We start from the raw sequence: 115,343 nt of genomic DNA on the forward strand, positions 1-115,343 counted from the left end.
CTCCAGCCTCATTTAGAATGGATGCGACGGATGCCACCCACTTATTTTCATTCCTGGGGGTGACAAGGCCTCTGTCTTGTCATGCCTGTTTTTCGTATACACTCCAGACTCCACGTATACTCGCCGGGCCTCCACACCCTTTTCAGGTCCCGGACAAAATAAAAAGACGGCGGGTAAACACCCTCTCCGTCTGTTCATGGTAAACCAAAGTTGTCCTTTACCAGCCGCTTCGCTGGATCAAAGCTGTAATCTGCGCGATATGATGGCGGCTGTGCCAGATGTACCTCTCCACTGCGGTATCTAGTGTCATCTCACCGAGACCACCGCTTACAAAGGTCCGGTTATAGTCCTCAGGCTGCAAGGATTCCAGTAAGTTCGCGAATCTGCGGTTAAGCAGTCCGATGAGCTGGAGTGAGGATTCCACCGGTTCGTTGGAAGAATCGCTCAGCTCCGCCCACAGATCCTGTCTGTAGCTTGGAACCTGCGGTGCTTCCTCCGTCAGACCCCGCTTGAAGCGGAGGTATGCATACATGCCCGTATCGGCGAGATGATGCACGACCTGAACCACAGTCCAGCCGCCCGGCCGGTAAGGGGTATGCTGCTGTTCCGCCGTTAGCGGTTCTACTGCTGCCCGTAGCTCCTCTGCCAACTGCCTAAAGACCGCAACCGATGCTGCCCGCACTTCTGCTGTCCGGTTCCCCTTAGCGGCGAATCTTCCAAGCGGGTATTTTAACAACTCCAGCTCCTGCTCTTCCACATTGTCGTTCATTTCGCTCACAGCTCCTTTGTTATTGTTGTTTGGATATCATACCATTTTCGGGTGACAACAGCGCATAGGCCTCTTCCAGTGTTCCCGCCGTAACATCCGGCTTCACTTCCAGCTCCCAGGGCTGTCCGTTCCGGTTGAGCCAGCAGGACTTGATTCCGGCTCTGGCTGCTCCAAGAATATCTGACGCAGAATCTCCAATATGGATAATTTGCTCCGGCTCCACATCATAATGGATTATCACCTCAGTAAACATACGGTTATGCGTGTCATTCTTATACGACTGATACGTCTGCGAAGTGAACAGTGAGATTGGATAATTCCAGTAGAACTCAGGAAGCATAAGATCATCCGTATCACTTACAATACATACCTGATAATCCCGGCATATGCGCTGTAAGAACGCCTCGGTGTCAGCGTACATTTCAGACAGCCGGTGCTGGGCAACGAGGTTATCCACTGCCTGCCCGCAATCGTAATCCAAGCCGGACTCCTGGAATACGCTCTGAAACCCTCTGTAATAAATCTCTCTGCTGCTGATAAAAGTACCCGCCTCCCGGGCTTCGCAGGCTGCGGCATAATAACGGCTCAGCAATTGCTTGCCGAGCTGCAGTGCCCTTGCTTCACTGAACTTCTGCTGGAGAATCGGCCTCCAGACCTCTGCCCGCCTGCTCTCAATATTCACCAAGGTCTGGAACATATCCAGGCTAATCACTTTGAATGACTGCATGGGCCCGTCTCCTTATCTGATCAGCAATTGAATCTTGCCGTCACGAACAATACCGGTGAATTCCAGTAGACTGTCACTCGCCATAGCCGCCCTTCCCCCCAGCCGAAGCTGTATTTGGGGAAGGGCCACTTGGCCAGCTCCTGTATGTACATGTCTTTCTTGTGAAACCATCATCTATTCCTTCAACAGCTTAACAAAGTTATCCGGCAGACTGAACTGTTGATTGTTAAGAATCATATCCCGCAACTCGGAGAATGGATCTTCGTCCTCCTGCGAATCCTTGATTTCCTTAATTTCACGGTGCAGCCGCTCCATCTGCAGATCGAGCTCGTACGCCTTGTCAGCCGCATTCTTAAGTTCACGGGTCAGATGCTCGGGAACCGCCTGGCTATATTTATAGAAGATTTTATGCTCCAGACTGGCCCAGAAATCCATAGCAATCGTGCGGATCTGTACCTCAACACAGACATGCTCCTGACAGTCCGACATGAATACAGGAACCTCGATAAGCAGATGCAGACTCTGATAACCGTTGGGCTTCGGGTTTTTAATGTAATCCTTAACCTCAAGCACCTTGAGATCGTCCTGCTTCTGCAGCATAGCGCTAACCTGATAAATATCCGAAATAAATGAACAGGTGATCCGCAGTCCGGCGATATCCTTAATACTGGATCTGATCTGCGGGAGGGACAGTTCACTGTTCTTGCGCAGCATTTTCTTCATAATGCTCTCCGGGGATTTGATCCGGGACTTGGTATGCTCAATCGGGCTATAGTCGTGAAGCAGCTGGAATTCCTCTTTGAGGATATCAATCTTGGTCTCCATCTCGGCAAGTGCGAACTTGTAAATCATCATAAAGCGGGTAAGCTCATATTTGAGCTGCTTGAATTTCTCTAACTGGTTGTCGGTATGCATCTTCATTTCTCCTTTATGCTGCTGTACAGAATGACTATAATCTCCATACAACTCTTCCATCTCTCATTAATCATAGCCAATCTATGACGTGAACACAAACCTTCCTCCGGTCACCGGGACCCTCAGGTCTGTCCTCCTTTCTTCTCTCAGCCTACGAAAAAAAGCCAAACCGTCCAAAAGGACAGTCTGGCCGTTCTTTAGAAGCGGGCGCTGTTGACAGCGCCTCTTCATCTGGTTATTCAGTTCACCACTTCATCGATGGACAGGCTGCGTTCACGCGACAAATCCCGGAAGCCCTCGCCTACTTTTACCAGCGGCTTAAAGAGGTCCAGCGGGTTGTTCATGACGATCATGCCCACTTCTCCGTTGCTGAGCTGCACATTCTTGCCCACGAAGCTCGGCAGTAAATGCCCGGTCAATGCCTGCACCACCGTCTCATTCAGCTTGCCGAAGCCCATCTCATGCACCTTGCGCAGCACCGTAACCAGCCCCTGCTTGGGACGGTTTGCAGTAGAAGTGGTGAGCGACATATAGATGTTGGCTACCGAAACAATCTGGGCGTACGGATGAATCTCTTTTTTGAGCAGCTGATTCGGATAGCCTGAGCCATCCTCGTACTCATGATGCTGTAGAGCTACTAGCGCGGTAACCTCGTCCATCTGGGAGCCGCGGATCAGATCATAGCCATAGAAGGTGTGGCGTGCCAGCTCATCCTTCTCGGAATCCGTCAGCAGACCCTGCTTGTTCAGGATTGACAGGGGCACCTGGCTTTTGCCGATATCATGCAGATAGCCCGCGCGGCTGATCTGGTAACGCTCCTCCTTGGAGTAACCCATCCACGCAGCAATGTAATAGGATAATAAGCCCACCTGTAATGAGTGGTGATATGTATCGATGTCATCCCGGTCCAGCAGGAGCAGCAGGGAGACAACATCCTTTTGCCCTTCCAGCGTCTCCAGCAGCGGCTTCAGCGTATCATCGACTGCCGACTGCGAGAAGCTGCCCTTCGTCAAGGCTTCCAGAAAAATCGCTTCATAATTCAAAATAGCGAGATCAAAATCATCGTGCAGCCCGTGGCTGGGCTCCAGTTCAGCGTCCATATTCAGCCCGCTGCGCGGCTCGATATCGACATAATCAATTTTGTGCCGGATCAGGATACTAATCTCTTCCCGTTCCACACGAGTCCCCTTGGGGAGAACGTGCAGCCCTACACCATTGAAAGTGTCTGCCATGAGACAATCACCGTGCTTCAGATCCGTGACATGTACTTTCAAGTACCAGCACCCCTTTTGTATGATAGAAATATTCCGTTATGCTCCACTTGATCATAGTCAACAGACGGTAAAGTAACAATCCGGTGAAAGTCACAAACTCTAAGCAATCTAGTTCTATAGAATCCCTGTCTTTAGACGCCTTTCCATATTCTGTTCAGAGCCATCTGACAAATCTCTTGTATTTTATCCTAATTTCGTTCTCTTCTGCCCAGTACATTAGTCTCTTCCTTACCGCTACAGTGTCTTCTGTGAACCTGAAGCAGAGATTAACCGGGGCAATCCATTTGCCTGCAGGCAATATTCCTACTATCGGACCATCTATGTAAATGGCCTTAATCCCTTGCGCGGAGATGCGCTTTTTGCGAATAATAAGCGAATCTGTCCCCCACTGAAGCTGACCTTCCTTACGCAACGCGTTGATGAGAATGAAAAGGCAGGCCGCAATGCTAAGTCCAATCCAAACCAGTCTGATGTAGTATAAATAGAAATGCCTATCCGGGTCGAGGTTAGGGGGCAGTGCCAGAATAATTATGGGAATCAGCACACCTATTAAGACTCTAACAGGGTTAGGCGCTTTGATTCGGTCGGTTATGGCTAGGGAATCTCCGGTCAACGTATTCAACCTCCATCCGGCTAATTTGTAGTATAATCGCTAATGCAGTCCAACACTTTGTCCAAGGAGGATCATTCCATTATGTATGAGCATCTCGTCGTCTTCCGCTTCAATGAGCAATTCGATAAAGGCCAGGAGCAAGCCCTGTTACAAGCACTGCTGGCGCTGAAAAAGCAAATCCCCGGCATCATTGACCTTACAGCAGGCGTTAATGTAACCGAGGAGCAGGAGAATGTCCACGGCTATACGCTGGGGCTCCGCGTGACCTTTGAGAATCAGGAAGCCCTGCGTGCATACGGGCCGCATCCGGCCCATCAGAAGTTCGTGTCCATGCTGGACGGAATTCTGGAGAATGTTGTGGTGGTCGACTACCCGATTTAGAACAACTGGTTCACATCGAACAGTACTTTTCCGATCAGCGCATCCTTGTCTACGAACGGAGTCTCCCATAAGTGAGCATCATAGCTGACGTTACGGTTGTCGCCCAAGAAAAAATACTGGTCTGCGGGAACGGTGACCGGCCCGAAGGTATAGGTCATCCTTTCCTGCAGGTATGGCTCATCGACAGCCTCATGGTTACGATACAGGGTGCCTTCCTTGATCTCAATCACATCGCCCGGCAGTCCGATCAGCCGTTTTACATATCTTTTATGCGCATCTTCAGCGACCGGCGGATGGAACACCACGATATCACCATGCTTCAGCGAGGTATTCCAGAGCATTTTGTCTACCACAAGCCGGTCGTTAATCGCTATCGTCGGAATCATCGAGCCGGTAGGTACACGCATTGCTTCTGCTACGTAGGTACGGATAAATAGGGATAGAATAATGCCAATGGCAATACTCGGCACCCACTGCTTCAAGAATTTTTTCAACTTCCTTCACCTCAGATTCGTATAATTAGCCTTCAAAATGCTCAATAATCTGTGACATTTCCAGCTCCGCGTCTACTAGAGAGTGCTTCGGCAGATAAATCACCAGCAAGCCGCCGAAGATCTGCTCCCATCTGCCCCCATGCTCTGTAACCCGCTCCGTGAAGCTGCGGATCTCGCCGGAAGCCGCCGCCTCTTTGCTGAGCAGCCAGGCATACCGGACAAGTCCGGACTTCTCCACCGTCTCAACGTAATAAGCGATCCCCTCACGCTCACTCACTCGGATAATATCGCCAAGCGCAATCCCCGGGTTAAAAATCGGCGTCTCCTCAATCCGGTAGATATCCTTGTCGACCCGGTTCACATCCAGCACCTCAATCTCCCGGCCTTGCTCATCAAAGCATATATGTAATCCAACCGTTCCCGGCAAAAGCCTCCACCTCAATTCTGTTCTGTCATGCTATCATTTCATCGCCCGAAGTGACCTCGAAATGATGCCCTCGAGCACCTTCCAGGGAAGCAGGGCCTTGCCGATCATCAGCACCCGCGAGCCCCGGCCTACAGGATAGCGTAGCTTCGGCGCACGTAAGGCAGTGATCCTTCCAATCAGATCAGCCACCTCCTGCGGATCGGGAGCCGTCTCGGACGCCCGCCGGGAGTACCGCAGCACCTCTTCAAGCCTGGTGTGATACGGGGAGCCTTCACTTCTGTGCATCCCCGTAATCCCTTTGTCCCAGATGGGGGTGCGGAAGGAGCCCGGTTCAACCAGTACAACGCGGACGCCAAAAGAGAGCATCTCCTGGCGCAGACTCTCGCTGAACCCTTCCACTGCAAACTTCGAGGCGGCATACGGACCATAGCCCTGGAATCCGCTCAGGCCGCTGACACTGCTCACGTTAATGATCAGGCCGCTGCGCTGGACCCGCATGTGGGGAAGCACCGCCTTCGTTACGGCAACCAGTCCGAAAAAGTTGGTCTCCAGCTGCCGCCGCCATTCCTCCATGCTGACCTCCTCCACGAATCCGCCTACGGCGAAGCCAGCATTGTTCACCAGCACATCCATTCTGCCGGCAAGCTCAAGACTCTCCTGAATAGCAGATGCAATCGAAGCTTCGTCCGTGACATCCAGTGCCAGCAGATGAATGCGCTCCCGTACCCCCGCCTGTTCAGCCTGCTGAACAAGCTCCTTGCTGCGGCCAAGATCCCGCATGGTGGCAATGACCCGGTACCCTCTGCGGGCCAGCGTAATTGCGGTCAGCAGGCCGAATCCGCTGGAGGTCCCTGTAATCAGCGCAACCGGATCAACTCCTTGGGGCTGGCTTGAATTAGAGTTCATTGGGCACCTCCTTTCATTTTTCTCAAGTTAACAGGTTATGAATCCGCCTACAGCTTCAGCCTCTGAATAAGCGGCATGCCGATCCGCCGGAGCAGCAGCTCCAGGAAGGACCAACCGCAGCGGTTGAGCAGTGAGGTGCCCCGGTCATACACCGCCGAATATTCGGTGGCTCCGGCCGCTCCCCGGTTGCGCTTGAACTGCCCGACGCCCGAGCTTTCGTGCAGTAATAGTTCTCTGCTGCCCGCAAGCCCGATCAGGACGGCGGACAGCATACGGTAGAGTCCTAAAGACTGAGGCAGACTCGTGTCATAACCGAACAATGGCGCAGTCATCGCGCCCTCCCGCTCATAGAAGCCCAGCACTGCATCCAGCCTTCCCTCCTTGCGCAGACCGTAGATTTGCAAGGTGCGCCGCTCCAGCGCCAGGGCAATATAGGCTTCGGTGAACTGCGGATTATAGGTCGAATATTTATCGATATACAGCAGTCTGTACAGCTCCACGATCCGGGGAATGTCCTCCCGTGTAATCTCCTCCGGGCCCACCTCAGTATAGCCGTGCTTCGCCAGCAGATTCCTGTCGCGTTTGACCAGCCACCTGGCCTTCGAGCCGGAGGTATTCGGATGCAGCAGGTAGATCTGACGGCTTGGAACCAGCTTGCAGCCATATCCTTGCAATTTGACAATGTGTTCTCCCGAAGTATCCCGGCTAAGCGAACGATACATTAAGGTATAACCCGGATAAGTCTGCCGGAGGTAATCCAGTATCGCCGTCAGCTGTTCCGCATTTAAGGCAGGATACAGATTGGTGGACAGCAGCCAGTTATTCACCTGAACCACCCGGTTGAACCGTGCTTGTCGCAGCATCCAGCCCATGCCTGAGAGCATTAGCGACAATAGGCCCTCTAGAAGCCGGTTATTGAGCAGCGCCAGCTCCTCACGCGCATAGCTGACATAGTGGGTATAGGGTGAGCATACATACGAATTGTCATAGTCTGCTTCGTTGACGGTAATCGGAACCGGCAGCCCATCGATGGTCAACACCTTAACAGTTGTACTCACATTATCGATAAAAGGTTGCGCTCCCCGCTCCAGCAGCGGTGTAAGATACTCCCGGGCATACCGCCCGTACTCCGTATCCGGCCAGTCCAACCCGGCAACAGAATCGCGGTCATATTGCGTTACCCGGTCCTTCACGGCTTCCAGCCCCTCTCCACCCGGCGCAGCTTCACAGTTCCGGGCACGAAGCTGTAGGCGGTAAAAGTCAGCTGCGGCGGGATGCAGGACAGCCTGGCGAACAAGCGCGTCAGTTCTGAAGTAATCTGCTGCTCCGTCCCTTGATCAGTGCCGGTTCGTGTACAATAGGAGATTTCCAGCTCAGTGAGGCTGTGCTGAATGACCCGGTAATGCTCAATGTCTGCGGAAGCCGCCAGCACAGCCCGGGTAACGAAATCAGGGAATACTGTAACGTGCGTGCCGTCTGCCGTATGGGGCAGATACAGGATATCATCACAGCGTCCTTCGATCCGCTCAATGGCCGTGAACAGTGAACCGCAGGGACACGGCTCTGCCGCTTCGGTCAGAATATCATTCAGCCGGTAGCGGACGCTGGGCTGCACACTTCTGGAGAAATCGGTCACGATAGGCACGAACCGGCGTGATTTTTCATCCAGTATTTCTTTTTCGATATGTACAATATCTTCGTTGAGATGCAATGTTCCGTAACGACAGGTAGCTCCGAGGAAGCCCTCGGTACACTGATAAGCCTGATGCACCTTCTGCCCGAAGGTCTGCTCAATCTGCTGCCGGTCGAGCGGGTCAAGCACTTCCGCAACCGCAATGATCCGGCGGGGATGCAGATTCATCTCACCCGATTGCTGTGCCTCAGCCAGCAGACGCAGCATGGACGGCGGTGCAATCCAGATATCCGGCTGGTACTCCTTCATACGGGTCAAGAGCCGGGGAAGCGGCTCCAGCAGATCGAAATACCGGAACTGCAGCCTTCCCTGCTTCACAGATTCATACAAATTACTATTTGCCCGCAGAAAAAATGCAATGCTCGCCCGCTTCCACAGTCCACCCGGCAAAAGCTTTGCCAGCACCGTGCCGGTCCAGGCAGCCTGCTCTTCTTCGCCAACGAGAAAAATCCCCCGGTTGCCGGAGGTTCCCGAGGATAACCCGACGGTGACGCCTTGCAGCGTAGGCTTGAAGTTCCTGCTGTTCTCCGCTTCATAGGCCTCAGCAAAGGCCTGCTCCTTCGTAATACCCGCAGTGTTAAGCTGATCGAAATTCTCCATCATCTCCGGCTTCCCGATCACCGGGAAACTCCGCCATTCCTTGGACGGAATACCTGCCCACAGCTCCCTGTAGAACTTCGAGCGCTGCCTCACCTTCTCTACATGAAGCCGGATACGCTTCTCCTGCCACTGCTCGAGTGCTGCCCTGTTCTTCCAGCGTCTGCCCCACTTGGTGAGGATGTAATGGGTGATTACCAGCCTGAGCCGCTTCATATCACACCTCCCGTTCCCCAGTGCGCAAGCGCCTCGCGGCAATGGCTGGGCACAATCCGAAGCTTAGGAAATTGTTCATGCAGCTGGCGCAGCCGCTCGAAATTGCGGTGGTATTCTGTGCGGCTGGACATGATCAAGCCTGCTGCCAGGTGCGGCTTACGGTTCTCGCGAAACGCGCGGCTTGACCAGACCGTATCTGCACAGAGCAAATAATCATGCTGGGCGGTGGAGACGAATACGCCGATCATCCCGGCGGCATGGCCGGACAGCTCAACCGCCAGCAGGCTGCCGTCTCCAAGCAGATCATAGGCGTCCGTGAACGGAAGGCCTTGCGGCAACGCACGCTTCGCTGAGGCTTCATCCACAGGAATGGAGCGGAGGATGAAGTCATCCGGCAGCAGCCCGGGCAGGAATCCCGCCTTCGTCGCCCGCACCGGACCCAGCCCGCTTACGGCATCGTAAGATTTCTGCAAATAAATATACTGTGCCTGCGGGAAATCCCGTACCCCGCCGATATGGTCGGCATGAAAATGCGACAGCACCACATACCGCACCTCCTCCGGCGAGATCCCACCTGCCTGCAACCGCCGCACTGCACTCTCTTCCTCTCTATAGACAACCGGAGTAATCTTGCGGTATAGAGAAGCTGGCAGACTAGCTGTCTCCTGAAAGAAACGCGCGCTGTAGCCTGTATCGAACAGGATGGGACCGTATTCCGGATGCCGGATCAGGGCGTAACCTGCCGGGAAGGCAACCGGCTTCAATGTGCCTCCACGCAGCGTCAGACGCTCGGGATGCAGGCAATAGCCCGCAGACAGTATAGATAATTCAACTGGAATTTCTGTAATCATTGCTGTTCCCTCCACCATTCTGCAAAGGCACGAAGTCCCTCGTCTGTTGTTATACGCGGTTGATAACCCAGCTGCTCGCGGGCCTGTGTAATATCCAGTGTCTGGGAGATACCGAGTGCGGCTGCAGAATAACGGGTCAGCAGCGGCTCACCCGGAATAGGCAGCACCTTGTAGATCCCTTCCATTAAGGCCGCTGCGGTATAAGCTACCGGGTAGGGCAATCGCCGGGTGTGCAGCGGAACCCCGAGCAGTGAGAATAGCCGGGTGACCAGCTCTTCGAACCTTAGCGGCTCACCATTAGTAATATTGTAGACGCTGCCGGAAGCAGACACCGGGGCTTCACAGCAGAGCAGCATGGCATCGACTACATTTTCTACGCAGGTGAGATCAAGCCTGGCCGCTCCGCCATTCATCAGCGGCACCCCCTTGCTCTCATTCGCTGCCAGCAGCCGGGGGAACAGGGCGTTGTCCAGTGGGCCGAATATGGCTCTGGGCCGGAGCATGAAGGAGGTAAGCCCTTCTCTCGCTGCCTGCCGGACTACCTGCTCGGCAATCAGCTTTGTTGCGGCATAGGCATTGGCAGGCCGGCCGGGAAGCGGATCACTCTCCCGGATGCCGAAGCGGGGCCGCTGGCTGGAATACACACTGGGCGTGGAGATATGAACCAGCCTTCCTACGCCATGCCGTTTGCACCCCTCAACTATATGGCTTGTAGCCTCCACATTGCATGTATAGAACTCCTTGTACTTCCCCCAGGGTGACGACAAGGCTGCACAATGGAACACCACATCCATTCCCCGGCAAAAGCCATAGGCAGTCTCCGGGTCACGCAGATCCCCGGCCAGGAACACTGCACCTTCCTGCTCCAGCTGCTTTCCCTGCTCCGGGTTGCGTCCCTGCGCGTAGACCTCCCAGCCCATCCGGGCCAGCCTCCGGGCGGTATGCCGTCCAAGAAATCCGGTTGCACCTGTTACCAGCGCTTTGGTCATGCCTCACCATTCCATTCTATATCTTCAGTTAACGCCTCTGTGATCGAGATACGGTGCCGCCTGGCTGTCTTCCAGGCGGCGTATACTATGCGGAACTGCTCGCGGGCAGGGCGGCGATCTTCCTTGCGGTAGACCACATCTGCTGCTCCAAGCAGTGCTTGCCTCCAGCTGCGGAAGCCCCCGGGTCCCGGCTTCAGCCCGCAGCCCAGCATGGGCAGCGTCAGCATGGCTGTGCGGGCTGAACGCGGGACAATGACTGTTCCGCTCTGCACGAGCAGACCGGGATTCAGCAGCGCCTCCGTCAACCCTTCCTCCGGCGAGAACAGATGAATCCCGCTTGTAGCGCGCGGATTGCATTCAATTGGATACAGCGTCCCGTTCTCCGGTTCGATGAAATCGAATCCGATCTGGCCGCTGAAGCCGGTTACTGCGGCGAACCGCTGTACCCATTCCAGAGCCGCAGGATGCTCCAACGGTTCAAAATACACGCTGGCCCCGCTGCGCCCCGTCCTGTACCTGCTGTCATAAGCAGCATGCGCCACAACTGTGCCTTCGTGAATTATACTGTACGTACAAATCGCTCTGCCTTGAATGTACTCCTGGGACACCCAGGGAGCCTCAGCCGATAATCCGGCTGGAGGCTGTGATTCCCCCGGACCGCGTCTATACGGATCAGTTGAAGCGGATCTTTTATCTGGGAGAATGACCTTCGAGGCAAAGCGGGAATATGCAGGTTTGTAGACCCGCTGCTCTCCCTCCTGCGCTGCCTGCATCACGGCTCTCCGCCACTCTTCTGCGCTGCTGATCAGCACCGTGTCCGGGATCTTGAATCCGAGCGAACGGAGCAGGATCATGAACTCCCCTTTATGGTGCAGCCCGGCCAGAATACTTCGTTCTGACGTAAGTACGCGGCACCCCGTTAGATACTCAAGACCTGCAGAGACATAGAAAATCTCCTCACAGGTCGGAATCAGGCAGTGAATGCCCAGTTCTTCCGTTAACGCAGCCAGGCGCTGGACATAAGCCTGCGGCTGATGCCTTGGGGCAGGCACCCGGAAGCTGGCTTCGACGGCAGAGGATACCCGGCACAGATGATACTCAGCACTTTCTGCCACATATACCCGGTGGCCTGCCGCCTTGAACAGCCTTGCCAGCTCCAGGGCCACCGGGGCGCGTCCGCCGGTAATCAGAATATGCCGGGCCTCAGTAATCAATAATCATGCCTCCCAGAGACAGCCCTGCCGCTGTGCCGATCAGCATGATCCGGTCTCCGCGCGTTATCCGGCCCTGACGGATAGCTTCATGCAGCCCCATCGGGATGGACGCTGCAATCGTATTGCCATGGCCTGCGGTATTGTCGAGGAAGCGTTCCTCGGCAATACCCAGCTTTTTACGCAGGAGACGCATCGCCATTGCACTGCCCTGATGGGGAATAACCAGCCTGAAGTCGTCCATCTTATTGCCTGTGGCGCTCAGCATGTCTGCAATGAAATCCGGAAGCAGCTTGGACGCTTTGCGGAATATAGCCTGTCCATCCATATGGAACAGATAAGGCAGTGCATCCTCTGCTGTATAATTCTGGGGATGCAGTCTGGTCCCGCCCCCGGCAATCTCCGAATAACGCGCACCACTGCTGTAGGTTTTGAGCGAAGCATGGAGGATCCGCGAGGAATCACCGGTCTCCGCAGGCCCGATCACCACCGCTGCCGCTCCGTCACCGAACAAGGCCGAGCTCTCCTTATCCTGCCAGTTCAGCCCCACCGATGCAATCTCAGTGGCCACCAGCAGCACATTCTTATATCTGCCCGCTTCCACCATGTAGGACATCACATCAAGCCCCACCAGAAAGCTGAGACAAGTCGCATCGATATCAAAAGCCGGCACACCGGAATCAGCCTGCCCCATGGCCTGCTGAATGAACACGGCGGTACTCGGCAGCGGCTGCTCCTTGGTTCCGCTCGTACACACCAGACAATCGACCTCACTGAAGCTGAGGCCTGCATCGGCGAGGGCCGCTTCAGCAGCTCTTGCGCCCATGAAGGAGGCTGTTTCATCTGTATTGACATAATGGCGGGTGCCGACGCCGGTGATTTTGTTCACCCAGCCCGGTGTTGTGCCAAGGATCTGATCAAGCTCTGCATCACTAACTACACGCTCCGGCAAATATTTGCCTGTTCCTTTTATTTTCACATGTCTAAGCTGCATAATGCATCTCCCATTCGTGTGAGTACCAAGATGTCGAACTTTATATATTATTGTAAACTACAGATATATTCTACTAGATTTTCCGGTTGAGTCATATACAAAAAGAAGATAAATATCCCATTTCGCGAACTAACGTTCTTAAAAATGCTTGACGGCGCAGGTTCACGGGGTTATAGTAAATGCACAGGTAACACATATTAAGCGGGAGAAGCACCTCGCAGGACAGGCAGTTCATGCCTTTCTTGGAGGTGCTTCTTTGTGTTTACTGCCAAATAAACAATCAGAGGAGCTGAACGCAATGTTTAAATTCATGGGCTTTACGAATTGGAGAGGGATGGAAGTTGTTACACCTTTCTCGGGAAGAGCTGTAAGAAGGCTGTTTGTGCTGGTGATACTGCTGTCACTTTGTACATCTCCCATGTCCGGTGTCTCCGCCGATTCCGGGTGGGATGCTGCGCTGGACGAGATTCATAATCTGTATACAGACTATACGGGTCTACAGGCATCGCTGAAGTCTGACCTCCAGCGGAATCAGGAATTGCGCAAGCAGAATAACGCCGCACTTGCCGCAGTGAACAAGCAGCTTCAAGCCACTAATGCTGCCCAGCTCACCAAGCTCAAGGCTGCCGCGGAAGCGGTGCAGAAGAAGCATGCTCCGCTCCTGGACCAGTATACTGCTCTCAGCAAACAGATCACCGCTGCCCGCAAGGTAAGCAATCTGAAGAGTGCCACTGTGCTTGAGCTGAAGCGCAATAAGCTTAAGGCTGCTGCTACCGCAGCACGGGCTGAAGTGAAGAAGGCCACCTCAGCCTTGGCAGAAGCCAAAGCGTTAACTGCCGCGAAGAACAAGCCGGCTAAGGATGCCCTTGCCCCCATCACCCTGCTCAAGAAGCAGATTGCAGCCCAGAACAAGCTATTCTCAGCCGCCCAATCAGAGAGAACCGAGGCCGACAAGCGCTACAAAGCCGCGGTCCAAGCGGGGGACGCCACCCAGGCTGCGGCTGCAATGAAGCTGTCTTATAACCGGATGGAGGAGATCCGTACTATGACCGGACAGTTGTACGGTTGGGAACAACAGATCAGCACGGCGCTCCGTGCCGCAGAGCTTAAGCTGCCGAAGTAGCCGAAGCAGCATATTCATGAGGGTCAGAGCAGCTTCACCAGCCAGGTGATAATGAAGGCTCCCGGTACAAGCAGGGCTTGCCCCAGCAGAGATCCCAGGAAGCGCGAGCCCATCAAGAGTACATAGATCTTCCCGAGCTGGTCACGGTATTCCACATTCTCCGTTGCCTTATGGGTGATGATTCCCAGCTGCGGATCGATGAACACCGTCAGCAGGATCGTTGCTATCCCGTTAATCAGGCCGGATGCCTGGGAAGCAGTGGTGCTGAACGCTGGCAACAGCTTGGCCGCATACATCGAGGATAACACACCTACGGTGTAGAAGGCCGTCACGAAGACATTCATCACGATGAAGCGCTTGGGAATTCCAAGATAACGGAAGCTGCTCAGCCTGACCTTCGGTCTGCGGATATATTTGCGCGTATTCTTGAGCTGGCTGACCGTTACACTCGTCAGCAGCTTAGGGATAGATCCTTCGATCTCCAGCTTGGAGATCACTCTTGCGAACAGTCCTACGAAGGTCGGAAACAACGCGATCGCGATCAATGTCCCCAGTGAAGAAGCCAGCATAATAATCCGCAGATAGTTGAGCAGCGGGAAGCTGTCGTCAGCTTTGGCATAATCTACGAACTTCGCCGTTAAGGGGCCTTGTACCATATTTGCGGTTCTGGAGACCAGCACGATAATTCCGGTCAGGGATAAGGCGATGGCGATCTTGTTCAGCTTCACTCCGGCAAAACGCACCGAATACGACAAGGTCTCCGCCGTATGAATAATCAGAGTCAACAGACATACTACCAATAAGCTGTTCGTCATTTACAGTTACTCATCTCCAAATCAGGCAGCATTCGGCAGATGACCGGCATTCTTGTTCCAGATTATTACAGACCGGATCGCCTCACTTAATATATATTCTTCTTCCTATATAATCCAGAATCAATTTTGTAAGATTTGGTCTAACGTCCAGCAGAACAGAATTCCGGCTGTATACCGGACCAGATCAATCCAGAGGAAGCCGTGGCCGAGAATCAAGCTGCCAAGGGTTGTAGCACGCACATGCAGAATCCACTCTGCCTGATAGAGCTGGCTGAACTCAATTCCGAAGCTGAAGCACAGGCTAAGGACAAGCGACATCCATAGCGGATGCCGGATCAGCAGCACCCGGGAGGCAAGGTAAATCATACCTGCCCAGATCGCATCCCCAAAGTGTTCGCTGACAAAGTGCGGCAACTGGTTCCCGTATGCCCTGGTCGCAAGACCCAGCAGGGTGGCTAGCAGTACTGCACCGCAGTAGATCATTCTGGATTGTAAATTCAAAATCAGCAATCGTAACTACTCCTTCATCAATCAAATACAACCTTCAATCAAATATAACCTTCCTGGGCGCAGCTGCATCCCGCATGAACAGCTTCGGGGGATAAGGGATTGTTAGCCCGGGCAGTTCATCTTCCTTGAAGAATCTCAGCTCTTCCGCCTCCCCGTCCAGGCTCCTGAGCTGGCCTTTAACAATGACACATTCAAATACAATAACCGTGTACTCTACCTGATCCCCGTTGCTATATTCATATCTGAATTTCTCACCGCCGAATACGCCGATAATCTGTTCAGGCGTAACCATTAAGCCGGTCTCTTCGAACACCTCTCTACGCAGCGCCCTGGACGGGGTCTCTCCAGGTTCAACGGCTCCGGCTGGCAGGCCCCATAAGGTCTCATCCTTTTTGCGGATCAGCAGAATCCGATCCTGTTCATCTCTTACTACAGCCGCTACAGACGGCATCATTAACAGCCCGTTGCCGGCCTTCCCGCGCAGCTCCCGGTAATACTCAGACATTGACATGAAGCATCCCCCCACTATATTTCAATTGGTCCCTATATCATTCTTAATTCCAGTTTATAGCTCATCCTTGCGGAAAGAAACCGGATGAACCACGAAATCACCCGGCTGATTCTCACAATCCGTCAGCTCTACCTTATAGAATTCCTCGGTCTCAGCAAGCCGGATCGCTCTGCATACATATTCGATCTTCCCGCCGTCGCCTGCCCAGTCTCGGCTATTGTCCACCGTCCAGTGCAGTACCCTGCCATCGTTGTAGAAATCATGAATATACGGCCCGCTGTCAACACCCCACTGAAGCATGGTGAGGTTATCTCCCTTACCTTCCTTAAATCTATGTATCATTTCTGTAATTCTGTCCAAATCCAGCTGATCAAAATGCGTAATTAAGTTCCGCTGGTCCCTGACCAGAGAGACTGGCTTGTTGAATTCCCGTATCAGCAATAGTGAAAGTACCGCAATAAGTAGCGTTTCAAGAATTATAATAGCTCGGCTGTATTTGCTAAAAAAGTTGTTCATGTGCCCTCCCGCTCCATGGTTTATGAATAAACTGGGTTAGCACTATATTTGACATGGTTGTATGATATTCCTTGTCTGACTTACAATTGTGGTTCAAGTGAATAAATTTTTTTGTTGAACTAAAAGGTTATAGAACCCAAAAACATCTCCAGCCATAAGGCGGAGATGTCTTTGGGTTCTTTGCATTTTTTATGTTCGCATTCGTCACTAACTACTCAACCTTCCCCAAGCTCTGGTGGCTCCAACAGATGATCCAGCAGTTGCAGCCCCCGGCGACGGGTGCGGAAGGTCCACAGCAGATCCGCCGTGAATACCAGCAGGGCGATGGGAAGTATGGGCATCCATACCCGCTCCATATGCAGATACAGGAAGTGTACCAGCGGTTGCAAGCCGAAGATGCAAGCCACTGACAGTCCCCACCAATACAGCGAGAATTTCAGGCAGATATGCCCATGCAGCTGAAACGGCATCTCAGAATAATCCCACCACTGTCTACGAAAGATTCCCTTAAGCAGCCAGCCGCTGATAAACTCAACCGCCGAAGGGACGATCAGCGCAAGCAGCAGGAATAACGGAAAGGGAAGCCTATTTTCATGTGCTGCCAGCAGCAGCAAGGGGGCGCAGCCGTACATGGGCTTTAATGGCCCTTTGAGGAAGCCTTCTTTGCGAAAGGTCCCGGTGCTGTAAAGGTTATAACTGCCTTCAAGGACCCATCCCAGGAACGAGTAGACAGTGAAATAGAACAGATAGGGACTTGCCGCAGCCACTACACTGTAACTATTCTGTAAAAGTAAAGGTGTCATCGTAGTTCTTCCCGCCTCCGCTCCCATTAATTTTCCAATTGGAGCTAGTATGCCTCCAGGAACCGGATGCTATGACGGGAATATCTGGCGGTTTTTCGCATACATTCCAGACTCCTTATTAACTCCGTCGGCCTGCGTCCGGTGAAATCATAATCCCTATATCAGAAAAAAGACTGCCCCTAGTAGGAACAGTCTGCTATGTGCATATGCCTTATACCTTAATCCCCTACACCCGAATTCTTAGGAAGCGGGTCAGGATGGGCGGTTTCGGCCGGTTTGGCTTCCCAATCATCGGCTTCAGGTTCAATATCCACACCGTTCTCCATCTTTTTGCGTTCTGCGAGTGAATCCCCGTCTTTATTCTCCTTGTTGCGGATGTCTGCTTCATTTTGGGATTGATCCGACATGTGAATTCCTCCTTGTATGCAAGTTGTGCGCGATTTGGATTACTTAGTTATAGTTACCCGCGAACCCCTTTTGCAAACATCCCGTCTGAACAAAGCTGCTTTTCCCTTGTCTTATCCATTCACTTGCCATTCGGCAGACTGGTCCTTCTTATTCGTAATACACACGAAACACAATGTCCTGCTCGTAATTCCCGAAGCCGCGCCCGAATAACGTTAAGCCGCCCCGCCTTCGGGTGGTGTCTTCTGCCGTGAACCTGAAGCTCCACTGGTCCTGCTGCCAGCCCACCTGATCAATGGTAACTGCCGATATCTGCTGGCCGTCTATATAAGTTCCCCCTGCATTAATTCTGAGCACCTTGAGCAGCCCGTACTGGTTCACATCCGATTTCCACCAGGCTGGGGTCAGCCGGCCTCTCATTACGCCGAAGTCACCGGGGCTGGTCCATTTGCCAAGCGAAATGCCATTCATCATAAAAGAGATATCCGAAGGCCACTTCTCGTTCACACTCGGTGCCTCCGAGCCGATCTCCATGGAAATCTCAATCTCCTGGACCGTCTGATCCATGAACAGATAATTCGGAACCTTATATTCCACGTATCCTTTGGCGAACCAGAGAATGCCGGCATCCACCCGCTGCGGGTCCAGGAAATAACGCGGGTCGTCATAATACCCGATCAGCTTCTCGGTTGTGGCAATGCCGCAGGTCGGTGAAGCTGCAAGGTCGGTGTAATGGCCCACAGGGACAGAGACCTCCACTACTTTGCGGGCGATGCCTTTGGCCCCGGATAATTTAATCTGCAAGAAATTCGCGGAAAGTGAGCAGAATTTATAAGTCCCCCCGTCGATCCGCTTCATCTGGGAGCTGACAATGCCGGCCTTCTGCAGCTTCGCTACATGCGAGCTGACAATGGCACTGCTGAGATACAGCCTGGCTGCAATCTCCTTAATATGCATCTCCTCGCTGCTAAGCAGATCGATGATCCGCAGCCGCACTTCACTGGCAAGTGCTTCATAGACCTTCAACGATTCAGAATCTGTGGTTAAATACATCGGTGGCCCTCCGCGCTCTTTGAATTAGTTATTAAGTTAATCCTGAAATTAGTTATTGCTTAGTATACCCCGTAATTCGTATCATGTAATCATAAACGGGCTTGAACGATTAGCTATTTCATTAATCTAACACAAAGGAGCTTCTAACTATGAGCATTCAATCCAAGATGATTGTCGACAAAGACTTCAAGCTGGCCGAGGTAGATCCAAGGCTGTACGGTTCCTTCATTGAACATCTGGGCCGGGCCGTCTATGGCGGAATCTATGAGCCGGGACATCCTACCGCTGACGAGAACGGGTTCCGCGGCGATGCCCTCCAGGCTATCAAGGCACTACGCGTACCGATCATCCGTTATCCGGGAGGCAACTTCGTATCCGGTTATAACTGGGAAGACGGTGTAGGACCCAAGGCGGAACGGAAGCGCTCTCTTGAACTTGCCTGGTGGGTGACAGAGACTAACCAGGTAGGCACGAATGAATTCGCCGATTGGGCCAAGCTGGCCGGTTCTGAAGTGATGATGGCAGTGAACCTGGGCACACGCGGAATCGACGCTGCAAGGAATCTGGTCGAGTACTGCAACCATCCCTCCGGCTCTTACTGGAGTGACCTGCGGATCTCCCATGGCTACAAGGATCCGCACAAATTCCGCACCTGGTGTCTGGGCAATGAAATGGACGGTCCATGGCAGATCGGAGCCAAGACTGCAGTCGAATACGGAAGACTCGCCAATGAGACCGCCAAAGCGATGCGCTGGGTGGATCCTTCTCTGGAGCTTGTCGCCTGCGGCAGCTCGGGCAGCAACATGAGCACTTTTGCCGAATGGGAAGCTACAGTTCTGGATCTCACCTATGATAATGTCGATTTCCTGTCGCTGCACACTTACTACAATAACAATGATGGGGATACAGCGAATTTCCTGGCCCAATCGCTTGATATGGATCAGTTCATCGACAGCGTAGCAGCAGTATGTGATTATATCAAGGCTAAGAAGAAAAGCAAGAAAAAGATTTACCTGTCCCTCGATGAATGGAATGTATGGAAATCGCAGGGCTCTAGCCGTGCCGAGCAGCACTGGCAGATTGCACCGCCTGAATTCGAGGATGTCTATACCCTGGAGGATGCGCTGGTGGTGGGCTGCTGCCTGATCAGTCTGCTTAAGCATGCAGACCGGGTCAAGATGGCCTGTATCGCCCAGCTCATTAATGTCATTGCACCGATTATGACGGAGGATGGCGGACCGCTCTGGCTGCAGACCACTTATTATCCTTACATGCATGCCTCCATCTACGGCCGGGGAACGGTGCTGCACCCGCTGATTACAAGTTCCAAATATGATTCCAAGGATTTCACCGACGTTCCATATCTGGAAGCGGTCAGTGTATATAATGAGGAGCTGAACGAGGTTACTGTGTTTGCAGTGAACCGCCATCTGAGCGAAGGCATGGAGCTGGCGGTTGATCTGCGGAGCTTCGGCGCTGTAGAGGTTATTCAGCACACGGTTCTTGAGCATGAGGATCTTCAGGCGGCCAATACCCGCTCCAATCCGTCGAATGTGCTTCCGCACAACCGGGGAACAGCAGCCGCAGACGGCGGCCGGGTGAGCGCAATGCTTCCGGCTGCTTCCTGGAACGTAATCCGGCTGCGTGTGAACGGCTGATTACTGAATGCTGCAAGCTTAATGGTACATGATCCAGGCGACTAGCGGTCCGGCGATGGAGCCGACAATCGCGCACACAGTCATGGCTACAGAGCTCATGGACACCGACTCTTCGCCGTATTCCAGTGCCTTGGCTGTGCCGAGGGCATGGGAAGCTGTGCCCAGGCCAATGCCGATTCCCGACTCGCTGCGGATTCTGAACAGCTTGATAATATAGGGGCCGCCAATCGCTCCCGTGAAACCGGCAACCATCACGAATACGGAGGTCAGCGATGAATCTCCGCCGAGATTGCTGGAGATCTGGATCGCTACAGCGGTGGTAATCGACTTGGGCAGAATGGACAGCACATACAGCTTGGAGAAGCCGAGTCCGGCTGCCATCAGCAGCCCGCTGAACATTCCGACCATAAGTCCGGTGACCGTTCCGCCGAGAATGGCAGGGAGATTCTTCCACAGTACATGCCGCTGTTTGTATAAGGGATAAGCCAGCGATACTACCGCTGGTCCCAGCAGGCGGTTAATCCAGTCGCCGCCGATCATATAAGTCTCATAAGAGATATGGAAGCCCATGAGCAGCACAACAACCGTGAACGTTGCGGTCAGCGCGGGCAGGAGGACAGGAAGACGGTAACGTCTGTACAGTATGGACATGACCAGATAGATCACGACGTTCATCAGCACGAAGCTGGCAGCCAGCAGAATTCTCATGCTTCCTTCCCCTTCCCTTGGACATTACGGGCACGGTACGTCCGGCGTGTTAAGCGTTTGACGCTGCGGGCGGCAATCCACTGGCTGGAATGTGCTGTAACAACCATGGTCAGCACACTGCTGATGACGAGAATGCCGATCAGGAGCAAGCCTCTTCCGCTAAAGATATCCAGATGGTTCATGATGCCTGCGGTGGCCGGGATGAAGAACATGGGCAGATACGCCAGTATAAAGGACGAGCCGTTCTCGATCAGCTTCACGGGTACAATCTTTAGCAAAAGCAGCACGAAGAGCAGCAACAGTCCCACGATACTGCCTGGAATCGGCAAATGCAGCAGCTCTTGCAGATAGCCTCCGGCCAGGAAGAACACATACAGCAAGCAGACCTCGGCGATAATGCGGATGATTTTCATAATGCAGGAATCCCTTCAATCTTGAAATGACGATCTTAAGCAGCTGCTTACCGGCAGCAAGTTGACCTCCTAAGAGTAGCAGAATTTTCAGCAAATTTTCAATAAGTTTTCGACTCTTCTATGTACTTTCATTATTGATCTAATATTTCAAAAAAAAGAAACGGATGCAACCCCTCAGGGCAGCATCCGTTTCTTTGTCATCCTCATAACAGCCTCCGGCTCGCAGGCCTTATCGCCCTTAGACCCACTCTACCACCTGCGAAGCGTTCTGCCGGGTCTTCACACGCGGCTCACCGCTCCGGTAGCCGAAGGCTACCATGCAGGCCAGCCCGAAATGTTCAGGGTCCATAATCCCCTCGTCGGCCAGAAGCTGCTCCATTTTCTGCTTATCGAAGCCTTCAATCGGACAGGAATCGATGCCGATCAGCGCAGCTGCGGTCATCATATTGCCAAGGGGCAGATAGGTCTGACGCGCGCCCCACTCGAAGATCGCCCGCTCATTGCCAGCCAGGCCGAAATCGTTTTTCAGGAATGCGCCGTAGACCCGCTGCTTGCCCTCTGCAATCTCAACGGGCAGCTTCTGTACCTCCGACATCATACTCTGAATATATTCTGAGTCAGCTGCCAGATCACGCGGCTGTCTGGCCAGAATAAGCACGAAATGACTTGCGGTCGGAAGCTGCTTCTGCGCGCCCCAGGCGTATGGCAGCAGCTTCTGCCGGAGCTCCGGGTTCTGGACAACTACAAACTTCCAGGGCTCGAAGCCAAACGAACTCGGTGACAGACGTCCCGTCTCCAGAATGAAGCCGAAATCCTCCCCGCTGATCTTTCTGCTGCTGTCGAATTCCTTGGTCGCATGTCTGTACTCATAGGCTGCCAAAATCTGCTCTTTCGTCATTTGAGTTGCTGTGCTTGTGTTCTCCATCCTCCATACTCCCTTTCTGTGTACCGTTCATGATAAGGAATTGACGTTTTCCTGTTCCCATGCCTATAGTAATGGATATACAACATATTTAGAAGTACGCACATTTTTGTGATGTAGTATACAAAATGATACTAAGGAGCGTGTTCAGTGATGCGCAACCGTAAAGGCGGTTTCGGCACTTGCCCTGATGGCAATGCCTTTGCTTGTCCTGTAGAATTCACCCTCGATGTTATCGGCGGCAAATGGAAGGGTGTGCTGTTGTACCATATGATGGATTCCACAGTCCGGTTCAACGAATTCCGCCGCATCTGCCCCAGCATCACCCAGCGCATGCTGACCCTGCAGCTCCGCGAGCTGGAGGAGGATGGCGTCGTACACCGTGAGGTCTATCATCAGGTGCCGCCCAAGGTCGAGTACTCCTTGACTGATTTCGGCCGGTCTCTGATTCCGATCATCAAGCTGATGAGAGATTGGGGTCTGGAGTACCAGGCGAAGCAGCAGACTTCAGAGCGTCCAACTATTGACACCGGAGTGTAACGGGGCATAGCAGAATAGGGACTGTCTCAAAGTAGATATTCTATAGACGAGTCAGATCTCAGATGTTTCAAAGGATTCAAATGTTAAAAAAGCAGCGATTCTCTCATATTGGAGAACCGCTGCTTTCTGTTTTTGTTGAAAAAATGTATTTTCGTATCCCACTTAAACAGCGGAGAGGACGAAACGATTGTGTAAAAGCGTCAGCGGTCGCCTTGGTCTCCGGATTTTCACCGCTAAGGGGAATGAAAAAAATTCTTACGACCACAGCGATTGGAACAACGGTTCGTTCACGCAGCGTCCACCCAAGTACTCACGTTAATCCTGCTTAAAAAAAGGGGCCGTTTTCCAGCCTATTATGAATCTTCGAAAAACTCCTCCGCCTTCTGCTTATGCTCCTCCTTGACCTGTCCGGCAATAGCCCGGATGCCCGCCGCCATGACGGCAGCATCGTCTGTGAAGCCCAGGCCGATCAGCGCATCGGGAATAGCATCGATCGGGGAAATGAAATACGCCAGCGCTCCAAAAGCAATCCCTTTCGCCCATAGCGGTGTTTTGGCATCCATAGCACAGTAGTACATGGCTATCGCTTCTCTGGTGAAGGGAATTTTACCGGCGGCTTTCCTGGTTTTGCTCCAGAAGCTCTTCTTCACAAGCTCCTCATTCTTCTTATCATACTCAAAGCTCTCCACCAATACTCCTGCCGGCAGCTTACCTGTCTGATTGTCCATCCGTAGTTCCCTCCCGGTGATTAGACTGCCTATATATGGCCTCGCGCCAACCCTTACTATATCTTCACATCATTCCCTTGCGGCTAATCACTGTGGCTTATAATGCTTCACTTAGGAGCCCAGATGCTCCTGGAAGAACAACGCCGTCTGTCTGCGCTGGAATTCGCTCACCTCATGCCCGGAGAACGGATAATCCATAATCTCCTTAGGTGATTCTATCCGGTTATACGCGGCATAGATCGTCTCCGGCATACATACCGTATCCTTCCAGCCTACGGACATCTGAACAGGGACGGTGAAGCGGTGAGCCAGATTGACGATATCGAAAAAGGCCAGATTCTCAAACACACGCTCCAGATGCTCCGGATAGCGCTTCAGGTATTCCGCGATCTCAGTAAGTGAACTGGTGGAATTCAGCACCCCGAAATCCAGCCGGCACAGATTAGGAATATCTGCGGCTACCGCAGCCACGCGGCGGCTGAGCGCTCCAGCCAACAGAGCGATCCCTCCGCCCTGGCTGGCTCCTGTAATCGCAATACGTGCCGGATCAACCCCCGGCAGCTGTGCTGCCGTCTCTATAGCCCGTACGGTATCTATGGCTAACGCCAGATAGTAGGACTGCTCCTTCTCCAGCAGCCCCTGGGTAATCCAGCCTCTGACAATCCCGTGCTCTTGCGGCAGCAGATTGCCGGTCTCTCCAAGCTGACCACGAACATCTACGGCCAGTACTGTGTATCCAAGCAGCAAGAAATCTGCGTAACGCTCGGGATATCCCCGGTCACCGGTGTAACCTGGAAAGGTCACAACACACGGCCGGTCTCCCATGCCGTCCGTATCACCGGCAGGCTGGATATACCAGGCATTGATCGTAGTCTCCCCATAGCTCATATAGCTGACCTTGCTCACCTTCATGCCCGGATAGGGGGTATCTTCAGGGGTGATGCTCACATCCAGCGGCTGCTCTTCATCTTCCGCGAGCAGATCATTCCAGAATTCATCAATCGTCTCCCGGTCCAGTGTAGGCTCTGGACGGCAGTTCTCCAGCTCTTGCTTACGCATCTCTATTGCATTCATCTCAATTCCTCCTGTGTTGCATGCATTCTTAAAACCTTGCATGTCTATGTAAGCGTCATTAATATTATAGATATAAATTCATAGAATTCCAAAGGAGTTGTTTATTATTCGTTACGGAACGTTGGCACACACTGCCGGCTGCCTGCCGCTTAAGGAATTGACCGCCGCTCTTCAGACCTACAATATTGACTTCGTACAGCTCGCCTTATCCAAAGCCGTACAGGACATTGACCTCTCCCCCGGCAAGCTTAGTCCTGGACTGGCCTCATACATCGGCGAGCAATTCGACAGGGCCGGTATCCGCATCGGTGTGCTTGGCTGCTACATTAATCCGATTCACCCCGATCCTGCGGTCCGCCGGTCGGAGATTGACCGCTTCAAGGAGCATCTGCGCTACGCCCGCCAGTTCGGCGCACCTATGGTCGCTACGGAGACGGGGGCATTTACGACCTTCCAGGAAATCGACCCTTACCGCTATGAGGAGATCGGCTGGGATGCCCTTAAGGTAACAATCGAGGAGCTGGCAGAGGAGGCGGAGAAATGGGGCGTATTCCTAGGTCTCGAGGGCGTAAGCACTCATACCCTGTCCTCTCCGGCCAAAATGCGGCGTATCCTCGACGAGGTGCCTTCAAGCTCCATCGGAGTCGTATTCGACCCATGCAACCTGATCGGTGAAGAGGTTCATCTCCAGGATGAGATCGTCGATCAATCCTTCAGCCTGTTCGGCGACCGGATCATCCTCGCCCATCTCAAAGGAATCTATGAGGACGGCGGACGCATTCGTCACGGCGCTCCCGGAGCCGGACTGTTCCACACCGCTGAGTTCCTGAACAAGCTTGAGGCGCATAAGCCGATGATCGATGTCTCGCTGGAGGATGTCACCAGCCTGGAGATCCGGGACACTGTGAATCTGCTGCGTAATCTGCGCAAATCGTTATAATCCGGCCATAACCCCATTTCCTCCAAAAGTACCGCTAAGCGGTACTTTTCGCTTTTCACTGAATAAAATAGTATACCTATCGCATTTTTGCAGGGCGATGGTGCAGAAAGGAAGGGATCACAGATGCGGTTCACTTTCCCCATTCTTACCTTAAGCCATGGCGGGGCACAACGCATGCTCGTGGAGCTTACGAACGGTCTTAGTGCCCGGGGCCACCAGGTTGTGATTGTCATGCCGCTGGGAGGGGATGTTTCCTATGACGTCCGTTCCACTCTGCTGATTACCGACTACCCGCTGCTTCGCGAATCCGATTTCCCCGTCAGTGATATCATCGTCTCCAACTTCTACACTACGGTTCCGGTCTCACAGGCAGCCAGCCTGAACGGCAAAGGTATGCATATCCGCCTCTCCTTGTGCTATGAACCTCTTTTTCTGCCGGAGAGCGAGATATCCTTCCCCTCCTATCATATTACTGATAAGCTGATCGTCCTCTCCAGATGGCAGCAGGAGTTGATTAGGCTGGGTCACGGAATCAGCGGAAGCATTGTACCGGTAGGGATCAGTGCTTCATTCCGAAACATGAACATCCGTAAGGAGCTTCAGGAACAGCTGAACATTACAGCGATCCTGCGCAAGGTGGAGCACGGCTTCTCCTGGCACCGCGAGCAGGATTACCTGGTGAATCAGCTGGATATCGTGAAGCAGAACTTCCCGTGGGTCAATATCAATTTCATCAGTCCGCCGGATGAATGCTTCACCTCCGATTCGCTAAAAAGGATGATGAACAGCGGCAAATACCGCTTCTTCACGCCGCTCAATGACGAGGAGCTATGCTATCACTATAACGGTGCTGATATTTTTGTCAGCTCCAGCATTTTTGACACCGGCTCGTTGCCCGGGCTGGAGGCGATGCGCTGCGGGGCGGCGTTGGTCTCCGTGTATTCGGGAGGAAATCTGGAATATGCCCGCCATGAGGAGAACTGCCTGTTGTCCTACCGGTATGAGAACCGGCTTGCCGCGGATGTGATCCGGCTCATTCAAGATCCTGTACTCCGGAACCGGATCGCCGAGCGCGGTGAGACCGATTCAAGATCATGGACCTGGGAGAACAGTGTCAAAATCATGGAACGGAAGATAACCGCCTTTTTAAAGGAGAGCGCCGTGGTCAATACGCGCTTCGATCTCCCTTTTGCAGAGAACGGGTAGGCAGCTCCGAAGAACAAAAATGATAGACGCGTAGAATAGTAAGTCAAAACAGGCCCGGCTTGGAGAAACCAGCTGGACCTGTTTTTATAAGAATAACCCATTCCCTGCTCTCTCAATTGCCGAAAATAACATCCTGCTTGTTCAGCCGCGTATCATTCCATACGGCAGCCAGCGTATCGGGGAAAATGGTAGCCGCAGTAATATAATCACCAATCAGCGCAGTAGGAATGGGAGAATTGCCGTTCGGGTTCGTGGATACATCCGACACCCTCCGGTTGGCAAAGGACAAGCCGCTGTTAATGGACTCTGCTACAAATACATCCAGCAGGAAGCCGTCGAGCCTGTTCGTATAATAGATTACACGCACCGTCCCTGTTGTAGGCGACACTGTGATCGAGGGCGAGAAATTCTGTGATCCGGGCGGAGCCCCTGTAATGCTCACCGGCTGGGACCACAGCAAGCCGTCCGGGGAACGCGAGAAGAAGATATCGGCATAACCCAGCCGGAAATCATTCCACACCGCATAGACAAAACCCGCAAAGGGCCCATCCGAGATGTCTGCTCCAAGTGCTAGATTCGTCTGTACACGGAAGTTATAATTCGGAACAGGCAGCGGGCTGGGCACGGGAACAGTACTCGCCAAAAAGGTCGCTCCCCGGGTGACCGGAGGATTGAAGCTGACTCCCCCGTCCTGGGAGACACGGATATAGGCATACTTAGGGCCAGAGCCAAGCTGGATATATCCCACATAGACCTCACCCGCCAGTCCGACAATAAGTGCAGCCCGTTCCAGATCCCCCCGGGGATCAGAAATACGCTGCGCCGGCTCCCAGCTAAGTCCCTGATCCACGGAACGCTGGAAAAAGATTGCCGCATTCGTTCCCGAATAGAACAGCGGGGTATAGCCTACGTATGCATTGCCCCGGTAAGGGCTGGACGGTGAACGGTCTACAGCAAGAAAGGGTTCGTCATTATGGACGTACAGACCGTAGCCCCGCTGAACGATAACAGGGGGATTGAACGTCAGTCCGTTGTCAAAGGTAGTGTACGTTGCAATCGTCCCGTCTTCAAATTCGTTAAAAAAATGGACGGCGATGATAAAGGTATCGGGAAAGGTGTAATCAATGGTCGGCGCTTCCGCGCTCATGAAGCCCGGCGCCTGCGGCAAAATTGTGGATGACCACGTGGCCCCGCCGTCCACGGACCGGTAGAATCCGGTCAGAGCTGTTCCGGTACTGGAATCCACCGCTACCGCACACAGAATGTTAGGGTCCAGCTCATTTACGGCAACCGACGGCTCAAAATGGTTTCCTGGCAGTCCCGCTGTAACGTTGACGTTCGCCAACAGACATCACCCCGTTTCAAGTATTAATGATAGTCAACCGGTCAATGTATGTAAGTTCTGGTTGAAGAATTTGCCCGATACTGTTGCCTGCAGCATCTAGTGCAAACACATTTACAATGGTGTTCACCGCGCTGTAAAAGTTAATTTGGGCTTCGTAGTAGTTCGCAGCATTTACCGAATACGTCTGCACCACCAGCTGCTGGGGATTCACTTGAAATAAAGCTTCGCCTACGGGGACCCGCGTAAAATTGTTACCTAGGAAATGAAAGATCTGCAAGTTGATATTAATCGCTACGATAATAGAATCATTCAGGCAGGAAATTTGAATCCGGTCGATATGTGACGTTCCGGCAGGCGGATTATAGACCGCTCCCGTTGTATAGGGCATAAATTCCGTGCTCCTTCCTTCTTCCTACTTAATCGGTGTCTTCTCCCCCTTCCCTGCTGCTGACGCCTCCAATTCCATGTATATGTATCTCTTTATTTGTCCAATGAGCGAATAATAATTCTATCGGTGTGCAGAAAAAAACCGGAGAGTGTCGCTCCCCGGCGTCAGGTTAAGAGACGGACAAGCCCGAGAATACCAACGGGCCGATGATCACCGGCGGGCTCCCCGTTCCAGTGGCGGACACAACAAGAGCATAGCCGTAATAACCTGACGGAATACCGCTGTCTGTAAAGGATAGACGAATGGCTTCATAGCTATTGCCGCTCCTTGGGCTGGATCTTGCCGTGAAGATCTGCACCGCATTCCGTACGATGGTAAAAATCAGATCCGAAGCATTGGGTGTATTGTTGTACAGGCCAACCGTCGCATCAAGCAAGACCAGTCCGTTCGTCCCGACGGATACTCCGAACTGTCCCAGAATCGTACTGTTAGGCAGCCTCCTTACGGGGAATGAAGCGGATTGACTGAAGCTGGACGGGACACTTTTACCAAAATCAACGATAGCTGCCATAGCTTACACCAGAGAGAGTCCCGAGAAATCTACGGGACCAGTCAGATTGGCAGAGTTCAGTGTAGAGGAGTTCACTTGTGAAATCGTCAAGGTATAAGCGAAATATCCTGACGGAAAGTTAAGATCCACATAAGAGAGACTTAGCGGAGTATACTGGCTCTCGCCGGGTGCCGTTGCGAGCAGGGTAAACACGGGTGTTCCCGAACGCAGGATGGTGAGCAGCAGATTGGGATTGCCCAGTGTAGTCTGAACACCAATCGTGGCATTGAGCAGGACACTCCCGCCCTGTACTGTGGCAAGCCCGAATTCGGTCAGCGTATAGCTGGAGGGAGACAGGGGAACAGGTATAGTGATCGATTGACTGAAGCTGGTGATTGCACTTCTGCTGAAATCAATAATTTGCGTCATTAACTTGGCCTCCTGGTAACAAATTCACTCTCCATTATTCTATGGGGAATTCAGTCTGCTGACTGGACTAACAACAGGAGATTACATCCCTCTAAGAACCCATGACATCTATACATAGGCACGGCTGCACGTATGGTTTACACTGATTGTATATATACTAGGGTTATCGGAGGCGGGAGCATGAACAGGAATGAGGAGCAGCAAGAGTCCATGGGAGCTCAGTTCAAATATATGGTCAGCGGGGATTCTATCTCCAAGGGCGTTGTGTATGACGAGACCCGAAGCAAATATGTCATTCTGGAGGATAATTATGTATCCATGCTTCAGGGCAAGCTCAAGGGAGCTATGCGTAATACTGCCAGATTCGGCAATACGCTGATGAAGGGCTTCGGTAATCTGAAGCGGGATGTCCTGAAGGAGAAGCCGGATGTGGTGCTGATTGAATACGGCGGCAATGATTGTGACTACCACTGGAGTGAGATTGCGAGCAATCCCGAGGCAGAGCATAGTCCTAAGACGGATTTTCCGGCCTTCGAGCGGATGCTGGCTGATATGATTCATTTCCTGAAGAACCAGGGGATCACGCCAATCCTGATGAGTCTGCCTCCGCTGAATGCGGACAACTACTTCAAGTGGGTCAGCGGCAACAATCCCGATTCCGAAGTGAACATTATGAAGTTCCTCGGCAGCGTCACCAAAATCTACTGGTGGCAGGAGCGTTATAACTCCGCTATCCTCAAGGTCGCCGAGAGCACCAGGACCAAGATTATCGATGTCCGGGGCGCCTTCCTGCAGCAGCCGGATTACACCAAGTTCATCTGCCGGGACGGCATCCACCCCAACCGGGAGGGCCACCGGATTATCTACGACAAGGTGCTGGAATTCATCCGCATGAGTGAGCCCCAGCTGCTGCTGGAGCCTGCGGCAATGCCTGGACATCCGTAGACAATAACAAGCGCTCCCCAGCCTCGGCAGGGGAGCGCTTGTTATGTGTTCAAGGCTGCTGCAAGGAGACATACTTGTCGCCCAGTAGCTTCTGGAAGTAATTCCGGTTATACAGCATGCTGGGATGGCTGGGGGAATGAAGCAACGCAGTCTCATTATAGCGGTTGGCCCGCTCATGCTGGCCCAGCCGGTCATAGCATAGCGCAAGCTGCAGATTCGGAATCCAGGTGGCGAAGGCCTCATTCTTCATCCCCATGGACTCCGCCTGTCCGGGCAGCTGAATAGCAAGCTCAAACCAGTAGATGGCCGGATGAAGCTGGCCCTTCTCCAGATGCCAGGCCCCCAGCCGGCAGCAGCCTTCGGCACGCGGGGCATCATATTGCAGCGTGCGGGTGACCGCAGTGAAGGCCGCTTCCTTGTCCCCCAGCGCTTCCAGGCATTCGGCCAGCCGCAGGCAGGCCTGAATATTATCTTCAATCCAGCCCTGCCCGCCGCTGAGGAACAGCTCGTAATACCGGCAGGCCTCCCGGTGAATTCCGTGGTCGCGCAGCTCATTGGCGTAATAATATTGATCGCGCGCAGAGAAGCTCTCGCCTTCAGCTTCCCGTCTGCGGTAGATCCGCAGATTACGGTCCGTGTACGCCTTATCCTTCTCATGGGTAACACAGACGGTACTTGCCAGCGATGGGCCGTACACCTCCAGATATTCATGCACCGGACCGATCCACTTGAACCCGCAAGCCCGGCGGACCAGCCGGTTGCGCCGCAAGGAGGCCGTCACTCTCCCTTCCCCGTCAAAAGCGAGATTATACTGCATATTCACACTGTCCACCTGTCCCGGCAGCGAAGACTTCAGCTCCTTGAACAGCACCTGATCCTCTTCTTTCAGATAGTCGTCCGCATCCAGCCAGAAGATATAGTTCCGGGTCGCCTTGCTGAAGGCGAAATTACGGGCAGCAGAGAAATCGTCAATCCAGGTAAAATCATAAATTACGGCTCCAAAGGCAGCGGCAATGTCCTTGGTGCGGTCTGCCGATCCCGTATCCACAATAATGATCTCATCGACCAGCCCTTTCACAGAAGCCAGGCAGCGGGACAGGCTCTTCTCCTCATTGCGGACAATCATACATAAACTGATCTCAATCATGGCAGCCTCCTGAATACAAAATCCACTAGACTATCATGATATGCAGTACAGCAGAGCGGGAACCCTTGCTCTCACCCAAGGGCTGCGGGGCGTTTTTGGAGCTTATACTTTTTTTGCGGACTAAGCCGATGATTTTTGTTATAATAAGCAGCATACTATTCATATACAAGAAGGGGACGTTACCTTTGTCAAAAATCATTAAGACATTAACCATTGCCGGCAGTGACTCCAGCGGAGGCGCAGGCATTCAGGCAGACCTCAAAACCTTTGAGGAATACGGTACTTACGGCCTTAGTGCCCTGACTACCATTGTAACGATGGACCCTGACCGGGGCTGGCATCATAATGTATACCCTGTCGATGCTGCCATCGTTGCCGAACAGCTTAAGACGATCTTCGCCGGCGGTCCTGTGGATGCCATGAAGACCGGTATGCTCGGTAGTGTGGACATTGTTAAGGTTACTGAACAGGCCCTGAAGAGCAACAAGCAGACCAATGTCGTGATCGATCCGGTTATGGTATGCAAAGGCGAGGATGAAGTACTGAACCCGGAGAGTGCAGATGCCATCCGCGATCTGCTGCTGCCGCTGGCTACGGTGGCTACTCCGAATCTGTTCGAAGCCGGAGTGCTCTCGGGTCTCGGCAAGCTGACTACGCTTGATCAGATGAAGGAAGCTGCCCGCCTGATCCATCAGCTCGGCACCCAGAATGTTGTCGTCAAGGGCGGCAAGGCGCTGGGCGGCGACAAGGCGATTGATATCTTCTTCGACGGCAGCGAATACCTCGTCCTGGAGACTGCGAAGATCGAGCCTGCCCACAACCATGGAGCGGGATGCACCTTCGCCGCAGCGATTACCGGCGGACTGGCTAACGGCTTGTCGGTGAAGGATGCTGTGGTGAAGGCGAAGGATTTCGTATCCGCCGCCATCCGCAATGGCTATGCGTTCAATGAGTATGTCGGTCCTGTATTCCATGGGGGCTACCGTCTGGAGCAGTAAGGCTGAACGGGTAATCAAGCAAGCTAACAACCAGCAGACAAAAACCTCTCTTCATGATGGCGGTGTAACCAGCCATAGAAGAGAGGTTTTTGTTGTTTTTTCAAAAGGAATTTAGATCCAATTCCTGCTTACTTAACGGGCGGCTCCTCCGCAATATGCTTCACGAACGCCAGCATCTTATCCTTGTCCTTGTCATTCAGGACACCGATAATGATGGATTTCGCATTATAATTGATAGGCAGCTCTGAGATGAACGGAGATTTCAGAATATCTACACCATACAGCTCATTCTTGCCCGTGTCCTCGTTGACTCCCCACTGCATGCGGGTATCGTCAGCGGCAAGCTTCCCGTCCGCTGTGATCGGCTCCAGATTCTGGAATCCGGTCTGTCCGCCGATCCACTTGACGGTGGCCTCATCCAGAATGAGGATATCCGGCCGGTTCGCCGCCAGCTCCACAACAGCCTTTTGCATATAATTCATATCCAGTGAGTCAGAGCCTTCGCCCGTTCTGGGCAGATAAGTCATCACCGTCTCCACCCGTTTCCATTCCGGATAAGCCGCGATGATCGCCTTCTCCAGCTCCTCGGTCTTGCCGCTGGTATCCGTGACTCCGAAGCTGCCGATGAACATAATCTTAGCATCTACTGGCGGTAGAGAAGCTAGATATTGTCTATGCTGATAATTGTCATAGAGCGCCTTCCCGCCAAAAATCACTACCAGCAGCCCGATAATGCCGAGGATCACATGTGTCCGGTATAGCCGCATGAAGGTCTCCCACTTGCTTGCCGTACCGGAGAAGCGTCCATACTTGGCAAGCCGCTCATCTTCAGCCTTCTGGATCTCCTGCTCATCCCAGGTATCAAGAATCAGCTTGTACGCCCGGAAATCCGCTTCGTAGGCTGCTATCTCCTCCTCTGTGGTCAGGGCGCGTCTTCGCTTCAGGAGCAGATCGAACCGCTTGTTCAGTTCCTCTCTGGTTACGGTTTCAGGTAATCCTAACTGTACATACGCTTGCTTCAGGTTCTCGTTCACATTGAATTCTCCTTTGATATGGATGATGCCGTAGTTCTATATTAACAGACTTCACCCTGAATTCTCCACTCGCGCTATAGGCGGGCAGCAATGTCCCGGGTCTCCATCAGCAGGAACTCCATTTCGCTGTCCCCGTGCTGGTGTACGAAGCTATGCAGGAGTACGAAGCCTGCCTTCTTATACACGCTAACTGCCCTCAGGTTGAAGGCAGCCACCGACAATCTGAATCTCTTCGCGTCATACGTCTGCTCTGCAAACTTCATCCCCGCTTGCAGGAAGGCCAGTCCACGGCCCTGCCCGGTCAGATCCGGTCTTAGCCCCAAGCCGATATCGAGGGAAGTTCCCTCCAGGTAGAGTCCGCTCTCTATCCCTTCCCCCACCTGCGCGTTCTGTCCGTAACAGAAGAACCCGATCAACGCTCCGTCCGCCGCAGCTACACTGAAATAAGAGCCGTCCAGCAGCTCCTCGATATCCTCTGCGTCATCAGCCGCATCCAGCATATTGTACAGGGCATATGGCGTCTCGTATCTCCAATTAACAATCTCCCTGGCCGCCTGCTCATCCATTAACCGGATCTGATAACCTCTGCTCTGTTCCAGAATCACTATATCATCCCTCCGCTCTTGTGTTTCCTGAATTCGGTGGGCGTAAGCCCGGCATGCTTCTTGAACTGCTTGGAGAAATAGAACAGATCGCCGAAGCCGAGCTGGTCGGCAATCGCACTGACCGAACCGGAGGTGGTGGTCAGCAGCTCTTTGGCCTTTTCAATCTTTTGCCGGGTAATGTACTGGATGGGGGGCACGCCGATCTGCTGCTTGAACAGGCGCATGAAGTAGTTCGGGTGCATGTATGCAATCTCGGCAAGATCATGAATGGTCATATTCTGCTCGATATTCTCCGCGATATAATCCAGGACAGCCGTCAGCTTCCGGGCCGCCCCGAGATTCTTATAAGACAGCTCATCCAGCTTGAGATTCATCATGTAATAAGACATCAGCTCAAGCAGCTTGCTTCTCGCCAGCAGCGGGGCGTAGACCGCATCAGATCTGGCACTATCGGTGATCCCCTTGAACGCCGCCTCAACCGCAGCGGGATTCTCAGGAATACAGACATGACTCAGCTCAAGCACACGGAACAGGTTCATCTCCCCGACCTTGGCACTGAAATGACACCAGTATTTGAGAAAGGGACGTTCGCTGATGCAGGCATAGGATTGCTTCACACCCTCCGGCATTAGAATCAGCTCACCCGGCTTCGGATAATACTCCTTATCCCCGATCTTCAGCCAGCCTTCTCCCCCGATTATGAAATAAAACTTGCTGTAATCCGGAGTATAGTCCAGATCCCTCCAGTCCGTAGAGCATTCGTTATAGTCTGCTACGATCAGGTCAACCTTGAGATTGGCCAGGTAGCTGGTAAGCAGAGTATGGGAGTCCATGGGACAGACCGCCTTAAAGGTTATTTTTGTACATCAAAAAGTTAGTGCCGTACATTCTTACCTGTCCTGCCGCCCGGTACAATGAAGGTATTACCTCATACAAAGGGAGATGACTGGCGCATGATGAACACAACTGATTATCTGCAGGTTATTGACGAGACGATTAAGAACGGCCCTTACAAGGCGAATTGGGAGTCGCTAAGCGCTTATGAGGTGCCGCAGTGGTACCGCCAGGCCAAATTCGGGATCTTCATTCACTGGGGGCTGTATTCGGTTCCGGCCTTCAGCAATGAATGGTATTCACGCAATATGTACATTCAGGGCACGAAAGAATATGAGCATCATCTGGCAGTCTACGGGAACCACAAGGAGTTCGGGTACAAGGACTTCATTCCCCTGTTCACTGCGAAGCAATTCGATCCGGGCGGGTGGGCTGCACTATTCAAGGCCTCCGGCGCCAGATATGTCATTCCCGTGGCGGAACACCATGACGGCTTCCAGATGTATAAAAGCGCTGTCTCTCATTATAACACTTATGACATGGGTCCCGGGCGGGATATTCTCGGCGAGCTGAAGGCGGCCTTCGAAGAGCAGGGGCTGGAGCTGGGCGTCTCCTCCCACCGTGCGGAGCACTGGTTCTTCATGTCCCACGGCAAGGCGTTCGACTCCGATATCCGCGAGCCGCTTGTCCGCGGCGACTTCTACTGGCCGGCTATGCCGGAACCGGATCATCATGATCCCTATGGTTCTCCCCCGTCCGGGGAGTATCTGGAGGACTGGCTGATCCGCTGCTGCGAGCTGGTCGATCAGTACCAGCCCAAGATTTTTTACTTCGACTGGTGGATTGAGAATGCGGCCTTCCGGCCCTATCTGCAAAAGTTCGCGGCCTACTACTACAATCGCGCGGCAGAGCGCGGAATGCCGGCAGCTATTAATTATAAGCATGATGCCTTCATGTTCGGCAGTGCGGTCCCCGATGTCGAGCGCGGGCAATTCGCCGAGCTGAAGCCCTTCTTCTGGCAGACAGATACGGCGGCAGCACGTAATTCCTGGTGTTATACGGAGAATAACGATTACAAATCCGCCGCAGAAATCATCCGCGACCTGGTCGATATCGTCAGCAAGAACGGCAATCTGCTCCTGAACGTGGGGCCCAAGGCCGATGGCAGCTTCGCAGAGGAGGATCAGGCAATTCTGACGGCCATCGGCAGCTGGCTGGGAACAAACGGAGAAGCGATCTATGATACCTCCTTCTGGCGCATATTTGGTGAAGGGCCTACACGTATTGAAGAAGGACAATTCACTGATGGCCAGGCCAAAACGTTCACACCGGAAGACATCCGCTTCACCGTGAAGGGTAGCTGCCTGTATGCAACCGTCCTGGTGTACCCGGAAGATGGTATCGTGCGCATCCAGTCGCTCCGGGAGAAATCCCCCTGCTTCGAGGGAATCCTGAGGGACGTTACAGTCCTCGGATTCAGCGAGCAGCCGGCCTGGGAACGGGATACTGAGGCCTTAACGATCCGTACCACTGCGGTCACAAGCGCCTTGCCGGTTGTGTTCAAGCTGGAGCTGGCGTGAGCTATCTCTGAAGCCGCTCCTCTAGTCCAATCCGTGCAGTCCTCTCCACTCTTCCGGCTGCATGCCGGTAATCCGTTTGAAGACGGCGCAGAAATAGCTGACATTCTCGAAGCCTGCCCGCTGGGCGATTTCATAGATCCGCTGGCCCCGGCTGCTGAACATCAGCTGCTTGCTCCGGTTGATCCGCTGCTTGTTAATATAGGCCACCGGCCGTTCACGGACCGTCCGCTGGAACAGCCGGCACAGATACTGCGGCGAGACTGACGCCACTTCGGCCAGCTCCTTCAGCAGCAGCGGGCGGTGCAGGTGAAGCTCAATATATTGCAGGACCGGCTTCATCCGCGCAAGCTCATTGTCCTCATTCGAGTCCGGAAGCAGGCTGCGCTTCAGATCGAGCAGCAGCGCATACAGCAGCTTGGAACGCTCCATGTTGTCCTGAAGCTCATTGCCGCAGGAGAGCGTAAGCATCTCCTCAAGCGGAGCAAGGATGGATTCTGCTCTGAGACGTCCCACCCCGGACTCCCGTATTCCGGCGTAGAGCAGCATCTGGGCTGCTTCTCTTCCGTTGAAGGAGATCCAGGCCAGCTCCCATTCACGGGTAAGCGGCGTATAAGAGTGGGGCACATCCGGGTAGAGACAGAAGATATCGCCCGCCTCGGCAATATAGGATTTCCCCTTGATATTCACTTCACCCTTGCCGCCGAGGACCTGGTGCAGCTGATAATCCGGGAAGCCCGCAGGCCGGGACATCTCCCCCTGATGCTCCCAATACCCGATGGTCATGGGATACAGGGGCAGCAGAAGCATATCTTCCATTTCGCAAAAGATCATCGTACTGTCCATAGCAGCCTCCCTCCAGATGCAATCTGACATCACTTAGTTTCATATTCTATTATATCTAAACAAAATCATTATATATACCCAGAACATTTCCCATTCTATAATATGAATATAACAATATAAGGAGATGTTAACTTGCGCAACAAACTCTCATATCAGCAGCCTGCCAACGGATATCCCGAATGGAACAATAATCCTGAGATTTTTCAACTGAACCGTATAGATGCCCACGCCTCCATGATGTCCTTCCCGGCAGCAGCCGACGCTCTGCAAGGGGATAAAGCGTCCTCATCCCGTTACCAGACGCTGAACGGAACATGGAAATTCGCGTTTGCCGAGACACCGGATGCACGGATCAAGGACTTCTATAAGGCCGGATACGACGCTGCCGGCTGGGCAGATATCGCCGTCCCTTCCCACTGGCAGTTCCAGGGATATGATTATCCCCAATACACCAATGTACGCTATCCTTGGGAAGTATCCGAGCCGGATCTGAAGCCTCCCTTCGCTCCGACGGTATACAATCCGGTAGGCTCCTATATCCGTTCTTTCAGCGTTCCGCAGGATTGGGACGGACAGCCGGTATTCCTCAGCTTCCAGGGTGTGGAATCCGCCTTCTATGTATGGGTGAACGGCGAACTTGCCGGATACTCTGAGGATACCTTCACACCGTCAGAATTCGATATCACCGCCTACCTGCTTCCCGGCGAGAACAAGCTGGCCGTTGAAGTCTACCGCTGGTGTGATGCAAGCTGGCTGGAAGATCAGGACTTCTGGCGTCTGAGCGGAATTTTCCGCGATGTCTATCTCTACACTGCGCCTCCAGTACGGGTAGCCGACTTCTTCGTCCGCACCGAGCTGGACAAGAGCTTCACCGATGCGGAGCTGCAGGTCGACCTGACTTTGGAGAACTATTATAACCGGGTCATCGGGGCACACACCGTTGAAGTACAGCTCTACGACAGCAAGCAGCAGCCGGTATGGGCAGCGCCGGTGTCATCCGGATTTGCTTTTGAACAAGAAGGAACTCAGCTGCTTAAGCTGTCCGCAGCCGTAAAGAACCCGCTGAAATGGAGCGCGGAGAAGCCTAACCTCTACACCCTGCTGATTTCGGTGAAGGACGATCAGGGACAGCTGCTGGAAGCGCTCAGCTGCAAGACAGGCTTCCGGACCTTCGAGATCCGGGACGGCCTGATGAAGATTAACGGCAAACGGATTGTATTCAAGGGAACGAACCGCCATGAATTCTCCTGCGATACCGGCCGTGCGCTCTCCAAGGAAGATATGATCACCGACATTAAGCTGATGAAGCTGCACAATATCAATGCCGTGCGGACCTCCCACTATCCGAATCAACCGGTATGGTACGAGCTGTGCGACGAATATGGTCTCTATGTGATTGACGAGACGAACCTGGAGACACATGGCTCCTGGCAATACGGGCAGAAGGAGCTGCATGAGGGGAACGTTCCCGGCAGCCGCCCGGAATGGCGCGCGAACGTCATTGACCGCTGTAACTCCATGATGCAGCGCGACAAGAACCACACGTCCGTCATTATCTGGTCGCTTGGCAACGAATCCTTCGGCGGCGATAACTTCCTGGCCATGTATGACCACTTGAAGCAAGCTGACCCGACCCGTCCGGTGCATTATGAAGGCACTTATCATTACAGACCTTCGGACGCGGCCAGCGATATTGAATCGACGATGTACATCAAGCCGGATGAAGTCGTGGAGTACGCTCTCAGCAATCCGAAGAAGCCGTACATTCTATGTGAATACAGCCATGCCATGGGCAACTCCTGCGGCGGCCTGCATCTGTACACGGAGCTGTTCGACAAATATGACAGCATTCAGGGCGGATTCATCTGGGACTGGGTGGATCAGGCGATCCGTACAACCACTCCTGAAGGCGTGTCTTATCTGGCTTACGGCGGGGATTTCGGAGAGAAGCCGCATGACGGCAACTTCAGCGGCAACGGGCTGCTGTTCGCGGACCGCAGCGTGACGCCTAAGCTCTACGAGGTGAAGAAATGCTATCAGAATATCACCATCACCGCACTGGATCTGAAGAGCGGGAGCTTCGAGGCCCGCAACAACTTCCTGTTCACGGATCTGGCAGACTATCAGCTGAGATGGACGCTGGCGCTGAACGGCGTAGCGGCCCAGGAAGGACAATTGCCGCTCTCCGCAGCGCCTGGTGAAGCGGTCAGCTTCACGGTTCCGCTGGATTCAGCGCTGCTGGAATCTGACAAGGAAGCTGTACTTACGGTGTCGTTCGTTCAAGAGGACGCAACCGCCTGGTCTGAGGCCACGCATGAAGTTGCCTGGGAACAGTTCGTGTTAACCCCGTATATTCCGTCCCGTAACCCGGAACTTTCGGGCGGCACCCTGCAAGTGAAGGAACAGGATGGCTTCGTGAACTTCGAGGGCAACGGATTCGCGCTTGCCTTCGAGACAGCAACCGGCGCGCTTGTCTCGCTGAAGTCCTCCGGGAAGGAAGTTCTGCACGCACCGGTCAGACCTAACTTCTGGAGAGCTGTAACCGACAATGATCTGGGCAACAAGCATCCTGAGCGCTGTGCGATCTGGAAGGAAGCGTCCTACGAGCGTCAGCTGGCCCGTTTCAGCTGTCGTGTGGAAGGGGGCCTCGGCTTCGTGACCGCTGACTATCTGCTGGGTACGCAGCCGCAGTCCACCCTGCGTGTTCATTACGAGATTCGTACGGATGGTTCGGTCGAGATTGTACAGGAGCTTAACCCGGGCAGCAGCACCCTGCCGGAGATCCCGGAATTCGGGATGGTCTTCGAGCTGGACAGCAGCCTGGACACGATTCTCTGGTATGGCCGCGGGCCGCATGAGAACTATTGGGACCGTAAGGCCGGAGCTCCGCTGGGACTCTACACAGGCAAGGTCAGTGAGCAGTTCACGAATTATCTCCGCCCTCAGGAGTGCGGCAACAAGACCGATGTCCGGTATGCTTCCGTCACCGCAGGAAGCGAAGGACACGGATTATCCGTGGAAGGGGCCGTACCGCTTGAAGTCAATGCGCTGCCTTGGTCTCCGGCAGAGCTTGAAGCCAGCGACCACGGCTACAAGCTGCCAGCTTCTGACAAGACCGTGCTGCGTGTCAATTACAAGCAAATGGGCGTGGGCGGCGATGACAGCTGGGGTGCGCCAACCCATGAACAGTTCACTTTACCTGCCAACCGTCCGTATACCTTCAAGTTCAAGCTCTCCCTGCTATAAACCGCCTTCTCCCTTAAGACAGCTCAGCACAATGTCTGTAACGATCTGAAGATAGCTTTTCATAATTACCCGGAAGGGGTTATGGAAAGCTTTTTCTTTTTTATAGATTCTACCTCCGTAATGTAAGTATTGCACTGCTCTCTAGAGAGCAAGAATAGTCGTAATACCACTTTGCTTGGCGAATCAGCACTTCCTTTGTCACCTGTGCAGGGAGCCGCCGAAGAATAACGAATTACTCATAGAAGACTACTACACTGGAGGGATTGAAATGGAAATTCTGAAAACTAAGGAAGCTGCGGAGCTGCTGTCCGTTAGCCAGACTACGATCAAACGCTGGGCGGCCATGTTCCCCGATTTCTTTCCAAAGGACCGTCTTGGACATTATACCTTCTCGGAGCAGCAAATCAGCCAGCTCAATCATATTAAAGACCGTATTAATCAGGGGGAAGCACTGGAAGGCATAGATCCGGATCTTACGAACGACAAGCTGCCAAGGGGCCCGCTGCATGAGAATCCAAGCCTATATACAGACGGTGATCCTATGAATAAAATATGGTCCCGGATCGAGTATATTGAACATGCACTAGATCAAAAAGCGAGCGAGATCGTTTCGGTACAGCTGCTCCAGCAGCGTGCAGAGCTTGAGGATATGCGAGTAATGATTAAGGAATTATCCGCATCGCTGGAAACGATGCAGAAGCCCGGCAGTCCATCCCTCTCCCCGCGTGAAGAGCTTTATCCGGTTGCCGCTGGCAGGCTGACGTCTCCACCAAGGAAGCGAGGTCTATTGCGCTCTTTTTTTCCATTCCTGTAACCCTATCTCTTTCAGCCTTACAGAGATTACACTAGTGTGAACACTTCGCTAACCCAGCCCCTATATTACCCCGGTGAGGAGATATTGTATGTCAGACACCGCCGCAAGAATCCGGGATGAGATCCTTGACTCCATGACACAAAGATTCGGGTTGCATGTCACTGAAGCGGTCCAGATCGATCAGGGCTTCCTGAATCTGAAGTGGAGGCTGGACAGTGATCAAGGCCGTCTGTTTGTGAAACAGTACAGCAAGGTCCGTTACCCTGAAGCCCTCACCCTCGGACTGGAGGTCTCCTTAAGCCATCAGGATCATCTGTACCTGGAAGGCCTTCCTGTTCCGAAGCTATTTTCGCATGAGGGAAATTATGTATTGAGAACGCCTTCACAGGAACGTTATGTCCTGATGACCCTGTGTGACGGGCACAGTATTGCCCCCGGATCGGCCACGGAGCAGCAGATGTATTCGTTGGGCAGGGTGGTCGGCCGGATGCACAAGTTACTTAACGCTCAGCCTGCTTCGTTGCCGCTGTACTGGGAGGTCCGCAGTAAGGCGTCAATGGTGAGAAACTGGGAGGCACGCTATCATCAGGCCGCCGCCCGGCAGAGCGAGGATACTCTATCGGCGCTTGAGCTTCAGCGGAGGATCATCGACCGGATGGACACTGGCATCTTCGCGGACTGCGAACGGGGCTGGGGGCACCGGGACCTGTTCGTGGATAATATGCTGTTCAGCGCAGATCAGGTGGCGGCGATCCTTGACTTCGACCGGCTGCATTTTGTCTACCCGGAGTTCGATATAGCCCGGCCGATCCTCTCCTGCGCGTTATCTGAGGACGGAATCGGGCAGGACCGGGTACGGGCCTTCGTGACGGGCTACCGTGAATATACCCCCTTGCCCGCAAGTACACTCATCCGGTCGCTTAAATTAACCTGGTGGAAGGAAGCCGAATGGATCGCTGTGCCTCAGCAGGATGAATTCCCTCCGCTCGTCCGCTTCCGTCAGGAGAATCATTGGATCGCGGCCAACTGGGACCGCTTGAATGATATTTTTACCGGGATCTGAGAGATAGTCCTTAGCTCTGATACAGCCGGATGCCCGACACCGTCATTACCGCAGGCAGCGCAGCTTCATCTACCGCGACAGGGTCATACCATCCGCCAACGGCAAGATTAAGCAGCAGATAAAAGGGCTGGTCGAACGGCATCCCCGGCTCAAGCCGCCGCTCGGCGAAGCAGTGCCCGTCCACCAGCCATCTCATGGAACCTTCCTGCCATTCCAGCGTGTAATCCCGGAATTCTTCAATCGTTCCGCGCTCTAATTCGTAAGTGAACTCTTCAACAATCTTCCGCTCGATGTCTGCACCGTAATGCAGAGTTCCGGCTATCTTCCGGGGCAGACGCCCCTTCGCCTCCAGGATATCGATCTCGCCGGAAGCCGGCCAGGGTCCATACGCCTGATCCTGCGGAAGCAGCCAGATCGCAGGCCAGATTCCCTGCCCGGCCGGCAGCTTGGCGCGCACGGTCAGCCTGCCGTAGCAGAACGCGAAGTGATCTCTTGTATCGATCCGGGCCGAGGTATAAGCGAAGCTCCGCCCCTCCTGCTCTGTGACCTCACGGCGCGCACACAGCCGCAGTCCCTCCTCGCCAACCGACAGATTCCCCGGCCGCCCCGTATAGAATTGCTGCTCTCCATTCCCCCAACCCGGGAAGATCGCTTTCCCGTCATTGTCCAGCAGATCATTGCCAAGGCGGATGTTCCATAGCTTCAAATCAGCAGTCCCCCCTTGGAAATCCTGCTCCCATACCAGTCTGTTCATCGTTTGGCCCACTCCCTTCATGTAATCACAGCATACTGAATTTCCGCCCCCAGCGGGAGGAATCCAAAAAATTGGGATAGGGCCAATAATCATGGCCTTTTTTTCCGCCAGCCTTTTTCATACGATGAAGAAGGAAGGGGGTACAGTACATGTTCCACACCCGAACGGGACAAATGAAAGCGCTTCTTAGGCAGTGGCAGCTGCAAAGCATGGTAATCCCGGGCATTCTCTGGATGTTTATCTTTTGTTACATCCCCATGCTCTGGCTGATCATAGCCTTTATGGATTTCAGTATCGCGAAACCAATGCTGGAATCTCCGTTTGTCGGGCTGAAGCATTTCCGCGATTTCCTGACAGATGACCGGTTCTGGCGCTCGATCCGCAACACCCTCGGGATGAGCAGCATCAAGCTCGTTCTCGGTTTTCCCATCCCTATTCTATTCGCCCTGCTGCTGAATGAAATCCGCAGCCTGCGGTTCAAGCGCACGGTGCAGACGATCTCCTACCTGCCGCATTTCATCGCTTGGACGATCTTCGGCGGCATCGCCCTCAACTGGCTGGGCGAAGGCGGTGTCATTAACCAGCTGATGATGGCGCTGGGGCTTCAGGACCGGGATATCCTGTTTAACAGTGAGCCGCAGTACTTCTGGTGGATCACCTTCTTCACCGATACGCTGAAGGAGACCGGGTGGAGCGCGATCATCTACATAGCCGCCATTGCCGGCATTGATCCCGGGCTGTATGAAGCTGCGGAGCTGGACGGTGCGAACCGCTGGCAGCGGATGTGGCATATCACGGTACAGAGCATCCGCCCGACCATTGCCATCCTCTTCATCCTCGCCGTCAGCGGCATTCTCGGCAGCAACTTTGAGCAGATCTTCATGCTGAAGAACAATATGAACATGAAGATGGCGGAGAGCCTGGACCTCTACATCTATAACATGGGGCTGGTCTCCGGGCGCCATTCCTTCTCCACCGCCGTCCTGTTCGCCCGCTCCATTGTAGCGCTGGGACTGCTGCTGTTAGCCAATCAGAGCTCCAAGAAGCTTACGGGGGACAGTATTTTTTGAACACAAGAATTCACCTGGAAAGGAGACCAACGATTCATGGCAAGACATGGAGGATTGCGGAGGATCGGCTTGTTTGAGATCTTCAATACACTCTTGATGCTGGCCGTCTGCTTCCTGACGCTGTACCCGATGTGGTTCGTGCTCGTCAATTCGCTGAATTCGCCGGAGCAGGCTTCACTCGGTACCGTCAACTGGTTCCCCTCAGAGCTGTCGCTGGCCAGCTACAGTGTGGCTTTTAACGATAAGACCTTGATGAACGGGTTCTACATCACTACAATGCGGACCGTTATCGGAACGGTGGTGCATGTGCTCTTCACCGCAATCATCGCTTACGGAATCAGCAAGACGAATCTGATCGGCCGCAAGCTCTATCTCAAAATCTCTCTGATCACCATGCTCTTCTCAGGCGGGCTCATCCCCTCCTTCATTCTCATGACGAAGCTCGGCCTGTATGATAGCTTCTGGGTGTTCATCATCCCGTCCATGTATACTTTCTTTAATATGGTCATCTTCATGAGCTTCTTCCGTACCATTCCTGACAGCCTGGAGGAGTCGGCCAAGGTAGACGGCGCTTCGGATTACGGCGTGCTGTTCCGGATTGTACTGCCTAACAGCATGGCGGTCATTGCGACCATCGCCCTGTTCTCCGCCGTCTATCACTGGAATGATTATTATCAGGGTGTTATCTACATCCATTCCCAGGAGCTGCTGCCATTGCAGACCATGCTGTACAAAATCATCGCCGAGAACTCCATGTCCTTCATGCAGCAGCAGGCTATGGCCCAATTCGGTGCCCGGCTGCCCGGCAACTCGATCAAATTCGCGTCCATGATGGTGGCTACGCTGCCGATCCTGATCTTCTACCCCTTCATTCAGCGTTATCTGGTCAAGGGTGTGATGATCGGCGCGATTAAGGGATAACCGTAGGAAGTCTAACCACACCTAACCCGAAAGGATGATTATGCTGTGAAAAGCAAACCTGTACGCCCCATCCTGGCCGCAATGATGACCGTAACCTTGGCCTTAAGCATAGCCGCCTGCAGCAGCAATTCCGCCACTAAGGAGAATATGCCGACGGCTGCGCCTCAGGCCGAAGCGTCACCGGAACCGCAGACCGAGACCAAGCTGAATGCGGAGGAGCCCGCCTGGAAGCTCGATACCAGTCCGGTGGATCTCACCTGGTTCGTCGGCGCGAACTGGTATGCCCACACCTGGGGTGAGAGCCTAGCCTCCAAGTATGTCACCGAGAAGACGGGCGTGAACGTCAAGCTGGAGGTTCCCTCAGGGGAAGCGAATGAGCAGGTTACGCTGATGATGACCTCCGGCAAGCTTCCGGACCTGATCAGCATGGGCTCCTGGGAGACTGCGGTCAAAAAGCTGTGGGAAGGCGATCATGTCTATGCGCTCAATGAACTGGCCGACAAGTATGATCCCTACTTCTTCAAGGTCGCCGGTGACGGCACGCTGAAGTGGTACCGGCAGGAGAACGGCAACACCTACGGGGTGCCGAATGACTCCTACAGCCCCAACCTGATGCACGAGACCGGCATGACGGCGGCCAACCAGACCTTCCTGGTCCGCAAGGATCTGTATGAGGAGATGGGCAAGCCGGACCTCAGTACTCCAGAGGGCTTCCTGGGTGCGCTGCAACTGCTGAAGGATAAGTACCCCGAGTATAAGGGCCAGCCGATCAGCCCCTTTTTCGCCCAGGGCAATGTGCCTTACGGGATGACGGAATACCTCCAGAATCTGCTGGCGGTTCCGCATGAGAAGGATGGCAAAGTATATGACCGTATTACCGATCCTGATTACATCGCCTGGCTCAAAACCTTCCGCACAGCGTACGAGCGCGGACTGATTAACGTCGATTTCCTGGTGGATTCAGATACCCAGGTAGAGGAGAAAACGAACAACGCCCGCTACTTCATGATGATCCGCGAATGGACCGGCATGTCAGCGGTCAACCCCATGCTTGCTGCCGGAGCTAACCCGGACTCTTATTACATCGCGGTTGACGGGCCGCAGAACAGCAAAGGCGAGAGCGCCAAGCTGTTCCCCGGCAATATGGACGGCTGGATGGTGACCATGATCAGCAAATCCACGAAGAACCCGGAGCGGGCGATCCGCTTCCTGACCTACCTCGCCAGCGAGGAGGGCCAGCGTGACCTGTTCCTCGGCAAGGAAGGCGAGACCTGGGATTCGGCGGGCGGCAAGCCGCAGCTCAAGGCCGAATTCGCCGAGATGCTGGGCAGCAATATCGAGAAGCTGGAGAAGGAATACGGGATTATGGACACCTACTGGATGATGCGCAATCCGGTCATCGTCAACCAGTGGAGACCGGAGAAGGCTCCGGTCATCAAGCAGATGGAGGACTTCGCGAATGCGCAGGCCGATATTGACAGCGGCATCTACAAAGGGCTGGATCCGCTCGGCGATTCCGATGTGGCGGTAGCCTGGTCGCGGATCTCCCAGAACTGGGAAGAGGTGCTGCCGGAGCTGATTACAGCTAAGGATGAGGCGGCTTTTGACAAAGTGTTCGAGGGCTTCCGCTCCCGCCGCGATAGCTACGGGTTCGCTCAGGTGATGGAATACCGCCAGACCGAGCTGGATGCGCGCAAGGCCAAGATGGCGGAATAACCCGCCAAAGTAATGGAGCTGTACCGGCGGCCGTGAGGGCGGCCGGTATTTCCTGCATCGGGGAGATTCTGCTTAGGGCTGCATTGCCTTATTCCCTACCAGCCTATTTGTAATCTATACTATATTACAGGGACGGGAGGGGTTACCGATGAAGAGACTGCTGATCACAATACGAAGACTATACCGCAATGCCCCGATCTCGCAGAAGCTGTTCCTGGCCTTCAGCCTGATGATCGCCGGTCCCTCCATTGTGGTCTCCTTCCTGTTCATCCGCAATCAGGAGAGCCAGCTCTTCAAGCAGGCCATGGCCGAAGGCAGCAATCATGTGGCCCGGCTGAACGAACGGCTGCGCAGCCGGCTTGAACTTCTTGAGAACGCTTCCGCGACCGCCCTGACCCAGAAAGGATTCGTGGATTTCATCCACTCCAATATGCGCGCAGACGGCCTTAGGCTTGTGAAGTTCAAGCAGAACCAGTACGAACAGATGCATAACATCATTCAGAGTCATGAGATGATCAGCAGTCTGAGCTTCTATGTCGATAACCCTGAGGTCTATGAGATCTGGCCGGAAATCTATCATTACTCCAAGTTCTGGCCGCAGGACTACTGGATGACGCTGCGGGATGAGGGCGGCGCGGCGTTCCGGCTGTCTGCCTTCAAGGATGGCGCGGATACGCTGTCTTATTACAGGCTGGTGCGGCTTCAGGGCCAGCAGCAGAAGCTGCCCACCATTATGGAGGTCCGTGCGAAGCACAACGTGCTGTTCAATGACCTGCTGGAAGACAGCGGGCGCGACTTCTTCACGGTAATCATGGACGGCGCGGATGCTTCCCGCAATGTGTATCTTTCGGGGCATGAGCTGCCGCAGAAAGCCGGAGCGAAGCTGGACGATATCCTTAGCCGGGTTCATGCACAATTGGACGTACTGGAGCAGAAGAGTCCCGTTACCGTCCAGTCCGGGGATCAGTCCTACTATGCGCTGTACCGTTACATCGCTCCCCTCAACGCCTATGTGGTAGACATCGCTTCCCGCCATGAGCTGACAAAAGGTCCGCGCGACGGATACCTGCTGGTCATCGCGATCACCTCCTCCGTCCTGCTGCTGATGCTGCTGCTGGTATCGAGGATGACCCGGCGCATCTTCCGCCGGCTGGAGAAGGTGCTGGGCTCGATGCGCAAGGTGCGCAGGGGCCAGCTGGATGCCAAGATTGATACCGGCCTTGGCGCGAACGAAACCGGTGACGAAATTGACTATGTCGCCGTCAGCTACAACAGTATGCTGGACGAAATCCAGCAGCTGATGACACAGGTAGTAGATAAGCAGCTTATTGCCAAGAACGCGCAGCTCCACTCTCTCCATTCGCAGATCAACTCCCACTTTCTGTACAATGCGCTGGAATCTATCAGAATGCGCGCAGAGGTGGAACGGCAGCCTGCCATTGCAGGCGCACTGGTCTCGCTGGGCTCCCTGCTGCGGTACAGTATGCAGTGGCGCAGCGATACGGTCGCGCTCAGCGAGGAGCTGGCCAACATCCGCAGCTATATCCGGTTCATCAACTTCATGGAAGGCGGGAGCATTGAGCTCGCGGCAGATCTTCCGCCGGAGGTGCAGCGCTACCGCATCCCCAAGATGTGCATGCAGCCCATTGTCGAGAACGCCGTACACCATGCGGCCCCTTCCGGCGGCAGTATTCAGATCACCATTTCGGTACGGGTAGAGAATGACAGCCTGCTGCTGATCGAGATCCGCGATGACGGTGCCGGGGTAGCGCCCCGGATGCTGGACAGCCTGCAGTCTGTGCTGCGGGGCGACTCTGATACCCCGATTATCAGCAGCAGCAGCGGGCTGGGGCTGGACAATGTACATAAGCGCCTGCAGCTCCATTACGGCACGGATTGCGGCCTGTGGATCAGCAGCGTCCAAGGGGAATATACCTGTGTAACCCTGAGGCTGCCCTGGGAAAATGAGAATCTTGGAGGTTGGTAGGCATGATCAATATTCTGGTGGTGGACGATCAAAAGCATATCCGTGACGGGCTGCAGGCGATGCTCTGCCAGTTCCCGCAACAGCCGGGGCATATGTACAGCGCCGCTAACGGGCTTGAAGCCCTGGAGCTTCTCCGGTCGCACAGCATCCAGCTCGTCATTACCGATATCCGCATGCCGGATATGGACGGCCTTGCGCTTATGGCGCAAAGCCGGCAGGAAGGCCTGAAGGCGGATTATCTGATCATTAGCGGATACAGCGATTTCGCCTATGCCCAGAAGGCCATTGAGCTCGGGGCCAAAGGGTACCTGCTCAAGCCTGTGAAGCGTGAAGACCTGCAGGTCTCGGTGGAGCATATCTGGCAGGAGATCGAGACGCGCAGATTGCTCACCAGCAATATTGAGCGGCTCTCGCAGCGCGCCCGGGAGACGGACCGCAAGGAGCTGCGGATGTATATGCAAGGTGCGGCGGGCGATGAAGCGTGGATTGCCGCGACTGAGCAGCAGAACCCGGGGCTGTGGCGCAGCTACCGCCTCTGCCACCTGCGCGAGGAGCGCTGGATTAACCAGCCGGGGGCCAGCAGCAGTCACAGCATCGAAGCCGTGGCCTACCGTGTGTACGGCAGACAGGGCTGCATCTGTCTCCAGCACCGCCCCCACCTGGTCCTGGCCGTGGATGCAGCCATAGATCCGGGAGCCTTGCCTGCTGCGCTCAGCGAAGAGCAGATCGGGGCCGTCACGGCCATGACTGATCCGCACCAAGGATTAAGCACTCTGCCGGGCAGTTATACACAGGTGCTTGATCTGTACCGCCACAGCTTTCTTTTCCCGGATACGCGCTGCCTGCTGCCTCAGCACATCGCGCGGCTGGAGCAGCACTGGGAGCTTCCCTATGAGGAGCTGTACGCCCTCTTCCAGTTAACCGGCACAAGTAACAGCGGCAGAATCACCCAAGGGATCTCCAGCCTCTTCCACAAGGAGGTGCTTCAGCGCTATCACATCCGTTATACCCAGCAGCTATGCCGCGCCGTTGTCCGGATGATGGAGGATTATGAGCGTGTCATCCGTCCTTATCTGGGTGAAGAAGCGCTGGATCTGGAGTGTCTGCGCAATCTCTTCGACTATCCCGGCATCCGCGAATATATCCAGGCCTTACAGCAGCAGCTCCTGCGGCTCGACCAGTTCTACTATGAATACAAGTGCAGCTACCGCAGCTCGCAGGATCTGAATGAGGCCATCCGCTTCATCCACGAGAATTACCACAAGCCGCTGGATCTCGCCATGGTGTCCAATCATGTCTCGCTGAATTACGCCTACTTCTCCAACCAGTTCAAGAAGAATATCGGCAAGGGCTTCGCCGAATACCTGCGTGATGTGCGTCTGGGCAAAGCGCGGCGTCTGCTGGCCGAGACCGATCACAAGATCATTGAGATTGCCGCCATGGTCGGCTACGAGAGCTACAAAAGCTTCACCCGCGCCTTCCGCGAAGCCATGGACATGCAGCCGACCGAATACCGTCTGCTGATCCGCCGGAAGCCTGCCATTGAAGAGGATTACCGGGACACGGTGCTGTGAAAAAAGCTGAACCCCAGTGGGCCCGCGCGGGTAGCGCGAGCCCATTGTATGCTGTTTTCCGCATACATTTCGCTCACGTGCCTTCAGCGAGCCCATTGTATGCTGTTTTCCGCATACATTTCGCCCACGCGCCTTCAGCGAGCCCATTGTATGCTGTTTTCCGCATACATTTGGCCCACGCGCCTTCAGCGAGCCCATTGTATGCTGTTTTCCGCATACATTTGGCTCACGCGCCTTCAGCGAGCCCATTGTATGCTGTTTTTCGCATACATCTGGCCCACGCGCCTTCAGCGAGCCCAATGTGTTCGGTTTTCCGCATACATGCGGTCCACTCGCCTCACGCCAGCCCAATGTGTTCGGTTTTCCGCATACATTTGGCCCACGCGCCCCGCATCAACCCATCACTGGCAGCAGAACCCAAAAAATTGGGTTAAAACAAAAAGGATTGTCCCTTTTAGCAGCTGACAAGTTTCGATAGAATAAAGATGTTCTCTCACATGTAAGCGGTTACCTTCACTACCATTTTATTAAAGGAGGGCAAGTATGAAGCGACTTTATACTATGCAAACGCAACCCGGTTTCAACCAGAAGGTGCTTAGTCTGTTCCTGGTCCTGCTGCTGCTGTCCGGCATCGGCCAGCTCCCTGCTTCAGGCATTCAGCGCGCAGAGGCCGCAGGAACTACAGTTAGCTCAATGGCTTATTTCTCAGCGGCAGACGGTCCGGTCATCTCCAAATCAGGCGTCGGGCAGGCGAGCTACGGGTTCGTGATGCCGGTATTCAACGGCGGGACTGCGTCCTGGAGCGATGTTTCGGATGATGTAGGCGTCAAAGTGAAAGTAAATGGCAATTGGGTAGACATCGACAGCGTTGGCGGCTTTGTCTACAACCAGAACTGGGGACACTGGAGCGATGGAGGCCAGAACGGCTACTGGTTTACCCTCTCGGCTACAACCGAGATCCAGCTCTACTCCAAGGCGAATAGCGGGGTTACGCTGAATTATACACTGGCTTTTCAGAACCTGAACAAGACCACCATCACCGCAATGGCACCGACCCAGGGCCCGCAGATTACAGCAGGCTTCACGGGCGGCGCAGGCTTCACCTACCCTACCTTCAATAATGATCCGGCGCTCACCTATGAAGCTGTGGCCGATGATCTGAAGGTATATGTGAAGCCGGTGAACAGCAGCACCTGGATTGACATTGATAACAATGCAGCCAGCGGCTGGATCTACGACAGCAACTTCGGCCAGTTCACCGAAGGCGGCGGCGGATACTGGTTCACCGTCACCGAATCGATCAATGTGAAGCTGCAATCTAAGACCTCATCAGCCAATCTGATCTACACCCTTACCTTCAACCAGCCGGTCAGAAATTCCTATGTACTCACCGCCTATGAAGGCACAGCTTTCACTGCAGATAACAACGGATCAATTGGTTTCCCTTTGCCGAAGATTGACGGAGGTGCACCAATCGGCAGCGAGCTGAACAAATATGTGTATCAGATCAAAATCGGCGGCCAGTGGGTCGATCTGAGCACTTCCGCCCAGAGCGGCTTCGTCTACGCAGGCAACGGCTATAATAATATGTCTGCGGCGAACCAGTGGGGCTATTGGGCAGATTATGTGTATGGATTGTGGTTCCAACCGATCCAGGAGAATATGGAGATCCGCATCGGCTATCCGTTAAACGGCCAGCAGGGCGGCAATATCGCCAGCAATTATGTGTATTATACCTTCACCGGCAATCCGAATGCCCCGCGTCCAGATGAAAGCGATCAGGAAGATATTACGTTAGGTACTCCGTCAGATCCTGCCGTAGCTGGCATGAACCTGCTCTGGCAGGATGAGTTCAGCGGAACCGCACTGGATACCAGTAAGTGGAACTATGAGCAGGGTTACTATATCACCAATGACCCTAACAGCTGGGGCTGGGGGAATAACGAGCTGCAGCATTATACGAATAGTACCGAGAATGTATTTGTCCAGAACGGACAACTGAATATCCGGGCCAAGAGCGATCCGAAGTCCTTCCCGCAGGACCCGAACCGGTATGCACAATATTCCTCCGGCAAAATCAACACCAAAGACCATCTATCCTTCCAGTACGGCCGGGTGGACATCCGTGCCAAGCTGCCGACAGGGAACGGGATCTGGCCCGCCCTGTGGATGCTTCCACAGGATGCGGCTTACGGTGCCTGGGCGGCATCCGGCGAGATTGACATTATGGAAGCCAAAGGACGGCTGCCCGGCACGACCAGCGGCGCGGTTCACTTCGGCGGACAATGGCCGGTGAACAAGTACATCGCCGGGGAGTATCACTTCCCGCAAGGTCAGACCTTTGCGAACGACTATCACGTATATTCCATGGTCTGGGAAGAAGACAACGTGAAATGGTATGTGGACGGCAAATTCTTCTTCAAGGTCAATAGAGAGCAGTGGTATTCTGTAGCGGCACCGAACAACCCTAATGCTCCCTTCGACAAGCCCTTCTATCTGATTATGAATCTGGCAGTGGGCGGACATTTCGACGGCGGACTGACTCCGGCTCCGTCCGATATTCCGGCAACGATGCAGGTCGATTATGTACGGGTGTATAAGGAAGGCAGCGGTGGCGGAAATCCCGGGAACCCGGGCAATCCGGGTACCGTTCCGGTTAGCGGCGTTACCGTAACTCCGTCAACCTCCCAAGTGGAGATTGGACAGAATGTCCAATTAACAGCTAACGTAGCACCTTCCGGTGCGTCCAACAAACAGGTGAACTGGACTGTAGCGAACAGCAACATTGCATCAGTGAGCCAGAGTGGTCTTGTTACCGGAATTGCAACGGGAACCACTACCGTTACTGCAACAACCGCGGATGGTAACAAAACTTCCAGCAGCACAATCACTGTAGTCTCCCCGCCGCCAGCAACCATTGTGATCGGCGATCAGGTGCGCGGCTTGAAGAAAACAGGCAATAACCTGCTCTTTTATGTGAACGGCGCCACCTTTGCCGATCTGCATTACAAGATCAACGGCGGCGGCCAGCAGAACGTAGCCATGACCTCCGCAGGCAACGGCAATTACACCTACGCGGTCAATAACGTGCAGCAAGGCGATTCCGTAGAGTATTTCTTCACTTACAATCCGGGCCAAGGGGCGCTGGACACCCCCTGGAAGACTTATATACACGGGGTAACCCAAGGAACGCCGGAGTAACCGCGGGATTGCTTCAAACAGATAAGCGGCCGGATGAGCCGGCGCTTCATAGGACATCTATCGCAGGGGATGAGGAAGTCATGGACTTCTTCATCCCCTGTTTTTTGCTGTATCAGGGTGAGCTTAGAACAAGCAGAATAAATTCCCGGAAACAAAATGTGACCGGATGCCGTCCTAAAGGGTGTTATAGATAAAGGAGGGCATAACCTCATGCAGCAACCCATGACCCGGCCGGGCCATCCTGTGATGAAGAGCTACGAACAATATGCAGATATGCTGTACCGGATTGCCCTGGTTCATCTGGGCAGCCGCCAGGATGCCGAAGAGGCTACGCAGGACACCTTCATCAAGCTGATGGAGAAGGCTCCCGTATTCAAAGATGACGAACACCAGAAGGCCTGGCTGATCCGGGTCATCACCAATCATTGCAAGAATCTGCTGGGCAGAGGCTGGCGCAAGCGCGAGGTCAAGCTCGAAGGGGTGGAGCCAGTTACGGCCGATAACCCCGAGGAGCTGGCGGTCTTGCAGCTCGTGCTGGCACTGCCGGTGAAGTATAAGACTGTCATTCATCTGTACTATTATGAGGATTACGCTGTCCAGGAGATCAGCAGAATTCTGCAGATCAGCGAGTCTGCCGTGAAGATGAGACTTCAACGCGGGCGGCAGCTGTTAAGACTGGAGCTGGAAGGAGCAGAAGCGGAATGAAGGAAGATCAGTTTCGAACCCAATATAAGAAAGCGGTGGATACTATGAGTTCAAGCAGAGAAATGAAGCAAGGTTTAGAAGGTAAAATGGAACAAAAGCGCCGTCCGCGTAAAATGGTCTATATTGCAGCAAGCGTACTGGTTGCTGCCGGTATCGGCCTAGCCGGACCAAGCGTGATGAAGCAGCTGGGCGGAACGTCTTCCCCGAATCAAGTAGCCCAGGTAGAGCCGGGCACACCTGCGGCCGGGAATTCTGCCGGAGTCGTCATTCCCAAGATCGAGCTGCCGGATAAAAGCTCTGGTGCTGTGGCCGATATGATCGGCCTGGTCGTCTACCAGGGCAATATCTATACCCAGGCGGCGATCCGCATTGAGGCGGCCGATGCGGCTGCACTGCGCGGGGAAAAGCTGGGCCGCACGACCAGCGGAATTGATGAATGGAGCGGCAAGGATGCGTATACGGAGCTGGCCTCGAACATCGGGGAGACAGATATCTATGCTGTCAAAGGATATGATTCCGGCTTCCTGGTCATGTCTTATACAGAGGCAGACGGTCAGGTGTTCGCGGAGCTGTACGAACATACGAACGGAATTACCGTGAACAGCGGAGCCGATCTGATCGGCAAGCTGAACCTGGACGGGCGCATTGCCTCTGCCCAGTGGGAGAGCTTCGATAGCTGGAACAACGGCAAGCAGCAATACCTTCCGCTGCCGGAAGGCGCAGCGCTTAACGGCTTCCTGAGCGCGCTTAATGCCGCCAAGCCGCTGTCCGCAGACTCGCTCATGGCGCAAGGCATCTATGACAATGAGGACCGCAAGCTGGTTTACCTCGAACTTGCTGACAAAGCCCGGGTAGAGCTAACCTTGTTCGGCAAGGGACTTGTGCGCTACGGCAATGCGCCAGTATTCTTCGAGGTTGAGCCCGGGGCCTTCCAGGCGCTGTGGGATAACCTAAAATAGTTCAAAGGCCATCCCTCCCGGGATGGCCTTAAGCTTTTACATACGATAGAAAGTAAACCATCCTATACACCGCAGATTTATTCACCTAAGAGAAAATTCCCGTGCTACCCTTCCATTTTTCCTTAATATACTCCTTGATCTGTTCCGCCAGCGCGGCCGTAGGTGTAGAAGTGGAGTCAAAAGTAGGCATCGGCGGATCATATTCCGTATCGGCATGGTCCAGCAGCCACTGCGCGAATTCCTCGTGCTGCCTGAGCATATCTTCAGTCCAGATAGCTGCATCCTCCCGGCCCCGCAGGCGGGCATTTCGGGTGGCATCGTCACAATGCAGGTTAATAAAGTGCACTTCACTGAAGGCATCGTACACATCGCATTTCTTGGCGTCCCAGGCCATCATCGTCCCGCAAATAATCGTCCCTCTTCCCGACAACGCAACGGCACGCGCACAATGAAAGAGCACATTATACCGGTCCTGATACTCCAGCTTCTTCCCCGTGCTTCCGAAGTTATCATCATCCGTACTGAACAGCACAAATTCCGGCATCTGCTTCCTCAGCTCGTGCATGACCGTGGTTTTACCTACTCCGCTGGCTCCGGTGATAATGAATAATGGCAACTTGGTAGTCATATGTCCTCCATCCCCTCTTCACTCAAATATTCCGATATGTACCGCTGATCCGCCTCCGAGCTTGTCCAGAACACTACGGGTGCATGCGTAATGTTCATCCGGCGCAAGGCCACATTCCGGTGGCGTCCGTCATTGATTGCAAACTTCCCGTCAGCATAATTTACAATTAACGGAGGCATATCCCACTTGCTGTAACAGGCTGTCATCGACTCTACAATACTGAAGAAACGGGCTTTTTCATCTAATTCAGTCAGATACGAGGGTGCACCTTCCTCTATTCCGAACCTCGTGATATCCACAGCCACCGGACCTGTATAGACTCGAGGTTCCAGCAATAATCCGTCTGCCAACACCACATTCTTCCCGTCATTCCGCAAAAAAAGCTGCAGCCACTCGTGGATAGCCCCCCGCCGGGCATACTCCATTGCACAACCAGCCGTTCCGTATATCATCCTGAATGTCTGCCTTTCCTTGTGGGATGTCTTCATCATAGCCGTGAGAGCAGCAGTCCTTCTATATCGAGAATAATTTAAACTATTCCCGCCATATCCGCTCAGTCCGGTGTGTACATCACATACTGCTTCAGATATTGCTCGTCACCGGCTAATTCCGTCATCCAGACAATGACAGGATATTCGCTTACACCAGTACGATGAAGCGCTTCCAGTAACGGATTACCGCAGTTCAGTTCCATCCTCCCTTGCGCAACCTTCGCGATGAGGGGCGGAGTGGCTTCACCCGCTTGAATTTGTTTGGTCCAGTGCATAACCTTTTGCTCAAAATCCTCCCGGTCCACCCTCCACTTCATCCCGCTCTCCGGTCCGCTCGTTCTGTCCAGTAAGGAGAGCGGGATCCACAGCGGACCCTCATACGTTCTGTTTATCAGTGCAAGGCCTTCCGAGAAATTCTTGTTGCGGCGGCCGAACAGCACATAGGTATGCACCCACTCCTCCAGCATCCCTGCTTCTGCGTATGCTGCGGCGGACGGTGCTGTGGGATCGTAATCCAGTTTGTTGGTGTTCTTTTTGGAGTATACAATACGTTTAATGGTCTCCTGGGACAGATAGTATTCCTTCGACAGCTCAGCGATTGGGGTTCCGTGAAGATACTTATTGTAGATCAGCTGGTTGCGTCTGACGAGAAGCTGGCGGTAGCCCGAAGCCTCCCCCCACGCCTTCTTATCATCATCCTGCGGAATATACAGCAGCTTGCCCGCCGCATATTTCTTCACTTCCTTAAGCAGCTTCTCCGGCAAAAGCTCCCCGGCATTCTCATAGTTCATAGGTTCACCTGCCTGTAGATCATTTACAATTCTAGAGCGCCTTCCACGCGGTATTTCTTCTCCCATTCCGATACATGGCTGGAGTCCAAGCGAATCAGCTTTGCCGGAGTATATTCGATAGACGTAGACGAATTGGCCCCGCCGCCGTCCGGCAGGACACGCAGCTCTTTAATTCTGCGTACAACCTCTTCATCCGTTCGGATCTCAGCCGCTTCTTCCTCGGACACCACCAGCAGCGGAATATCCTCCTGTACAGTAGTGAACACGCCATTACCATCTGTGTAAGACAATTCAGCCGCCAGGCTGTACTCCCCGCAAGGGACTGGCTCCCGGGTGAAGATTTCAACGTACAGGTCCGTTACTGACTGCGTATCGTCAATCCATATTCTCCCACTGCTATCTTCAACAGCACCATTCAGATTAGGGGACCGGTGAAGCCCTGCCGGAAGGATTAATTGTAAGCGGGCATTCTGCACCCCGCCGGGCAGCGCGATGTGAAGCCAGAGATGATTCATTCCTTCTTCCTGCTCTATAGCAGATTTTGCAAAACGCATTTGGATCATACCTGCCCCTCCTCTTGAAGTAGTCTAGTAATCGTCTCAAGCATCTTCTCCTTCAGCGCCGTTGAGATGCGCGGACTAACGGAGAGAATGACATCCTCACTAACAACATGCATCTCACTCTGGAGCATCTGATCCGATTGGTAAAGCCGCAGGTTATCGCCCAGCTTCATGATTTCGTCCATCGTCAGTCCGGCTAACTTCTCTTGGGCTGAGGCCAGCGTCTCGCCGCTCCTGGTTAATACAAGGATCGCCCGTAAATAATGCAAATGACTATCTGTATACGCCCTCTTATTGCCCACCAGTTCCAGCGGCGGCAGCATTCCGATCTGCGTATAGTACCTGACTGTCCGCAGATTCATCTGCGGATCTTCATTCTGTAACACCTCAGCCAACTGCTTAGCAGTGTACGTATGCATCTTACTCCCCTTTCTTATCCAAACAAAAAAAGTTACACTACACTGTATATGTTACAGTGTAGTGTAACTCATTGTTAATGTCAATAAGTTACTCTCCTTATATGCTATAATGCCAAAAGGAATCGTGGAACTTCTTGTGAGCATTCATGTAAAACGGCCTTCACGACTCGTTCAGTCATTATGCACCGGAAAAGAGGACCACAACAATGGATATACGAAAATTAAAATACTTCATTGCGGTTGCGGAAGAGCTTCATTTCCATCGTGCCGCAGAGAAATTACATATGACACAGCCTCCGTTGACCCAGCAGATACAAGCCCTGGAACAAGAGCTTGGTGTGAAGCTATTTGAACGGAACAAGCGTCAGGTCCGCCTCACACCGGCGGGAGCTGTTTTTTATGAGGAAGCCAGCCGGGTTTTATCTCAACTGGAGCGGTCTATTCAAACTGTACGGCTGGCTAGCCAAGGCATCATTGGACATTTGAACATTGCATTCATCGGTTCAGCAGAAGGCGGAATCATGGTCGATGTGCTCAAAATATTCCGGCAACGGTTTCCTCAAATACAGCTAAACCTGCTGGAAATGACTTCTGCCCAGCAATGGCAGGCGTTGCACGACGGTACCATCCATATTGGATTCATGCGCTTCATTGAGCCGGCACAGAATATTAATCATTGCAGCTTGATCAACGAAACTCTGGTTGCCGTATTGCCTGATCAACATCCGCTCGCCAAGCTGCCTGCATTGCCAGTCTCCGCTTTGCGTTCCGAGCCTTTTATCTTCTTTCCGCGTAAGCACGGTCTTCCTTTTCATGATCTGATTATGGGCTTTTGCGCTGAGCATGATGTCTACCCTCAGGTTGTACAGGAAGCCGTGCAAATGTATACCATTGTGAACCTTGTGGCAGCGAACCTGGGGGTTTCCATTGTCCCTTCTTCAGTTTCCGTCTTCCAGCGCAGCGGAGTCGTATTCAGACCCTTTGAAGACAATGTCCCGGCTGTCCCCTTTTATGCCGCCTGGAGAACGGATACGAATCAGGCCATCCTCCCTGCATTTATAGAGATTTTACAAGAACATAATTCCAGGTGAAAGGTGAGCGGACAGCGTTATTCACCCGGTTTTTGCAGGAGCACGCTCAACTAGCCCCTCTAATATTCTGTCGATCTCACTCAGCAAATCAGATCCAAGACGCACCCCTGAAGCCTTAACATTCTCTTGTACCTGCTCTGGTCTGGATGCCCCAATGATTGCAGCCGACACCTGCGGATTCTGCAGCACCCATGCGATGGCCAATTGCGGCAGGGTCAGCCCCGCTTCGTGTGCAAGTGAGGACAGCCGGGAGACCGCCGTAAGAACCTCTGTGTGCAGCCACTGGCCAGCCAATCGTTCAAAAAACGGAGAACCCGCTGAAGTCGAAGCACGGGACCCCTGCGGGACAGGTTGATTCGGCAGATATTTTCCCGACAGAATGCCTTGGGCCAGCGGTGACCAGACAACCTGCCCGATTCCTTCCTGCTCAGAAGCCTGGATAACCTCCGCTTCGATCACCCGCCATAACATCGAATATTGCGGCTGGCTAGCCACCAAGGGAACCCTCAGCTCCCGGGCCAACACCGAGGCTTGTGTAATCTGTTCAGCCCTCCATTCGCTGATCCCCACATACAGAACCTTCCCTTGACGCACCAGATCAGAGAAGGCCAGGAAGGTCTCCTCCAGCGAAACCTTATTGTCAAATCTATGGGCATAATAGATATCTATATAATCCGTCTGCAGCCTTTTCAACGAGGAGTTACAAGCTTCCATGATATGCTTCCGGGATAATCCCCGGTCATTGGGGCCTGTTCCTGTAGGCTGATAGACCTTGGTACATAGCTCGATGCTCTCCCGCCGCACACCTGTTAAGACTTGTCCCAGCACCGTCTCCGCCTTCGTATCCGAATACACATCTGCGGTGTCAAATGTAGTAATTCCCGCATTCAATGCAGCATGGACACAAGCTTTGGCGGTGTCATTATCCACTTGAGCCCCATGCGTAATCCAGTTTCCAAAAGCAATCTCACTGACCGATAAGCCGCTGGCACCCAATTTACGATATTCCATCTTCTTACCTCCTTTTAATAGCCATTTAAGCGTAACAAATTACTATTAATAGGTGAAATATCTTTTAATTATTCTTTTGATATGAAAAAAGTATCACAGAGTCATTCAATGCATTCTTTTAGGTAAACCTGGCTCAACATGCAAAGACCCCTCCATTAAAATGGAGAGGCCTTCTTAGATCTATAGCGTAGCTACTGTCTGCTCATACAACCCCTGTTCTACCCCACCGACAAACGGCGTCCACTCCCCTGCAGTATACAACTGCAGCCGGTGCATAGCCCGGGTACATGCCGTATAAAAAAGCTTCCGCTCGCTCTCCCTGTGATACGTCTGCGGGGAGGCGTCGTAGATCAGTACGGCATCGAACTCCACGCCTTTGGCAAGATAAGCGGGGATCACCTGTATTCCTTTTTCAAAAGTGGGCGTATTCTTCGTAATGAGCCTCAGCTCCGGGGCGCCACCTTGGGCAGTCAGGCACTCATAAGCTTCTCTGCTCTCTGCGGCCGTCTTCGTAATCACAGCGATGGAGCTATAGCCTTCAGCCTGAAGCTCCGCGAGATCTTTCACGATGCGCTCCGCCCTCAACTCACGATTGTCCAGCTTAGCCAATACCGGCTTCCGGCCCCTCCGTTCAAAAGCCACAATCGCCTCGCCGCCGGGCAGCAGCCGCTTCGTAAACTCCACAATCTCAAAGGTCGAGCGGTAGCTGCGGACCAGCAGGAACTGGCTAGTCTCTTCTTCTCCATAAAGCTTCAGCAGCGGTGAGCTGCTTCCATACAGATTCGTCGCCTGCGTGAAGATCGCCTGGCCGAAGTCTCCCAGCACCGTCATGCGGGCACGCGGAAACAGCTTTTTGAGGAACTCATACTGGAACATGGAATAATCCTGGCCTTCATCCACAAAAATATGCCGCACCTGCGTATTCGTCCGCACACCTTCGATTAGCTCTTTTAAATACAAATACGGGGTCGCATCTTCATACCAGAGTGTCCCGCTATCCAGCATCTTCCGGGTCTGCGCACAGATCTCCGGCCACAGCTCCGGCACCTCCGGTTCACCCGTCATTTCCCTGTAGGCCGTTTCATCACTGAACAATTGACGGTAGAGCCCGGCCATGTCGATAAAGGTGAACTTCCTGATCCCCCGTCTCAGCGGTTTGAACTGCTCCTTCACGATCATCTGGGCCAGCAGCTCTTCCTCCCGTTCGGCGAAATCAAAGTCACTCTCATCCTGCTCGCGCTTGTGGACCAGCAATTCCTGAAGGCGGAGGTATTTCTCGGCAAAATCAAACACGCCCCGTTCCCTGTGCAGCATCCGGTATACTTCAGCGTATTGGTCATTGTCGAGGTAATTCATCTCTTCCTCTACCCAGGCGGCTCCCTGCTCCTGCTTTTGCAGTCTGGCCAGCTCTTCTTGCAGCCATTTCTGCACCAGCGTAATCCGGTTAGGCAGACGAATCGAAGGATCAAAGCTGTATAGCTTGCTCTTGATTTGCTCCCCCGAGATTAACACGCGGTCCCGGAAGCGAATGTCCTTGAACAGCATCCCCTCCAGCTTCAGCCACTGCGCATAACCCTGAAGTGCCCGGAGGAAGGCTTCCGACGCCTTATATCCGACTCCCTTGAGACGGGCTTCATACCCCTCTTCCTGCTGAGCGGTAAGCACATATTCCATCTGATCGAACGAATCTTCAATCCGGTAATCCTGACCCAGCCACGTTTCCAGATATTCCTGAAAGGTCGTCTGCTGCATATTCTCTTCACCCAGCTCCGGAAGAACGGTAGATACATAACTATTGAACATCGGGTTAGGGGAAAATAACACAATCTGATCCGCCGTCAGCCGCTCGCGGTGTTTGTACAGCAGGTAGGCTACGCGCTGGAGCGCTGCCGAGGTTTTGCCGCTGCCCGCCGCTCCCTGCACAATAAGCATCCGGCTCGTATCGTTACGAATAATCGCGTTCTGCTCGGCCTGAATCGTGGCTACAATGCTCTTCATTTGTGAATCTGCGCCTTTGCCAAGCACCTGCTGGAGCAGCTCATCTCCGATCGTAACGCTCGAATCGAACAAATGCTGGAGCTGACCGTCACGGATCTGGTACTGCCGCTTCAGTTCCATCGTTCCGCTAATCCGTCCTCCGGGTGTGTCGAAGGCTGCTTTTCCTGGCGGATAGTCGTAGTACAGGCTCGCAATGGGGGTCCGCCAGTCATAGACCACGAAGCTCAGACCATCCTCTTCGATGAAGGAGGACACTCCGATATAGACCTGTTCCACAGCCTCCTGACCCTCCTCGTGAAAATCAATCCGGCCAAAATAAGGCGACGGCAGCAGCCGCTGCATATTCTTCCATTGCCGCAGCTTCCGCGCATGACTGCGTTCCCGTTCAGACAGGACTGCGTCCTGCTGGGTAATGGTGAAGAAGCTCTCTTCGAAATCCTCCTCCGTACTCGTATTGACCGTAACCTCTTCCCAGAATCTCCGGCGGATGTCCGTAGCCTGCTCCTTCAGCTGGCCAACCTCCGGCTCCAGGCTTGCGATCCCCGATTTCAGCTTCTCTTTGACCTGCTCCAGCCACTCCTGCTCCTGCTCCCAGCTGCTTACCTTCTCCATCACCTGATCACTCCTCTTTCTTGACATAGTCCCAAACAGGCGGGTTGACAAACCGGATGTCCCTTTGCTATAATTAAGATATAAATAAGATGCGTTACCTCCGATCTGATTTTCGAAAATAGTCAACAGTCTTCTAACATTAGCATATTATTTCTTTGTATGCAATACTTCCTGAATCATAATTAACCCTGGCGCTTGCGCCAGGGTTTTGTTGTTTAGGTGATAACCTGTCCTTGTATTCCCCGCTGAAACGGCTAACCGTCTGCTCACCAGCACAGCCGTTACACCGGTCTCTCGATCTCAAAAATCTCCCCAATCCCCGCATAGTTATTCCCTGCCAACCGGCTTACCGCCCCTAATCGTACCGGATCAATCCTTCCCTGTTCGTAAATCTCTTCGTCCAGATGAAACTGCACGATCCTGCCAATCACTAGGTCATTATTCGGCAGCTCCAGGCAATGCTCCAACACACATTCCATCCGCACCTTCGCTTCCTGGACGCCGGGGACCTTAATTCGCTGGCTATCCACAGGCGTCATACCTGCTAAGGCGACCTCACTCTGGTCAGGCGGCAACGGTGCAGCAGTCATATTCACTTGTCTGACATTCTGCTCATCCACAATATGAACCACAAACTCCTTCATGTGCTTGATGTTGCGTGCAGTATCCTTGGACTGACCCCCGGCATGCTGAATAGAGATAGAAATCATCGGCGGGTTGGAGGATACAATATTGAAGTAGCTGAACGGCGCACCGTTCAAGACCCCATCCTCCGACAAGGTAGTTACAAAAGCAATCGGACGCGGAATAATCGTCCCGACCAGAAGCTTATAATTATCCCGTTCGGTGCCCTGCTGCGGATCAATAGTGATCATGCTCGTGCCTCCCTTTTAATGTCAAAGCAGATTAGTCAAGCTCTCTTACAGTAACCGGCAGCAGAACTTGTTCAATCTGTGCTCTGTGCGGCTCGTATTGTTCCGGCAGCATCAGGCTGGTCCCCATCGTCTCCGGCGTTTCATCATGAGCGAAGCCCGGAGGATCGGTAGCGATCTCGAACAGAATCTCCCCATGCTCTCTGAAGTAGATGGCGTTGAAATAATTCCGGTCCTGCACAGGCGTTACCCCATATCCATTATCATGTACAACTTCCTGCCATTCAAGCTGATCCTGATCATCCTTCGCTCTCCAGGCGATATGATGTACGGTGCCGACACCCATTTCACCGCGCGGTACAGCCGTTACCTTCAGCTCAACCACATTTCCAAGATCCGCAGCCGAATGGTAACGGGCGACATCACCTTCCTGCCCTGCGAATGTAAGTCCCATCACCTTCTCCAGCAGCTCCGCCGTTTGTTCAGGTTGAGTGGACAGCAGTGTTGCGCCGCCGAAGCCCTTGATTGCAACCTCAGGCGTTATGCCACCGAAAGTCCATTCATTACGCTCACCCGCCTCCCGTTCCACCAGCTCCAGATGCAGACCGTGCGGATCATCGAATTCCAGGTAGTGCTCTCCGAACCGCTCCATCTCTGTGTAAGCCACCTTGAATGCCGTGAGCCGCTCTCTCCAGAACGCCATCGCCCCGACCGGAATCACATATGAAGTCACACCAACCTGCCCGCCGCCGATCTTACCCTGATACGCATCCGCCCACGGGAAGAAGGTAATAATCGTTCCCGGCTTCCCGCCATCATTGCCGAAGTAGAAGTGATACGTTCCCGGATCGTCGAAATTGACCGTTTGCTTCACCAGCCGCAGCCCCAGTACCCCTGCATAAAAGTCCATATTCTCCTGCGGATGCCCGACAATAGCGGTGATATGATGAATACCCATGGTTTGTTTGTTCATTTGAATTGCCTCCTAAGTTGATTCATTCGAATTATATCTTTACTTTAAGATATTTGGTTAAACATTATCTTTAAGTTAAGATATTTTATATCCTTACTTTACTTTCTATAGTTACAGTTGTCAAGTACTTAAGTACAATAAATAGCCCCTTCTTAAGAAGAGGCCGCTGAACTAATAGTTTTTGAACACATTTTACTAGATGAACTGTGACAATCCTGCACATATTGCAACATTCTGCTCACTCTATGGCCCGTAATCAAAAAATGTTGCACAAAAGGCAGCTTTCCGCATCCACCAGACAGCTGGACGGAACTATTCCTGCTTTTTATACAACATTTCTCCCGAATACTTAGGTATTAATCAACCAGAGTTGCAATTTATGCAGTATTTCTTAGCTATCAGCATTAACTTTACTTAACAAGCTTTTTCTCATAAAAGCACAAGGTCAGCCTGTCGTTGATCTGTTGGGTCTCACCCGTCCTTCTGTAGCCCAGCTTTTCATACAAGTAGCAGTTTCGCTCCTCCTGCACGACGGTCGCCAGCCCCCACGTTTTCGCATCCGAATAGATCTCTTCAATCCGGGCGAATGCCTGCTGGGCGATGCCTTGGCTTTGGGATTGCGGAACTACACATAATTGACCGAGCCAGTAATGATGCTCATCTGTCTTCTTGACTCTCATGCTGCCTACAGCATTTCCGGCGTTTCGGATGATATAGTAATCAACAAAATCCTGATTCATCCGTTCTACGAGCCTCTCCAACGTTTCATTAGCCGGATTTGTCTCATAATCCTGATATTTCTCCAAGAGCGGCAGGAAGGCCTGAAGCTGCATAGCATGAATATCCGCCGCATCCTCCAACGTAGCTTTACTTAATGTAACCTCTGACTGTTTCATTGTATGTACCTCCTGGCTTTATACCCTATACACGTAGTCCCAATGTTCACCCTTAAGTACGGAGCCAGGCCCCATGTCCCGCTTCTGCTGCAAAATAAAACCAACGCGCTCATACATCCGTTGGGCTGGGATCAGATCATCATTGGTGGTCACCCGAATCTGCCCGACTTCATTCCGCAGGATTCGGTCGACCGCTTCTTGAAGCTGCATGGTACTGTAGCCTTTGCCTTTGTAGGCAGTTGCAATACAGTTATGGCCAATTTCAGCGTATCGTGGCATTTGCCTCGGGTCCCAGGATACGAAGCCAATAGCCTTACCATGCAGCGTAGTCATGAACCCATATTTATCTGCAATTTGCAGATTGTCAAAGAAAAAGTTGTCGAACTCCTGCCAATCCTCCAGACAGTTCTGCTCATACCTGCGGTCGAAGGAATAAGCATCCTTCAATAGTTCAAGCAATGTTCCCCGTTCAAACTGGCTGATTTTACTGAACTCAATGTTCATTTAATTCCCTTCTTTTCTTGGGTGTTGTAACTTTCACTTTAACACCACAGGTTCCAGCAGACTCAAATCATACAAATTCCCACTGCCCGCAGGGCTGTCATTGCGGATATGCTCTTCCAGGCAAAGTCTGCTGCGGTCCGAGCGGTACTTTTGGCTATGGGCTAACTGATCCATCAGTGTCTTCCAGGAGCCGCCAATGTCTTCGCTGCTGTCCAGCTTGGCGTATAGCCCCCCGGGCAGGGTCATTTCCTTGAAGGGTTCCGGCACGCTGATTCCTTCAGGAATTGTCGCACACATTCCATAGCCATAGGGTTTACCAGCACTACTTGGCATAGGCTTCATATTCCCGCCGAATAACCGCGCCGTGCCCAGGAGCTTTGCGGATTCCAACCAATCCATGATAGGACCCATCGCTTTGTCTTCCGGAGAAACGTCTACCACGATATGAAAGGCTACCCTCATAGTTGGCAGTGTAATCACTTTAAATGTGGACTGTCCGGTTACATTACTCATAAAGACATTCTCCATTTCGCTAAGCAGTTCCTCCTGAATGGAGGTTCTCTTATTGGAAGTATTCAGGTAATCGAGTACCTGATGTAATTGCTGTCCCATCTGTTCTAGTTCTTCCTGGTGCACCTGTAGAGCAAGTATCCTGTTCTGTATAACCTGCTTAAGCACAGGCACAGAACTTTTATCCAAGACAGCCTGTATTTCTCTGATCGGGATATCCATTCTCCGCAGCAGTGCTGTGATCCTGATACACTTAAGCGCATGTTCATCGTAGGTACGCCAGCCGGAAGATACCTCTCTCTTACTCTGAAACAATCCTTCTGCTTCCCAGTGCCGCAAGGTGCGGCTCGTCAGCCCGAGTTGCTCCGACAATTGCTGTATGCTAACAACCGTCCTGTTCATTTCTCCCTCCTTCCTGTGATCACATCCCTATCCTATCACTTGACGCAGCGGCAACTTCAAGGAGGAATTTGGATTACTGCCGTATGCTCCTTCAGCTTTGCTCGTATGGTCTGCATGGACTCACTCCTAACCCTACGCGAACTAAAGTTTGACATTCTCCAGAAAGTACTGTATAAATACACTAATTCAATATTATATAACTTTGCAATGACGAAGAGAGTACGCATAACGAATACTTCAGAGAGCTGATGGTAGGTGCGAATCAGTGTAGGGAATATGCCGAAGTGGGCTTCTGAGCATCCAAACCGAACCTTCAGGAAGTAGGCTTTGGCGAAAGTCTCGTCGTTACAAGAGACGCGTATTCAAACCTATAGTGAGGTTTCGATACGTTCAAGCGGTCCGGATCACCGTTCGGACTAACTAAGGTGGCACCACGGGGTTTTCTCGTCCTTTTCAGGATGAGAAGACCCCTTTTTGATTTTATAGACGGAGGGATAATATGAGTAATGACATTGTATTAACAGGAATTAAACCTACGGGCAAAGTCCATCTGGGGAACTACATCGGAGCAATCAAACCTGCACTGCAAATCGCCGGGGCCAGTGATTGCACTTCACTCTACTTCATTGCCGACTACCATGGGTTAAATTCCATACAAAATAGAGACGAGTTCAGAGATCTGTCTTATAGTATCGCAGCCACTTGGCTGGCACTCGGACTCAACCCGGACCGGGTGATTTTCTATAGACAATCTGATGTGCCGGAGATCTTCGAGCTGTGCTGGATTCTAGCCTGCCTGACGTCCAAAGGACTGATGAATCGTGCCCATGTCTACAAAGCGATTCAAGATCAAAATGAACAACTGGGCGTGGATGCGGATACTGGTGTTAATATGGGTCTGTTCACCTATCCGATTCTGATGGCTGCGGACATTCTGCTGTTCCAATCAGACAAGGTCCCTGTCGGTAAAGACCAGATTCAGCATGTGGAGATCGCCAGAGATATCGCCGAAAGCTTCAACCGGGTTTATGGAGATACGTTCAAGTTGCCTGACTATATTGTCGATGAGAGCACAGCGGTGATTCCTGGTCTTGACGGGAGGAAAATGAGCAAAAGCTATAACAATACGATTCCGCTTTTCGAAACGGCAGAGAACCTGAAGAAGCTGATCAGCAAAATCAAAACTGACTCTACACTTCCGCAGGAACCGAAAGACCCGGAGACCTCTAATATTTTCTTGTTGTATAAAGAATTTGCGACGCCCACTCAAGTGCAGGAGTTAAGAGACAAATATCTAAGTGGCATTAGCTGGGGTGAGGCCAAGCATGAGCTATTCCAGGTAGTTAATGCTGCTCTGGAGGAGCCACGGAAGAAATACTATGATCTCATGGCAGAGCCAGAGCAGATCGACACAATCTTGAGTGAAGGCGCCCGGAAGGCAAGAGCCCTGGCGGGACCGTTGCTCAAGAAGGTTAAATCGAGGATAGGACGTTATGCGTAGACCGGTTTTAAGACAGTGGTGATCATTTGTTTGTCTTTGAATACACAAAGAAACCACTCTTGGAACAGGTCAGGTCTCTTTCCGTTCCAAGAGTGGTTTCTTCAGCAGCTACAGCTTCTGAAATAACCGTTCCCCGTTGATCTGGATATATCTGTACATGCCGGCGCAGACCGCTGCCATTAGAATGCAGTATCCCAGCAGGATGAGATTTCCGTCCATCCCAGGAAGAAGCATGAATAGTACGGCGGGAACAGCCAGCGTGAGAACGCCGATAACCATCGTTACCAGCACCGACGCACTCTGCTTGATCGCCGCAACTTCACTGGTCCAGTCCAGCTTGGGCAGCTTCAGGTTCACCATAACGCCCAGCAGGGCAGAATAGCAGGCATAGATTACCGGAACGGCCAGCATTAATATACTTTCCATCCATCCGGCATGAAGAGTATAGGCCAGCAGCCCCCAGCTTACAGCTGTAATGGGTAACGTAATGGTGAGATTCACCGCCACCTTGCTGAATACAATCGCCGGTTTGGGCACGGGCGAGCTGGTCAAGATCCACAGATGATTTCCTTCCAGCGAAATGGAGCAGGCCGTGGTGCAGCTCAGAACAACAAACAGAGAGATCACCAGCGGACTCAGCGTACTTAGGGAGTCCGACAGCTGCGGGATGTCAAGAATGGTTCCCAGCTGCTCTGAGCTAACGAATAATAAGGAAATGGACATCATCAGGAGCAGCACCATGCCGATCCCTGTGTTCAACACATAATTGACTGAGCTGAAATAACGCCGAAGCTCCTTCAGATACAAGGCCTTGAAGGCTGAATTAGCCTGTAGCGGCTTCATCGTATATCCGCGGCTTGCGCGGCTGGTCATAAGCCCTGTATGAATCGCCTTATACCGGGTCGCCAGCAGGATTGAGAACAGCATAAAGACCAGCACAGACACCGCGATGAAGAAGAGCAAGGCACTTACCCGGTACGAGCAGACCGCATCAACGTACAGGGAAGCCGGAGGATACACCTTGAAGATCATATCACCCAAGGCGGCTCCAACATCTGCAATCGCCTGCTGGCCTTGATTGAGCGTGAACGAGCCCAACATCAGTATAATGATGAAGGCGAACGTGAGGATCATATTCAGGATTTTGCTCGCCCGGAACCGGGAAGAGACCCAGCTAATGAGGGTGCCCACAAGCGTAGCCGCTATAATCGGCAACAGAGTAATGAAGAAGAGCGTCAATAGGAAAAACAGATAGAACAGCACGCCCGGCTTCACATGTATCGCATACACCGCCCCCGCCGGAAGCATGACCAGCAGTGTGAAGAACAGGTTCATCACATAGAGCTGAAGCACCCGGCTCGCCACCACATGGCTGGTCTTCACCGGGAGGGACATGATCATATCGTAGTCTTTATAACTGAATAATACCCCGCTTGCCTTATAGACCGTAGTGAAGAAGCCGACCAACGAAGTGACCGCCATCATCACTGCCAGCAATAAGTCCATCCGCCCAAGCTGCTCGAACGACTGCGCCATCATGAAGCTGTAGCCGAATGACACGGCTCCGATCATGAGTATCCCGGCTATCATCGCGATGCTGAGCAGCAGCGCTTTCCGTCTCTGTGCAGAGTCTTTCGTATGCAGCGCTTTATTGAGGCCGAAGGAGGATAACAGCTGCAGCTTCGTTAATCTCCAGACATTAATCATGATCGATCAGCTCCATGAATACATCCTCCAGGCTGTTCTCGCCCCTGACCTCTTCGGTCTTACCATGGGCAATCAGCCGTCCGCCTTTGATGATCGCAATCTTATTGCAGAGCTTCTCAGCGGTATCCAGCACATGCGTGGAGAAGAAAATCGCACTGCCTCTGCTGCACACATCTGCCATGATCGTCTTCAGCGTATGCGCCGCTTTCGGATCAAGCCCCACAAAAGGCTCATCCAGCACTAACAGCTTCGGCTCATGGATCAGGGCAGAGATAATGGCCAGCTTCTGCTTCATGCCGTGGGAATACGAGGAGATCAGATCACCCAGACTCGCTGTAAGCTGGAAGGCATCGCCGTACTGCCCAATCAGCCGCTCCCGATTGGCCCCCGATACACTGAAGAGATCGCCGATGAAATTCAGGTACTGAATCCCCGTCAGGTGATCGTACAAGTCCGGGTTATCCGGGATGTAGGCAAGCTTCGCCTTGCAGGCTAACGGATCTTTTTTAATTGAGATGCCGTCAATTTCAATCTCCCCTTGTTCAAAATCAAGCACGCCCACCACAGCGCGGATAGTCGTGGTCTTGCCAGCGCCGTTATGGCCGATGAAGCCATAGATGTCGCCCCGTTCAACTACCAGACTGAGATCATCTACTGCTTTTTTGCCGCCCTTATAGCTCTTCGTAAAATGTCTAATCGTCAGCATTTCCTCTCACCTCTTCCTTGGTGTTAGCAAATAACTATAATACGAACAGCCCGGGCTAATGGTTCATTTCAATATTAAATCCCAATCTCCCGCATTTTGGCCGTGATTAAGTTCATGCGGGGCTCAAGCGTCCCTCCGCTGTATTTCGGCAGGCGTATCTCATCGACAATCCTGCCGTCGCACATGAACATAATCCGCTGCGTCCTGGCCGCCACAGTGGCATCATGGGTGACCAGCATGATGGCCGTCCCTTCCTCATTGATCCCGGACAGCAGGTCCATGATCTCCTCGGCAGCCTTCAGATTCAGCGCACCGGTCGGCTCATCCCCGAAAATAATGCGCGGACTGCCCATCAGCGCCCGGCAGATGCCAGCCCTCTGCAGCTGTCCCCCCGAAGCCTCCGTGATATCACGCTTCGCCAGCTCCGCGATGCCCACCTTCTGCATAAGCTGCTGCGCCTTATCCGTAATCGCCGCAACCTTTCGCCGGTTGCCGCGCATCGACGGCAGAATGATATTATCCAGGATGTTCAGATTCTTCATCAGCGTCGGCTGCTGGAACACGAAGCCCATTTCCGTTCTGCGGAGATCCGCAAGCTCATCCTCTTCAAGTATCCCCAGATCCCTGCCCTCAAAAGTAACCAGACCCCAGTCGATCCGGTCCATTCCGCTCAGTGCAAACAGCAGCGTGGATTTCCCTGAGCCTGAAGGTCCCATCACCGAGACGAATTCACCTTCGTGAATATCGACGGATACTTCGTCCAGCACCTTGCGCTGCTCCTCGCCGGTGCCGTATTGTTTGGTTATATTTTCACCTGAAATAATCTTCTTCATCTTCTTGATCTACTCCTTAATATTGCCGGATATTTGAATTCGGCCGATGCCCGATGTGCCGATAACCGCCCCGATGAGTACAGAACCGGTCATGATTAGCGGACACAGCAGATACGCCGAGAGTGGATGGACCACGAACTTGAACGACGAAGCCCCGAAGGAGGAGATCACAGCCCCGGCAAGAATCTGCCCCAGAGTGTTCGCCAGCAGGGTGCCCAGAACCATCCCGGTCACCAGTACAAATATAGAACGCGCATAATACTGTACAGTCAGATCGGAATTCCGGAAGCCCATCGATTTCATGACGGCGATAGGGTAACGGTCCTTAGCTACCAGCATCCGCATGAACAAGAGTGTAATCAGTACATTCAGGACCAGCATCACGGCTAGAGCAGCCCATGCAGCCTTACCGACTGAGCTAATGGTAGAGCCGAAGGTCTGCGTCACATATTCCCCGATATCGGACACCTTCGCATAACTGAACCGCTCTGCATATTCGCTCACCTTGCTGCTGATTAGCATGGAATCTGCAAGCTCCGCATAAATCACGGCCCACATGGCCTGATCAGAAGTCGTGGTGAAGGTGGCCTTGGCTGTTTTCCCGCCGTTGGTCACATCCGAATAAATCCCGGATACCGTAAGCTCCTTCGCTTCTCCGTTTACGAGCAGGGTCAGGGAATCACCGGCTTGCTTGCCCAGTTCCTTGGCATTCGCGGCGGAGAGGGCAATCTCATTCGCTGCAACCGGGCCATGTCCTTCACCATAGGCAACCGGAAAAATGGAATGGTCACCCAGCTCAACCTTTATCCGCTCAACGACACCATTGTCCAGCTTCACATTCAGCGCCTGAGTGGTCAGCATGGCAAAACGGAAGATCATCACATCCTGCTCCATCACCCGCGCAATATCTGCGGCCTTCTCTGCAATATGGTCCGTCTGCTGGATATCCATGCGCAGATCACTGTCACCGATGCCCATGTATGTAATGAAGCTTGGAGAGGAGATCGTATGATAGAGATTCTGGGGCACAATCATAAGGAAGGAAGAGATGACGAGCACCGCAAGCATGGTTGCGTATAGACTTTTTCTGGACAAAACATCCTTAACGCCCAGGTAGACATTCGTGTTCAGCAGCCGGTTGCCGCTCAAGGTAAACCGCCCTGAGCCCGTCCGGGTCTGCTGGGATGTACCGAAACGAATGGCTTCGACCGCCGAAATCTTCCGGAAACGCTTCAGCACCCTGTTCACATAGGCAACAATAACGAGGAATACGAGCAGTACGCCAAGGATGCCGCAGGCCAGAGCAAGTGCCGGATGCGCACTTTCGCCCATATACAGCCTGATATTCTCAAGCAGCAGGCCTCTGAAGCTGAACGATAATGCCAAGCCGAGGATACTGCCCAGAGCTGCTATCGCTGCATATTTAGCCAGATAGATTTTTTTGAGATCCGAGACGCGCAGGCCGATGGCCTTCATGACACCGATCTCCCGGTAATCGCTCTCGATGGTTGCCATGAGGGTGAACCGTATACATAGAAAAGCAATAATAACGACCAGCACACTCGCCAGCAGGATCACCGCAATCATCAGCCCGTCCGAGATCGCATTAAGCACTCTGAACAGGGGATATGTAATCACAGGACCGTTCCCCTCAAGTCCTGCTGCGGTATAGTCGGTCTCGAAGGCTCCCAGCATCGACAGGTCCTTCAATCTGAACTCAATCAGATATTCCGTGGTTCCGTACTGCGCCAGCTCCGCATAATCCTCCGTGCTGACGAGGAACCGCTTCGATGAAGCGAGCAGCGAGTTCATCTGTGAATCCCGCAGGAACCCCGCTACGGTGAGACTCGTATCCCCCACGGTAACCTTCCCTCCGGCCTTGACGGAGCCATCCTTCATATAACTGATCGGGACATACACCTCGCCGCCCCGTACATCAATCACATTCCCGTCCAGATCAAGCAGATAATCAAACTTCCCGCTTTGTGTGCTGAAGCCGTTATCCTGAACACTGTCCGCAAGCGTATGCCCGTCCATGACAATCCTCGCGCCTTCTACATTGAGGAAATCAAGCACCTGGTAATCTTCCACCTTGTTGTTCTGCTCTGCAAAGGCCTTGAGCCGGGCTTGATCCAGCTGGCCGGAATGCATCTGCAGGAAATGCGGCGTCTTCGCCTGTGTCATTAAATGATCGATGGCCCCGCTCAGATTGACGACCAGAATAGCTGACAGAGAGACGAGCATGGCTGCAGCTGCTACGAACAGCATAGTCATGAGCGTAATTCCCTTACTTGTACGGATATCTCTGCGGATGATTCGGTAAAACATACGTTACCCCCTGCTCTCAAGACTTGTAATGGATTTGAGCCGATAGATCATGACCGAAGCAGCGCTTAACAGCAGCCCGGCAATGATGATGAGAAGTCCCATCCCCCGCCCGCTGCCAGTGCCGATGATCCGCCCCACACTATCTGCCAGAACTCCGCCGCTCACCAGCAAGGGAGTAAATACGTAGTCTGCCAGCACACCTGCCAGCATATAAGCCGCCACGAATCCTAGCTGTGAGAGCAGTCCGATCAATGACCAGGCCCTCCCCTGAACGGAATTGTCAATATTGGTGCGGACCAGATAATCCAGGGCCGTGTTCGTAAAGGGCAACATGGCAAAAAACATAAATCCGGCAGCGCCAATCAGCACAATATTCTCACGCAGTCCGAAGACGGCGATACTGATTCCTGAGCAAAAAAGCGACACTGACAGCATGCGTACGAAATTTTTTTGTATATGCAGCATCCCTATAATGACACTCGACACCAGCATTCCCGATGCCATGACCGTCTCAAGCGTCCCCAGGACCGCACTGCTGGAGAACGCCAGAATCATCGGCATGGACAAGGTCTCGATGAACCCGATGAAGAAGGTCATGACCGAGGTCATAATCACCAGCACCAGTACTCCCCTATTCCCGGAGACTGCTCTCCAGCCTTCTTGAAATTCGCGGATAAAGGCCGGTGCCTGCTCCGTCTTCTTGGAGGTAAGACCACTGCGGACCGCAAGCGTAGTAGGCACGGTTAGAAAAAAAGTACAGATGTCGATAATTAGCAGCAGCTTCACATCAGAGACTGTAAGCAGCAGCCCGGCAATGAGCGGCGAAATCAGATATTTGGCGGAGCCGGCAATCTGCACAAACCCGCTGGCTTTCGTATACTGCTCCTCGGTAAGCAGATCCGTTATCGTAGCCTTATAGGCGGGATCTAGCAACGAGGAGAATACCGAGCTTACAGTCACCCCTAAGCAGATCTGCCACAGCTGTGCATCTCCATTCAGCAGGCAGACCAGAATATAGATCAGACCTAAGGCAGAGAGCGTATCCCCCAGCACCATCAGCAGCCTGCGGTCATAGCGGTCCGCTAGCACGCCAGCGACTGGACTGAGTAGGAGGGAAGGCATGAATGCCAGTAATGTCACCAGTGCCATAGCCGAAGCCTGCCCGGTCTGCTGTAAGGTATAGATCCCCAGCCCGAACGCGGTGAGCCCGCCGCCGATAGCTGAGATCAGTTGTCCTGACCACAAAAACAGGAATCTGCCGAAGCCTGTGCCGGATCTATTCATCACCATTGCCCGCTTCCACTCCACCGGAGCCGCCGAACATCTGCATCACGCTCATCAGACTTCCGCTCCCGGCACCGAGCAGCCTTTCCACATTGGCGATGAAGGCCAGAATGCGTGACATTCGCTCGTCCTCCGTCATTTCGACCATATCTTGGTCAAAAATGGTGGTGGCGTAAACCACAACCATCTCCATACATTCATACGGATAAGGCGTATTGAATATCCCCTGCTCGATCCCCTCGCTGATGATGGAGGCCAGAATCGGCGGAACGCCATGAATAACCGCCTTCTGAATCTTTTGATGCATCAGCGCATTCTGCGGCTTGTGGATATGCTCCATAATCTCCGTGCTGCTGCCGTCTCCGCTGCTGATGTTCAGCGCCATGACCGCACGGAGAATCCGCTCAATGACGGGGATGCTCTTGTCTTCAGCAATCTGCTGCGCGGCATGAAGGATTGTGGCATTCGTCCGCTCAATCAGCGCGTCCATAATATCCTCCTTCGACTTGAAGTGATAATACAGTGTCCCGCGCGCAATACCGACCTTGCCCAGAATATCGCCCGTGCTGGTACCGTCAAAGCCCTTCTGTCCGAATAGCTCCTCTGCTGCATCCAGAATCTCATTTCTGCGGGCTTCTGCTTCTTTTACAACTCTCATGGTCATGTCTCCTTATGGTGAAGCTGGGATTATTCTGCCTGTGCTTGTAAATGTAGTTATAATTAATTATTCACCGACCGACTGTCTGTCGGTAATTGATTATAGCATAGTATGCTTGGATAGAACAAGAACAGGACACCGCTAGGGTGTCCGTTCATAGATCCGTATGGTTTATTGTAATGAATGAGGGATATAAAGTTCTTCCAGGCTGATGATTTCTTCAGGTGTTAACTGTACAGATAGTGACGCTACTGCTTCTTCCAGATGGCTGATCCGGGTAGACCCGATAACCGGAGCAGTAACCTCTTGCTTGTGCAGCAGCCAGGCCAGAGCGATTTGCGCGCGCGAAATCCCCCGGTTAGCAGCAACTTCTGCTACTCTGTGTGCAACTTTGCGGTCCGCTTCTTCCGTTCTTGCGAACATCGCCTTGGCAACCTGGTCCTTCTCTGAACGTTCAGTGAACTGATCCCAATCCCTGGTTAACCGGCCTGCAGCCAATGGCAAATAGGGAGTAATGCCCACTCCCTGATCCTTACACAGCGGGAGCATCTCCCTCTCCTCTTCCCGGTAGAGCAAGTTCAGCCTATTCTCCATGGAGATGAACCGGGTCCAGCCATTTCGTTCTGCAGTATGCTGGGCTTTCGCAAATTGCCATGCAAGCATAGAAGATGCTCCAATATAACGTGCCTTACCCTCCTTCACGATATCATGCAGAGCCTCCATCGTCTCCTCAATTGGCGTATTCGGATCATAACGGTGAATTTGATAGAGGTCAATGTAGTCTGTTCCGAGCCGTCTTAGGCTGTGGTCAATCTCGGTCATTATGGTTTTACGGGAGAGACCCATCGCATTCGGCCCCTTCCGCATGGGAACGAACACTTTCGTGGCCAGCACAACTTCTTCCCGGCGGGCAAAATCCTTGATTGCACGTCCTAGTATTTCTTCACTGGTGCCATCTGAATACATATTAGCTGTACTGAAGAAGTTAATGCCTAATTCGATTGCTGTTCTAATGATCGGTCTGCTGCTCTCTTCATCCAGTGACCAGGGCGTATTGCCGCGTTCCGGCACACCGAAGCCCATAGTTCCTAGACTTAACCTTGATACATCCAACCCGCTTACTCCAAGCTTCACATATTCCATAGAATAAAAACACTCCTTTATACTGGATGTTGGTTGACATATCAACCTAAATAACAAGCTCTTCCTTAGTTGACATGTCAACCTGTAAATATACAGTAACATCTTGTGGTTGATACGTCAACCATGATATGATTCCTCTATGGATAATATGAACGAATTAAACGAAGAAGAAATGCGGATTTGGAATATGTGGAAAGGCTCCTACAAACGAATCTTCGGCCGTGTTGTGAAGGATATGTCTGAGCAAACAGGATTATCTGAGGGTGATTTCGGAGTATTAGACAGACTGGTGCAGTTCGGGGAGGGCAAGCTTCGCCAACAGGAGTTAGCCGACTCCATGGACTGGGACAAGAGCAGGCTATCCCATCATCTGACACGGATGGAGAAGCGCGGTCTGGTACAAAGAAAACCGCTGGATACCGACCGGGGTGTCCAGATTAACATTACTCCCGCCGGCCGGTCCGTTCTGGATGAGGCACTTCCGGTAGTCTCTACGGCCATACGCAAGCACTTCCTGGCACTGCTGACTGAGCAGGATATGAAGTCAATTATTGCGCTGGCGGAGCGGACCAAAGCACCTTAATAGTTCAGATTAGTAATAGCCTAGTCCTCAAGCAGCAATTCTTCCCTTTCGGGAGAATCGCTGCTTTGTTCACATTGTGCCAGAACCTTCTCCAGCCCGCTCACCAAGCTTTTGAGCACCATCAGCTTGCTTCCGGAGTCCAGCCGGTAATAGTTGCGGGTGCCGTCTTTTCGGACGCTAACAATTCCAGCCTCTAACAATATTCTAAGATGATGGGACACGACCGGACGGGAAAAGTGGGTGATCCCTCTTATCTCGCCTACACGCATGCCCGGATCTTGCGGCCCTTGCAGCAAAGCCATCAGGATGGCTTGCCGGGTCTCGGCACCGACCGCGTTCAGCACCTTCAGCGAATTCTTGAATTGAGATGCCAGCTCATTCATAAGCTCCTGATCCATGAAAATCCCTCCTATGTGCTTCATCGTCACGAATCCTATCGTTTCGTTCAGCGGCTCATCCCTGGAGCAGTGACCAGAATCTTGCTGGCCAGGGCTATTATCTGTGCCCGCTCCTCCCCGGTAAGACCATCGGTTACCGCCGTAATCTGCCGCTCGATCTGCTCCCCGACCTCGTGAATAATCTTCCAGCCTGCCGGAGTAGCCCTCACATTGAATGCCCGCCGGTCACTCTCTGATACGGTACGCTCTACCAGCCCGCGGCGCTGCGCCCGGTCAACGAGCCCTGTAATACTGGATTTGTCGAGGCCCAGATGCTTGGCCAGCTGCAGCATTCCCGGCTCCCGGTCGCGCAGTATCCCCAGCAGACGGATCTGAATGATCGACAGATCATGCTCCGTGCCTATCCGGGCAAGGATATTCTGCACCAGGAAGGATAGCTGCACAAGGCTGTCTACCATCGACAGATCATCCAGCTTATCAAAAGAATTATCGTAACCGCTCATTGATTTCACTCCGCACTTTTGTATATTTCAGACCTGTTCGCTCCTATTGTACCACAGCAGCCGTTGACTTTGTACGTAACACAAACTATTATTGTTTGTATTACAAACCTTTTAGTTCGTTTCACAAACCAAAAACACTCACCCGGGTAACTATCCGGGTAAATGGAGGCCTATTTATGTACGCTGCTATTGTAAGATCATTCGATTCAGGTCCGAAATACGAAAAGGTTGAAGCTCCGGTACCTTCAGGAGAACACGAAGCTCTGGTGGATGTGCTGGCTGCCGGATTACATCTCCGGGTCCGGGCACAAGCCAATGGTTCTCACTACACGAGTACGGATGAACTTCCGTTAATCCCAGGAATTGACGGCGTGGGACGGCTCCCGGATGGCAAGCTGGTCTATTTTGTAGCCACCGATACGGCCCTGGGATCATTCGCAGACCAGACCCTCATCGATCTTCGCCGTGCTGTCCCGCTCCCCGCAGATGCTGATCCCGTGCTCATCGCCGCTGCGATGAATCCGGCCATGTCCTCCTGGGTAACTCTCCGCCGCCGGGTTCAGGCTAAGCCCGGGTTCAAGGTTCTCATTCTGGGTGCTACCGGCAACTCTGGACAAATGGCCGTGCAGATCGCCAAGCTTATGGGAGCCAGTCAGATCATCGCTGCCGGGCGGAACCCGGAACGTCTGCGTTCGCTTACACAGTATGGTGCAGATGTAGTCATATCGCTTACCGGAGATCCCGGGGCAGTGGCCCGGAACCTCGGCGAAGCCTCAGCTGAAGTGGATATCGTTCTCGACTATCTGTGGGGTGAGCCTGCTGCACTCTCCATGCTCCCGATATTAACCCGCCGGTCCGACCGCAGCCGGCTGTTAACCTGGATTCAGATCGGTTCCATGGCAGGCGCGGATGCCGCGATTCCTTCTGCTGCGCTGCGCTCTGCCAACTTCCAGATCATAGGCAGCGGCCAGGGGTCCGTCACGCCTGCCGGATATCTGGCCGAATTCCCGGCGTTGATCCAAGCGATTGCAGAGGGTCAACTTACAGCGAACCCTATCATTTATCCGTTATCTCAAATTGAACAAGTATGGAAGACTCCGCCGGGCAGTCAGCAGCGTATTGTCTTCGTGCCGCACAACAAGTAGTTTCCCGAACCCTCCAAGCAAGCTATGTCCGGGTATTGTCAAGCTACGTTACTCCTACTGTAACTTCTGTTCTTGAACATTCTGGAAAGTAAGTGATAGACTTAGCAGGATATCCTTTTTGAAGGAACCTTTTAAGGAATCATACTTACGCATCATAGAACAGGGGGCCGAGGAGCAGTTGGCGATATATCTGGTAAGACACGGCAAGGATGACGAAGGATATCGCGGCGGATGGAGCCAGCGGGGGCTGAATACCCAGGGTTACCGACAAGCCGAGAAACTTGGCCGTTTTTTGAGAGAGAATTCGGCTTCATTCCCTATACAACGTATAGTTAGCAGCGATTTGCAGCGGGCGCTGGATACAGCCGGCGAGCTGGCAAGAGAGCTGGAGTTACCCTTAGAGCGCAGTATGGACTGGCGGGAGATGAACAATGGTGTGATCGCCGGTATGCCGAACGAAATCGTCAATGAACGGTACCCCGGCTTATACTTCTCAGGACTGCGGATGGACGAGTGTTACCCTGACGGAGAGAGTCCGCTCGATTTCTTCACCCGGATTCAAGAGACCTTCACCCGGCTCTGCGAAGAGCATTCGGACAGCAGCCTCGATGATAACATAATTATTGTTACACACGGCGGTGTCATAAATATCATCTATCACATCATCAAAGGGATCGACTGGAATAACCGTGGCAGTAAATTCCCGGCTTCCTATGCCAGCCTGCACAGAATTGAGCTTGTGGACAGAAGATGGAGCCTTTCTCTGGAAAATTATACGGTCTAGCTGCTGCCGCGGACTCGACGTTACGCAGGCAGCCTAGACCCAATCAACACAACAGCACACGCCCGGCTGCCGAGCTTATGCTCTCTGCTGCCGGGCGTGTGCTGTTAATAATGCTCAGGACGTATAATTCTGCCCCAGCCCTAGACTGCTTAGCAGCTGTCTATAAGCAATGGAGGTGCGGTCTGCCGGAATATGGGCTTCAGCCTGCAGATCCAGCGGGAGATCCTCCGGCGTCTGCGACTCCACCATCTCCGCATCCTCCTGGAACACCTGCAGATTGAACTTCACCGTATCCTCCAAGGGGGCGTTCTTGTCAAAATTCCGCGAGATCGGGCAGAACAGCCGGGTATAACGGGCCGACACCGGAGAAGCACAGTTCAGAATCTTCAGCCTGCCCTCATCCGGGAAATAGACAGTTAGCGAAGCGGCGAACGGTGCGAATACACGGAACTCCCGCAGCCACTGGAAGCCTTCCGGCGCAGGATTCTCCTGCCCTTTTCCATAGTTGCTGACCGTGCTCCAGTATTCGGCCACCAGCTCCGTCTCCCCTTCACGCCACACCTTGTACTGGGGAACCTCTGTATTATTGCGGTCACCGAAGGTTGCCGTATGCACGTAGGCGAAATGGGATACATCGAGGAAGCCTTCCATCTGCCGCCCGGAGGAGCCGGCAATATCGAAGCTTGGGATTAGAATATTAATATAGTCGGGATCATCCCAGGCCGGGAAGGCGGGAATCTGCTCCGGCGCATCTGCCAGGCAGGTCCAGATCAGACCGTAGCGTTCGATGGCCGGATAGACAATCAATTTCAATTTGGGCGAGATTTTGGCGCTTGGATGTGCCGGTACCGCAGTACATTTCCCCTCACAATTATAGCGGAACCCGTGATACGGGCAGACAATCTCCCCGTTCTCCACCCATCCCTTACTCAGCGGGGCTCCCCGGTGAAAACACAGATCCCGGGCAATAACCACCTTGCCTCCGCTGCGGTAGCATACCAGCTTCATATCCAGCAGCTTCACAGCCACCGGCTGATCCTGTACCTCTGCTGCCGTAGCCACCGGATACCAGTACTGGGCCAGAATACGCCAGTCTTCAGGCGAGAAGGTGCAATCACGCGGGAGCTCAAGCTCTGCCTGCCGTTTCTTTTCCTCTATCATGGCTGCCCCACCTCTCCATATATTATAGATACTTAAGATTCCTTAATTATATGTCAGAATAACTGACTTGTTGAGTGTATTTTAAGCTAATTTCATCATGACAATCAATTATTTCGCTGAATATTTTGTATTCGAGCCTAAAATCAGCTATTCAATGTTATGCAAAATGACATATAAATTGATTTCTAATACCCATAAAATGCATGATTGACTTTTCGAAGCTGCTGATTATAATAAGGTTATATTCCTTACACGGACTGTTACTGGGCAACCAGGCATGACCGAAAACGATTACATTTTTTTGTAATCCTTTTCGGTCATTTTTATTTGGCGGGGAGGTGAGTATGTATGAAGGTCATCAAAAAAGTGAACAACAATGTAGCTATTGCTATTAATGACAACAATGAGGAAGTGTTTGTGGTTGGCAAGGGCGTTGGTTTCCCAAAGACCCCCTATCAGTTGACTGAAACCGATATGGTGGTGGAGAAAATCTTTGTCGCTCCCAAAAACATCCGCATGTACGACTTGTTGAACAGCATTCCGATTGAGCATATCTATCTGGCGGAAGAAGTCATTACTATGGGCAGCGACATTCTGCATAAGACGTTCAATACCAATCTGCTGCTCACTCTCTCTGACCATATAAGCTTCGCTCTGGCCCGTACCCGTGAAGGTGTCTCCATCAAGAATCCGCTGGAATGGGAAGTGCGCACCCTATACCCGGATGAGACCCGTGTAGGTGAAGCTGCAGTCCGGTTAATTGAAGCTACAGCGGAAGTCCGCCTCCCGACAGCCGAAACGACACTGATTGCCTTACATTTTGTGAATGCCCAGGTGGGGTCTGGAGAAATGAGCGATACAACCAAAATTACCACCGTTACCGGCGAGATGCTGTCCATCATCAAATACGCGCTGAAAATTGATTTTGAGGAAGAGTCCATTCACTTCATGCGCTTCGCCACCCATGTCCGCTATTTCATCATGCGGCAGATGAGCGGCAAGTCACTGAAGAAAGAGAATGAAGCGTTGTTTGAGATGGTAACAGAGAAATTCCCGCGTGAACTGGAGTGTGTGGAGAAGATCGCGGCATTCCTGCAGAACAATTACGGCTGGAGCTGCACCAATGATGAGAAGCTGTATCTGATTCTTCACATTCAAAGGTTAATCTCCAACGACTAGACCGGCCCTGCCCGATAATTGCATACTATGAATTGGACTGTTACTGATTCGATCAGGCATGACCAAGCACACGGGAATGACGATTCCCTTGGCTTGGTCATTTTTTTATTCCCAGACTACTTTATGTAAGGAGAATGGTCATGAATAACAAGGAATTGGCCCAAAACGTACTGGAGCTTGTAGGCGGCGAACGTAATATCTCATCGCTCACCCACTGTGCAACACGGCTGAGATTCGTGCTTAAAGAAGACAGAAAGGCCGATCTGAAGGCGCTGGACCGACTCGAAGGCGTACTGAAGGCGCAGAATGCAGGCGGGCAGGTTCAAGTGGTGGTCGGGAACAAGGTAGATGCTGTGTATGCTGAGCTGCGCAATCTCACCTCGGAGAACCTCCAGAGCGAAGACGGGGATGCAGCTCCCAAAAAGAAACAAAATCCGGTAAATGTGGTCCTTGAGACGATTGCAGGCATCTTCACTCCAGTGCTCCCGGCCTTGATCGGCTGCGGTATGATCAAGTGCGTGGCTACAGTATTGGCAGCGCTAGGATGGATGGAAGGCTCCGGGTTCCTGTCCATCGTCAATATGATTGGCGATCTGATTTTCTACTTCCTGCCCTTCTTCATCGCTGTAAGTGCTGCCCAGAAATTTAAAACCAATCCGTATCTGGCCGTTGCGCTTGCTGCTGGATTAATGCATCCCGTGATTCTCGATGGCGCAGCCAAAATTGCCGAAACCGGCGTGAAAACAATCGATTTCCTCGGCATGCCGATCCTGCTGATGAAATATTCCTCGTCGGTGATTCCAATCATTCTGGGCGTGTGGGTCATGAGCTATCTCTACCCTGTAGTGGACAAATTCATTCCCAAGTTTCTGCGGGTGCTCTTAACTCCAATGATTGTATTGTTCATCATGATCCCACTGGAACTGATCGTACTTGGACCGATCGGCTCTTATATCGGTACTTGGCTGACCGACGGCATCAACTACCTGTATGCAACCGTTGGCGTATTGGCAGGTACGATTCTCGGGTTCTTCAAGCCCATTATGGTTATGTTTGGCATGCATTACGCCATTATGCCGATCCAGATTCAACAGATTGCCAGCATAGGCTCGACCATGCTGCTGCCGGCCTCTCTTGCAGCTAACCTGGCCCAGGCGGGAGCCGCCTTCGGTGTTTTCGTTCTCACCAAGAGCAATACGATGAAATCCGCAGCCGGGTCAAGCGGTTTCACCGCCCTGTTCGGCATTACCGAGCCGGCGATTTACGGCGTTAATCTTCGTTACAAACGGCCGTTCTTTGCCGGGTGTGCGGCAGCCGGAATCGTAGGCGGTTTCTACAGTATTGTTCATGCGAGTGCAAATGCCATCGCCCTTCCGGGAGTCTTGGCCCTGGGAACGTATACAGCAGACCGATACGTCTACATTGTGATCGGGTCCATAGCAGCAGTCGTTCTGGGATTTGTATTCACCTTGCTCGCAGGCATCAAGGAAGATGCGGGCGGGCAAGCCATTACGAAGGCTAAGAAGAACGCCGCTTCGCCGGCAGCCGCTCAGGATGCCACCCCTTCAGCATCCCGCGCTGCGGATACCGCTGGTATGCTGATCGTCAGTCCGATGACAGGTGAAATTAAGCCGTTAGCCGAGGTTGAGGACCAAGCCTTTTCTCAGGAGCTGATGGGCAAAGGCATTGCCATCGTGCCAAGTGAAGGCAGAGTCTACGCACCTTTTGACGGAATGGTTGAGGCATTGTACAGAACAAAACACGCCATCGGGCTAAAAGCAGCGAACGGCGTGGAAATACTGATTCATATCGGCGTAAATACGGTGAGCCTGAAAGGCAAGCATTTCAAATCCTATGTAGAGCAAGGTCAATCCATTCAGGCAGGCGACCTGCTGGTGGAATTCGATTCCGAAGGAATTATTGCCGATGGCTACCCTACAATTACCTCTATAGTCGTGACCAATATGCAGCAGTTCGCCGATGTACTGACGGCCTCTGATAGCGGTCCCATCCAAGAAAGCGGAGCATTGCTCAAACTGATTCCATAACTCATACCAATCAAGGAGGAACAATATCATGATACAATCTCTTTTTCCGGAAGGCTTCCTGTGGGGAGGCGCTCTCTCCGCCTGTCAGGCGGAGGGTGCTTACAATATAGACGGCAAGAGCCTGACCATTCCTGATGTGATGAAATTCAACTCCAATAACGATCGTAAAGTAACCAAGCAGATGAAGATTAACCGCGAGATGATTGAAGAGGCCAAAAACGATCCGGATACGGTTAAATATCCAAAACGCCGCGGCATCGACTTTTACCACACGTTCCGTGAGGATATCGCTCTGTTCGCCGAAATGGGCTTCAAGGTCTTCCGTTACTCCATCGCATGGGCCCGGGTATTCCCGGGCGGAGACGATTCCGCCCCGAACGAGAAGGCATTGCAATTCTACGATCAGGTGATTGAGGAGTGCCTGAAGCACGGCATGGAGCCGCTGATCACCATTAGCCATTTCGATACGCCGATCGTGCTGATTGACAAATTCGGCGGCTGGTATAACCGCAGGCTGGTGGACTTATATGTCAACTACTGCGAGGTGTTATTCAAGCGTTACAAGGGCAAAGTAAAGTATTGGGTGACGTTCAATGAGATCAATATGAGTGTCAAAGCCGGAGCAAAAACGCTCGGAATTATCGAATACGATGCACCGAATTATGAGGAAATGCTGTTCCAGGGGTTACACCATCAGTTCGTGGCAGCCTCTAGAGCGACCAGACTGGCGCATGAGATTGATCCGGGTAACCAAATCGGCAGCATGGTCGCTTACTTCACGACCTATCCGTACACCTGCAAACCGGAGGATGCCCTCCAGATGCAGAAGGATGACCAGATGAAAAACCAGTTCTTCCTCGATGTCTTGAACCTGGGCGAGTATCCTTATTACGCCAAGACGTATTTCAAAGACAAAAATATCACGCTGCACATCGAGGATGGCGATCTGGATAGCATCCGTACACATACGGCAGATTACGTCGGCATGTCCTACTACAATTCTATGATTTCCAGCAGCGATACGGAGCAATTGGAATTGACCGCAGGCAACGTACACAGTGTATATAAAAACCCGCATTTGCCTGAAAATGAATGGGGCTGGCAGATCGACCCTGTTGGGCTGCGGTATACGTTGAATCTGGTGTATGACCGCTACCACAAACCGGTATTCATTCTGGAGAACAGCTCCGGCTTCTACGACAAGGTGAATGTTGACGGCACTGTGAACGACCCTTACCGCATTGAATTCTTGAGAAAACATATCGAACAGATGGGGCTGGCCATTCAGGATGGTGTCGAAATGATAGGCTATACCATGTGGGGGCCGATTGACATGATCAGCTCTTCTACCTCGGAAATGAGCAAACGTTACGGGTTCATCTATGTGGATCAGGATGACTACGGCAACGGGACGATGAAGAGAACCCGCAAGGATTCCTTCTATTGGTATCAGAATGTTATCCGGACGAACGGGGCCGAGCTGTAGGCAGTATGAATATACTACGGTCTGTCCAAAAAATACCTGGCGGTCTGCTCATCGTCCCCATGCTGCTGGCAGCCGCAGTCAACACGGTGTTTCCGCAGCTGTTCGGCATTGGTGATCCTACAACCGCTCTGTTTACCTCCAGAGGAACGATGGTGCTTATCGGCTTGATCCTGTTTGTATCCGGGACGCAGTTGGACCTCCGCCTGCTCCCTGCTACACTGAAGCGCGCCGGGGTGCATGTTCTGGCAAGAATCCTGATCGCCTGGATGTTTGGATGGGCATTCGTTTATGGATTCGGCATCGAGGGCTTTGCCGGTATTTCTGCTATTGCCTTCATCGCAGTGCTGACTAGCTGCAATCCGGGCCTTTACCTGGCGCTGATGAATTCCTACGGAGATGAAATGGATCAGGGAGCCTTTGGTATTTTGAACCTGATCGCCGTTCCGGTCATTCCGGTCATGATTCTGAACTCGGCCAGCGGGGCAGGGATTGATTATCTTAGCGTGGCGGCCACGCTGCTTCCTTTTGCCGTAGGTATACTGCTTGGCAATCTTGATGCTAACCTTCAGAGGATGTTTGCTCCGGGAACAGTGATCCTATTGCCATTCCTCGGCATCAGCTTCGGGTCTAGCATCAACCTGAGCCTGGCCTTCCGGTCGAGCTTATCCGGCCTGCTGCTAACCTTACTCTTCTTCCTGCTTTGTCTGCTGCCGCTGGTTATGATTGACCGTCACTTGTTAAAACGCCCGGGGTATGCAGCGGCGGCTACCTGTTCAGTCGCCGGTCTATCGATGGTTGTGCCCGGGATAGCTGCCAGTTTTAACCCAGCTTATGCACCATATGCGGATACAGCTATAGCACAGATTGCTTTTACTGTCATCCTGACTTCCATCACCATACCTTATGTGGTTAAACGGCTGGCTGGAAAAGTGAACTCGGCCGAAGCCGGCCATTAGCTGCAACCAGCGACATAATACCAATTGCGGTCCATTGCCTTCCCAGATTCGGGTCTGCGATTGGGCCGCTTTAATTTTTAGCTAAAAATTTAACTAGGTTTCAAAATTTCACTTGCTTTATTAAAGTTATCAGCTATAATAAAAAACATATCAAGCAAAACAAATTACGGAAAACAAAATTTGAGGAGGAATTACAATGACAACACTTAATATCGGAATTATTCTTGGAAGCACACGCCAGGGTCGCGTTAGCCCGCAGGTAGGCGAATGGGTGAAGGGGATCGCTGATGCCCGTGGAGATGCTAATTACGAAATCGTAGATATTGCTGACTTCAAGCTGCCGCTGCTCGGGGAGAGCGACAGCTACGCTGAAGCTCAGGCTTGGGCAGCTAAGCTGGCTACCCTGGACGGATTCGTATTCATCGTTCAGGAATATAACCACAGTCTCTCCGGTGCCCTGAAGAACGCACTGGATTCTGCCCGCGAAGAATGGAACAACAAGGCTGCCGGAATCGTCAGCTACGGCTCCGCCGGTGGCGCCCGCGCTGCTGAGCATCTGCGCGGTATTCTCGGCGAATTGTCCGTCGCCGATGTTCGTGTCCACCCGCTGCTCTCGCTGTTCACCGACTTCGAGAACGGCTCGGTGTTCAAGCCGGCTGACCTGCATGCTGCCAATGTCAATGCTATGCTGGATCAGGTCTTGGCCTGGAGCGGCGCGTTGAAGACACTGCGCCAGTAAGAATTCATTCGAAGCAGTTCCAGATCTATACAAGTCCGAACATGAAGCAAGGGGAATCTCCAGCCAAAGGCTGTGGAGATTCCCCTTATTTGTTTTACATTAGTAATTCTCATAAGTAATTCTCGACCCTTATCGCGGAAGCAGCCGGCTGATCAGCTCTCTGCGGCTGGATACACCTGTCTTGGCGAAGATGGATTTCAAATGATCCTGTACCGTGTAGGCGGAGATATGCAGCGATTCGGCCAGCTCCTTGGTCGATAACCCCAGCGCCAGCAGCTCTGCCAGCTCCTTCTCCCGCGCGGTCAGGGCGAAGGCTTCGGCCAGCAGCCGGAAAACATCGCCAGAGCGGGCACTTACCAAGGATACGGCGAGCTGTGTCTGCGGGCCGCCAAGCAGGCTTGCGGTAACTGTCAAATACTCCCCGTCTCCGATTGGAAGACTTATTCTTGACTGAGAAGTCCCGGCTCCGGCGGGCTTCTTCGCGCCGAGCACCCGCAGGCAGACGGCACGCACCGGGCCTGGAAGCTGCCCTTCTTCCAGCTGCTCCAGGTTCCAGATCTGCTTCAGCCAATAACGGGCTGCTGCATTCGCACTGACCGGGACCAGCCGCTCACTCAGCACCAGAATACCGTTATCCTCCGGCACTGCCCGATCCGCTCCGGATACCGGCAGAACGGAGGCATACGCACGCAGACGTTCAGCGATCAGCGGAGCTACCGAAGCCAACAAGGCGCATTCCTGCTCCTGAAACGCCGGCTGGCCCAGCGGACGGAATAAGGTCAGGAACCCCCAGCAGATCCCGCCTGTGCGCAGCGCTACGCGCAGCTCATCCCCGAATCCGGCGGGGTGCAGCACCTTGCGGTACCGCGCGCTTTTCTCCAGGCTTCCCCCGGTCACTCCGCTTAAGCAGACTGCCGGAATATCCGACACCGCTAACTGCTCATACTTCATATAATCCTCATGCAGATATTCATATTCGAACAATAGCGGATGAACCTCTTCAAGTCCCTGCTCCGTGACTGCCCCTGTGGTTAAAAGCGTGTGCGGGTCTACTGTCGTACAACAGGCCGCAGCGAACGGAACCAGCAGGCGGAGCCTGGCAATTACCGCTTCGCGGTACTGCTGTGAATCCAGAACCGGACCACCCCGGACAGGGTCAAGCTGTAATAGGCTATGTACTCCCTTGTTCATCTTCTGTCCTCCCCGAAATCCCACAAATGTGGGATAGTCTGCCGCCCGCCTTAGCAGGATAATGATACGTAACGTTAATTATACCGCAGATTCTGCAATCCACCACGAAGGACGGGAATACTTATGAAAACAGATATTGTAGTAATCGGCGGCTACGGGCATGTCGGGTCACAGATATGCCGGCTACTCGGGGCACAGCACCCCGGCAAGGTCTACGCGGCAGGAAGAAACCTGAACAAGGCCGAGGAATTCTCCCGCAGTACCGGCGGATATGTGAAGCCGCTGCGCCTGTCGGCAGAGAAGCCGCTTCCCCCAGAGCTGCTGGGGAAGGTCAAGCTGGTCGTCATGTGTCTGGATCAGCAGGACACCCGGCTGGCCGAAGCCTGCCTCCAGAGCGGCACCCATTATGTAGATGTCTCGGCAAGCGGAGACTTCCTGACTATGCTGCAAAAGCTCGACCCTGTGAAGCATAAGCTCAAGGCGGCGGCAGTGCTGAGTGTCGGCCTCGCACCGGGGTTAACGAACCTGCTTGCGGCACGGGCTGTCCAGGAGCTGGACCATACAGAGCAGATCGACATCTCGATCATGCTGGGACTGGGTGACAGCCATGGACAGGCGGCTATGGAGTGGACGGTGGACAACCTTGGAGCCGACTTCGAGATTACCGAACACGGCGGACCGCGCACCGCCTCAAGCTTCACGGAGGCTAAGACGGCGGATTTCGGGTTTGCTCTGCGGACGCATAGAGCCTACCGTTTTCCTTTTTCGGATCAGATGACTCTGCCTCAGACCCTTGCCGTACCTTCTGTCTCGACCCGGCTCTGCTTCGATTCACGGAGCATGACCTCAGCCGCAGCGCTGCTGCGCCGCACCGGACTCTCCCGTCTGCTGCGTAACCGGACGCTCCGCAACCTCGCGGTCCAGGCGTTCACCCGCTTCCGCTTCGGGTCCGAGCGCTACGCGGTCAAAGTCGATGCCTGTGGCATGAAGGACGGTATACCCGCCTCCAGAGAATACGGAATCACAGGCGTACATGAAGCATCCATCACAGCGGCAACGGCTGCTGGAGTCGCCTTGAGACTCTATGAGTCAGCACCGTCTCCCGGTGTCTATCACATTGAACAGCTATTCTCCCTTGATTCCAACGGGGAACAATGTTCGCTAATCCCTTCCGCCTCCGGCGGAACCGGGCCCTCCTTCCGTTACCCGCTGGATGGACTGACTATCTGGACGCGCTCCGCCCGGCCTTCACATGCTTAAGCTGGGCGACAATAATCACGCTGATAATCACCAGCAGGAACCATGAGCTGATCTTGCCGAAGCCGACCAGATGCCAGCTCTCGTGCTGGTCCGGGTATTGCCACGCTCCCAGGAGGGTCGCAATATTCTCGGCCAGCCAGATGAAGAACCCCACAATGGCAAAAGCCAGCACAAGCGGCATCCGGTAGGTCTTGCCCTGCACCCGGTAGATGATCCAGGTTCTCCAGAATACCACTACTACAAGGGCTGTCAGCCACCAGCGGAAATCCGGAATATAGTGGTGGGTGAAGAAGTTCAGGTAGATCGCTCCGCCCAGCAGTCCCGCAGCGGCAAGACCCGGCCAGCCGGTCAACTCCATCTTCAGTCTGCGCCAGATCTGGCACATGTAGCTGGCCACACTGGCATACATGAATCCGCTGTACAGCGGCACACCGAGCAGCTTCGCATAACCGGGTTCCGGGTAGGCCCAGGAGCCCATTTTTATTTTATACATCTCCAGCACCAGTCCAATTACATGAAACACGCAAATGACCTTAAGCTCATCCAGCGTCTCCAGCCCGCTCCGGTACATCAGGTACTGCACAGTAAGCAGAATTAGCAGAATCAGATCATAGCGGTGGATGAACGGCAGCTCGATTGTGCGGGTCAGGATTAACGTTCCAAAGATCGCTACAGGAAAGATACAGCTCATCGCCTGATGATACCCGAAGTGCAGCAGCCGTGTCATGACTCTCAATACCGTTCCCTCCCCGCTCCCGGTGCCCATTATTCTATAGCATCCGCTGTGTATTCCAGAATATCTCCCGGCTGGCAGTCCAGCGCCTTACATATCGCCTCAAGCGTTGAGAAGCGGATCGCCTTGGCCTTGCCGTTCTTCAGAATGGACAGGTTCGCCATCGTAATTCCCACCCGCTCCGTAAGCTCGGTTACGCTCATTTTCCGCTTAGCCAGCATGACATCAATGTTGATTATAATCGCCATGGTCGTCACCTCAGACTGTCAGATCATTTTCAGATTTCAGTTCAATAGCGTCTTTCAAAAGCTTCTGGAGAACTGCCGCGAACACGGCAATGACCAGCGAGGCAAAAATAAGGATCATCCCGATGACGATGATCCCCGGGGCATCATCCTTCTCCGCCATCAGATAGAACAGCGGCATACCTATAACGAATATCCCGCTGATGGCCACTGCGCAGTGCTTGATTGTTTTATCATTCCCGGCAGATGTCAATAAACCGCTGTAGCCCGGCTGACAGGGTCTCGTTCTTGCGTGTACAGACAGCAATATGGTTGCTAAGCTGAATGCCCTCCACCTGTACCCGGCATAACTGCTTCCACTCCACATAATCCCGCACAGCCAGTGAAGAGATGAAGTTGGCGCCATACCCTGCCATAACCGAACGGATGACTTCGCCCAGCCCGCTGAACTGCAGGGTCACACGCGGCGGCTTCAGGCCATAGGTTGTACAGAGCGAGACCAGACGCTCCCGGGTAGAGCTGCCTTCCTCACGCATCACGAACGGCTCCTGCATCATCTCAGGCAACGATACCGTACCATTGGCAAAGGGATGGGAAGGGGCTACTACGAACCACAGCTCATCCTCAAACAGCTCCAGCCAGTCTACATCCTCCGGCTTCTCCTTGGCTCCGCCCCCGTAAAAGGCCACATCTGCTTCATGACGCTGCAATTGTTCAAAGGCATGCGTGGAATTGGTCGTGGTAATCTCAATCTCCATCTCGGGCTGCCCCGCCTTGAACCGGGCGGCCCAGCCCGGGACCAGGAAATTCGCCGGAAGATAGGTGGCGGCAATGCGCAGCTTCCCCTTCCGTCCCTGGCGGTAATCCTCTACGAACTCCTCAATCCGTTCTTCATAGGGGAAGAGATTGCCTGCCTGCTTCGCCAGCTCTGTCCCGAAGGGAGTCAGCGAGATTCCCCGGCCGCTGGGACTACACAACGGCAACCCCAAATCCTTCTCCAGCCTCTTGATCTGGCTGGTCACCGCCGGCTGGCTGATCCTCAGCCGGGCAGCCGCCTTCGTAACGCTTCCCGTCTCGGCTACATAATAAAAAAGCCTCAGTGCATGAATGTTCATAAATGCGCTCCTATTCATGGGTTGTATTCATAACCTATGATTATGATTATACCATTAACATATATTAGTATTATGAATGATAATCCTTTATATTTAAAGCAGTTCTAATACACCAATACAAAAACACAACTAACGGAGGGATTCACATGGAAGAACAGAACAAATGGAGCAACGTAGACGCTTATTTCAATGACCGATTATTGGCGGCAGATCCGGTCCTGGATGCTGTGCTGGATGCGAATACAGGGGCCGGCTTACCGGCGATTGATGTCGCTCCGAATCAGGGGAAGCTGCTGCATCTGCTCGCTAAAATGAAGGGAGCGTCCAACATTCTGGAGATTGGCACCCTGGGCGGTTATAGCACCATCTGGCTGGCGCGGGCGTTGCCGGAGACGGGCAGGCTGGTCTCGCTGGAATTCGAGCACAAGCATGTTGTAGTAGCTGAGGATAACCTGAGAATGGCGGGGCTGGCAGACAAGACAGAGGTAATTGAAGGCCCGGCGCTGGATTCGCTGGCGTTGCTGGAAGCCCGGGGCTATGAGCCGTTTGACTTCATCTTCATTGATGCCGACAAGCCTAATAATCCGCATTACCTGAAGTGGGCGCTGAAGCTGGCCCGGCCGGGCGCAGTCATCGTAGCCGATAACGTGGTGCGTGACGGCGAGGTTATTGACCCGGGCAGTGCGGATGACCGGGTTCAAGGCATCCGGCAGTTCATGGAGCTGCTCGCCGCAGAGCCGCGTATAGATGCTACTGCAATACAGACGGTCGGCAGCAAGGGCTATGACGGCTTCGTGCTCGGGATTGTCACCACACAAAATAACCCCTAAGGATAACGAATAACCCGCAGGCAAGGATAGCAGTGCTTATCCGGCCTTGCGGGTTATTTGTTGTTGCGGGCTCTTTTTCGTACACAGGCATCTGCCTATTCCTTCGATAAGCCCTCAATCACCTGATCGATATTCCACTTAATCATCTTCAGATAGGTGTCTCCGTCTTCGCCTTCCTTAGCCAGAGAATCCGTGAAAATCTTGGAGTGCACCGGCACACCGGTCTCGCGGGAAATGGTCTCCATCGTCTTGGGGTTGACGCTCGTCTCCAGGAATAACGCCGGAATCTGCTTCTCCTTAATGATGCCGATGATCCGGTTCATTTGCTCCGGTGTTCCCTGGCTGTCAGTGTTGATCTCCCAGATGAAGGCGGACTCGAAGCCATAGGCCTGGGAAAAGTATTTGAAGGCCCCTTCACTGGTGACCAGCACGCGCTTCTCCTGCGGGACCTTGCTCACAGCTTCCTTGGCATACTGATCCAGCTCCGTCAGCTCCTTCACATACGCGGTCTGGTTATCCAGATAATACTGCTTGTTGTCCGGGTCCCGTTCGATCACACGCGCGGTAATGACGTCCACATACTTGACCGCATTTTGTATATCCAGCCAGGCATGAGGGTCAACCTGGGACTCCTTCCCCTTCTCGGTTAGGTACATCGGCGTGACCTCTTCGGAGACGGCAAACGCGGCCGCTTCCTTTTTCGTCACCTTGAGCAGATCCTGGAACCAGCCCTTGCCGGTCTCAAGATTCAAGCCGTTATAGAAAATCAGGTCTGCACTCGAGACCCTGCCTGTATCTGCGGGCAGCGGGTCATACATATGCGGGTCAGTGCCGATAGGCACCATGCTGTAGACCTCCGCTTTATCTCCGGTGATATTCCGGGTCATGTCTGCAATAATCGAATACGTGGCCACGATCTCCAGCTTACCGTCATCCGCTCCCCCCTTACTGGTGTTGGAGCATGCTGCTAGTAGTAGAATGAGTACGGATGCCGATAGTATTTTGAACAGTCTCATGCTTGCTTCAATCCTTTCCGCAGAAAATTATTCTTGGGCGATATGATGAATGAAATGCTGAACAGCGTGACGCCTACCAGCACGATGGTTGCACTTGTCGGCAGATTGTAGCGGAAGCTCACGTATACACCGATGATCCCCGAGGCTGCCCCTACTGCAGAGGCCAAAACGATCATATGCAGCAAGGAATTAGACCACAGATACGAGGTGGCTGCCGGAATGACCAGCATAGCGATGACCAGCACAATCCCAACCTGGGACAGGGAGGAGACGGTCACTACGGAGAGCAGCATCATCAGCAGATAATGATAGAAGCCGGTCTTCAGTCCGTATGCCTTCGCTACCACCGGATCGAACGAGCTGATCAGCAGCTCCTTGTACAGCAGTGTAATGATGGCAAGCACCGCCAGCATGATGATGAAGGATTGCAGCAGCTCGGATTGCGGAACGGCCAGAATGTTGCCGAACAGAATATGGGTGAGATCCAGCCCGCTGCGGGCAAACGTAATCAAGACAATGCCGAGTGCAAAGAACGAACTCAGAATGATGCCGATGGAGGTATCGCTCTTAATATTGCTGCGGCTGGTGATGAATTGAATGAGAATAGCGGCTAAAAGGCCGAACAACGAAGCGCCCAGCAGGATGTTGATGCCCAGAATATAAGACAGGGCGACGCCCGGAAGCACCGCGTGAGATAAGGCATCGCCCATCAGCGACATTTTGCGCAGAACGATGAAGCTGCCGAGCGCCCCCGAGACAATCCCGAGGATAATCGCAGATAACCCGGCGTTCAGAGCGTATACCGGAATATTCAGCAGACTGGATAAGGACTCAAGCATGAGCGGCACCTCCCGCCCCCTGGATCATTACATTGCCGAGGGATGTACCGTAAGCTCTGCGGATATTCTCCGTGGTGAAGGTATCCTGCACATCTCCGAAGGCGATTAGCTGCTTGTTGAGCAGGATGATTTTGTCAAAATATTCTTCGACCTCATGCAGATCATGATGCACCACCAGGATAGTCTTGCCTTCCTCGCGGAGCTGCTTGAACAGGTTCACAATGATGCGCTCGCTGACCATATCAATGCCGACAAACGGCTCATCCAGGAAAAACACACTAGCCTCCTGAGCCAGCGCCCGGGCGATAAACACCCGCTGCAGCTGCCCGCCGGACAAATTGCTGATCTGCTTATCCGCAAGGTCACCGATCTCCACCATCGCCATGCTGCGCTCCGCAATCTCCCGCTCCTTCTTGCCCGGACGCCGGAACAGCTTCAGGTTCGGATAAGTTCCGGTCAACACCGTATCCTTCACTGTAATGGGAAAAGTCAGGTCAATATCGTTCTTCTGCGGTACGTAGGCGATATTCCGTCTGTACAGGGCGATGTCCTTCCCCTCTGCCTTCACCGTTCCGCTTCTCTTCTTGATCACATCCAGCAGCGCCTTAATGAATGTGGATTTACCGGCGCCATTGGGCCCGATAATGCCTACCGAATGCCCGAAGGGGATATCGAGCGTCACTCCTTCCAGCGCCGAATGGCCGAAATAATCAACATTTAAACCTTTAATCTGAATCATGTCAGCACCCCGTCTCTTATTTAGCCTATCTGGCTAAATTGAACTAATGATTTTTTAGGTTTTGGAATTGGCTGTTCGCCACTTTTCCCTAAACTTAAATTTTTTAGTTCAATTTATCTAGCCTATTAACGCGTCTATTGTTTCTCGTATACACATATGTTTCCCGAAGGAAACTTTTATTCTTATGGATAATATATTTGATCATAGGCAAATTGTCAACGGTAATTTAAATTTAAATTACAGTCGTGGAGTGCTGGGGCAAAGTTCAGGGGCACAGGAATAGGTTAAGGAAAGTAGGGGGACGTTCAGGGGCTCCCAGAATGAATGTCGAGGGAATACGGGGGTTGGAGGGAACGCGGGTCTGCTCAGGGTCACAAGAATCTATCTGGTTACGGGAATTTCTAGTGGATGCTAAGAGTTTACGGACAACGGGGATGTACAGGGTCCGGAGGCATGTCCACGGGCAGGGCGTCTCCCTCTTAGCGGCAAACAGGTGGAAAAACGTATCTTAATTAGCCCACTTCAGGCAAATGCATGGAAACAAGTGGAAATAGTGCAACTAAAATAGTTTGTTTGGGCTTCTGCGGCTAAATAGGCTGAAATTAAGTGTTGTTTATACAACTGTTGTCCGGGAAGCGCTCATTCGTTCATCAGCAAGTGGAGGAAATCCACCTATTTCCTGCGGTAAACGCCACTCTACCTCGGCGCGCACATTGTGTTCGGTTTTCCGCATACATTCGGTCCTGACACACACCAACAAGTAAATTGTGTTCGGTTTCCGCATACATACAGCTTGCGTGCACCCGCTCCACACCTCCGCATAAGCAAGCTATCCTCCTGTTCACCCACCCTATCAACAACAAAAAAAGCCTAACCCGGCTGCCGCGTGCGCGGACATCCTGATCAGACCGATGGAAGTTGCTCTATTCATCATCTATACTACCATTACTATTCCCCTAGCTATGCCTCAAAAATCTCCTCCAGCACCCGCCCGTCCCCCGGCCCGAACTCCATCCCCAGAATCCGGCCCATCGTCGGGGCGATGTCGACCATCTCCAGATCGCCGATGGGATAGCCCTGCTTGATCCCGGCCCCTGCGATGACGAGATTGCAGCGGTACCCGCTTGCATCTGGCGAGTAGCCATGCGTAGCATAGCGTATACCCTCCGCCTGCAGATCGGTGATCAGCGTGTCCGCAAGCGCTTCATCGAAGCTGTAGCCCCGCTGTGCTTCAAGCATGACTTTTGCCACCGGGCTGGCGTGGAGCTGCTTCAGCGTCTCTTCCGTATATACACTCTCAATTCCTGGTGCACCCTCACGCCTATATTCATCCACCGCCGCCAAGGCCAGCCGCAGCGCTTCCTCATCCCCGGGCTGCACATGCAGATAAGCTGAACCGCCGCCGCTCTGGAAGTAGGCCCGCCACTGCATCACGCCGTCCTTCTCATAGATCAGCCCCTTAGCCTGCAAAAGGTTGTTCAAATGCACCTTGTAGCGCACGTTGAACTGACCATGATCACCCAGTACCATAATTACCGTCTCCTCCCGGATTCCGGCATCCTCTACCGCCTGCATGATCTCACCCAGCCGGTTGTCCATCCGCAGGATGACATCGTCTACTTCCCCGCTATCCGTGCCGTACATATGCTTGGTGTCATCCAGGTCGATTAGATGCATCAGCAGCAGGTTCGGCTTATGCCGCTTAATCGTATCGGCGGCGCATTTCGTGGTGAAGTTATCGAGCTGCGGCTGGGTGATGCCCTGCCTGATCCGTCCGTATTTCAGCTCCAGGCGTGCGCAGTACAGGGGACTGCCGCTTCGCAGTATCTTGAGTGCCTGATTCTCTCCTTTTAACGCCCGGATCTCTGGAATATTATACTGAATCGAGGACTTGCCGCTTACCGGCCAGAGCAGTCCCGCCGTACTCAGCCCCGCCTTACGCGCGGCATCATAGATCGTTGGCACCTGGACCGCCTCCCGGAACCAGAACCAGCGCTGCTCCTCCTCCGGCACGAACGGCTGCAGCGGATTGTTGTGATAGATGCCGTGTTTATCCGGGTAGACGCCGGTAGCGATGGTCGTATGTACCACGTAAGTGAGCGTGGGATAGACACTTCTTAGACGGTTGCTGTGGGCACCGCTGGTGATCAGCTTGGACAGATTGGGCAGGCGGCTGGCCATCTCCCAGTGATCTTCAGAGAAGGCATCATAGGAAATGACGATCAGATGCTTGGCTACTGAGGGTGGTGGCGGTTGCAGTCCTGTAGATTCCATGCTATGTCCCCTTTGGCAATGTGATGAAGATCAAGAAGCCGATCAGAAAGAGCGGGATAATCGACAAAATACTATAGCGGGCATCCCCCGCCAAGGTGGTGGTCAGAGACATCAAGGCAGGGCCGAGAATCGCCGCGAACTTGCCGAAAATATTATAGAACCCGAAGAATTCGTTGGAATTCTCCTTCGGGATGATTTTGGCGAAATAGGACCGGCTAAGCGCCTGAATACCGCCCTGTGCCGAGCCGATCAGCGCACCCAGCAGGAAAATATGCCATACCGAGCTAATGAAGAACGCTGCGATACAAGAAATAACGTAGGTGAATATCCCGGCAATAATCAGATTCCGGGCGGAGTAGGTTTTGGCCAGATTGCCATAGAGAATCGCGCAGGGAAAGGCAATAATCTGGATGATGAGCAGAATTCCCAGCAGCGTGAAGGTATCCAGGGCATCTGTGCCGAGGACGGAGGTGGCGTAGGGCACAACCATTTTGATAATCGTATCCACTCCGTCAATGTAGAAGAAGTAAGCGAGCAGGAACACAAAGACGATTCGGTGCTGGCGGATATTCCTGAAGGTGGCAGCGATACGCTGGAAGCTCCGGGCAACAGGCTTCGGCTCAGGTTCGATATAATATCTCTGCTTCACATCGCGGATCATTGGCACCGTCAGCAGCCCCCACCAGAGCGCCGTAATGATGAACCCGATCTGGTAGCCGATGGCCTTGTCCATTCCCAGCAGGAAGATCAGCAGCAGGCTGATGCCGAACGGAATACAACTGAAGATGTAGCCGTAGGCGAACCCTCGGGTAGACACCTTGTCCATCCGTTCATCCTCCGTAACATCCACCAGGAAGGAATCGTAGAAGATGTTGGACCCGGCGAAGCCGACCGCTGACAGAATGTAAAAGGCGATGAGCAGCTGCCATTGCCCGCTGTCCGGGGACACGAAGGCCAGGGAGGCAGTTGCAAGGATACCGAGCGCAGCGAAAAAAATAAAAAACCGCTTCTTCCTGTCCTTATAATCGGCAATCGTACCGAGAATCGGGCTGAGGACCGCGACCAGAATACTGGCGATGGAGTTGAAGTACCCCAGGTCCATGCTGCTGCCCACATTATCGAACATCCCGAAGATAATCGGCAGCAGCGCCGTAGTCACTGCCATCGAATAAGCGGAATTCCCGCAGTCGTACAGAATCCACGATCTCTCCTCTTTGCTTAGCTTCATCTCATCTTCTCCTCTTATAACCGATTGTTTCAGTTATATCACGCCAACATATTAAGGATGTTAATGGGGTGTAAAATCACGGGCGGTTCTGCTATTACGATTACGTCCATCATACCATAGGCCTTCTTCCCAGGTGATGACTATATCTGAATCCCTTCGTATCGGTCGCCAAGGAGCGCTAAGGGTCAGCTGACCATGAGCTTGACCAGTCGGCCCCCAGCCGATAAGGCCAAGCTCAGTTAAGGTGGTCACACCAGATACTCATCCATGGCTGACAGCAGCTCCGCTCCGAATTGGTTCTGAACCCAGGTGTCCGAGTATACCGTATCGAGATACCGTTCTCCCTTATCATGCAGAATTGCGGTGCAGACTGCGCCGGGAGGAATCTCCTCCTTAAGTTGCCGAATAGCAGCAAGCACTGCCCCGGAGGAGGCTCCGGCCAGAATGGATTCCCTGCGGGCCAGCGCCCGGCAGCCCTTCACCATATCGGCGTCGGCAACATGCACAATCCGGTCAATCAGATCCGGTCTGCGCAGCGGGGGCACAATTCCGGCACCCAGTCCAGGGAAGTGCCGCTTCTTCGGATGGCCGCCAAAAATAACGCTACCCTCTGCATCCACCGCCACAATCCGGGTCCGCAATCCCTTGTCCTTCACGTATTCTGCCAGCCCGTTTATCGTTCCGCAGGTACTGACACTACAGAATAGGTAATCGACCTGCCCCAGCTCGTTCACGATCTCAGGCATAGTCGTATCATAATGGGATAGATAGTTATTGGGATTGGCATACTGATTCGGCCAATAGCTGCCCGGGTTCTCCGCGAGCAGCTGCTGCACACGCTTCAGCCGGGCCGGCAGGAATTCCCCGGTTTTGGGATCAGGGCGGTCAATGAAATCAATGTCCGCACCCAGGGCCTTCAGCATCTGAAGATTCATCCCGGTGGTTCTGGCATCCACCACACTGATGAAGCTCATCCCCAGCTGCTTGCATATCATGGCCAGGCTGATGGCCATATTCCCGGAACTGGATTCAATAATAACGGTCCCCGGCCCGATGAGACCTTCCTTCCACGCTTCCCGGATCATCCGCAAGGCTGGGCGGTCCTTTGCGCTTCCTCCCGGGTTCATCAGCTCCAGCTTGGCGTAAACGCTGAACCCGCTGGCAGCAAACAGATTATCCAGCTTCAGGAGTGGTGTATGTCCGATAGCCGATAAAATCCCGCTGGTAAGCTGAGGCTCTGCCCGCTGCTCCACTGTCTGCTGCTCCGTTTGATCTTTCCGGTAATACAGCTTCTTGTTCTTCACCTGCCCGCCCGCAAGCTCCTCGTCATCTTCCGTCAGAATGACCTCAATATCGTCAAGCAGGTGATTTGCGATCATCAGACCAATCTCCGGGATGCATGCCCTGATCTCTTCCCTGATGACCGGAATGCAGGAGGGAGCTGCTGACCTGCTCTGGATATACACGGATAATGCATTATGGCTGACATGAACCCGGACCCTGGCCTGCTGAAGATGACGGTAGACCACCTGTTCAATATCGTAGATGCTGATTTTCTCCCCATGCTTCAGTTCACGGCCCACCCGTTTGACGATGGACTGGAAGCTCTGCCGCTCCACGCCGTCTACCTGCACGGTCCTGAAATCCCTCACCACATCATAGGTGACAAACCGGAGGGCAGGCAGCAGCTTACGCACGGTTGAGGTAAGCACGAGAATGCCTTCGCCGTTACCCAGCGGGTCGAGTCCTTCCCCTACGATCTCCGTTCCCACAGCTTCGGCAACGATGCCTTCAGCCAGCAGATACCGGCCCAGCTCATGCGAATAATAAGCAATCGTGCCGATTTCAATCGACCCGTACGTATCGGTAATATCCTGCGGCCTCAGGCCGAACAGGCGGGCCATATTCTGCTGCCACTCCCGGGAGGCGATCTCGCCGACCAGAATGATTTTGCGGATTCCAAATGCCCGGGGGTCCTCCGCAGCATATACGATATGATCCAGGATAGAGGGCATGGTGTACAGCAGGTCGGGCTGGAAAGTCTGAATACGCTCAATATGCTGTTCTACCGGCAACTCGAAGGGAATGGAGCTGTTAACCAGTCCCAGCCGTGCAAAAATGGCCAGCGCCGTATTCGCAGCATGTCCGGTCCCCATATCCGCCAGCGCCCTTGCACATCCGCTTCCCTGAAGCAATTTTTCGAACAGCCTGGTTTTGATATCGATATAATGCTGTTCATCCTCTTCCGAATAGACGATTGATTTGCGCCGTCCTGTACTGGTGCCCGAGGTCCGGTAGACGGCAAGAGAAGCATCGGGTTCGTTATTATAATAATGAGTATCCAGCAGATCCGAAGTCATAAGGGGAAGATGCTCCAGACTGTAATTCACGTGCTCATTGCCGATAAGATCCTTGTACCAGGGGAAGTACCTGATTACTTCGTTTACTTTATCCCGCCACTGCTCCGCCATTCCTTTCGACGCCTCCCGCACCGGTTGCCTGAACGCAGCCTCCCGGATGAATACCTTCAATAATCTATGTAATCATCTGCCTGTGTGTTCAGCCCCGGGGCATCCGCCCAAGCCAAATCCGGCTCTGTACCGTACTATAGCCTATTAGAGTCCATAGAACGGGGGATTAGCATGAAGGAGCAAATCAGCCGAATATCCAATAAATTAACGAAGACAACGATACTGGCGAAGAAGTCTGAATTAAAGCGGCATATCCCGGAGACCCGAAAACTAAGCCGGAGAGTACTCCAGGCCATGCTGCAAAATCATCAGATGGTCTATATGAAGCCCTGCTGCGGCTCGTTAGGCGAAGGGGTCATAAGGGTTGAACAGCGGATACTGCGGAGCAATAGCGCCGCTGGCGGAAGCGGGGCTGATTCGGGGAACGCGCGGTCCTACCGCTATCAGGCAGGGACAAGGATAAGCACATTCGGTAATTATAACGAGGCCTATCAGTCCCTCCTGGCGGAGACCCGGGGCAGGTCCTATCTGGTACAAAAGGGCATCCGGCTGCTGACTTACGGCGGACGGCCTTTTGATATCCGTGTGATGGTGCAGCGTAATCTTCAGGGGAAGTGGGAGGCTACAGGAGCGGCGGGACGCGTGGCGCATCCGCAGAAGGTGGTTACGAATGGCAGCCAGGGCGGAACCATCTATCCGGTGGAGACGCTGCTGAAGGCTTACACCCGTTCCGAGAAGCGCAAGACTCTGCTTGCCCAAATGTACGGACTTGGCGTGAAGTGCGCCATCCAGTTAAGCTCTGCCTATCCCGGACTTAAGGAAATCGGCCTGGATGTGGCCTTGGACCGGCGGCTGACTCCCTGGATTCTGGAAGTGAACACCGCCCCTGATCCCTGCCCGTTCACCAAGCTGAAGGATACCCGGATGCTGGACCGGATCGTGAGATACGGCAAAGCCTACGGGCGTACGTACAATCTGAAGTGCCGGAAGGCCAAGAGAGGCGTGTAGGTACAGCATGCCCCATCCTTGCGCCCGGCCTCCCGGCCGAGCGCAAGCTTCAGTGCTCTTCCCGGTAAGCGCCCGGGGTGCTGCCGGTGTATTTTTTGAACACCTTGTTGAAGTAATGCTTGTTCTCATACCCGACCCGGCGTCCGATCTCGACTATCGGCAGATCCCGGTGGAGGCTCAGCAGCTTCTGCGCTTCCTTGATCCGGGTGGTATTCAGGTAATTGACAAAGGTATCACCCGTGACCTTCTTGAACAGGCTGCTGATGTAATTCGGATGAAGGTTCATCAGCTCGGCCAGATGATCCAGGGACAGGTCATTCATATAATTCAGCCGGGTATAGGCAAGAATCCGCTTGGCATGAGGCGGACAGTCCGTACTGTCCAGGGAGGGAAGATTCCGGTTCACCTGACTCAGCAGCCGGGCTACCTCCTCCTTATCCACCGGCTTCAGCAGGTAGTCCACTACCCCGTAGCGGAGCGCCCGGCGGGCATATTCGAAGTCATCATGTCCGGTAAGAATAATGAAGCGCTCACATAAACCGTTCTCCTTCGCCTCCTCCATCATCTCGAACCCGTTTTTCTCCGGCATATGCAGATCGGTTACCGTCACATCCGGCATGTATTCCTTCATAATCTGAAGCGCCTCGAAGGCGTCACCGGCCTCGCGGATCTCAGCCCCGACCGGCGCGGCTCCGCCAATCACCTTCACCAGCCCTCCAAGGATAATCGGCTCATCGTCTACGATCAGAATTCTCATGCTTGCTCTGCCGCCCCTTTCGATAGGATGATGGTCAGGCAGGTCCCCTTGCCCTCCTCACTCTCAAGAACCAGCCGTGAGGTCCCGCCATAAAATGATTTAATTCGCTCGCTGACATTATACAGGCCCACGCCTCCCTCCGCCTCTTCCTGAGTCTTCACCTCTTCCCCCCGGGATAACCGAGCTTGAATAAGCCGCACCTGGTTCTCAGGAATGCCAATGCCGCTGTCGGATACGCTGATTCGGATCTCCTCTGCCGTCTCCTGCGCTTGAATCAGGATATGGACCGGCCGCAGCGTCACAGCAGCTCCGTGAATAATACTATTCTCGACCAGCGGCTGGAGAATGAATCTTGGACAGATCAGGGTCTTCGCAGCCACAGCGATATCGACCTCATAGGTAAGTCTTTTTTGCAGCCGCATTTTGTGAATATTGAGGTAGAAGACCACGGTCTCAAGCTCCTGGGAGAGAACGGTATGATCGTCCTGGGCGGACAGGCTGTAGCGCATCAGCTTACCGAACCAGTAAGAGATCTCCGCCACTTCCTTGTCGTTGTTCGATTCAGCCAGCATGCGGATGGTCTCCAGCGTATTATAGAGAAAATGCGGCTTGATCTGGGCCTGTAGCACCTTATAAGCGGCTTCCTTATTGCGCAGCTCGGCCCGGTGAACATTGTTGATCAGCTCATCCATACGCAGGAGCATCGAATTATAAGTCTCAGTCAGGAAGCTGATCTCATCTCTGCGGCCCGGCTTATCTTCCTTGCTGATGGACTGCTTCAGATTATCATCATTCAGGTTGCGCATATGTCTGGCGAGCCGGAGTACGCGCTTCGTAATCGTTGATGCGAGTGTGTAATAGGCGAATGACAATAACGCAAGCAGCACCGCGAATGTCGTAATCATCACCAGCTCCTGGCTCCGGATCGAGCGGAACACCTCGGATACCTTGCCGATGACGGCGACACGTACGCCCAGTTCCTTCATATATAGCTGATTAACAATGACCTCCCGGTTGATAAAATAGGTCTGCGCTTCTCCCGAAGTCAGTCTTCTCCAGGTGGCATCGTCCACCGCTGCGGGGATACCTTCCCGCTCCAGCGGCCCGCCCTCTGCCGGCAGAAGCAGCGCGGTCCAATCCCCTCCGCCTGTCGCCCGGTAGAATTTGCGGATCAGCTCACTGCCGACCCGCAGCTCCAGCAATCCCACAATCTCGGTAAAGTCATTGTTATATATTTTCTGGTAGAATACCAGCGGGGGCGCTTCCACCTCAGGATCGGGAATGATCCACTTGCCCTGTCCCGGCCGCAGCATACGGGTAGCCTCGGCACCCTGTTCATCCAGCGCCGATAGTTCGAGCAGCCGGTCAGTAATGGGCAGCACGCCCTGCTTGGTTATATAGATTCTGAACGTGTCGATCTCAGGACTGATATTAAGCGATTGCAGAATCACCGGATTGATATAACGGTTATAGGCATATATGCTCTCTGAGTCCGTCTCATAGCTGCCGTCCAGATAGTCAGTGACATACGGGTTGTACTGCAGCATACGCTGGGTGGAATCAATCCGGGCCAGATCCGCCTTCATATTGGCATAGGCCTGCTCCAGTATCTTTTGACGGCTCTCCACAAACTGGCTGCTTACACTGTCATAGATCTTACTATAATAATAGTAGCCAAACGTAACTACAGGAATAAAAATCAGAAAGATATATCCTACTATCATCTTGCGTACGATGCTCACGGCAGTCTGTCCCTCCGGTGCCCGACTTGTGTTCTCTAATCCTACCATGAACATGTAAAACCCGGTAGAGACAGGTCTCTACCGGCAGGAATTCGCTTACTTGAACAGTTCTTTCTTCTTCTGATAGGTCGCATTCGCCCAGTCGGTCAGCTTCTGCAGGCCGATGTTCTCTGCGTTCTTCAGCATATTCTCATAGGCTGCTACTGCGGCTTCCTCCGATTCAGCCAGATAGATTTTGACCTTCTCATTCTTGACCATCTCATCGATCTTGGTCTTAATGGTCTTCTCCTGTGAATCCGGCTGGGTCTGGATCAAGCCGAGCTCCGGCTTGTAGATACGGACCGCCTTCAGTTCCATCAGCGCCTGGGTCTTCTGCAGCTCAGGAACATAGGACAGCATACCTTCGGTAACCCCATCGTTATAGAGATACCACCATTTAATCCCGTTGCTGTTCACGAAATCAGCGTCGGACGGATTATATTTGAAGTCGGGGTGACCCTCCTCATTCCAGGTCCAGTGTACTCCTTCAACTCCGAACATCGTCAGCTTCTTGCCTTCATCGCTCGCCAGATACTGAAGGAATTTGATGGAGGCCTCCGGGTCCTTATTCTTCTTGGTGATGAAGGTTCCGGAGAAGCCGAGTCCTGAGCTGACTACCTTGGCATCCTTCGACAATACGCTTGGCAGCATCTTGAAGGAGAAGTTCCCCTGATTGCTCTTGATCTTGATGTTATCGGTATCTGCCGTGGATACCGTATGGCTATGGGCGAAAGCTTTGCCGCCCGTAGCATATTGATCATCAATCTGGTCATTGGCCAGTGCGAAATTCTCAGCCAGGATATAGCCATTGCGGTACAGGCTATTCATGAACTTGAAGAAGTCCAGCATTTTGGGCTGTCTGATCGCATATTCCACCTTGCCGTCCTGTTCATACCAGCCGTCGAGCAGGGTCTCCGTACCGAACTGGGCCAGGAAATACTGTTCGATCCAGTCCTTGTCCATGATCAGCGGGACCATCTCGGGATATTTCTCCTTGACCATGCCCAGCACCTTGACGAAATCATCCAGGGTCTTGATTGGCGGATTCCCCAGCTCCTTCAGAATATCCTCCCGGACCGCGATGCCCGGGTTGCCGTCGCTGCCTAACGAATATTTACTATTCTTCATCTCCTCCTGGGTCGCAAAGGAGTTCCGCACGGTATAGAACTTGCCGTCATCCATGGTATGAATGGCAATCCGGGTCTTGTCAATCTTGAAATCCGGCGCATATTTCTCAATCAGCTCATTCCAGGAATACGACAGCTTCGAGTCGGATAACCGGTCTATGTTGGAAGAGGTGAACACCAGGTCCGGCAGGTCACCGGAGGCAATCATCAGCGGAAGCTGCTTATCATCGGTAGCGACCGTAACCTTCAGCTTCACTCCTGTCTTCTCGGTAATCATGTCGGCGACCGGGCCCTTCCATTCCGTAACCGGGTACCACGACGCATCGATGAAGAGGCTTAACTCCTTCACCTGTCCGGGCTTGGCCGGCGCATTCCCGCCTGCTGCGGCGTCCGGGCTGCCGGACGGGGCGGGCTGACCGGTATTTCCCCCGTTACCGCCGCAGGCGGATAACACGACGGCCATTGAGAGTGCGGCTGCAACGATCTTGAAGCTTCTGCTTTTGTTCAAGCTAATCCCTCCATGATTGAATTAATGAGCTGTATGAGCAATGGAACATTTGAACACTGAAGCACTGGCCTAGCCTTTTACTGAGCCTAGCATGATGCCATGTACGAAATACTTCTGCAGGAACGGGTACACACAGATAATGGGAACAATCGACACCACCATTGAAGTGACCTGTAAGGAGAAGCTGGTCACACCCGCCGAGGCACTGTTGGCTACCGCCAGCGAATCCATCGGAGAGTTGCTCTTGTTAATGACCTCCATCATGCGGAAGGCCAGCGTACGCAGCTCCTCGGACTGGACGAAATAAGCCGAATCCAGCCAGGAATTCCATTGCCCGACCCCCATGAACAAGGCCATAGTTGCCAGCACCGGCGTTGAGACCGGCAGGATGATGCGGAAGAATATCGTAAGCTCACCGGCCCCGTCTATATGCGCAGATTCTTTTAGCTCAGCGGGAATTTCACGGAAGAACGAGATCGCAATGAGCAGGAAGAACGTGCTGAGCATAGACGGGATAATGTACACTGCAAAGGAATTTAACAAGCCTAGTGAACGCAGGACTACATAATAAGGGATCAGCCCGCCGGAGAAGTACATGGCGAATACGATCACTGTGAAATAGACCTTGCTGAATAACAGATCTCTATGGGATAGACCGTAAGCGACGATGCTGGTGAGCAGCAGTCCGAGCAAGGTGCCGGACACCGTCCGCAGTACGGAGATCAGGAACGCCTTCACCCACTTGGGATCATCCATGAACACCCGGTAATTCTCCAGGGTAAAGTTCCGGGGCCACAGATACACACCGCCCAGCAGCGAGTCCGAGCCTTTATTGAAGGAAGCAATTAACACATAATAGAACGGATACAGCATCGTGAGCATAATAATGAACAATACCACATAGATCACGCTGTCAAAAACCAAATCCTTCTGCCGCTGACTCTTCAGCATAGCCTTCCCTCCTCTCTCTAAAACAGACTGGAGCCTGATACCCGCTTGGCAATATAGTTACTGGAGAATATCAGCGCTACCGAAATCACCGATTGAATTAAATCTATCGCCGCTGCATAGGAGAACCTCCCGTCGCTTAACCCCACCCTGAATGCGTAGGTCTGGACAATCTCAGAGGTTGGATTATTGATACTGTTGCCTAACAGGTAGGCCTGCTCAAAGTTGGAGCCGACCAGTCCGCCGCCGAGAATACTCCCGATGGTCAGCACCAGCACAACAACGATAGTTCCCTTCATCCCCGGCAGGGTGATATAACGGATTCGCGCCAGCCTTCCGGCACCGTCAATCTCAGCAGCCTCATACTGGGAAGGACTGATCCCCGATATTGCCGCCAGAAAAATAATCGTCCACCAGCCCATCTCCTTCCACACCGCACTCCCTACCGCCAGCCCCCAAAAGTAATTCGGACTGGTCAGGAAGGCCAGCGGCTCATCCGTGAATCCCATCGCCATCAGCGCCTTATTGACCACACCGACATCGGCGGACAGGAAGGCATAGGATACGCCAACCACGACCACCCAGGAGATAAAATGCGGCAGATAGCTGATTGTCTGCACAAACCGCTTGAAGGCCATGTGCTTCACTTCGTTCAGCATGATCGCCAGCAGGATCGGCGCCGGGAAGGCGAAGATGACCTTCAGCAGACTAAGGACCAGCGTGTTGCGGACCAGCTTGCCGAATTGATAGTCATGGACGAATTCATCGAAATACCTCAGCCCGACCCAATCGCTGGTGAAGATTCCTTTGATGCCGCTGGAGATGCTGTAATCCTTGAACGCCATCAGTATGCCGAACATCGGAGTATACGCGAAGATCAGCAGATAGATCATGCCTAGCCCGACGAACAAATGCAGTACTTTCTGTTTTTTAAACCGCTTCCATAATATCGACCGCCGGCCGCCGCCGGTTCCGAGACTTCTTGGCTGTGTTTCCAATTCCATATGCGCTCCTCCCTTGTACCTTTAGTTTACCTGCAAGCCCGGGGACGGCGTAAGCCAACATTCTTAAGAAAGCGTTGTCATTTTTGAATACGCTTCCTTTGTTTATTTGTTGTATTCGTCTTATAGTATAGAAGACAGACTTAAGATTTGAACTTGAAGCTTGGTCGTCACTGCGGTGAACATTTGGACTTCCGGCCGCTGTTGTATTAGGATTTCCCGATTGTATCTGCTCTTCGCGGTAGAAATCCGGTGACTAGCTGATGCTTACGATGCGAGCTTTCCTGCGGAAAGCTTTCAGGCGGTCGCTAACGCTCCTACAGTTCCAAATTTCCCCTACGCTTCTTTTTGCTTTTCGTTAATTTCATTAGTGCTTCTTATAACAGAAGTTCTAAGATGAAGGATATAGGTGCCAACTATGAACTCTAAGGAATACGGACTTGGCGAGGGTCCAATGGTAAAAGGGAACGGGTACAAGCCCCCCAATCTGCACAGATGGGGACCCGGCGTCCGTGATGTATATGCGCTGCATTATATCGTGAGCGGCAGAGGTTACTTGAAGACCGGCCAGGCGGTACACCCTGTGGAGACGGGTGAGAGCTTTATGATTTTTCCGCAGACGGAGGTGTATTATTATCCTGATCCGCAGGACCCGTGGGCGTATTGCTGGATTGAGTTCAGCGGGGCGGAGACTCTGCGCTTACTTGCCATGATTCATATCTCACCGGACCAGCCCGTTGTAACGGCTGCCCCGCAGGATTTCAGGGATATGTTCGATCAGGTCAAGGGGTATCAACAGGAGCCGTATGCACGGGAGCGCTCGGATGCGGCGCTTCATCTGCTGCTGTCGTATTACATGGAGTATTATCCGAGTGAGCAGGCCAGTCTCAAGAAGGACTATGTAGGGTCAGCGAAGGCCTATATTGAGAGTAACTATTGGAAGTCTTCCTTGTCGGTGCTGGATGTGGTGGAATATGTGTCAATTGAGCGCAGTTACCTGTTCCGGCTGTTCAAAAAAGAGACGGGCACCTCTATCTCCGGCTACCTGACCACCGTGCGCATCCGGCGGGCCTCCGAGCTGCTGGCGGAGTCGCGGTTGTCGGTGAAGTCGTTGTCTTACTCAGTCGGCTACCACGACCCGCTGTACTTCTCGAAGATATTTAAGAAGGTTACTTCGTACACGCCTTCACAGTACAGGAAGGTGTATAGGGAGGGGACACTCATTCTTCCTCCGGCGGATGGGGGTGGGGGTAGCGGATAGGGGCCATTGTAATCGGTTTTCCGATTACATTTCCATCTACGCCACCCATCCAGCTGATTGTAATCGGTTTTCCGATTACATTTCCGGCTACACCACCCATCCAGCTGATTGTAATCGGTTTTCCGATTACATTTCCATCTACGCCACCCATCCAGCTGATTGTAATCGGTTTTCCGATTACATTTCCGGCTACACCACCCGCCCGGCCGATTGTAATCGGTTTTCCGATTACATTTCCGTCCACACCACCCGTCCGGCGCAATGTGATCGGTTTTTCGATTACATTCGGTGACGCTGTTTTTTAGACCAGATCTGGACTTTGAATTGTACCTATGTACTCGTAATATGTAACTCGTGGAGATGTCCCTCTCGCTATAGGGCGGAATTTCCCCTTATCCACCAGCATACGGCTGTATTTAATAATTGTGGTGTAGTGTAACTCAAGCTCTCTCGCTGCATCAATGGGACGAAGGACACGATAGTTACGGATAGCTAACCTCATCAATTCTCGTTCAATTCTGGAATAGGATTTCTCTGTGCTTCTGTTAGCAGTTCCTGCCAACAAATAAGGAGACAGAACGTTCCGCAGTGTGGAGAGGACAAAAGACGGATTCTCTTTCATCTCATCCAACGAGATATAGAGAACCATGTAGTCCTGTGATTGCAGGAAGAGGCCGCGATTCAAGTCCATCCGGTATTTGCTCCGGTCCGTTCCATGCGATCCGTAGTCCATTATCTCAAATGCAATACGCGAGGAACCCGCCATCCACAAAAAATCGATAAAATAGGATCTGCCGCGCCAGTCCTTAACTTCATATTCCGGATGGAGTCCGTGAAAATGTCCGGTAAGCGGCCACCACACACATTCAACGAATAAGCGGTTACCGTAGCTATGCCCCCGCTTAAGTGCATCGAGCCGTTCCCCCTTTCTTCGTTTCAAATGCTTGCTTAACCATTGGTCATGTTCTTCTGTAAAGCCCACTTTAATTCCCTCGCTCTGCAATGAAATTAATCTCTAAACGCACAAAACCCCGCCTCCTTCTGCAAGAGAAGAGAGCGGGGCATTCTTTGCCACGTTTGACATATCTAGCACTAGTGTGCCACTTTTGGTCAGCGAACGCAAGATAAAGATCACAAGGAGCCTTACGGTCCATCTGCAAACGCACATTGTGTTCGCTTTTTCGCCTACATTCGGCCCACGCGCCTCCGCACTAATCAATGTGTTCGCTTTTTCGCCTACATTTGGTCCACGCGCCTCCGCACTAACCAATGTGTTCGCTTTTTCGCCTACATTTGGCCCGCCCACCTACGCACTAACCAATGTATTCGGTTTTTCGACTACATTCGGCCCGCCCACCTCCGCACTAACCAATGTGTTCGGTTTTTCGACTACATTTGCCTGCGCGCCTCCGCACTAACCAATGTGTTCGGTTTTTCGCTTACATTTGGCCCGCCCACCTCCGCATTGCCCATCCCAACAAAAAAGGGCTGCTCCCGGCGCGCATTGCGCCACGGGAGCAGCCCTTAAGTAATTTCGTGCCTGCTCCAGCTTACTCGGCCGGAACGGGTTCCAGCACAGGCTGAAGATCCAGTTGCAGGTCTGGCTCAACCACACTGTCCGGCTGGATCACACTGTCAGTGATAGTGAGGTCCTGGGCGTCGGTGGTTTCCATCAGGGCCGACGAGCCGCCCAGGTATTGCTTCAGCCATTTCAGGGCAGGGCGCTCTGTACCGTTGGAATTCACCAGATGGGTATTGGCTGCCCAGGTCTGATTCTGGATGTAGCCCCACAGGGTTACGCCCTTAACGGAAGGATGGTTCCAGAGCACAGGGAATTTCTGTTGGTATCTGGCAAGCTGGGTGTTGTCATCACCGGTAATATCCAGCTCGGAGACATAGATTGGCAGGCCTGTTGCAGCAAGCTTACCCAGTACAGTATTCATGGTGCTCACACTTACGTTATCCATATTGAAGTAGTGGCACTGAATACCAATACCATCGATCAGTCCTCTGGATTTCAGGATATTGATAATGTTCACGTACTTGTCGGCCGCACTGGGGTCACCGATAATGCCATATTCATTGATGAGCAGCTTGGAATTCGGGAACGCCGCCCGGGCTTGCTGGAAGGACCAGATGACCCAATCCCAGCCGGTGCTTCCATCACCGCCGATGGCATTGCGGTATGAAGGCTTGGCATGCAGTGGTTCATTGACAACATCCACGAAAGCTGACTTGGCCGAATAACGCTGGCCTGCCTGAGTAATAAACGAGCTGATCTCCGCCTTCTGCTCCGCTGCCGGTAAGCCGGCAACCCAGTTAGGCTCCTGGCTTCCCCAGACCAGGGTATGGAACTTGAACGGGATATTTTTGCTAATCGCATAGTTATAGATCATGTCCGCATTGCCCCAGTTCATCTGGTTGCGGTTGCCTTCAATCGCTCCCCATTTGGTGCCGTTCTCAGGCGTTACCTGATTCCAGTAGGTAGTGAAGTTGCCCGGAGCACTGCCTGCAATGATATTCCCCAGGAACTTCGATCCGTTGGTAATTGCTGCACTGGCATTGCCTGCCATCACAGAGGTGAGCAGGACACTCGCTAAGGCGAGCCCGCCCACAACCTTCTTGATTCTATTCTTCAATTGGATACATCTCCTTTTTCTAATTGGGTTCAAATTCAAACAAGCTATTCCAGACGCAGATAATCAAAATCCGCATAGCCGCCCGCTGACTTCGTCGCATAATTGAACAACGCAAACCGGTAGCCCATAAAGTGAGGCAGCGTATAAGACATCTGCAGCGTATTCCCTATGGATGTCCAGTTGTTGCCGTCCAGACTATAGGAGAAGTACGCCTTATCCGTCTGATTAGTGAAATCGCAGAGCACCTTCAGATAGACTCTGTTCTGGTTGAGCGGCACACCCGCCACTTGAGTCATAGACCCGGAGCTGGCATTGACCATCACAATGGATTTGGAATTGCCGGACATTTTCACACCGACGAACCCGTATTTCGCCTGAAAAGCTGCCAGTCCGGCAACGTCCCCGTCCTTCATTCCGCCCGTCTCCAGAGCCGTGACGCCTGTGCTCTTCGGTCCGAACGTCCGCTGGGTCAGCGTGTTCCGGGCATCCAGCAGACTTGTGCTTACCTTGCCGGTCGTCAGCCGCATGAAGCCTTGGCGCTGAGTTAGCGACCACTTCGAGTTATCAGGATTGTGGTTCCACTGCCAGACCTTAGCCAGCCCTGAGCCTGAAGATGGGGCTGTGAACTCGTCTGACGCGTACACCTTCTTCACCGGATACCCTTCGGCAGGCAGGTTCAGGGTCCGCGGCGCCTTGCCCCCGCTTCCGAAAACCGGCCAGTTCCCTGACCAGGTTACCGGCACCAGATACGGCATCCGCCCGACCGCCCCGCTGTCTCTGAAGAGCATCGCGTACCAGGAGCCGGATGGCGTGTCCACGATTCCACCCTGGGCAATGCCCGAGTCGTTAAGTGACACCTGCCCCGTATAGCCTCCAGTTAAGCTGGTGGAGCGGTAGGTCAATTGGGTGCGTCCGCTTCCCGAAGGCCAGCAGATCAGGAACACATAATAATAGCCGTTGATCTTCTGGATATGCGCACCTTCGGCCTTCACGATGAAGCTCGAACCGGCAATATTGCTGGAATTCGGGATGATGACCTGACTGATTCCGCCAGACTTAATCGCCTTGGCATCTGCCGTCAGCTCAATCAGGCTGATATTATCAACTCCGTACACCAGGAAGACCCGGCCATTGTCGAACAGCAGCGACGCATCGTGATAATAGCTGTTCAGGACCGATGAGGTCCAGGGGCCATTTTCAATATTCGAGGTCTGATAGATATAAGTCCGGCCGGTTGAGTTGGACCCGAAGGACACATAGTAGATCCCGTTATTGTACCGGATGCTGCTGGCCCAGGAACCCTTGCCATACTCATTCTGTCCGTTGTTCAGGTTCTGGGCATCCCCGTTCGCATACGTATCGTAGACATAGTTCACGATTTCCCAGTTCACCAGATCATAGGACTTCATGATAGGGACTCCAGGGGTCATATGCATGGTGGTACTGGTCATGTAATACACATTGCCTACCCTGATGACATCATTGTCCGGGGCATCGGCATAGATAAACGGGTTGGTGAAGGTCGCCGCCGCAGCCGTAGAAGGATTGAACAGGATGCCAAGCATGAGCGAAATTGCCAGCAGGTACAGCCCTGCCTTTTTAGCCATAATCCCATTCCTCCCGCCCCATTGCTTCGTCACTGGCTCCATTCAATATAATCCACATAGGCGTCCCAGCTTCCATTGTCCGTAGTTACGACCAGCTTGACCTCCTGATTGCCGGTGGCGTGGGCCACATTGGTCAACGTCTGTACAGAAGGGGTTGTGCCGCTAAAATTGAAGG

Annotated in this window: 113 protein-coding genes, 1 pseudogene and 1 other annotated feature (1 of these 115 running past the window's edge); of the genes and pseudogenes, 34 read left to right on the forward strand and 80 right to left on the reverse strand. The window is 53.0% G+C overall.

Going from position 1 to position 115,343, the window contains the following annotated elements:
• Nucleotides 1-217: 217 nt before the first annotated feature.
• The 6 genes from J2Z70_RS18000 to J2Z70_RS18020 all read right to left on the reverse strand — a co-directional run bounded on the left by J2Z70_RS18000 (nt 218) and on the right by J2Z70_RS18020 (nt 4,298).
• Nucleotides 218-769, reverse strand: coding sequence for a YfiT family bacillithiol transferase (locus J2Z70_RS18000; protein WP_245368331.1), 552 nt, complete (start codon nt 767-769; stop codon nt 218-220).
• A gap of 19 nt (nt 770-788) precedes the next feature.
• Nucleotides 789-1,496, reverse strand: coding sequence for an HAD family hydrolase (locus tag J2Z70_RS18005; RefSeq protein WP_209875566.1), 708 nt, complete (start codon nt 1,494-1,496; stop codon nt 789-791).
• Nucleotides 1,497-1,516: 20 nt separating this feature from the next.
• Nucleotides 1,517-1,648, reverse strand: coding sequence for a hypothetical protein (locus J2Z70_RS33690; protein WP_281068225.1), 132 nt, complete (start codon nt 1,646-1,648; stop codon nt 1,517-1,519).
• A gap of 22 nt (nt 1,649-1,670) precedes the next feature.
• Nucleotides 1,671-2,411 carry a GTP pyrophosphokinase gene (locus J2Z70_RS18010; RefSeq protein ID WP_036729701.1) on the reverse strand — a complete coding sequence of 247 codons (741 nt, stop codon included), beginning with the start codon at nt 2,409-2,411 and terminating at the stop codon, nt 1,671-1,673.
• Nucleotides 2,412-2,650: 239 nt separating this feature from the next.
• Nucleotides 2,651-3,685, reverse strand: coding sequence for an HD-GYP domain-containing protein (locus J2Z70_RS18015; RefSeq protein ID WP_209875568.1), 1,035 nt, complete (start codon nt 3,683-3,685; stop codon nt 2,651-2,653).
• Nucleotides 3,686-3,839: 154 nt separating this feature from the next.
• Nucleotides 3,840-4,298, reverse strand: a complete 459-nt coding sequence (locus tag J2Z70_RS18020) for a hypothetical protein (RefSeq protein ID WP_209875570.1) — start codon at nt 4,296-4,298, stop codon at nt 3,840-3,842.
• Between the two features lie 81 nt (nt 4,299-4,379).
• On the opposite strand from J2Z70_RS18020, the gene J2Z70_RS18025 reads away from it, so the two are divergent.
• Entirely contained in the window at nt 4,380-4,679 is a 300-nt protein-coding gene (locus tag J2Z70_RS18025; RefSeq protein ID WP_209875572.1) for a Dabb family protein, read from the forward strand.
• Here the strand turns inward: J2Z70_RS18025 and lepB are convergent.
• Genes lepB through J2Z70_RS18070 form a run of 9 tightly spaced genes read right to left on the reverse strand, consistent with a single transcriptional unit; the run spans nt 4,676 to nt 13,057 of the window.
• Nucleotides 4,676-5,173 carry a signal peptidase I gene (gene lepB / locus J2Z70_RS18030; protein ID WP_209875574.1) on the reverse strand — a complete coding sequence of 166 codons (498 nt, stop codon included), beginning with the start codon at nt 5,171-5,173 and terminating at the stop codon, nt 4,676-4,678. The genes J2Z70_RS18025 and lepB overlap by 4 nt on opposite strands.
• A 25-nt stretch (nt 5,174-5,198) precedes the next feature.
• The gene (locus J2Z70_RS18035; protein WP_209875576.1) at nt 5,199-5,600 is read right to left on the reverse strand and encodes a DUF4265 domain-containing protein; all 402 of its coding nucleotides are present in this window, start codon (nt 5,598-5,600) and stop codon (nt 5,199-5,201) included.
• A gap of 33 nt (nt 5,601-5,633) precedes the next feature.
• Nucleotides 5,634-6,506: an SDR family oxidoreductase gene (locus J2Z70_RS18040; RefSeq protein WP_209875577.1), complete on the reverse strand. Its 873-nt coding sequence runs from the start codon at nt 6,504-6,506 to the stop codon at nt 5,634-5,636.
• Between the two features lie 47 nt (nt 6,507-6,553).
• Nucleotides 6,554-7,699 (reverse strand): GNAT family N-acetyltransferase, encoded by a 1,146-nt coding sequence (locus J2Z70_RS18045; protein ID WP_209875579.1) that lies wholly within the window; start codon nt 7,697-7,699, stop codon nt 6,554-6,556.
• On the reverse strand, nt 7,696-9,012 hold the full coding sequence (locus tag J2Z70_RS18050; RefSeq protein WP_209875581.1) for a F390 synthetase-related protein: 1,317 nt from the start codon (nt 9,010-9,012) through the stop codon (nt 7,696-7,698). The genes J2Z70_RS18045 and J2Z70_RS18050 overlap by 4 nt, the downstream gene beginning before the upstream one ends.
• Nucleotides 9,009-9,863, reverse strand: a complete 855-nt coding sequence (locus J2Z70_RS18055; RefSeq protein WP_209875583.1) for an MBL fold metallo-hydrolase — start codon at nt 9,861-9,863, stop codon at nt 9,009-9,011. The genes J2Z70_RS18050 and J2Z70_RS18055 overlap by 4 nt, the downstream gene beginning before the upstream one ends.
• Nucleotides 9,860-10,852 (reverse strand): NAD-dependent epimerase/dehydratase family protein, encoded by a 993-nt coding sequence (locus J2Z70_RS18060; RefSeq protein ID WP_209875585.1) that lies wholly within the window; start codon nt 10,850-10,852, stop codon nt 9,860-9,862. Before J2Z70_RS18060 ends, J2Z70_RS18055 begins: the two co-directional genes overlap by 4 nt.
• Nucleotides 10,849-12,066, reverse strand: coding sequence for an ATP-grasp domain-containing protein (locus J2Z70_RS18065; RefSeq protein WP_209875587.1), 1,218 nt, complete (start codon nt 12,064-12,066; stop codon nt 10,849-10,851). Before J2Z70_RS18065 ends, J2Z70_RS18060 begins: the two co-directional genes overlap by 4 nt.
• Complete coding sequence (locus tag J2Z70_RS18070; RefSeq protein ID WP_209875589.1) at nt 12,056-13,057, reverse strand: beta-ketoacyl-ACP synthase III; 1,002 nt, start codon at nt 13,055-13,057, stop codon at nt 12,056-12,058. Before J2Z70_RS18070 ends, J2Z70_RS18065 begins: the two co-directional genes overlap by 11 nt.
• A gap of 298 nt (nt 13,058-13,355) precedes the next feature.
• On the opposite strand from J2Z70_RS18070, the gene J2Z70_RS18075 reads away from it, so the two are divergent.
• Nucleotides 13,356-14,180 (forward strand): cell envelope integrity TolA family protein, encoded by an 825-nt coding sequence (locus J2Z70_RS18075; RefSeq protein WP_209875592.1) that lies wholly within the window; start codon nt 13,356-13,358, stop codon nt 14,178-14,180.
• Nucleotides 14,181-14,203: 23 nt separating this feature from the next.
• On the opposite strand, the gene J2Z70_RS18080 is transcribed toward J2Z70_RS18075, so the two are convergent.
• The 7 genes from J2Z70_RS18080 to J2Z70_RS18110 form a co-directional block, all read right to left on the reverse strand.
• Nucleotides 14,204-14,995 (reverse strand): lipid II flippase Amj family protein, encoded by a 792-nt coding sequence (locus tag J2Z70_RS18080; protein ID WP_209875594.1) that lies wholly within the window; start codon nt 14,993-14,995, stop codon nt 14,204-14,206.
• 120 nt (nt 14,996-15,115) lie between these two features.
• A complete protein-coding gene (locus J2Z70_RS18085) occupies nt 15,116-15,505 on the reverse strand; it encodes a ribosomal maturation YjgA family protein (RefSeq protein ID WP_245368332.1) in 390 nt (129 codons plus the stop codon).
• A 34-nt stretch (nt 15,506-15,539) separates the two neighbouring features.
• A complete protein-coding gene (locus tag J2Z70_RS18090; protein WP_036729740.1) occupies nt 15,540-16,016 on the reverse strand; it encodes an NUDIX domain-containing protein in 477 nt (158 codons plus the stop codon).
• Between the two features lie 54 nt (nt 16,017-16,070).
• A complete protein-coding gene (locus tag J2Z70_RS33895; protein ID WP_209875596.1) occupies nt 16,071-16,358 on the reverse strand; it encodes a DUF4362 domain-containing protein in 288 nt (95 codons plus the stop codon).
• A gap of 389 nt (nt 16,359-16,747) precedes the next feature.
• A complete protein-coding gene (locus J2Z70_RS18100) occupies nt 16,748-17,335 on the reverse strand; it encodes a putative ABC transporter permease (protein ID WP_209875598.1) in 588 nt (195 codons plus the stop codon).
• Between the two features lie 218 nt (nt 17,336-17,553).
• Nucleotides 17,554-17,742 carry a hypothetical protein gene (locus J2Z70_RS18105; protein ID WP_209875600.1) on the reverse strand — a complete coding sequence of 63 codons (189 nt, stop codon included), beginning with the start codon at nt 17,740-17,742 and terminating at the stop codon, nt 17,554-17,556.
• A 148-nt stretch (nt 17,743-17,890) separates the two neighbouring features.
• A complete protein-coding gene (locus J2Z70_RS18110) occupies nt 17,891-18,793 on the reverse strand; it encodes an ArsR/SmtB family transcription factor (protein WP_036729749.1) in 903 nt (300 codons plus the stop codon).
• Nucleotides 18,794-18,942: 149 nt separating this feature from the next.
• On the opposite strand from J2Z70_RS18110, the gene arfA reads away from it, so the two are divergent.
• On the forward strand, nt 18,943-20,451 hold the full coding sequence (gene arfA / locus J2Z70_RS18115) for an arabinosylfuranosidase ArfA (protein ID WP_036729752.1): 1,509 nt from the start codon (nt 18,943-18,945) through the stop codon (nt 20,449-20,451).
• An 18-nt stretch (nt 20,452-20,469) separates the two neighbouring features.
• On the opposite strand, the gene J2Z70_RS18120 is transcribed toward arfA, so the two are convergent.
• From J2Z70_RS18120 to J2Z70_RS18130, 3 genes are all read right to left on the reverse strand, one after another.
• Nucleotides 20,470-21,159, reverse strand: a complete 690-nt coding sequence (locus J2Z70_RS18120; protein WP_209875602.1) for an LrgB family protein — start codon at nt 21,157-21,159, stop codon at nt 20,470-20,472.
• Nucleotides 21,156-21,572, reverse strand: a complete 417-nt coding sequence (locus tag J2Z70_RS18125; protein ID WP_245368333.1) for a CidA/LrgA family protein — start codon at nt 21,570-21,572, stop codon at nt 21,156-21,158. Before J2Z70_RS18125 ends, J2Z70_RS18120 begins: the two co-directional genes overlap by 4 nt.
• Nucleotides 21,573-21,810: 238 nt before the next feature.
• On the reverse strand, nt 21,811-22,497 hold the full coding sequence (locus J2Z70_RS18130) for an NAD(P)H-dependent oxidoreductase (protein WP_209875604.1): 687 nt from the start codon (nt 22,495-22,497) through the stop codon (nt 21,811-21,813).
• 150 nt (nt 22,498-22,647) lie between these two features.
• Here J2Z70_RS18130 and J2Z70_RS18135 point away from each other — a divergent pair, with 150 nt between their 5' ends.
• Nucleotides 22,648-23,034, forward strand: a complete 387-nt coding sequence (locus J2Z70_RS18135) for a winged helix-turn-helix transcriptional regulator (protein ID WP_209875606.1) — start codon at nt 22,648-22,650, stop codon at nt 23,032-23,034.
• A 353-nt stretch (nt 23,035-23,387) separates the two neighbouring features.
• On the opposite strand, the gene J2Z70_RS18140 is transcribed toward J2Z70_RS18135, so the two are convergent.
• Nucleotides 23,388-23,762, reverse strand: a complete 375-nt coding sequence (locus tag J2Z70_RS18140) for a YkvA family protein (protein WP_051493493.1) — start codon at nt 23,760-23,762, stop codon at nt 23,388-23,390.
• 111 nt (nt 23,763-23,873) lie between these two features.
• The gene (locus tag J2Z70_RS18145; protein WP_209875608.1) at nt 23,874-24,836 is read right to left on the reverse strand and encodes an acetylxylan esterase; all 963 of its coding nucleotides are present in this window, start codon (nt 24,834-24,836) and stop codon (nt 23,874-23,876) included.
• Between the two features lie 121 nt (nt 24,837-24,957).
• On the opposite strand from J2Z70_RS18145, the gene J2Z70_RS18150 reads away from it, so the two are divergent.
• Both J2Z70_RS18150 and J2Z70_RS18155 read left to right on the forward strand, forming a co-directional pair.
• A complete protein-coding gene (locus J2Z70_RS18150) occupies nt 24,958-25,776 on the forward strand; it encodes a sugar phosphate isomerase/epimerase family protein (RefSeq protein ID WP_245368334.1) in 819 nt (272 codons plus the stop codon).
• A gap of 123 nt (nt 25,777-25,899) precedes the next feature.
• Entirely contained in the window at nt 25,900-26,982 is a 1,083-nt protein-coding gene (locus J2Z70_RS18155) for a glycosyltransferase family 4 protein (RefSeq protein ID WP_209875624.1), read from the forward strand.
• 112 nt (nt 26,983-27,094) lie between these two features.
• Here J2Z70_RS18155 and J2Z70_RS18160 read toward each other — a convergent pair whose 3' ends face one another.
• The 4 genes from J2Z70_RS18160 to J2Z70_RS18175 form a co-directional block, all read right to left on the reverse strand.
• The gene (locus J2Z70_RS18160; protein ID WP_209875627.1) at nt 27,095-28,327 is read right to left on the reverse strand and encodes a beta propeller repeat protein; all 1,233 of its coding nucleotides are present in this window, start codon (nt 28,325-28,327) and stop codon (nt 27,095-27,097) included.
• Nucleotides 28,328-28,343: 16 nt separating this feature from the next.
• Nucleotides 28,344-28,715, reverse strand: a complete 372-nt coding sequence (locus tag J2Z70_RS18165; RefSeq protein ID WP_209875629.1) for a hypothetical protein — start codon at nt 28,713-28,715, stop codon at nt 28,344-28,346.
• A 169-nt stretch (nt 28,716-28,884) separates the two neighbouring features.
• Nucleotides 28,885-29,286, reverse strand: coding sequence for a hypothetical protein (locus tag J2Z70_RS18170; protein WP_209875631.1), 402 nt, complete (start codon nt 29,284-29,286; stop codon nt 28,885-28,887).
• Between the two features lie 3 nt (nt 29,287-29,289).
• On the reverse strand, nt 29,290-29,694 hold the full coding sequence (locus J2Z70_RS18175) for a hypothetical protein (RefSeq protein WP_209875633.1): 405 nt from the start codon (nt 29,692-29,694) through the stop codon (nt 29,290-29,292).
• 180 nt (nt 29,695-29,874) lie between these two features.
• On the opposite strand from J2Z70_RS18175, the gene J2Z70_RS18180 reads away from it, so the two are divergent.
• Nucleotides 29,875-30,639 carry an SGNH/GDSL hydrolase family protein gene (locus tag J2Z70_RS18180; protein WP_209875635.1) on the forward strand — a complete coding sequence of 255 codons (765 nt, stop codon included), beginning with the start codon at nt 29,875-29,877 and terminating at the stop codon, nt 30,637-30,639.
• A 49-nt stretch (nt 30,640-30,688) separates the two neighbouring features.
• On the opposite strand, the gene J2Z70_RS18185 is transcribed toward J2Z70_RS18180, so the two are convergent.
• Nucleotides 30,689-31,786 (reverse strand): glycosyltransferase family 2 protein, encoded by a 1,098-nt coding sequence (locus tag J2Z70_RS18185; protein WP_209875637.1) that lies wholly within the window; start codon nt 31,784-31,786, stop codon nt 30,689-30,691.
• A gap of 185 nt (nt 31,787-31,971) precedes the next feature.
• Here J2Z70_RS18185 and thiD point away from each other — a divergent pair, with 185 nt between their 5' ends.
• Entirely contained in the window at nt 31,972-32,784 is an 813-nt protein-coding gene (gene thiD / locus J2Z70_RS18190) for a bifunctional hydroxymethylpyrimidine kinase/phosphomethylpyrimidine kinase (RefSeq protein ID WP_036729773.1), read from the forward strand.
• A gap of 128 nt (nt 32,785-32,912) precedes the next feature.
• On the opposite strand, the gene J2Z70_RS18195 is transcribed toward thiD, so the two are convergent.
• The 3 genes from J2Z70_RS18195 to J2Z70_RS18205 all read right to left on the reverse strand — a co-directional run bounded on the left by J2Z70_RS18195 (nt 32,913) and on the right by J2Z70_RS18205 (nt 35,256).
• A complete protein-coding gene (locus J2Z70_RS18195) occupies nt 32,913-33,818 on the reverse strand; it encodes a hypothetical protein (protein WP_209875639.1) in 906 nt (301 codons plus the stop codon).
• A 74-nt stretch (nt 33,819-33,892) separates the two neighbouring features.
• Nucleotides 33,893-34,423 carry a GNAT family N-acetyltransferase gene (locus tag J2Z70_RS18200; protein ID WP_342549288.1) on the reverse strand — a complete coding sequence of 177 codons (531 nt, stop codon included), beginning with the start codon at nt 34,421-34,423 and terminating at the stop codon, nt 33,893-33,895.
• Entirely contained in the window at nt 34,423-35,256 is an 834-nt protein-coding gene (locus J2Z70_RS18205; protein ID WP_209875641.1) for an AraC family transcriptional regulator, read from the reverse strand. The genes J2Z70_RS18200 and J2Z70_RS18205 overlap by 1 nt, the downstream gene beginning before the upstream one ends.
• 120 nt (nt 35,257-35,376) lie before the next feature.
• On the opposite strand from J2Z70_RS18205, the gene J2Z70_RS18210 reads away from it, so the two are divergent.
• Nucleotides 35,377-36,837 (forward strand): alpha-L-fucosidase, encoded by a 1,461-nt coding sequence (locus J2Z70_RS18210; RefSeq protein WP_245368335.1) that lies wholly within the window; start codon nt 35,377-35,379, stop codon nt 36,835-36,837.
• A gap of 21 nt (nt 36,838-36,858) precedes the next feature.
• On the opposite strand, the gene J2Z70_RS18215 is transcribed toward J2Z70_RS18210, so the two are convergent.
• Complete coding sequence (locus tag J2Z70_RS18215; RefSeq protein ID WP_209875643.1) at nt 36,859-37,680, reverse strand: AraC family transcriptional regulator; 822 nt, start codon at nt 37,678-37,680, stop codon at nt 36,859-36,861.
• A gap of 132 nt (nt 37,681-37,812) precedes the next feature.
• On the opposite strand from J2Z70_RS18215, the gene lacZ reads away from it, so the two are divergent.
• The 3 genes from lacZ (at nt 37,813) to J2Z70_RS18230 (ending at nt 42,803) form a co-directional block, all read left to right on the forward strand.
• Complete coding sequence (gene lacZ, locus J2Z70_RS18220; protein WP_209875645.1) at nt 37,813-40,926, forward strand: beta-galactosidase, LacZ type; 3,114 nt, start codon at nt 37,813-37,815, stop codon at nt 40,924-40,926.
• A 268-nt stretch (nt 40,927-41,194) separates the two neighbouring features.
• The gene (locus J2Z70_RS18225; protein ID WP_036729788.1) at nt 41,195-41,740 is read left to right on the forward strand and encodes a MerR family transcriptional regulator; all 546 of its coding nucleotides are present in this window, start codon (nt 41,195-41,197) and stop codon (nt 41,738-41,740) included.
• A gap of 88 nt (nt 41,741-41,828) precedes the next feature.
• Nucleotides 41,829-42,803, forward strand: a complete 975-nt coding sequence (locus J2Z70_RS18230; protein WP_209875647.1) for a phosphotransferase — start codon at nt 41,829-41,831, stop codon at nt 42,801-42,803.
• A 10-nt stretch (nt 42,804-42,813) separates the two neighbouring features.
• Here the strand turns inward: J2Z70_RS18230 and J2Z70_RS18235 are convergent, their stop codons facing one another.
• Entirely contained in the window at nt 42,814-43,557 is a 744-nt protein-coding gene (locus J2Z70_RS18235; RefSeq protein WP_209875649.1) for a glycoside hydrolase family 16 protein, read from the reverse strand.
• 149 nt (nt 43,558-43,706) lie between these two features.
• Here J2Z70_RS18235 and J2Z70_RS18240 point away from each other — a divergent pair, with 149 nt between their 5' ends.
• From J2Z70_RS18240 to J2Z70_RS18275, 8 genes are all read left to right on the forward strand, one after another.
• Nucleotides 43,707-44,627 (forward strand): ABC transporter permease, encoded by a 921-nt coding sequence (locus J2Z70_RS18240; RefSeq protein WP_036729794.1) that lies wholly within the window; start codon nt 43,707-43,709, stop codon nt 44,625-44,627.
• Nucleotides 44,628-44,663: 36 nt separating this feature from the next.
• Complete coding sequence (locus J2Z70_RS18245; RefSeq protein ID WP_209875651.1) at nt 44,664-45,548, forward strand: carbohydrate ABC transporter permease; 885 nt, start codon at nt 44,664-44,666, stop codon at nt 45,546-45,548.
• A gap of 45 nt (nt 45,549-45,593) precedes the next feature.
• Entirely contained in the window at nt 45,594-47,264 is a 1,671-nt protein-coding gene (locus tag J2Z70_RS18250) for an extracellular solute-binding protein (protein WP_209875653.1), read from the forward strand.
• A 148-nt stretch (nt 47,265-47,412) separates the two neighbouring features.
• On the forward strand, nt 47,413-49,251 hold the full coding sequence (locus tag J2Z70_RS18255; protein WP_209875654.1) for a sensor histidine kinase: 1,839 nt from the start codon (nt 47,413-47,415) through the stop codon (nt 49,249-49,251).
• A 2-nt stretch (nt 49,252-49,253) separates the two neighbouring features.
• Nucleotides 49,254-50,825, forward strand: coding sequence for a response regulator (locus tag J2Z70_RS18260; protein ID WP_209875657.1), 1,572 nt, complete (start codon nt 49,254-49,256; stop codon nt 50,823-50,825).
• Between the two features lie 543 nt (nt 50,826-51,368).
• A complete protein-coding gene (locus J2Z70_RS18265) occupies nt 51,369-54,026 on the forward strand; it encodes a family 16 glycosylhydrolase (protein ID WP_209875659.1) in 2,658 nt (885 codons plus the stop codon).
• Between the two features lie 210 nt (nt 54,027-54,236).
• Entirely contained in the window at nt 54,237-54,731 is a 495-nt protein-coding gene (locus J2Z70_RS18270) for an RNA polymerase sigma factor (protein WP_209875661.1), read from the forward strand.
• 86 nt (nt 54,732-54,817) lie between these two features.
• Nucleotides 54,818-55,690, forward strand: a complete 873-nt coding sequence (locus tag J2Z70_RS18275) for a hypothetical protein (protein ID WP_245368336.1) — start codon at nt 54,818-54,820, stop codon at nt 55,688-55,690.
• 85 nt (nt 55,691-55,775) lie between these two features.
• Here J2Z70_RS18275 and J2Z70_RS18280 read toward each other — a convergent pair whose 3' ends face one another.
• The 5 genes from J2Z70_RS18280 to J2Z70_RS18300 form a co-directional block, all read right to left on the reverse strand.
• Entirely contained in the window at nt 55,776-56,318 is a 543-nt protein-coding gene (locus J2Z70_RS18280) for a P-loop nucleotide/nucleoside kinase family protein (RefSeq protein ID WP_209875665.1), read from the reverse strand.
• Nucleotides 56,315-56,743: a ParB N-terminal domain-containing protein gene (locus J2Z70_RS18285; RefSeq protein ID WP_209875667.1), complete on the reverse strand. Its 429-nt coding sequence runs from the start codon at nt 56,741-56,743 to the stop codon at nt 56,315-56,317. Before J2Z70_RS18285 ends, J2Z70_RS18280 begins: the two co-directional genes overlap by 4 nt.
• A gap of 128 nt (nt 56,744-56,871) precedes the next feature.
• Nucleotides 56,872-57,600 carry a CD3324 family protein gene (locus J2Z70_RS33335; RefSeq protein WP_245368337.1) on the reverse strand — a complete coding sequence of 243 codons (729 nt, stop codon included), beginning with the start codon at nt 57,598-57,600 and terminating at the stop codon, nt 56,872-56,874.
• Nucleotides 57,601-57,623: 23 nt separating this feature from the next.
• Nucleotides 57,624-58,163, reverse strand: a complete 540-nt coding sequence (locus J2Z70_RS18295) for a hypothetical protein (RefSeq protein ID WP_209875669.1) — start codon at nt 58,161-58,163, stop codon at nt 57,624-57,626.
• On the reverse strand, nt 58,160-58,546 hold the full coding sequence (locus J2Z70_RS18300; protein WP_342593030.1) for a MerR family transcriptional regulator: 387 nt from the start codon (nt 58,544-58,546) through the stop codon (nt 58,160-58,162). Before J2Z70_RS18300 ends, J2Z70_RS18295 begins: the two co-directional genes overlap by 4 nt.
• 239 nt (nt 58,547-58,785) lie before the next feature.
• Between J2Z70_RS18300 and J2Z70_RS18305 the strand changes: the two genes are divergently transcribed.
• A complete protein-coding gene (locus J2Z70_RS18305; protein WP_209875672.1) occupies nt 58,786-59,670 on the forward strand; it encodes a LysR substrate-binding domain-containing protein in 885 nt (294 codons plus the stop codon).
• A gap of 21 nt (nt 59,671-59,691) precedes the next feature.
• On the opposite strand, the gene J2Z70_RS18310 is transcribed toward J2Z70_RS18305, so the two are convergent.
• The 7 genes from J2Z70_RS18310 to J2Z70_RS18340 all read right to left on the reverse strand — a co-directional run bounded on the left by J2Z70_RS18310 (nt 59,692) and on the right by J2Z70_RS18340 (nt 67,448).
• Nucleotides 59,692-60,681 (reverse strand): aldo/keto reductase family protein, encoded by a 990-nt coding sequence (locus J2Z70_RS18310; RefSeq protein WP_209875673.1) that lies wholly within the window; start codon nt 60,679-60,681, stop codon nt 59,692-59,694.
• Nucleotides 60,682-60,861: 180 nt separating this feature from the next.
• Nucleotides 60,862-63,291, reverse strand: a complete 2,430-nt coding sequence (gene helD / locus J2Z70_RS18315) for an RNA polymerase recycling motor HelD (protein ID WP_209875674.1) — start codon at nt 63,289-63,291, stop codon at nt 60,862-60,864.
• Between the two features lie 281 nt (nt 63,292-63,572).
• Nucleotides 63,573-64,166: a flavin reductase family protein gene (locus tag J2Z70_RS18320; RefSeq protein WP_209875675.1), complete on the reverse strand. Its 594-nt coding sequence runs from the start codon at nt 64,164-64,166 to the stop codon at nt 63,573-63,575.
• Between the two features lie 31 nt (nt 64,167-64,197).
• On the reverse strand, nt 64,198-65,136 hold the full coding sequence (locus J2Z70_RS18325) for a ring-cleaving dioxygenase (RefSeq protein ID WP_209875676.1): 939 nt from the start codon (nt 65,134-65,136) through the stop codon (nt 64,198-64,200).
• A 410-nt stretch (nt 65,137-65,546) separates the two neighbouring features.
• Nucleotides 65,547-66,032 carry a GNAT family N-acetyltransferase gene (locus J2Z70_RS18330; protein WP_209875677.1) on the reverse strand — a complete coding sequence of 162 codons (486 nt, stop codon included), beginning with the start codon at nt 66,030-66,032 and terminating at the stop codon, nt 65,547-65,549.
• Nucleotides 66,033-66,050: 18 nt separating this feature from the next.
• A complete protein-coding gene (locus J2Z70_RS18335) occupies nt 66,051-66,536 on the reverse strand; it encodes a GNAT family N-acetyltransferase (RefSeq protein ID WP_209875678.1) in 486 nt (161 codons plus the stop codon).
• Between the two features lie 33 nt (nt 66,537-66,569).
• Complete coding sequence (locus J2Z70_RS18340) at nt 66,570-67,448, reverse strand: MerR family transcriptional regulator (RefSeq protein WP_209875679.1); 879 nt, start codon at nt 67,446-67,448, stop codon at nt 66,570-66,572.
• A gap of 198 nt (nt 67,449-67,646) precedes the next feature.
• Nucleotides 67,647-67,903: a binding site (T-box leader), on the forward strand.
• A 44-nt stretch (nt 67,904-67,947) separates the two neighbouring features.
• Between J2Z70_RS18340 and J2Z70_RS18345 the strand changes: the two genes are divergently transcribed.
• On the forward strand, nt 67,948-68,949 hold the full coding sequence (locus tag J2Z70_RS18345; protein ID WP_209875680.1) for a tryptophan--tRNA ligase: 1,002 nt from the start codon (nt 67,948-67,950) through the stop codon (nt 68,947-68,949).
• A 108-nt stretch (nt 68,950-69,057) separates the two neighbouring features.
• Here the strand turns inward: J2Z70_RS18345 and J2Z70_RS18350 are convergent, their stop codons facing one another.
• The 7 genes from J2Z70_RS18350 to J2Z70_RS18380 all read right to left on the reverse strand — a co-directional run bounded on the left by J2Z70_RS18350 (nt 69,058) and on the right by J2Z70_RS18380 (nt 77,608).
• Nucleotides 69,058-70,656 (reverse strand): hypothetical protein, encoded by a 1,599-nt coding sequence (locus tag J2Z70_RS18350; protein WP_209875681.1) that lies wholly within the window; start codon nt 70,654-70,656, stop codon nt 69,058-69,060.
• On the reverse strand, nt 70,649-71,362 hold the full coding sequence (locus tag J2Z70_RS18355; protein ID WP_036729857.1) for an ABC transporter ATP-binding protein: 714 nt from the start codon (nt 71,360-71,362) through the stop codon (nt 70,649-70,651). Before J2Z70_RS18355 ends, J2Z70_RS18350 begins: the two co-directional genes overlap by 8 nt.
• Before the next feature lie 74 nt (nt 71,363-71,436).
• Nucleotides 71,437-72,195: an ABC transporter ATP-binding protein gene (locus J2Z70_RS18360; RefSeq protein ID WP_209875682.1), complete on the reverse strand. Its 759-nt coding sequence runs from the start codon at nt 72,193-72,195 to the stop codon at nt 71,437-71,439.
• Between the two features lie 9 nt (nt 72,196-72,204).
• Entirely contained in the window at nt 72,205-74,523 is a 2,319-nt protein-coding gene (locus J2Z70_RS18365) for an ABC transporter permease (RefSeq protein WP_209875683.1), read from the reverse strand.
• 3 nt (nt 74,524-74,526) lie between these two features.
• Nucleotides 74,527-75,807: an MFS transporter gene (locus J2Z70_RS18370; RefSeq protein WP_209875684.1), complete on the reverse strand. Its 1,281-nt coding sequence runs from the start codon at nt 75,805-75,807 to the stop codon at nt 74,527-74,529.
• A complete protein-coding gene (locus J2Z70_RS18375; RefSeq protein ID WP_209875685.1) occupies nt 75,800-76,465 on the reverse strand; it encodes a TetR/AcrR family transcriptional regulator in 666 nt (221 codons plus the stop codon). Before J2Z70_RS18375 ends, J2Z70_RS18370 begins: the two co-directional genes overlap by 8 nt.
• A 171-nt stretch (nt 76,466-76,636) precedes the next feature.
• Nucleotides 76,637-77,608: an aldo/keto reductase gene (locus tag J2Z70_RS18380; protein WP_209875686.1), complete on the reverse strand. Its 972-nt coding sequence runs from the start codon at nt 77,606-77,608 to the stop codon at nt 76,637-76,639.
• Between the two features lie 172 nt (nt 77,609-77,780).
• Here J2Z70_RS18380 and J2Z70_RS18385 point away from each other — a divergent pair, with 172 nt between their 5' ends.
• A complete protein-coding gene (locus J2Z70_RS18385; protein WP_245368339.1) occupies nt 77,781-78,191 on the forward strand; it encodes a MarR family winged helix-turn-helix transcriptional regulator in 411 nt (136 codons plus the stop codon).
• A gap of 20 nt (nt 78,192-78,211) precedes the next feature.
• On the opposite strand, the gene J2Z70_RS18390 is transcribed toward J2Z70_RS18385, so the two are convergent.
• Together J2Z70_RS18390 and J2Z70_RS18395 are read right to left on the reverse strand one after the other, a co-directional pair.
• Nucleotides 78,212-78,589 (reverse strand): ArsR/SmtB family transcription factor, encoded by a 378-nt coding sequence (locus tag J2Z70_RS18390; protein WP_342593024.1) that lies wholly within the window; start codon nt 78,587-78,589, stop codon nt 78,212-78,214.
• Nucleotides 78,590-78,636: 47 nt separating this feature from the next.
• A complete protein-coding gene (locus J2Z70_RS18395) occupies nt 78,637-79,092 on the reverse strand; it encodes a MarR family winged helix-turn-helix transcriptional regulator (RefSeq protein WP_209875689.1) in 456 nt (151 codons plus the stop codon).
• A gap of 176 nt (nt 79,093-79,268) precedes the next feature.
• Between J2Z70_RS18395 and J2Z70_RS18400 the strand changes: the two genes are divergently transcribed.
• Together J2Z70_RS18400 and J2Z70_RS18405 are read left to right on the forward strand one after the other, a co-directional pair.
• Nucleotides 79,269-80,237 (forward strand): quinone oxidoreductase family protein, encoded by a 969-nt coding sequence (locus tag J2Z70_RS18400; RefSeq protein WP_209875691.1) that lies wholly within the window; start codon nt 79,269-79,271, stop codon nt 80,235-80,237.
• A 178-nt stretch (nt 80,238-80,415) separates the two neighbouring features.
• On the forward strand, nt 80,416-81,021 hold the full coding sequence (locus tag J2Z70_RS18405; protein WP_209875693.1) for a histidine phosphatase family protein: 606 nt from the start codon (nt 80,416-80,418) through the stop codon (nt 81,019-81,021).
• A 114-nt stretch (nt 81,022-81,135) separates the two neighbouring features.
• Here J2Z70_RS18405 and J2Z70_RS18410 read toward each other — a convergent pair whose 3' ends face one another.
• Entirely contained in the window at nt 81,136-82,182 is a 1,047-nt protein-coding gene (locus J2Z70_RS18410) for an aromatic ring-hydroxylating oxygenase subunit alpha (protein ID WP_036729879.1), read from the reverse strand.
• A gap of 348 nt (nt 82,183-82,530) precedes the next feature.
• Here J2Z70_RS18410 and J2Z70_RS18415 point away from each other — a divergent pair, with 348 nt between their 5' ends.
• From J2Z70_RS18415 to J2Z70_RS18435, 5 genes are all read left to right on the forward strand, one after another.
• Entirely contained in the window at nt 82,531-83,361 is an 831-nt protein-coding gene (locus J2Z70_RS18415) for a PRD domain-containing protein (RefSeq protein WP_209875695.1), read from the forward strand.
• A gap of 140 nt (nt 83,362-83,501) precedes the next feature.
• Nucleotides 83,502-85,409, forward strand: coding sequence for a beta-glucoside-specific PTS transporter subunit IIABC (locus tag J2Z70_RS18420; protein ID WP_209875697.1), 1,908 nt, complete (start codon nt 83,502-83,504; stop codon nt 85,407-85,409).
• A gap of 28 nt (nt 85,410-85,437) precedes the next feature.
• Complete coding sequence (locus J2Z70_RS18425) at nt 85,438-86,895, forward strand: glycoside hydrolase family 1 protein (RefSeq protein WP_209875699.1); 1,458 nt, start codon at nt 85,438-85,440, stop codon at nt 86,893-86,895.
• Between the two features lie 5 nt (nt 86,896-86,900).
• Nucleotides 86,901-87,851 (forward strand): 2-keto-3-deoxygluconate permease, encoded by a 951-nt coding sequence (locus tag J2Z70_RS18430; RefSeq protein WP_209875701.1) that lies wholly within the window; start codon nt 86,901-86,903, stop codon nt 87,849-87,851.
• 196 nt (nt 87,852-88,047) lie between these two features.
• Nucleotides 88,048-88,590, forward strand: coding sequence for an NADPH-dependent FMN reductase (locus tag J2Z70_RS18435; RefSeq protein ID WP_036729889.1), 543 nt, complete (start codon nt 88,048-88,050; stop codon nt 88,588-88,590).
• 129 nt (nt 88,591-88,719) lie between these two features.
• Here J2Z70_RS18435 and J2Z70_RS18440 read toward each other — a convergent pair whose 3' ends face one another.
• The gene (locus J2Z70_RS18440) at nt 88,720-89,781 is read right to left on the reverse strand and encodes a LuxR C-terminal-related transcriptional regulator (protein WP_209875702.1); all 1,062 of its coding nucleotides are present in this window, start codon (nt 89,779-89,781) and stop codon (nt 88,720-88,722) included.
• A gap of 123 nt (nt 89,782-89,904) precedes the next feature.
• Here J2Z70_RS18440 and J2Z70_RS18445 point away from each other — a divergent pair, with 123 nt between their 5' ends.
• A complete protein-coding gene (locus J2Z70_RS18445) occupies nt 89,905-91,041 on the forward strand; it encodes a saccharopine dehydrogenase family protein (RefSeq protein ID WP_209875705.1) in 1,137 nt (378 codons plus the stop codon).
• On the opposite strand, the gene J2Z70_RS18450 is transcribed toward J2Z70_RS18445, so the two are convergent.
• The 4 genes and pseudogenes from J2Z70_RS18450 to J2Z70_RS18465 form a co-directional block, all read right to left on the reverse strand.
• Nucleotides 91,004-91,777: a DUF817 domain-containing protein gene (locus tag J2Z70_RS18450; RefSeq protein WP_209875706.1), complete on the reverse strand. Its 774-nt coding sequence runs from the start codon at nt 91,775-91,777 to the stop codon at nt 91,004-91,006. The two genes, J2Z70_RS18445 and J2Z70_RS18450, sit on opposite strands and share 38 nt — an antisense overlap.
• Before the next feature lie 29 nt (nt 91,778-91,806).
• Nucleotides 91,807-92,022 (reverse strand): helix-turn-helix domain-containing protein, encoded by a 216-nt coding sequence (locus J2Z70_RS18455; RefSeq protein WP_036729893.1) that lies wholly within the window; start codon nt 92,020-92,022, stop codon nt 91,807-91,809.
• Between the two features lie 10 nt (nt 92,023-92,032).
• A pseudogene (locus J2Z70_RS18460) lies at nt 92,033-92,251 on the reverse strand (DUF2975 domain-containing protein); the annotation flags it as partial.
• 1 nt (nt 92,252) lies between these two features.
• A complete protein-coding gene (locus J2Z70_RS18465) occupies nt 92,253-93,134 on the reverse strand; it encodes a LysR family transcriptional regulator (RefSeq protein WP_209875707.1) in 882 nt (293 codons plus the stop codon).
• Between the two features lie 146 nt (nt 93,135-93,280).
• Here J2Z70_RS18465 and J2Z70_RS18470 point away from each other — a divergent pair, with 146 nt between their 5' ends.
• Entirely contained in the window at nt 93,281-93,964 is a 684-nt protein-coding gene (locus tag J2Z70_RS18470) for an O-methyltransferase (protein ID WP_036729898.1), read from the forward strand.
• A 95-nt stretch (nt 93,965-94,059) separates the two neighbouring features.
• Here the strand turns inward: J2Z70_RS18470 and J2Z70_RS18475 are convergent, their stop codons facing one another.
• The 6 genes from J2Z70_RS18475 to sbnA all read right to left on the reverse strand — a co-directional run bounded on the left by J2Z70_RS18475 (nt 94,060) and on the right by sbnA (nt 102,591).
• On the reverse strand, nt 94,060-94,980 hold the full coding sequence (locus J2Z70_RS18475) for a metal ABC transporter substrate-binding protein (RefSeq protein ID WP_036729901.1): 921 nt from the start codon (nt 94,978-94,980) through the stop codon (nt 94,060-94,062).
• A complete protein-coding gene (locus J2Z70_RS18480; RefSeq protein WP_209875708.1) occupies nt 94,977-95,819 on the reverse strand; it encodes a metal ABC transporter permease in 843 nt (280 codons plus the stop codon). The genes J2Z70_RS18475 and J2Z70_RS18480 overlap by 4 nt, the downstream gene beginning before the upstream one ends.
• On the reverse strand, nt 95,812-96,555 hold the full coding sequence (locus tag J2Z70_RS18485) for a metal ABC transporter ATP-binding protein (RefSeq protein ID WP_209875828.1): 744 nt from the start codon (nt 96,553-96,555) through the stop codon (nt 95,812-95,814). Before J2Z70_RS18485 ends, J2Z70_RS18480 begins: the two co-directional genes overlap by 8 nt.
• Before the next feature lie 963 nt (nt 96,556-97,518).
• Nucleotides 97,519-98,832: an alkaline phosphatase family protein gene (locus J2Z70_RS18490; protein ID WP_209875710.1), complete on the reverse strand. Its 1,314-nt coding sequence runs from the start codon at nt 98,830-98,832 to the stop codon at nt 97,519-97,521.
• 1 nt (nt 98,833) lies between these two features.
• Nucleotides 98,834-100,060: an MFS transporter gene (locus tag J2Z70_RS18495; RefSeq protein WP_209875712.1), complete on the reverse strand. Its 1,227-nt coding sequence runs from the start codon at nt 100,058-100,060 to the stop codon at nt 98,834-98,836.
• A gap of 248 nt (nt 100,061-100,308) precedes the next feature.
• The gene (gene sbnA / locus J2Z70_RS33900) at nt 100,309-102,591 is read right to left on the reverse strand and encodes a 2,3-diaminopropionate biosynthesis protein SbnA (protein WP_342593025.1); all 2,283 of its coding nucleotides are present in this window, start codon (nt 102,589-102,591) and stop codon (nt 100,309-100,311) included.
• Between the two features lie 111 nt (nt 102,592-102,702).
• Here sbnA and J2Z70_RS18505 point away from each other — a divergent pair, with 111 nt between their 5' ends.
• Nucleotides 102,703-103,539 carry a YheC/YheD family protein gene (locus J2Z70_RS18505; protein WP_209875714.1) on the forward strand — a complete coding sequence of 279 codons (837 nt, stop codon included), beginning with the start codon at nt 102,703-102,705 and terminating at the stop codon, nt 103,537-103,539.
• Nucleotides 103,540-103,588: 49 nt separating this feature from the next.
• Here J2Z70_RS18505 and J2Z70_RS18510 read toward each other — a convergent pair whose 3' ends face one another.
• The 5 genes from J2Z70_RS18510 to J2Z70_RS18530 all read right to left on the reverse strand — a co-directional run bounded on the left by J2Z70_RS18510 (nt 103,589) and on the right by J2Z70_RS18530 (nt 109,664).
• Complete coding sequence (locus J2Z70_RS18510; protein ID WP_209875715.1) at nt 103,589-104,296, reverse strand: response regulator transcription factor; 708 nt, start codon at nt 104,294-104,296, stop codon at nt 103,589-103,591.
• The gene (locus J2Z70_RS18515; protein WP_209875717.1) at nt 104,293-106,038 is read right to left on the reverse strand and encodes a sensor histidine kinase; all 1,746 of its coding nucleotides are present in this window, start codon (nt 106,036-106,038) and stop codon (nt 104,293-104,295) included. The genes J2Z70_RS18510 and J2Z70_RS18515 overlap by 4 nt, the downstream gene beginning before the upstream one ends.
• Nucleotides 106,039-106,134: 96 nt before the next feature.
• A complete protein-coding gene (locus J2Z70_RS18520; RefSeq protein WP_235192010.1) occupies nt 106,135-107,712 on the reverse strand; it encodes an extracellular solute-binding protein in 1,578 nt (525 codons plus the stop codon).
• Between the two features lie 69 nt (nt 107,713-107,781).
• The gene (locus tag J2Z70_RS18525) at nt 107,782-108,663 is read right to left on the reverse strand and encodes a carbohydrate ABC transporter permease (protein ID WP_036729917.1); all 882 of its coding nucleotides are present in this window, start codon (nt 108,661-108,663) and stop codon (nt 107,782-107,784) included.
• Between the two features lie 17 nt (nt 108,664-108,680).
• The gene (locus J2Z70_RS18530) at nt 108,681-109,664 is read right to left on the reverse strand and encodes an ABC transporter permease (protein WP_036729919.1); all 984 of its coding nucleotides are present in this window, start codon (nt 109,662-109,664) and stop codon (nt 108,681-108,683) included.
• 415 nt (nt 109,665-110,079) lie between these two features.
• Here J2Z70_RS18530 and J2Z70_RS18535 point away from each other — a divergent pair, with 415 nt between their 5' ends.
• The gene (locus J2Z70_RS18535; RefSeq protein ID WP_209875719.1) at nt 110,080-110,922 is read left to right on the forward strand and encodes a helix-turn-helix domain-containing protein; all 843 of its coding nucleotides are present in this window, start codon (nt 110,080-110,082) and stop codon (nt 110,920-110,922) included.
• Here the strand turns inward: J2Z70_RS18535 and J2Z70_RS18540 are convergent.
• From J2Z70_RS18540 to J2Z70_RS18560, 5 genes are all read right to left on the reverse strand, one after another.
• Complete coding sequence (locus tag J2Z70_RS18540) at nt 110,882-111,184, reverse strand: hypothetical protein (protein ID WP_209875721.1); 303 nt, start codon at nt 111,182-111,184, stop codon at nt 110,882-110,884. The genes J2Z70_RS18535 and J2Z70_RS18540 overlap by 41 nt on opposite strands.
• Nucleotides 111,185-111,223: 39 nt before the next feature.
• Nucleotides 111,224-111,925: a hypothetical protein gene (locus tag J2Z70_RS18545; protein WP_245368342.1), complete on the reverse strand. Its 702-nt coding sequence runs from the start codon at nt 111,923-111,925 to the stop codon at nt 111,224-111,226.
• A 547-nt stretch (nt 111,926-112,472) separates the two neighbouring features.
• Nucleotides 112,473-113,561: an endo-1,4-beta-xylanase gene (locus J2Z70_RS18550; RefSeq protein WP_245368343.1), complete on the reverse strand. Its 1,089-nt coding sequence runs from the start codon at nt 113,559-113,561 to the stop codon at nt 112,473-112,475.
• A 44-nt stretch (nt 113,562-113,605) separates the two neighbouring features.
• Nucleotides 113,606-115,168 carry a glycoside hydrolase family 43 protein gene (locus tag J2Z70_RS18555; RefSeq protein ID WP_209875723.1) on the reverse strand — a complete coding sequence of 521 codons (1,563 nt, stop codon included), beginning with the start codon at nt 115,166-115,168 and terminating at the stop codon, nt 113,606-113,608.
• A gap of 29 nt (nt 115,169-115,197) precedes the next feature.
• Nucleotides 115,198-115,343 carry the final stretch of a carbohydrate-binding protein gene (locus J2Z70_RS18560; RefSeq protein WP_209875725.1) on the reverse strand. It continues 1,777 nt past the right edge of the window, so 146 of the gene's 1,923 nt are visible here — the last part of the coding sequence; its start codon lies off the right edge, out of view; it ends in the stop codon at nt 115,198-115,200.

Source organism: Paenibacillus silagei (assembly GCF_017874735.1).
GTDB classification, from domain to species: Bacteria; Bacillota; Bacilli; order Paenibacillales; family Paenibacillaceae; genus Paenibacillus_AQ; species Paenibacillus_AQ silagei.

Coding starts and splice junctions, on each gene's coding strand:
- J2Z70_RS18075 (WP_209875592.1), top strand. CDS start 13,356: ATGTTTAAATTCATGGGCTTTACGAATTGGAGAGGGATGGAAGTTGTT.
- J2Z70_RS18050 (WP_209875581.1), bottom strand. CDS start 9,012: ATGAAGCGGCTCAGGCTGGTAATCACCCATTACATCCTCACCAAGTGG.
- J2Z70_RS33335 (WP_245368337.1), bottom strand. CDS start 57,600: ATGAACTATGAGAATGCCGGGGAGCTTTTGCCGGAGAAGCTGCTTAAG.
- J2Z70_RS18080 (WP_209875594.1), bottom strand. CDS start 14,995: ATGACGAACAGCTTATTGGTAGTATGTCTGTTGACTCTGATTATTCAT.
- J2Z70_RS18335 (WP_209875678.1), bottom strand. CDS start 66,536: ATGAACATTGAGTTCAGTAAAATCAGCCAGTTTGAACGGGGAACATTG.
- J2Z70_RS18010 (WP_036729701.1), bottom strand. CDS start 2,411: ATGCATACCGACAACCAGTTAGAGAAATTCAAGCAGCTCAAATATGAG.
- J2Z70_RS18455 (WP_036729893.1), bottom strand. CDS start 92,022: ATGGCGATTATAATCAACATTGATGTCATGCTGGCTAAGCGGAAAATG.
- J2Z70_RS18170 (WP_209875631.1), bottom strand. CDS start 29,286: ATGGCAGCTATCGTTGATTTTGGTAAAAGTGTCCCGTCCAGCTTCAGT.
- J2Z70_RS18445 (WP_209875705.1), top strand. CDS start 89,905: ATGAAAACAGATATTGTAGTAATCGGCGGCTACGGGCATGTCGGGTCA.
- J2Z70_RS18265 (WP_209875659.1), top strand. CDS start 51,369: ATGAAGCGACTTTATACTATGCAAACGCAACCCGGTTTCAACCAGAAG.
- J2Z70_RS18230 (WP_209875647.1), top strand. CDS start 41,829: ATGTCAGACACCGCCGCAAGAATCCGGGATGAGATCCTTGACTCCATG.
- J2Z70_RS18120 (WP_209875602.1), bottom strand. CDS start 21,159: ATGAGAATTCTGCTGGCTGCCAGCTTCGTGCTGATGAACGTCGTGATC.
- J2Z70_RS18320 (WP_209875675.1), bottom strand. CDS start 64,166: ATGATCACTATTGATCCGCAGCAGGGCACCGAACGGGATAATTATAAG.
- J2Z70_RS18105 (WP_209875600.1), bottom strand. CDS start 17,742: ATGTCGGATCAATCCCAAAATGAAGCAGACATCCGCAACAAGGAGAAT.
- J2Z70_RS18280 (WP_209875665.1), bottom strand. CDS start 56,318: ATGACTACCAAGTTGCCATTATTCATTATCACCGGAGCCAGCGGAGTA.
- J2Z70_RS18480 (WP_209875708.1), bottom strand. CDS start 95,819: ATGCTTGAGTCCTTATCCAGTCTGCTGAATATTCCGGTATACGCTCTG.
- J2Z70_RS18425 (WP_209875699.1), top strand. CDS start 85,438: ATGATACAATCTCTTTTTCCGGAAGGCTTCCTGTGGGGAGGCGCTCTC.
- J2Z70_RS18380 (WP_209875686.1), bottom strand. CDS start 77,608: ATGGAATATGTGAAGCTTGGAGTAAGCGGGTTGGATGTATCAAGGTTA.
- J2Z70_RS18400 (WP_209875691.1), top strand. CDS start 79,269: ATGTACGCTGCTATTGTAAGATCATTCGATTCAGGTCCGAAATACGAA.
- J2Z70_RS18360 (WP_209875682.1), bottom strand. CDS start 72,195: ATGAAGAAGATTATTTCAGGTGAAAATATAACCAAACAATACGGCACC.
- J2Z70_RS18205 (WP_209875641.1), bottom strand. CDS start 35,256: ATGGACTCCCATACTCTGCTTACCAGCTACCTGGCCAATCTCAAGGTT.
- J2Z70_RS18510 (WP_209875715.1), bottom strand. CDS start 104,296: ATGAGAATTCTGATCGTAGACGATGAGCCGATTATCCTTGGAGGGCTG.
- J2Z70_RS18490 (WP_209875710.1), bottom strand. CDS start 98,832: ATGGAATCTACAGGACTGCAACCGCCACCACCCTCAGTAGCCAAGCAT.
- J2Z70_RS18055 (WP_209875583.1), bottom strand. CDS start 9,863: ATGATTACAGAAATTCCAGTTGAATTATCTATACTGTCTGCGGGCTAT.
- J2Z70_RS18145 (WP_209875608.1), bottom strand. CDS start 24,836: ATGAATGCAATAGAGATGCGTAAGCAAGAGCTGGAGAACTGCCGTCCA.
- J2Z70_RS18040 (WP_209875577.1), bottom strand. CDS start 6,506: ATGAACTCTAATTCAAGCCAGCCCCAAGGAGTTGATCCGGTTGCGCTG.
- arfA (WP_036729752.1), top strand. CDS start 18,943: ATGAGCATTCAATCCAAGATGATTGTCGACAAAGACTTCAAGCTGGCC.
- J2Z70_RS18430 (WP_209875701.1), top strand. CDS start 86,901: ATGAATATACTACGGTCTGTCCAAAAAATACCTGGCGGTCTGCTCATC.
- J2Z70_RS18060 (WP_209875585.1), bottom strand. CDS start 10,852: ATGACCAAAGCGCTGGTAACAGGTGCAACCGGATTTCTTGGACGGCAT.
- J2Z70_RS18555 (WP_209875723.1), bottom strand. CDS start 115,168: ATGGCTAAAAAGGCAGGGCTGTACCTGCTGGCAATTTCGCTCATGCTT.
- J2Z70_RS18110 (WP_036729749.1), bottom strand. CDS start 18,793: ATGTATTTAACCACAGATTCTGAATCGTTGAAGGTCTATGAAGCACTT.
- J2Z70_RS18440 (WP_209875702.1), bottom strand. CDS start 89,781: ATGAACAAGGGAGTACATAGCCTATTACAGCTTGACCCTGTCCGGGGT.
- J2Z70_RS18225 (WP_036729788.1), top strand. CDS start 41,195: ATGGAAATTCTGAAAACTAAGGAAGCTGCGGAGCTGCTGTCCGTTAGC.
- J2Z70_RS18370 (WP_209875684.1), bottom strand. CDS start 75,807: ATGAATAGATCCGGCACAGGCTTCGGCAGATTCCTGTTTTTGTGGTCA.
- J2Z70_RS18275 (WP_245368336.1), top strand. CDS start 54,818: ATGGAACAAAAGCGCCGTCCGCGTAAAATGGTCTATATTGCAGCAAGC.
- J2Z70_RS33895 (WP_209875596.1), bottom strand. CDS start 16,358: ATGATACATAGATTTAAGGAAGGTAAGGGAGATAACCTCACCATGCTT.
- J2Z70_RS18005 (WP_209875566.1), bottom strand. CDS start 1,496: ATGCAGTCATTCAAAGTGATTAGCCTGGATATGTTCCAGACCTTGGTG.
- J2Z70_RS18215 (WP_209875643.1), bottom strand. CDS start 37,680: ATGGACAGTACGATGATCTTTTGCGAAATGGAAGATATGCTTCTGCTG.
- J2Z70_RS18210 (WP_245368335.1), top strand. CDS start 35,377: ATGATGAACACAACTGATTATCTGCAGGTTATTGACGAGACGATTAAG.
- J2Z70_RS18090 (WP_036729740.1), bottom strand. CDS start 16,016: ATGTCAATGTCTGAGTATTACCGGGAGCTGCGCGGGAAGGCCGGCAAC.
- J2Z70_RS18260 (WP_209875657.1), top strand. CDS start 49,254: ATGATCAATATTCTGGTGGTGGACGATCAAAAGCATATCCGTGACGGG.
- J2Z70_RS18345 (WP_209875680.1), top strand. CDS start 67,948: ATGAGTAATGACATTGTATTAACAGGAATTAAACCTACGGGCAAAGTC.
- J2Z70_RS18535 (WP_209875719.1), top strand. CDS start 110,080: ATGAACTCTAAGGAATACGGACTTGGCGAGGGTCCAATGGTAAAAGGG.
- J2Z70_RS18310 (WP_209875673.1), bottom strand. CDS start 60,681: ATGGAATATCGTAAATTGGGTGCCAGCGGCTTATCGGTCAGTGAGATT.
- J2Z70_RS18180 (WP_209875635.1), top strand. CDS start 29,875: ATGAACAGGAATGAGGAGCAGCAAGAGTCCATGGGAGCTCAGTTCAAA.
- J2Z70_RS18340 (WP_209875679.1), bottom strand. CDS start 67,448: ATGAACAGGACGGTTGTTAGCATACAGCAATTGTCGGAGCAACTCGGG.
- J2Z70_RS18175 (WP_209875633.1), bottom strand. CDS start 29,694: ATGACGCAAATTATTGATTTCAGCAGAAGTGCAATCACCAGCTTCAGT.
- J2Z70_RS33690 (WP_281068225.1), bottom strand. CDS start 1,648: ATGTACATACAGGAGCTGGCCAAGTGGCCCTTCCCCAAATACAGCTTC.
- J2Z70_RS18285 (WP_209875667.1), bottom strand. CDS start 56,743: ATGGAGTATGCCCGGCGGGGGGCTATCCACGAGTGGCTGCAGCTTTTT.
- J2Z70_RS18375 (WP_209875685.1), bottom strand. CDS start 76,465: ATGAGAGTTGTAAAAGAAGCAGAAGCCCGCAGAAATGAGATTCTGGAT.
- J2Z70_RS18140 (WP_051493493.1), bottom strand. CDS start 23,762: ATGGACAATCAGACAGGTAAGCTGCCGGCAGGAGTATTGGTGGAGAGC.
- J2Z70_RS18355 (WP_036729857.1), bottom strand. CDS start 71,362: ATGCTGACGATTAGACATTTTACGAAGAGCTATAAGGGCGGCAAAAAA.
- J2Z70_RS18070 (WP_209875589.1), bottom strand. CDS start 13,057: ATGCAGCTTAGACATGTGAAAATAAAAGGAACAGGCAAATATTTGCCG.
- J2Z70_RS18325 (WP_209875676.1), bottom strand. CDS start 65,136: ATGAACAAACAAACCATGGGTATTCATCATATCACCGCTATTGTCGGG.
- J2Z70_RS18100 (WP_209875598.1), bottom strand. CDS start 17,335: ATGACACCTTTACTTTTACAGAATAGTTACAGTGTAGTGGCTGCGGCA.
- J2Z70_RS18525 (WP_036729917.1), bottom strand. CDS start 108,663: ATGCTGAAGAGTCAGCGGCAGAAGGATTTGGTTTTTGACAGCGTGATC.
- J2Z70_RS18235 (WP_209875649.1), bottom strand. CDS start 43,557: ATGAACAGACTGGTATGGGAGCAGGATTTCCAAGGGGGGACTGCTGAT.
- J2Z70_RS18410 (WP_036729879.1), bottom strand. CDS start 82,182: ATGATAGAGGAAAAGAAACGGCAGGCAGAGCTTGAGCTCCCGCGTGAT.
- J2Z70_RS18350 (WP_209875681.1), bottom strand. CDS start 70,656: ATGATTAATGTCTGGAGATTAACGAAGCTGCAGCTGTTATCCTCCTTC.
- J2Z70_RS18530 (WP_036729919.1), bottom strand. CDS start 109,664: ATGGAATTGGAAACACAGCCAAGAAGTCTCGGAACCGGCGGCGGCCGG.
- J2Z70_RS18495 (WP_209875712.1), bottom strand. CDS start 100,060: ATGAAGCTAAGCAAAGAGGAGAGATCGTGGATTCTGTACGACTGCGGG.
- J2Z70_RS18385 (WP_245368339.1), top strand. CDS start 77,781: ATGCGGATTTGGAATATGTGGAAAGGCTCCTACAAACGAATCTTCGGC.
- J2Z70_RS18240 (WP_036729794.1), top strand. CDS start 43,707: ATGTTCCACACCCGAACGGGACAAATGAAAGCGCTTCTTAGGCAGTGG.
- J2Z70_RS18155 (WP_209875624.1), top strand. CDS start 25,900: ATGCGGTTCACTTTCCCCATTCTTACCTTAAGCCATGGCGGGGCACAA.
- J2Z70_RS18130 (WP_209875604.1), bottom strand. CDS start 22,497: ATGGAGAACACAAGCACAGCAACTCAAATGACGAAAGAGCAGATTTTG.
- J2Z70_RS18270 (WP_209875661.1), top strand. CDS start 54,237: ATGCAGCAACCCATGACCCGGCCGGGCCATCCTGTGATGAAGAGCTAC.
- J2Z70_RS18255 (WP_209875654.1), top strand. CDS start 47,413: ATGAAGAGACTGCTGATCACAATACGAAGACTATACCGCAATGCCCCG.
- J2Z70_RS18125 (WP_245368333.1), bottom strand. CDS start 21,572: ATGAAAATCATCCGCATTATCGCCGAGGTCTGCTTGCTGTATGTGTTC.
- helD (WP_209875674.1), bottom strand. CDS start 63,291: ATGGAGAAGGTAAGCAGCTGGGAGCAGGAGCAGGAGTGGCTGGAGCAG.
- J2Z70_RS18295 (WP_209875669.1), bottom strand. CDS start 58,163: ATGATCCAAATGCGTTTTGCAAAATCTGCTATAGAGCAGGAAGAAGGA.
- J2Z70_RS18305 (WP_209875672.1), top strand. CDS start 58,786: ATGGATATACGAAAATTAAAATACTTCATTGCGGTTGCGGAAGAGCTT.
- J2Z70_RS18505 (WP_209875714.1), top strand. CDS start 102,703: ATGAAGGAGCAAATCAGCCGAATATCCAATAAATTAACGAAGACAACG.
- J2Z70_RS18420 (WP_209875697.1), top strand. CDS start 83,502: ATGAATAACAAGGAATTGGCCCAAAACGTACTGGAGCTTGTAGGCGGC.
- J2Z70_RS18470 (WP_036729898.1), top strand. CDS start 93,281: ATGGAAGAACAGAACAAATGGAGCAACGTAGACGCTTATTTCAATGAC.
- J2Z70_RS18000 (WP_245368331.1), bottom strand. CDS start 769: ATGAACGACAATGTGGAAGAGCAGGAGCTGGAGTTGTTAAAATACCCG.
- J2Z70_RS18365 (WP_209875683.1), bottom strand. CDS start 74,523: ATGTTTTACCGAATCATCCGCAGAGATATCCGTACAAGTAAGGGAATT.
- J2Z70_RS18245 (WP_209875651.1), top strand. CDS start 44,664: ATGGCAAGACATGGAGGATTGCGGAGGATCGGCTTGTTTGAGATCTTC.
- J2Z70_RS18025 (WP_209875572.1), top strand. CDS start 4,380: ATGTATGAGCATCTCGTCGTCTTCCGCTTCAATGAGCAATTCGATAAA.
- J2Z70_RS18465 (WP_209875707.1), bottom strand. CDS start 93,134: ATGAACATTCATGCACTGAGGCTTTTTTATTATGTAGCCGAGACGGGA.
- J2Z70_RS18415 (WP_209875695.1), top strand. CDS start 82,531: ATGAAGGTCATCAAAAAAGTGAACAACAATGTAGCTATTGCTATTAAT.
- J2Z70_RS18135 (WP_209875606.1), top strand. CDS start 22,648: ATGCGCAACCGTAAAGGCGGTTTCGGCACTTGCCCTGATGGCAATGCC.
- J2Z70_RS18395 (WP_209875689.1), bottom strand. CDS start 79,092: ATGAGCGGTTACGATAATTCTTTTGATAAGCTGGATGATCTGTCGATG.
- J2Z70_RS18475 (WP_036729901.1), bottom strand. CDS start 94,980: ATGAGACTGTTCAAAATACTATCGGCATCCGTACTCATTCTACTACTA.
- J2Z70_RS18435 (WP_036729889.1), top strand. CDS start 88,048: ATGACAACACTTAATATCGGAATTATTCTTGGAAGCACACGCCAGGGT.
- J2Z70_RS18330 (WP_209875677.1), bottom strand. CDS start 66,032: ATGAAACAGTCAGAGGTTACATTAAGTAAAGCTACGTTGGAGGATGCG.
- J2Z70_RS18165 (WP_209875629.1), bottom strand. CDS start 28,715: ATGCCCTATACAACGGGAGCGGTCTATAATCCGCCTGCCGGAACGTCA.
- J2Z70_RS18390 (WP_342593024.1), bottom strand. CDS start 78,589: ATGGATCAGGAGCTTATGAATGAGCTGGCATCTCAATTCAAGAATTCG.
- J2Z70_RS18185 (WP_209875637.1), bottom strand. CDS start 31,786: ATGATTGAGATCAGTTTATGTATGATTGTCCGCAATGAGGAGAAGAGC.